Annotated in this window: 113 protein-coding genes, 2 tRNA genes, 2 pseudogenes and 1 riboswitch (1 of these 118 only partly in view); of the genes and pseudogenes, 49 read left to right on the top strand and 68 right to left on the bottom strand. The window is 59.1% G+C overall.

Annotation, left to right across the window (positions count from 1 at the left end; all coding sequences use genetic code 11):
- Together hrpA and aceK are read right to left on the bottom strand one after the other, a co-directional pair.
- Window positions 1–2,202, bottom strand: partial view of an ATP-dependent RNA helicase HrpA gene (gene hrpA / locus AC3WP4_RS17830; protein ID WP_102615542.1) — the 5' portion only. It extends 1,710 nt beyond the left edge of the window; only the first 2,202 of its 3,912 coding nucleotides appear in the window; its start codon is at window positions 2,200–2,202; its stop codon lies beyond the left edge, outside the window.
- 193 nt (window positions 2,203–2,395) lie between these two features.
- On the bottom strand, window positions 2,396–4,114 hold the full coding sequence (aceK, locus tag AC3WP4_RS17825; protein ID WP_102615541.1) for a bifunctional isocitrate dehydrogenase kinase/phosphatase: 1,719 nt from the start codon (window positions 4,112–4,114) through the stop codon (window positions 2,396–2,398).
- A 129-nt stretch (window positions 4,115–4,243) separates the two neighbouring features.
- Here aceK and AC3WP4_RS17820 point away from each other — a divergent pair, with 129 nt between their 5' ends.
- Window positions 4,244–5,152, top strand: coding sequence for a DMT family transporter (locus AC3WP4_RS17820; RefSeq protein WP_102615540.1), 909 nt, complete (start codon window positions 4,244–4,246; stop codon window positions 5,150–5,152).
- Window positions 5,153–5,376: 224 nt separating this feature from the next.
- Here AC3WP4_RS17820 and AC3WP4_RS17815 read toward each other — a convergent pair whose 3' ends face one another.
- The 3 genes from AC3WP4_RS17815 to cysK form a co-directional block, all read right to left on the bottom strand.
- Window positions 5,377–6,240 (bottom strand): DMT family transporter, encoded by an 864-nt coding sequence (locus AC3WP4_RS17815; protein ID WP_074874325.1) that lies wholly within the window; start codon window positions 6,238–6,240, stop codon window positions 5,377–5,379.
- Window positions 6,241–6,704: 464 nt separating this feature from the next.
- The gene (locus tag AC3WP4_RS17810) at window positions 6,705–7,643 is read right to left on the bottom strand and encodes an aspartyl/asparaginyl beta-hydroxylase domain-containing protein (RefSeq protein ID WP_074874324.1); all 939 of its coding nucleotides are present in this window, start codon (window positions 7,641–7,643) and stop codon (window positions 6,705–6,707) included.
- Between the two features lie 212 nt (window positions 7,644–7,855).
- Window positions 7,856–8,830, bottom strand: coding sequence for a cysteine synthase A (gene cysK / locus AC3WP4_RS17805; protein ID WP_074874323.1), 975 nt, complete (start codon window positions 8,828–8,830; stop codon window positions 7,856–7,858).
- A 96-nt stretch (window positions 8,831–8,926) separates the two neighbouring features.
- Here cysK and AC3WP4_RS17800 point away from each other — a divergent pair, with 96 nt between their 5' ends.
- The gene (locus AC3WP4_RS17800; RefSeq protein ID WP_442964054.1) at window positions 8,927–10,033 is read left to right on the top strand and encodes a DUF748 domain-containing protein; all 1,107 of its coding nucleotides are present in this window, start codon (window positions 8,927–8,929) and stop codon (window positions 10,031–10,033) included.
- On the opposite strand, the gene AC3WP4_RS17795 is transcribed toward AC3WP4_RS17800, so the two are convergent.
- The gene (locus tag AC3WP4_RS17795; RefSeq protein ID WP_102615539.1) at window positions 10,030–10,533 is read right to left on the bottom strand and encodes a DUF2442 domain-containing protein; all 504 of its coding nucleotides are present in this window, start codon (window positions 10,531–10,533) and stop codon (window positions 10,030–10,032) included. The genes AC3WP4_RS17800 and AC3WP4_RS17795 overlap by 4 nt on opposite strands.
- On the bottom strand, window positions 10,521–10,751 hold the full coding sequence (locus AC3WP4_RS17790; protein ID WP_076030093.1) for a DUF4160 domain-containing protein: 231 nt from the start codon (window positions 10,749–10,751) through the stop codon (window positions 10,521–10,523). Before AC3WP4_RS17790 ends, AC3WP4_RS17795 begins: the two co-directional genes overlap by 13 nt.
- 204 nt (window positions 10,752–10,955) lie before the next feature.
- Between AC3WP4_RS17790 and AC3WP4_RS17785 the strand changes: the two genes are divergently transcribed.
- Window positions 10,956–11,801: an AAA family ATPase gene (locus AC3WP4_RS17785; protein ID WP_076030092.1), complete on the top strand. Its 846-nt coding sequence runs from the start codon at window positions 10,956–10,958 to the stop codon at window positions 11,799–11,801.
- A 33-nt stretch (window positions 11,802–11,834) separates the two neighbouring features.
- Window positions 11,835–13,013, top strand: a complete 1,179-nt coding sequence (locus AC3WP4_RS17780; protein ID WP_074874318.1) for a vWA domain-containing protein — start codon at window positions 11,835–11,837, stop codon at window positions 13,011–13,013.
- A 132-nt stretch (window positions 13,014–13,145) separates the two neighbouring features.
- On the opposite strand, the gene AC3WP4_RS17775 is transcribed toward AC3WP4_RS17780, so the two are convergent.
- The 4 genes from AC3WP4_RS17775 to AC3WP4_RS17760 are packed head-to-tail and all read right to left on the bottom strand — an operon-like array spanning window position 13,146 to window position 16,869.
- On the bottom strand, window positions 13,146–14,072 hold the full coding sequence (locus tag AC3WP4_RS17775; RefSeq protein WP_102615538.1) for a 5-oxoprolinase subunit C family protein: 927 nt from the start codon (window positions 14,070–14,072) through the stop codon (window positions 13,146–13,148).
- On the bottom strand, window positions 14,069–14,773 hold the full coding sequence (locus AC3WP4_RS17770; RefSeq protein ID WP_056742619.1) for a 5-oxoprolinase subunit B family protein: 705 nt from the start codon (window positions 14,771–14,773) through the stop codon (window positions 14,069–14,071). The genes AC3WP4_RS17775 and AC3WP4_RS17770 overlap by 4 nt, the downstream gene beginning before the upstream one ends.
- Window positions 14,770–15,522: a 5-oxoprolinase subunit PxpA gene (locus AC3WP4_RS17765; RefSeq protein ID WP_074874316.1), complete on the bottom strand. Its 753-nt coding sequence runs from the start codon at window positions 15,520–15,522 to the stop codon at window positions 14,770–14,772. The genes AC3WP4_RS17770 and AC3WP4_RS17765 overlap by 4 nt, the downstream gene beginning before the upstream one ends.
- Window positions 15,523–15,582: 60 nt before the next feature.
- Window positions 15,583–16,869 (bottom strand): MFS transporter, encoded by a 1,287-nt coding sequence (locus AC3WP4_RS17760; protein WP_074874315.1) that lies wholly within the window; start codon window positions 16,867–16,869, stop codon window positions 15,583–15,585.
- Between the two features lie 148 nt (window positions 16,870–17,017).
- On the opposite strand from AC3WP4_RS17760, the gene AC3WP4_RS17755 reads away from it, so the two are divergent.
- Entirely contained in the window at window positions 17,018–17,944 is a 927-nt protein-coding gene (locus AC3WP4_RS17755) for a LysR family transcriptional regulator (protein ID WP_074874314.1), read from the top strand.
- A gap of 137 nt (window positions 17,945–18,081) precedes the next feature.
- On the opposite strand, the gene AC3WP4_RS17750 is transcribed toward AC3WP4_RS17755, so the two are convergent.
- From AC3WP4_RS17750 to AC3WP4_RS17740, 3 genes are read right to left on the bottom strand one after another with little or no spacing between them, the layout of a single operon-like run.
- Window positions 18,082–18,624, bottom strand: coding sequence for a DUF2937 family protein (locus AC3WP4_RS17750; RefSeq protein ID WP_102615536.1), 543 nt, complete (start codon window positions 18,622–18,624; stop codon window positions 18,082–18,084).
- Window positions 18,625–18,636: 12 nt separating this feature from the next.
- Complete coding sequence (locus tag AC3WP4_RS17745) at window positions 18,637–19,413, bottom strand: class II glutamine amidotransferase (RefSeq protein ID WP_074874311.1); 777 nt, start codon at window positions 19,411–19,413, stop codon at window positions 18,637–18,639.
- A 31-nt stretch (window positions 19,414–19,444) separates the two neighbouring features.
- Entirely contained in the window at window positions 19,445–19,942 is a 498-nt protein-coding gene (locus AC3WP4_RS17740) for an MFS transporter (RefSeq protein ID WP_074874310.1), read from the bottom strand.
- A gap of 215 nt (window positions 19,943–20,157) precedes the next feature.
- Between AC3WP4_RS17740 and AC3WP4_RS17735 the strand changes: the two genes are divergently transcribed.
- Window positions 20,158–22,212, top strand: a complete 2,055-nt coding sequence (locus AC3WP4_RS17735; RefSeq protein WP_102615535.1) for a S9 family peptidase — start codon at window positions 20,158–20,160, stop codon at window positions 22,210–22,212.
- Window positions 22,213–22,429: 217 nt separating this feature from the next.
- Complete coding sequence (locus tag AC3WP4_RS17730; protein WP_076031549.1) at window positions 22,430–22,903, top strand: cyclic nucleotide-binding domain-containing protein; 474 nt, start codon at window positions 22,430–22,432, stop codon at window positions 22,901–22,903.
- Here AC3WP4_RS17730 and AC3WP4_RS17725 read toward each other — a convergent pair.
- A complete protein-coding gene (locus AC3WP4_RS17725) occupies window positions 22,900–23,190 on the bottom strand; it encodes a hypothetical protein (RefSeq protein ID WP_076030085.1) in 291 nt (96 codons plus the stop codon). The two genes, AC3WP4_RS17730 and AC3WP4_RS17725, sit on opposite strands and share 4 nt — an antisense overlap.
- Before the next feature lie 98 nt (window positions 23,191–23,288).
- On the opposite strand from AC3WP4_RS17725, the gene AC3WP4_RS17720 reads away from it, so the two are divergent.
- The 4 genes from AC3WP4_RS17720 (at window position 23,289) to AC3WP4_RS17705 (ending at window position 25,556) form a co-directional block, all read left to right on the top strand.
- Window positions 23,289–23,975, top strand: a complete 687-nt coding sequence (locus AC3WP4_RS17720; RefSeq protein ID WP_007898703.1) for a spermidine synthase — start codon at window positions 23,289–23,291, stop codon at window positions 23,973–23,975.
- A 48-nt stretch (window positions 23,976–24,023) separates the two neighbouring features.
- Window positions 24,024–24,395: a YajD family HNH nuclease gene (locus tag AC3WP4_RS17715; protein ID WP_074874307.1), complete on the top strand. Its 372-nt coding sequence runs from the start codon at window positions 24,024–24,026 to the stop codon at window positions 24,393–24,395.
- A gap of 221 nt (window positions 24,396–24,616) precedes the next feature.
- Window positions 24,617–25,087, top strand: a complete 471-nt coding sequence (locus tag AC3WP4_RS17710; RefSeq protein WP_007944014.1) for an RNA methyltransferase — start codon at window positions 24,617–24,619, stop codon at window positions 25,085–25,087.
- 91 nt (window positions 25,088–25,178) lie between these two features.
- The gene (locus AC3WP4_RS17705; protein WP_074874306.1) at window positions 25,179–25,556 is read left to right on the top strand and encodes a YgaP family membrane protein; all 378 of its coding nucleotides are present in this window, start codon (window positions 25,179–25,181) and stop codon (window positions 25,554–25,556) included.
- Between the two features lie 119 nt (window positions 25,557–25,675).
- Here the strand turns inward: AC3WP4_RS17705 and AC3WP4_RS17700 are convergent, their stop codons facing one another.
- Window positions 25,676–26,905, bottom strand: a complete 1,230-nt coding sequence (locus AC3WP4_RS17700) for a hypothetical protein (RefSeq protein WP_102615534.1) — start codon at window positions 26,903–26,905, stop codon at window positions 25,676–25,678.
- 73 nt (window positions 26,906–26,978) lie between these two features.
- Window positions 26,979–27,428 (bottom strand): YcgN family cysteine cluster protein, encoded by a 450-nt coding sequence (locus tag AC3WP4_RS17695; RefSeq protein ID WP_074874304.1) that lies wholly within the window; start codon window positions 27,426–27,428, stop codon window positions 26,979–26,981.
- Between the two features lie 165 nt (window positions 27,429–27,593).
- On the opposite strand from AC3WP4_RS17695, the gene AC3WP4_RS17690 reads away from it, so the two are divergent.
- The gene (locus tag AC3WP4_RS17690) at window positions 27,594–28,187 is read left to right on the top strand and encodes a nitroreductase family protein (protein WP_008153118.1); all 594 of its coding nucleotides are present in this window, start codon (window positions 27,594–27,596) and stop codon (window positions 28,185–28,187) included.
- Window positions 28,188–28,323: 136 nt separating this feature from the next.
- Here the strand turns inward: AC3WP4_RS17690 and AC3WP4_RS17685 are convergent, their stop codons facing one another.
- The 6 genes and pseudogenes from AC3WP4_RS17685 to AC3WP4_RS17660 form a co-directional block, all read right to left on the bottom strand.
- Entirely contained in the window at window positions 28,324–29,256 is a 933-nt protein-coding gene (locus AC3WP4_RS17685; protein ID WP_074874302.1) for a D-2-hydroxyacid dehydrogenase, read from the bottom strand.
- 120 nt (window positions 29,257–29,376) lie between these two features.
- A complete protein-coding gene (locus AC3WP4_RS17680; RefSeq protein ID WP_007898694.1) occupies window positions 29,377–29,670 on the bottom strand; it encodes a YcgL domain-containing protein in 294 nt (97 codons plus the stop codon).
- Complete coding sequence (rnd, locus tag AC3WP4_RS17675) at window positions 29,667–30,800, bottom strand: ribonuclease D (RefSeq protein WP_102615533.1); 1,134 nt, start codon at window positions 30,798–30,800, stop codon at window positions 29,667–29,669. The genes AC3WP4_RS17680 and rnd overlap by 4 nt, the downstream gene beginning before the upstream one ends.
- Window positions 30,801–30,923: 123 nt before the next feature.
- Window positions 30,924–31,188, bottom strand: a pseudogene (locus AC3WP4_RS17670) (class I SAM-dependent methyltransferase); the annotation flags it as partial.
- Window positions 31,189–31,198: 10 nt separating this feature from the next.
- A complete protein-coding gene (locus AC3WP4_RS17665; RefSeq protein WP_102615532.1) occupies window positions 31,199–32,848 on the bottom strand; it encodes a phosphoethanolamine transferase in 1,650 nt (549 codons plus the stop codon).
- A gap of 179 nt (window positions 32,849–33,027) precedes the next feature.
- The gene (locus tag AC3WP4_RS17660) at window positions 33,028–34,410 is read right to left on the bottom strand and encodes a glutamine synthetase family protein (RefSeq protein WP_074874299.1); all 1,383 of its coding nucleotides are present in this window, start codon (window positions 34,408–34,410) and stop codon (window positions 33,028–33,030) included.
- 543 nt (window positions 34,411–34,953) lie between these two features.
- Between AC3WP4_RS17660 and AC3WP4_RS17655 the strand changes: the two genes are divergently transcribed.
- From AC3WP4_RS17655 to AC3WP4_RS17645, 3 genes are all read left to right on the top strand, one after another.
- Window positions 34,954–36,138, top strand: coding sequence for a cyanate transporter (locus tag AC3WP4_RS17655; protein WP_102615531.1), 1,185 nt, complete (start codon window positions 34,954–34,956; stop codon window positions 36,136–36,138).
- Between the two features lie 16 nt (window positions 36,139–36,154).
- Window positions 36,155–37,072, top strand: a complete 918-nt coding sequence (locus AC3WP4_RS17650; protein WP_102615530.1) for a DMT family transporter — start codon at window positions 36,155–36,157, stop codon at window positions 37,070–37,072.
- Between the two features lie 132 nt (window positions 37,073–37,204).
- Window positions 37,205–38,140, top strand: a complete 936-nt coding sequence (locus tag AC3WP4_RS17645) for a LysR family transcriptional regulator (protein WP_102615529.1) — start codon at window positions 37,205–37,207, stop codon at window positions 38,138–38,140.
- 3 nt (window positions 38,141–38,143) lie between these two features.
- Here the strand turns inward: AC3WP4_RS17645 and AC3WP4_RS17640 are convergent, their stop codons facing one another.
- Together AC3WP4_RS17640 and AC3WP4_RS17635 are read right to left on the bottom strand one after the other, a co-directional pair.
- Entirely contained in the window at window positions 38,144–38,503 is a 360-nt protein-coding gene (locus AC3WP4_RS17640) for a 5-carboxymethyl-2-hydroxymuconate Delta-isomerase (protein WP_074874295.1), read from the bottom strand.
- Between the two features lie 57 nt (window positions 38,504–38,560).
- Window positions 38,561–39,484 (bottom strand): LysR family transcriptional regulator, encoded by a 924-nt coding sequence (locus AC3WP4_RS17635; RefSeq protein ID WP_102615528.1) that lies wholly within the window; start codon window positions 39,482–39,484, stop codon window positions 38,561–38,563.
- A gap of 233 nt (window positions 39,485–39,717) precedes the next feature.
- On the opposite strand from AC3WP4_RS17635, the gene AC3WP4_RS17630 reads away from it, so the two are divergent.
- Entirely contained in the window at window positions 39,718–39,924 is a 207-nt protein-coding gene (locus AC3WP4_RS17630) for a hypothetical protein (RefSeq protein WP_074874293.1), read from the top strand.
- Between the two features lie 58 nt (window positions 39,925–39,982).
- Here AC3WP4_RS17630 and AC3WP4_RS17625 read toward each other — a convergent pair whose 3' ends face one another.
- On the bottom strand, window positions 39,983–40,174 hold the full coding sequence (locus AC3WP4_RS17625; RefSeq protein WP_074874292.1) for a YegP family protein: 192 nt from the start codon (window positions 40,172–40,174) through the stop codon (window positions 39,983–39,985).
- A gap of 289 nt (window positions 40,175–40,463) precedes the next feature.
- Window positions 40,464–40,790, bottom strand: coding sequence for a hypothetical protein (locus AC3WP4_RS17620; protein ID WP_074874291.1), 327 nt, complete (start codon window positions 40,788–40,790; stop codon window positions 40,464–40,466).
- 217 nt (window positions 40,791–41,007) lie between these two features.
- On the opposite strand from AC3WP4_RS17620, the gene AC3WP4_RS17615 reads away from it, so the two are divergent.
- Window positions 41,008–42,255 (top strand): MFS transporter, encoded by a 1,248-nt coding sequence (locus AC3WP4_RS17615; protein ID WP_102615527.1) that lies wholly within the window; start codon window positions 41,008–41,010, stop codon window positions 42,253–42,255.
- Window positions 42,256–42,352: 97 nt separating this feature from the next.
- Here the strand turns inward: AC3WP4_RS17615 and AC3WP4_RS17610 are convergent.
- The 5 genes from AC3WP4_RS17610 to dapA form a co-directional block, all read right to left on the bottom strand.
- Window positions 42,353–42,442, bottom strand: a tRNA-Ser gene (locus tag AC3WP4_RS17610).
- Between the two features lie 83 nt (window positions 42,443–42,525).
- Window positions 42,526–43,239 carry a phosphoribosylaminoimidazolesuccinocarboxamide synthase gene (purC, locus tag AC3WP4_RS17605; protein WP_008034929.1) on the bottom strand — a complete coding sequence of 238 codons (714 nt, stop codon included), beginning with the start codon at window positions 43,237–43,239 and terminating at the stop codon, window positions 42,526–42,528.
- Window positions 43,240–43,267: 28 nt separating this feature from the next.
- Window positions 43,268–44,026 (bottom strand): MBL fold metallo-hydrolase, encoded by a 759-nt coding sequence (locus AC3WP4_RS17600; protein ID WP_008153089.1) that lies wholly within the window; start codon window positions 44,024–44,026, stop codon window positions 43,268–43,270.
- 4 nt (window positions 44,027–44,030) lie between these two features.
- Window positions 44,031–45,146: an NlpB/DapX family lipoprotein gene (gene bamC / locus AC3WP4_RS17595; protein ID WP_074874286.1), complete on the bottom strand. Its 1,116-nt coding sequence runs from the start codon at window positions 45,144–45,146 to the stop codon at window positions 44,031–44,033.
- Window positions 45,147–45,163: 17 nt separating this feature from the next.
- On the bottom strand, window positions 45,164–46,042 hold the full coding sequence (dapA, locus tag AC3WP4_RS17590; protein ID WP_074874285.1) for a 4-hydroxy-tetrahydrodipicolinate synthase: 879 nt from the start codon (window positions 46,040–46,042) through the stop codon (window positions 45,164–45,166).
- Window positions 46,043–46,369: 327 nt separating this feature from the next.
- Here dapA and AC3WP4_RS17585 point away from each other — a divergent pair, with 327 nt between their 5' ends.
- Together AC3WP4_RS17585 and AC3WP4_RS17580 are read left to right on the top strand one after the other, a co-directional pair.
- The gene (locus AC3WP4_RS17585) at window positions 46,370–46,930 is read left to right on the top strand and encodes a glycine cleavage system transcriptional repressor (protein ID WP_046055714.1); all 561 of its coding nucleotides are present in this window, start codon (window positions 46,370–46,372) and stop codon (window positions 46,928–46,930) included.
- 10 nt (window positions 46,931–46,940) lie between these two features.
- Window positions 46,941–47,414 (top strand): peroxiredoxin, encoded by a 474-nt coding sequence (locus tag AC3WP4_RS17580; RefSeq protein WP_076030068.1) that lies wholly within the window; start codon window positions 46,941–46,943, stop codon window positions 47,412–47,414.
- Between the two features lie 141 nt (window positions 47,415–47,555).
- On the opposite strand, the gene AC3WP4_RS17575 is transcribed toward AC3WP4_RS17580, so the two are convergent.
- Both AC3WP4_RS17575 and AC3WP4_RS17570 read right to left on the bottom strand, forming a co-directional pair.
- Entirely contained in the window at window positions 47,556–48,626 is a 1,071-nt protein-coding gene (locus tag AC3WP4_RS17575; protein ID WP_074874283.1) for an AI-2E family transporter, read from the bottom strand.
- Window positions 48,627–48,657: 31 nt separating this feature from the next.
- Window positions 48,658–48,897: a sulfurtransferase TusA family protein gene (locus tag AC3WP4_RS17570; RefSeq protein ID WP_007930235.1), complete on the bottom strand. Its 240-nt coding sequence runs from the start codon at window positions 48,895–48,897 to the stop codon at window positions 48,658–48,660.
- Window positions 48,898–48,995: 98 nt separating this feature from the next.
- Between AC3WP4_RS17570 and AC3WP4_RS17565 the strand changes: the two genes are divergently transcribed.
- The gene (locus tag AC3WP4_RS17565; protein ID WP_102615526.1) at window positions 48,996–50,429 is read left to right on the top strand and encodes a M48 family metalloprotease; all 1,434 of its coding nucleotides are present in this window, start codon (window positions 48,996–48,998) and stop codon (window positions 50,427–50,429) included.
- Between the two features lie 78 nt (window positions 50,430–50,507).
- On the opposite strand, the gene AC3WP4_RS17560 is transcribed toward AC3WP4_RS17565, so the two are convergent.
- The 4 genes from AC3WP4_RS17560 to rpoE all read right to left on the bottom strand — a co-directional run bounded on the left by AC3WP4_RS17560 (window position 50,508) and on the right by rpoE (window position 54,281).
- Window positions 50,508–51,935, bottom strand: coding sequence for a DegQ family serine endoprotease (locus AC3WP4_RS17560; RefSeq protein ID WP_074874281.1), 1,428 nt, complete (start codon window positions 51,933–51,935; stop codon window positions 50,508–50,510).
- 181 nt (window positions 51,936–52,116) lie between these two features.
- Entirely contained in the window at window positions 52,117–53,073 is a 957-nt protein-coding gene (locus AC3WP4_RS17555; RefSeq protein ID WP_074874280.1) for a MucB/RseB C-terminal domain-containing protein, read from the bottom strand.
- A gap of 8 nt (window positions 53,074–53,081) precedes the next feature.
- The gene (locus AC3WP4_RS17550) at window positions 53,082–53,669 is read right to left on the bottom strand and encodes a sigma-E factor negative regulatory protein (RefSeq protein ID WP_074874279.1); all 588 of its coding nucleotides are present in this window, start codon (window positions 53,667–53,669) and stop codon (window positions 53,082–53,084) included.
- A gap of 30 nt (window positions 53,670–53,699) precedes the next feature.
- Window positions 53,700–54,281: an RNA polymerase sigma factor RpoE/AlgU gene (rpoE, locus tag AC3WP4_RS17545; RefSeq protein WP_007944079.1), complete on the bottom strand. Its 582-nt coding sequence runs from the start codon at window positions 54,279–54,281 to the stop codon at window positions 53,700–53,702.
- Window positions 54,282–54,841: 560 nt separating this feature from the next.
- Between rpoE and nadB the strand changes: the two genes are divergently transcribed.
- Window positions 54,842–56,458 (top strand): L-aspartate oxidase, encoded by a 1,617-nt coding sequence (nadB, locus tag AC3WP4_RS17540; RefSeq protein WP_074874278.1) that lies wholly within the window; start codon window positions 54,842–54,844, stop codon window positions 56,456–56,458.
- Here the strand turns inward: nadB and AC3WP4_RS17535 are convergent.
- The gene (locus AC3WP4_RS17535; protein ID WP_102615525.1) at window positions 56,427–56,879 is read right to left on the bottom strand and encodes a protein YgfX; all 453 of its coding nucleotides are present in this window, start codon (window positions 56,877–56,879) and stop codon (window positions 56,427–56,429) included. The two genes, nadB and AC3WP4_RS17535, sit on opposite strands and share 32 nt — an antisense overlap.
- Window positions 56,863–57,117 (bottom strand): FAD assembly factor SdhE, encoded by a 255-nt coding sequence (locus AC3WP4_RS17530; RefSeq protein ID WP_007944081.1) that lies wholly within the window; start codon window positions 57,115–57,117, stop codon window positions 56,863–56,865. Before AC3WP4_RS17530 ends, AC3WP4_RS17535 begins: the two co-directional genes overlap by 17 nt.
- A gap of 149 nt (window positions 57,118–57,266) precedes the next feature.
- Between AC3WP4_RS17530 and ygfZ the strand changes: the two genes are divergently transcribed.
- Window positions 57,267–58,208, top strand: coding sequence for a CAF17-like 4Fe-4S cluster assembly/insertion protein YgfZ (gene ygfZ, locus AC3WP4_RS17525; protein WP_074874276.1), 942 nt, complete (start codon window positions 57,267–57,269; stop codon window positions 58,206–58,208).
- Between the two features lie 34 nt (window positions 58,209–58,242).
- Entirely contained in the window at window positions 58,243–59,064 is an 822-nt protein-coding gene (locus AC3WP4_RS17520) for an HDOD domain-containing protein (protein WP_074874275.1), read from the top strand.
- Between the two features lie 151 nt (window positions 59,065–59,215).
- Here AC3WP4_RS17520 and AC3WP4_RS17515 read toward each other — a convergent pair whose 3' ends face one another.
- Window positions 59,216–60,601 (bottom strand): sensor histidine kinase, encoded by a 1,386-nt coding sequence (locus AC3WP4_RS17515; RefSeq protein ID WP_074874274.1) that lies wholly within the window; start codon window positions 60,599–60,601, stop codon window positions 59,216–59,218.
- On the bottom strand, window positions 60,594–61,265 hold the full coding sequence (locus AC3WP4_RS17510) for a response regulator (protein WP_074874273.1): 672 nt from the start codon (window positions 61,263–61,265) through the stop codon (window positions 60,594–60,596). Before AC3WP4_RS17510 ends, AC3WP4_RS17515 begins: the two co-directional genes overlap by 8 nt.
- Window positions 61,266–61,499: 234 nt before the next feature.
- Here AC3WP4_RS17510 and AC3WP4_RS17505 point away from each other — a divergent pair, with 234 nt between their 5' ends.
- Genes AC3WP4_RS17505 through AC3WP4_RS17485 form a run of 5 tightly spaced genes read left to right on the top strand, consistent with a single transcriptional unit; the run spans window position 61,500 to window position 66,875 of the window.
- Complete coding sequence (locus tag AC3WP4_RS17505) at window positions 61,500–62,792, top strand: OprD family porin (RefSeq protein ID WP_102615524.1); 1,293 nt, start codon at window positions 61,500–61,502, stop codon at window positions 62,790–62,792.
- Window positions 62,793–62,830: 38 nt separating this feature from the next.
- Entirely contained in the window at window positions 62,831–63,808 is a 978-nt protein-coding gene (locus tag AC3WP4_RS17500) for a Bug family tripartite tricarboxylate transporter substrate binding protein (protein ID WP_074874271.1), read from the top strand.
- 59 nt (window positions 63,809–63,867) lie between these two features.
- Complete coding sequence (locus tag AC3WP4_RS17495; RefSeq protein ID WP_074874270.1) at window positions 63,868–64,326, top strand: tripartite tricarboxylate transporter TctB family protein; 459 nt, start codon at window positions 63,868–63,870, stop codon at window positions 64,324–64,326.
- Window position 64,327: 1 nt separating this feature from the next.
- Window positions 64,328–65,842, top strand: coding sequence for a tripartite tricarboxylate transporter permease (locus AC3WP4_RS17490; RefSeq protein WP_074874269.1), 1,515 nt, complete (start codon window positions 64,328–64,330; stop codon window positions 65,840–65,842).
- Window positions 65,835–66,875 (top strand): AbrB family transcriptional regulator, encoded by a 1,041-nt coding sequence (locus AC3WP4_RS17485; protein WP_102615523.1) that lies wholly within the window; start codon window positions 65,835–65,837, stop codon window positions 66,873–66,875. The genes AC3WP4_RS17490 and AC3WP4_RS17485 overlap by 8 nt, the downstream gene beginning before the upstream one ends.
- A 115-nt stretch (window positions 66,876–66,990) precedes the next feature.
- Here the strand turns inward: AC3WP4_RS17485 and ung are convergent, their stop codons facing one another.
- Window positions 66,991–67,686 carry a uracil-DNA glycosylase gene (ung, locus tag AC3WP4_RS17480; RefSeq protein ID WP_074874267.1) on the bottom strand — a complete coding sequence of 232 codons (696 nt, stop codon included), beginning with the start codon at window positions 67,684–67,686 and terminating at the stop codon, window positions 66,991–66,993.
- A 132-nt stretch (window positions 67,687–67,818) separates the two neighbouring features.
- Here ung and dspII point away from each other — a divergent pair, with 132 nt between their 5' ends.
- Window positions 67,819–68,922: an enoyl-CoA hydratase/isomerase DspII gene (dspII, locus tag AC3WP4_RS17475; protein ID WP_102615522.1), complete on the top strand. Its 1,104-nt coding sequence runs from the start codon at window positions 67,819–67,821 to the stop codon at window positions 68,920–68,922.
- A 59-nt stretch (window positions 68,923–68,981) separates the two neighbouring features.
- Here the strand turns inward: dspII and AC3WP4_RS17470 are convergent, their stop codons facing one another.
- The gene (locus AC3WP4_RS17470; RefSeq protein ID WP_074874265.1) at window positions 68,982–69,440 is read right to left on the bottom strand and encodes a hypothetical protein; all 459 of its coding nucleotides are present in this window, start codon (window positions 69,438–69,440) and stop codon (window positions 68,982–68,984) included.
- A gap of 167 nt (window positions 69,441–69,607) precedes the next feature.
- Window positions 69,608–69,850 carry a hypothetical protein gene (locus AC3WP4_RS17465; protein WP_074874264.1) on the bottom strand — a complete coding sequence of 81 codons (243 nt, stop codon included), beginning with the start codon at window positions 69,848–69,850 and terminating at the stop codon, window positions 69,608–69,610.
- A gap of 276 nt (window positions 69,851–70,126) precedes the next feature.
- Window positions 70,127–70,227: riboswitch (guanidine-I (ykkC/yxkD leader) on the top strand.
- A gap of 62 nt (window positions 70,228–70,289) precedes the next feature.
- Here AC3WP4_RS17465 and AC3WP4_RS17460 point away from each other — a divergent pair.
- The 13 genes and pseudogenes from AC3WP4_RS17460 to AC3WP4_RS17400 all read left to right on the top strand — a co-directional run bounded on the left by AC3WP4_RS17460 (window position 70,290) and on the right by AC3WP4_RS17400 (window position 83,651).
- Complete coding sequence (locus AC3WP4_RS17460) at window positions 70,290–71,357, top strand: putative urea ABC transporter substrate-binding protein (RefSeq protein WP_074874263.1); 1,068 nt, start codon at window positions 70,290–70,292, stop codon at window positions 71,355–71,357.
- A 16-nt stretch (window positions 71,358–71,373) separates the two neighbouring features.
- On the top strand, window positions 71,374–72,189 hold the full coding sequence (locus AC3WP4_RS17455; RefSeq protein WP_074874262.1) for an ABC transporter permease: 816 nt from the start codon (window positions 71,374–71,376) through the stop codon (window positions 72,187–72,189).
- Window positions 72,186–72,974 (top strand): ABC transporter ATP-binding protein, encoded by a 789-nt coding sequence (locus AC3WP4_RS17450; protein ID WP_102615521.1) that lies wholly within the window; start codon window positions 72,186–72,188, stop codon window positions 72,972–72,974. The genes AC3WP4_RS17455 and AC3WP4_RS17450 overlap by 4 nt, the downstream gene beginning before the upstream one ends.
- 13 nt (window positions 72,975–72,987) lie before the next feature.
- Window positions 72,988–73,713: an urea amidolyase associated protein UAAP1 gene (locus tag AC3WP4_RS17445; RefSeq protein WP_074874260.1), complete on the top strand. Its 726-nt coding sequence runs from the start codon at window positions 72,988–72,990 to the stop codon at window positions 73,711–73,713.
- Window positions 73,714–73,724: 11 nt separating this feature from the next.
- The gene (locus AC3WP4_RS17440) at window positions 73,725–74,366 is read left to right on the top strand and encodes an urea amidolyase associated protein UAAP2 (protein ID WP_074874259.1); all 642 of its coding nucleotides are present in this window, start codon (window positions 73,725–73,727) and stop codon (window positions 74,364–74,366) included.
- A gap of 307 nt (window positions 74,367–74,673) precedes the next feature.
- Window positions 74,674–78,321: an urea carboxylase gene (uca, locus tag AC3WP4_RS17435; RefSeq protein ID WP_102615520.1), complete on the top strand. Its 3,648-nt coding sequence runs from the start codon at window positions 74,674–74,676 to the stop codon at window positions 78,319–78,321.
- Window positions 78,322–78,346: 25 nt separating this feature from the next.
- Window positions 78,347–80,119: an allophanate hydrolase gene (gene atzF / locus AC3WP4_RS17430; RefSeq protein ID WP_102615519.1), complete on the top strand. Its 1,773-nt coding sequence runs from the start codon at window positions 78,347–78,349 to the stop codon at window positions 80,117–80,119.
- Between the two features lie 128 nt (window positions 80,120–80,247).
- Window positions 80,248–80,396: pseudogene (locus AC3WP4_RS17425) on the top strand (GGDEF domain-containing protein); the annotation flags it as partial.
- Between the two features lie 6 nt (window positions 80,397–80,402).
- Window positions 80,403–80,597: a cysteine-rich CWC family protein gene (locus AC3WP4_RS17420; protein WP_008153014.1), complete on the top strand. Its 195-nt coding sequence runs from the start codon at window positions 80,403–80,405 to the stop codon at window positions 80,595–80,597.
- 56 nt (window positions 80,598–80,653) lie between these two features.
- On the top strand, window positions 80,654–81,346 hold the full coding sequence (locus AC3WP4_RS17415; RefSeq protein WP_102615518.1) for a pseudouridine synthase: 693 nt from the start codon (window positions 80,654–80,656) through the stop codon (window positions 81,344–81,346).
- A gap of 314 nt (window positions 81,347–81,660) precedes the next feature.
- Window positions 81,661–82,545, top strand: coding sequence for an alpha/beta fold hydrolase (locus AC3WP4_RS17410; RefSeq protein WP_074874254.1), 885 nt, complete (start codon window positions 81,661–81,663; stop codon window positions 82,543–82,545).
- A 179-nt stretch (window positions 82,546–82,724) separates the two neighbouring features.
- Window positions 82,725–82,798, top strand: a tRNA-Gly gene (locus AC3WP4_RS17405).
- Window positions 82,799–83,090: 292 nt separating this feature from the next.
- Complete coding sequence (locus AC3WP4_RS17400) at window positions 83,091–83,651, top strand: NAD/FAD-utilizing enzyme apparently involved in cell division (RefSeq protein WP_074874253.1); 561 nt, start codon at window positions 83,091–83,093, stop codon at window positions 83,649–83,651.
- A 32-nt stretch (window positions 83,652–83,683) separates the two neighbouring features.
- Here AC3WP4_RS17400 and AC3WP4_RS17395 read toward each other — a convergent pair whose 3' ends face one another.
- The 5 genes from AC3WP4_RS17395 to AC3WP4_RS17375 are packed head-to-tail and all read right to left on the bottom strand — an operon-like array spanning window position 83,684 to window position 88,714.
- A complete protein-coding gene (locus AC3WP4_RS17395; protein ID WP_074874252.1) occupies window positions 83,684–84,001 on the bottom strand; it encodes a cytochrome C oxidase subunit IV family protein in 318 nt (105 codons plus the stop codon).
- 13 nt (window positions 84,002–84,014) lie between these two features.
- On the bottom strand, window positions 84,015–84,728 hold the full coding sequence (locus AC3WP4_RS17390; protein WP_074874251.1) for a heme-copper oxidase subunit III family protein: 714 nt from the start codon (window positions 84,726–84,728) through the stop codon (window positions 84,015–84,017).
- Between the two features lie 6 nt (window positions 84,729–84,734).
- Window positions 84,735–85,427, bottom strand: coding sequence for a cytochrome c oxidase subunit 3 (locus tag AC3WP4_RS17385; protein WP_102615517.1), 693 nt, complete (start codon window positions 85,425–85,427; stop codon window positions 84,735–84,737).
- Window positions 85,424–87,199: a cytochrome c oxidase subunit I gene (ctaD, locus tag AC3WP4_RS17380; RefSeq protein ID WP_102615516.1), complete on the bottom strand. Its 1,776-nt coding sequence runs from the start codon at window positions 87,197–87,199 to the stop codon at window positions 85,424–85,426. The genes AC3WP4_RS17385 and ctaD overlap by 4 nt, the downstream gene beginning before the upstream one ends.
- A 48-nt stretch (window positions 87,200–87,247) precedes the next feature.
- Window positions 87,248–88,714 carry a cytochrome c oxidase subunit II gene (locus tag AC3WP4_RS17375; protein ID WP_102615515.1) on the bottom strand — a complete coding sequence of 489 codons (1,467 nt, stop codon included), beginning with the start codon at window positions 88,712–88,714 and terminating at the stop codon, window positions 87,248–87,250.
- A gap of 440 nt (window positions 88,715–89,154) precedes the next feature.
- Between AC3WP4_RS17375 and AC3WP4_RS17370 the strand changes: the two genes are divergently transcribed.
- Window positions 89,155–89,493, top strand: coding sequence for a hypothetical protein (locus AC3WP4_RS17370; protein WP_074874247.1), 339 nt, complete (start codon window positions 89,155–89,157; stop codon window positions 89,491–89,493).
- 71 nt (window positions 89,494–89,564) lie between these two features.
- Here AC3WP4_RS17370 and tam read toward each other — a convergent pair whose 3' ends face one another.
- Window positions 89,565–90,335, bottom strand: coding sequence for a trans-aconitate 2-methyltransferase (gene tam, locus AC3WP4_RS17365; RefSeq protein WP_102615514.1), 771 nt, complete (start codon window positions 90,333–90,335; stop codon window positions 89,565–89,567).
- Between the two features lie 381 nt (window positions 90,336–90,716).
- Between tam and AC3WP4_RS17360 the strand changes: the two genes are divergently transcribed.
- Together AC3WP4_RS17360 and AC3WP4_RS17355 are read left to right on the top strand one after the other, a co-directional pair.
- On the top strand, window positions 90,717–91,220 hold the full coding sequence (locus tag AC3WP4_RS17360) for an inclusion body family protein (RefSeq protein ID WP_046046162.1): 504 nt from the start codon (window positions 90,717–90,719) through the stop codon (window positions 91,218–91,220).
- Window positions 91,221–91,343: 123 nt separating this feature from the next.
- Complete coding sequence (locus AC3WP4_RS17355) at window positions 91,344–91,883, top strand: AidA/PixA family protein (RefSeq protein WP_102615513.1); 540 nt, start codon at window positions 91,344–91,346, stop codon at window positions 91,881–91,883.
- A gap of 59 nt (window positions 91,884–91,942) precedes the next feature.
- Here AC3WP4_RS17355 and AC3WP4_RS17350 read toward each other — a convergent pair whose 3' ends face one another.
- On the bottom strand, window positions 91,943–93,028 hold the full coding sequence (locus AC3WP4_RS17350; protein ID WP_074874244.1) for a type I restriction endonuclease: 1,086 nt from the start codon (window positions 93,026–93,028) through the stop codon (window positions 91,943–91,945).
- Window positions 93,029–93,328: 300 nt separating this feature from the next.
- Here AC3WP4_RS17350 and AC3WP4_RS17345 point away from each other — a divergent pair, with 300 nt between their 5' ends.
- Complete coding sequence (locus AC3WP4_RS17345; protein WP_074874243.1) at window positions 93,329–93,739, top strand: low affinity iron permease family protein; 411 nt, start codon at window positions 93,329–93,331, stop codon at window positions 93,737–93,739.
- 45 nt (window positions 93,740–93,784) lie between these two features.
- Here AC3WP4_RS17345 and AC3WP4_RS17340 read toward each other — a convergent pair whose 3' ends face one another.
- The 6 genes from AC3WP4_RS17340 to AC3WP4_RS17315 form a co-directional block, all read right to left on the bottom strand.
- Window positions 93,785–94,288, bottom strand: a complete 504-nt coding sequence (locus AC3WP4_RS17340; RefSeq protein ID WP_074874242.1) for a DUF4142 domain-containing protein — start codon at window positions 94,286–94,288, stop codon at window positions 93,785–93,787.
- 73 nt (window positions 94,289–94,361) lie between these two features.
- Entirely contained in the window at window positions 94,362–94,520 is a 159-nt protein-coding gene (locus tag AC3WP4_RS17335; RefSeq protein ID WP_074874241.1) for a KGG domain-containing protein, read from the bottom strand.
- A 117-nt stretch (window positions 94,521–94,637) separates the two neighbouring features.
- Window positions 94,638–95,987 carry a sensor domain-containing protein gene (locus AC3WP4_RS17330; protein ID WP_102615512.1) on the bottom strand — a complete coding sequence of 450 codons (1,350 nt, stop codon included), beginning with the start codon at window positions 95,985–95,987 and terminating at the stop codon, window positions 94,638–94,640.
- 85 nt (window positions 95,988–96,072) lie between these two features.
- A complete protein-coding gene (locus tag AC3WP4_RS17325; RefSeq protein ID WP_074874239.1) occupies window positions 96,073–96,711 on the bottom strand; it encodes a LysE family translocator in 639 nt (212 codons plus the stop codon).
- A 62-nt stretch (window positions 96,712–96,773) separates the two neighbouring features.
- Window positions 96,774–97,190 carry a fosfomycin resistance glutathione transferase gene (fos, locus tag AC3WP4_RS17320; protein WP_102615511.1) on the bottom strand — a complete coding sequence of 139 codons (417 nt, stop codon included), beginning with the start codon at window positions 97,188–97,190 and terminating at the stop codon, window positions 96,774–96,776.
- Window positions 97,191–97,199: 9 nt separating this feature from the next.
- Window positions 97,200–98,138, bottom strand: coding sequence for a LysR substrate-binding domain-containing protein (locus AC3WP4_RS17315; protein ID WP_173860467.1), 939 nt, complete (start codon window positions 98,136–98,138; stop codon window positions 97,200–97,202).
- Between the two features lie 77 nt (window positions 98,139–98,215).
- Here AC3WP4_RS17315 and AC3WP4_RS17310 point away from each other — a divergent pair, with 77 nt between their 5' ends.
- Complete coding sequence (locus AC3WP4_RS17310; RefSeq protein ID WP_074874236.1) at window positions 98,216–98,704, top strand: DMT family transporter; 489 nt, start codon at window positions 98,216–98,218, stop codon at window positions 98,702–98,704.
- 180 nt (window positions 98,705–98,884) lie between these two features.
- Here AC3WP4_RS17310 and AC3WP4_RS17305 read toward each other — a convergent pair whose 3' ends face one another.
- The 5 genes from AC3WP4_RS17305 to yiaY form a co-directional block, all read right to left on the bottom strand.
- Window positions 98,885–100,216 (bottom strand): MFS transporter, encoded by a 1,332-nt coding sequence (locus AC3WP4_RS17305; RefSeq protein ID WP_102615509.1) that lies wholly within the window; start codon window positions 100,214–100,216, stop codon window positions 98,885–98,887.
- Between the two features lie 186 nt (window positions 100,217–100,402).
- Window positions 100,403–101,329: a hydroxymethylglutaryl-CoA lyase gene (locus AC3WP4_RS17300; RefSeq protein WP_102615508.1), complete on the bottom strand. Its 927-nt coding sequence runs from the start codon at window positions 101,327–101,329 to the stop codon at window positions 100,403–100,405.
- Window positions 101,326–102,519 (bottom strand): CaiB/BaiF CoA transferase family protein, encoded by a 1,194-nt coding sequence (locus AC3WP4_RS17295; RefSeq protein ID WP_102615507.1) that lies wholly within the window; start codon window positions 102,517–102,519, stop codon window positions 101,326–101,328. Before AC3WP4_RS17295 ends, AC3WP4_RS17300 begins: the two co-directional genes overlap by 4 nt.
- Window positions 102,520–102,757: 238 nt before the next feature.
- A complete protein-coding gene (locus tag AC3WP4_RS17290) occupies window positions 102,758–103,666 on the bottom strand; it encodes a LysR family transcriptional regulator (protein WP_074874232.1) in 909 nt (302 codons plus the stop codon).
- A 195-nt stretch (window positions 103,667–103,861) separates the two neighbouring features.
- On the bottom strand, window positions 103,862–105,010 hold the full coding sequence (gene yiaY / locus AC3WP4_RS17285; RefSeq protein WP_102615506.1) for an L-threonine dehydrogenase: 1,149 nt from the start codon (window positions 105,008–105,010) through the stop codon (window positions 103,862–103,864).
- Between the two features lie 156 nt (window positions 105,011–105,166).
- Here yiaY and AC3WP4_RS17280 point away from each other — a divergent pair, with 156 nt between their 5' ends.
- Window positions 105,167–106,186, top strand: a complete 1,020-nt coding sequence (locus AC3WP4_RS17280) for a DUF4917 family protein (RefSeq protein ID WP_102615505.1) — start codon at window positions 105,167–105,169, stop codon at window positions 106,184–106,186.
- A gap of 122 nt (window positions 106,187–106,308) precedes the next feature.
- On the opposite strand, the gene AC3WP4_RS17275 is transcribed toward AC3WP4_RS17280, so the two are convergent.
- From AC3WP4_RS17275 to AC3WP4_RS17265, 3 genes are all read right to left on the bottom strand, one after another.
- A complete protein-coding gene (locus AC3WP4_RS17275) occupies window positions 106,309–106,653 on the bottom strand; it encodes a YegP family protein (protein WP_074874228.1) in 345 nt (114 codons plus the stop codon).
- 182 nt (window positions 106,654–106,835) lie between these two features.
- Window positions 106,836–107,141 (bottom strand): ribbon-helix-helix domain-containing protein, encoded by a 306-nt coding sequence (locus tag AC3WP4_RS17270; protein WP_008025707.1) that lies wholly within the window; start codon window positions 107,139–107,141, stop codon window positions 106,836–106,838.
- A gap of 14 nt (window positions 107,142–107,155) precedes the next feature.
- Entirely contained in the window at window positions 107,156–107,737 is a 582-nt protein-coding gene (locus tag AC3WP4_RS17265) for a DJ-1/PfpI family protein (protein WP_074874226.1), read from the bottom strand.
- 219 nt (window positions 107,738–107,956) lie between these two features.
- Here AC3WP4_RS17265 and AC3WP4_RS17260 point away from each other — a divergent pair, with 219 nt between their 5' ends.
- Window positions 107,957–108,847, top strand: coding sequence for a DMT family transporter (locus tag AC3WP4_RS17260; RefSeq protein WP_102615545.1), 891 nt, complete (start codon window positions 107,957–107,959; stop codon window positions 108,845–108,847).
- Between the two features lie 44 nt (window positions 108,848–108,891).
- Here the strand turns inward: AC3WP4_RS17260 and AC3WP4_RS17255 are convergent, their stop codons facing one another.
- Window positions 108,892–110,106 carry a class I SAM-dependent methyltransferase gene (locus AC3WP4_RS17255; protein WP_102615504.1) on the bottom strand — a complete coding sequence of 405 codons (1,215 nt, stop codon included), beginning with the start codon at window positions 110,104–110,106 and terminating at the stop codon, window positions 108,892–108,894.
- A 251-nt stretch (window positions 110,107–110,357) separates the two neighbouring features.
- The gene (locus AC3WP4_RS17250; protein WP_074874224.1) at window positions 110,358–110,975 is read right to left on the bottom strand and encodes a TPM domain-containing protein; all 618 of its coding nucleotides are present in this window, start codon (window positions 110,973–110,975) and stop codon (window positions 110,358–110,360) included.
- Window positions 110,976–111,048: the final 73 nt, after the last annotated feature.

Raw genomic sequence — 111,048 nt, 5'->3', positions numbered from 1 at the left:
CCGGCGACCGACCACGATCAGCCCGAACAATGTGATCTGCTCGAAGGCCACGACTTGACCGCGCTTCTTCTCCCAATGGGGTTCGAAGTGGTTTTTCTTGATCAGGTGCCCGGCCAAGGGCTCGATCCAATCGGAGTCGATCTTGGCGACCATCCGCGCGTAGAGCTTGGTGGTTTCCACCAGTTCGGCAGCCATCAGCCATTGCGGACGCTTTTTACCGAGGCCCGATGACGGGTGAATCCAGAAACGCCGCTGACGCGCACCGAGGTAATCGCCCTCATCGGTTTTCTGGCCGATCTGGCTGAGCAGCCCCGAGAGCACGGCTTTGTGCAGTTTCGGGTAATCCGCCGGTTCTTTGTTGAGGCTCAACTGCATGTCGCGGCAGATCAGGCTCAACTGCCGATGGGAGTCGCGCCATTCGCGCAGACGCAGGTAATTCAGGAAATTCTTGCGGCACCAATTGCGCAGCGGGCTGGCGGTCAGGGCCTGGCGCTGTTCTTCGAAACCGCGCCACAGATTGACCAGCCCGGCGAAGTCCGAGTCCACGTCTTTCCATTGCGCATGCGCCTGATCCGCCGCTTGCTGACGTTCCGGAGGACGCTCGCGCGGGTCTTGAATCGACATGGCGCTGGCGACGATCAGCACTTCCTGCAAGCTGCCGAGTTTCGCCGCTTCCAGCAACATGCGGCCCATCCGCGGGTCCACTGGCAAGCGCGCCAATTGGCGGCCAAGCGGCGTCAGCTGGCTATTGCGGTCGACCGCCGAGAGTTCTTGCAGCAGGTTGAAACCGTCGCTGATAGCCTTGCCATCCGGCGGCTCGATAAACGGGAAATCGGTGATTTCGCCGAGGCGCAGATGCAACATCTGCAAAATCACCGCGGCGAGGTTGGTGCGCAGGATCTCCGGATCGGTAAATTCCGGCCGGCCAATGAAATCTTCTTCGCCGTACAGGCGAATGCAAATACCCGGCTCGACCCGTCCGCAGCGACCTTTACGCTGGTTGGCGCTGGCCTGGGAAATGGCTTCGATGGGCAGGCGCTGGACCTTGGCGCGGTAGCTGTAACGGCTGATGCGCGCGGTACCGCTGTCAATCACGTAACGAATGCCCGGCACGGTCAGCGAGGTTTCCGCGACGTTGGTCGCCAGGACCACGCGCCGACCTGGGTGCGACTGGAAAATCCGCTGCTGTTCGGCCGGCGACAGCCGTGCGTAGAGCGGCAGAATCTCGGTGTGCTTGAGCTGGGCCTTGCGCAGCATGTCCGCCGCGTCGCGAATCTCGCGCTCGCCGGGCAGGAACACCAGCACGTCGCCAGGGCTCTTGCGCTCGCTGCGTTCGAACGCGGCGATTTCGTCGAGGGTGGCGAGGATCGCCTGATCCACGGTCAAGTCGTCCTCGACGCGGTTGCCCTCTTCGTCCTGCTCCAGGGTCAGCGGGCGATACCAGGTTTCCACGGGGAAGGTGCGGCCGGAGACTTCGACAATCGGCGCGTCATCGAAGTGCTTGGAGAAGCGCTCCAGGTCGATGGTCGCCGAAGTGATGATGACTTTCAGGTCTGGACGACGCGGCAACAGGGTTTTCAGGTAACCGAGCAGGAAGTCGATGTTCAGGCTGCGTTCGTGGGCTTCGTCGACGATGATCGTGTCGTAGCGTTCGAGGTAGCGGTCGTTCTGGGTTTCCGCCAGCAGGATGCCGTCGGTCATCAGTTTGATCAGGGTGTTGGAATCGCTCTGGTCCTCGAACCGCACCTGATAGCCGACCAGCGCACCCAACGGCGTCGCCAGTTCTTCGGCGACCCGGCTCGCCACGCTGCGGGCGGCGATTCGACGGGGCTGAGTGTGGCCGATCAGGCCATGCTGACCGCGCCCGATTTCCAGGCAGATCTTCGGCAACTGGGTGGTTTTACCCGAACCGGTTTCACCGGCAATGATCAACACCTGATGCTTGAGCAGCGCTGCCTTGATTTCGTCGCGCTTGGCGGCGATCGGCAAACTGTCGTCGTAACGAATTACCGGCAGGCTGGCCCGCCGCGCCAGCACCTGATCACAGGACGCCTGCATGCGCGTCACCCATTGGGCCAGCTTGGCTTCATCAGGTTTTTTGCGCAGCTCAAGCAACTGCCGCCGCAGCCGGTGGCGGTCGGCGAGCATGGCGTGATCGAGGTTTTTCAGCAGTTTGTCGATGGAAGGCGATTCGTCAGTCATCAGGTACGCAATAAGTCGTCTAGTGGCGCAGGGGGGCGGATTGTCGCAGATTTGCGCTCTGCTGTGATCGTTCCCACGCTCCGCGTGGGAATGCAGCAAGGGACGCTCTGCGTCCCAAGAGCGGACGCGGAGCGTCCGGGGAGGCATTCCCACGCGGAGCGTGGGAACGATCGGTCAAGTTCACTCAGCGGGGTTACTCGTTATCGAGGCCTTTGCGCCGATACGGGAACACATCAATCACCTTCCCGGCGCGAATGGCTTCCTGAAGGCTTTTCCAGTAATCGGCGTTGTAAAGCTCACCATGCAACTGATCGAACAACTTGCGCTGCCCGGAGTCGGCAAACAAAAACGGCGGAAACTCTTCAGGAAATACATCCAGCGGCCCGATCGAATACCACGGTTCTGAAGCCATCTCGTCTTCCGGCGTACGCGGTTGCGGGATATGCCGGAAGTTGGCCTCGGTCAGGAAGCAAATCTCGTCATAGTCATAAAACACCACCCGTCCGTGCCGCGTGACGCCGAAGTTCTTCAGCAGCATGTCGCCGGGAAAGATGTTCGCCGCCGCCAGTTGCTTGATCGCCAGGCCGTAATCTTCCAGTGCCTCGCGGACCTGAGCGTCGTTGGCGTTCTCCAGATACAGGTTCAACGGCGTCATCCGACGTTCGGTCCAGCAGTGGCGGATCAGTACGGTGTCGTCCTCTACCGACACGGTGGACGCGGCCACTTCGAGCAATTCTTGCAGACAGGCCGGCTCGAACTTGCTCAACGGAAAACGGAAATCGGAAAATTCCTGGGTGTCGGCCATGCGCCCGACCCGATCGACACTTTTCACCAAGCGGTACTTCTCGATCACTGTGGCGCGGTCGACGTTTTTCGACGGCGAGAAGCGGTCCTTGATGATTTTGAATACGGTGTTGAAGCCCGGCAGGGTAAACACGCTCATCACCATGCCACGCACGCCCGGGGCCATGATGAACTGGTCGTCGGTGTTGGCCAGGTGATTGATCAGCGCCCGATAGAACTCGGATTTTCCGTGTTTATAGAAGCCGATCGAGGTGTACAGCTCGGCGATGTGCTTGCCCGGCAGGATGCGTTTGAGGAAACCGATGAACTCCGCTGGCACCGGCACGTCGACCATGAAATACGAACGGGTGAACGAGAAGATGATCGACACGTCCGCTTCATCAGTGATCAGCGCATCGATCTGAATCCCGCGACCCTCACGGTGCAGCAGCGGAATCACCAACGGCCATTGTTCGTCCTGGGTGTAGATGCGCCCGACCAGGTACGCCCCTTTGTTGCGGTAAAGCACCGAGGAAAACAGTTCGACGCTCAATTCCGGGTCCTTGCAGACCCAGTCCGGCAGGTTTTCGCGCAGTTGTGCTTCGAGGCGGCGCACGTCGCCGGCCAGATCGGCGTATTCCTCGCTGAAACGGTAGTCGGCAAAAATGCTCGCGAGCATGCCGGACAACTGGCCCTGGGGTTTGTAGGTGCGGGTTTGTGCGGCGCGGGCCCGACGCAGGCTTGGCCGGGTGGTGTGGATGAACATGCAGCCGTCGCTGATCAGATCGTGGCTGAACAGCCCGCAAAAGATCGAGTTGTACCAGGTTTCGGACAGTTCATCGTCGAAGCGCAGGTCGATCAGTTTGATGTAAGCGCTTTTGACCAACGGCCAGCAGCTGACGTCCAGCGTTTCAGCGTCAAACGCGATGCGCAGTCGTGCCACCGTTTCGCCGACTTTTTCTTCGTACAGATTGATCCGCGCCGCCGATGCGACCTGCGCCTCCTGCCACTTGGCCTGTTCAAAGCGGGCTCGGGCGCCGTCAGTGATCTGGCGGAAATGCTCGCGGTAATCGTCAAAGCCATCGAGGACCATTCGGGCGATGTCGGCGGCTGGCCATTGCTGCGGCATAGGTAAAACCTCGGCGGCTGATTCTTATCGTGGGGCCTGAGCTTAGTGGCCCTTCGTTACGCAACGCAACCATTGCCTTGCGTCCGGACTGGCGCGACACTTGCGCGCCAATCAAGGAAGGAACGCGCTGTGAACCCCGTCGATACCCTGCGTTTGTTATCGCTTGCCGCCATTTGGGGCGCGAGCTTTCTGTTCATGCGCATCATCGCCCCGGTGATCGGCACCATCCCCACTGCTTTTTTCCGCGTATCGATTGCCGCGGTCGGCCTGTTGGTGATCCTCGGGCTGATGCGCATCAGCTGGGATTTCAAAGGCAAACTCAAAACCGTGATGCTGCTCGGAGTGATCAACTCCGGGATACCGGCGACCCTCTATTCAGTAGCCGCGCAAGTGCTGCCGGCCGGTTATTCGGCGATATTCAACGCCACCACGCCACTGATGGGCGTGCTGATCGGCGGTCTGTTCTTCCATGAAAGGCTCACCGCCGCCAAGCTCGGCGGCGTGTTCCTCGGGCTGCTTGGCGTGGGCATCCTGACCCGAGCCGGTCCGGTGGCGTTCGACATGGAACTGCTAATGGGCGCCCTCGCCTGCCTGCTCGCCACGACCTGCTACGGTTTCGCCGGTTTCCTTGCGCGGCGCTGGCTCGATCACGCCGGCGGCCTCGACAGTCGTCTGTCGGCGGTGGGCAGCATGCTGGGTGCGACGTTGTTTCTGTTGCCGCTGTTCGGTTACAGCGTGATCAGCCAGCCACCGGAGAGCTGGGGCGGCTGGAATGTCTGGTTGTCGCTGCTGGGTTTGGGGCTGGTGTGTACGGCGCTTGCGTACATTATTTACTTCCGCCTGCTCAGCTCGGTCGGGCCGGTGAAGTCGATGACCACGACCTTTCTGATTCCGCCGTTCGGGGTGCTGTGGGGGGCGTTGTTGCTGGATGAGCCGTTGTCGATGGCGCACATCTATGGCGGGGTGTTGATTGCGGCGGCGTTGTGGTTGGTGTTGAAGACGGCGGTGGTGAAGCCAAAAGAGGTGGTTGCCAAGTAGTTAGGTGGTGCGGCTGATGACGCCATCGCGAGCAGGCTCGCTCCCACAGTGGATCTCCGGCGAACACAGACAGTGTGTGCACCGAAGCCCCCTGTGGGAGTGAGCCTGCTCGCGATGCTTTTAGACTTTCATCACCGCAAACTACAATGCCGCGTCACTCATTTCGCCATCCACCAGCCGCCGAATCCCCAGCGGATTGGCGTTCTGCAGCGCCTTGTTCTGTTTCAAGCGCTTTTACGGAATACGAACACCAATCCAACGATGATCAGCAACATGCCCAGCATGCTCAACGCCGCCAGCCGGTTGCCGAAAATCAGGTAGTCCATCACCGCCGTTACCGCCGGCACCAGGTAAAACAGGCTGGTGACATTCACCAGGTTGCCCCGGGCGATCAAGCGATACAGCAGCAAGGTTGCCAGTACCGACACGACCAATCCCATCCACAACACCGGCACGATAAAACCGGTGCTGTGTTCGAAATGAAAAGGTTGGAACGGAACGAAGACTCCGCAGAGCAACAGCCCCGCCAGGTACTGCACGGGCAGTGTGCCGAGGGGATTGTCGGTGATGCGCTTCTGCATGATCGAACCGAACGTCATGCTCGCCAGCGCCAGCAAACCGAAGAGCATCCCGGCCAGCGACATACCGGCCAGACCTATGCCCTGATACACCACCATGATCAACCCGGCCAACCCCAGCGTCAGACCAAACATTCTGCTGGCTGACCGCTGGCGCTCCATGATCACCACCGTGAGAATCGGCTGCACGCCCATGATCGTCGCCATGACGCCGGGTGTGACTTTCAGGTCCAGGGCCAGCAGATAGAAAATCTGATAAGCCCCCAGCAACACCACACCCGTGGCCATCGCATACACCATCGGCTTGCCGCCCTTGGGCAGTTTCAGCTTGAGCAGCGGCATCAAAAGCACCAATCCGCAGATTGCGATAGCGAAGCGAATCAACAGAAAAGCAAAAGGTGACGCATGGGCCAGGCCCCATTTGGAGAAGATCGCCCCGCTGCTCCACAGCAGAACGAACAGGCTCGTGGACGCCGCCGCGAGCGCGGATTGTTTCGAAAGGACAAACATGGATACCACCTGTAGTCAGGCAAAAAGCCAACTCAGCCGAAGCTGAAATTCAGTAGTTTTTCAGGCGCTTTTCAGAGGGGCACAGGAACAGCAGAAAAAAGCTGATCAGCCCGAGAAGCCAACGCCTGGCGGTGATACGACTGCGCACACCGGCGTGCTACTGACAGGTGGGGGGTAATGACTGATCTGCGCAGGCTGCTGATTCCCGCACGGCACGACGCCAGCGTTGACCGCTGAATCGACTACCGCGTTGATGAGGAAAGCAGGCATTGGGCTGATCTTTTTTGAGGGCTCGGGAGGTGAGTCATGAAACTCACCGAGCGCCGACTATAACCAGCGACTGACATGGATTGCAATGACTTGGCTGAAGAACCCATGAGCAAGCGTCTTACACCAATCCCTTGGCGAACAGGCTGCATAAAAAACGCTCCCTAAGGAGCGTTTTTTTCATTCAGGAATCGAGATTACCCAAATAACCAATACCCCAACCACGTCAACACCAGCACTGCGAGCACTGGCCGCAGCACTCGGTACGCCTTGGGATTGCGACGCTTCCACCGTTTTATCGCGCCACTGAACTTGTCACTGGAATGCTTGCTCCATGCGTAAACATGATTAATCCCGCCAACATGTTCATCTTCAAGATTCTGCGGTGCCGTGGCGCGACCCAAAAAGCCACTGACCCTGCGGTTGAGACGAGTCATCAGGCGGTTGCTCAGCGGTCGTTCGATGTCGCAAAAAAGGATAACCCGAGTCTTGTCGGTTTCGTTCTTGACCCAATGTACGTAGGTTTCGTCGAACATCACGTCTTCGCCATCACGCCAGGCGTAGACCTGACCGTCGACGAAGATCCGGCAATCATCAGAGTTCGGCGTCGATAGCCCCAAGTGATAACGTAGGGAACCGCCGAACGGATCACGGTGCGGATTGAGGTGGCTGCCGCCTGGCAGCAACGCGAACATGGCGCCTTTGACGTTGGGAATGCGGCTGAGCAGTGCCACGGTTTTCGGGCACAGGGCTTCGGCTGATGGCAGTGGTTTGTCGTACCACTTGAGGTAAAAGCGCTTCCAGCCTTTCTTGAAGAACGAACCGAACCCGGCGTCGTTGTTTCTTTCGGCGGCGCGGATGTAACCCTCGTCGAACAAATGCATCGCTTCGTCGCGGATAACTTCCCAGTTGTCCTTGAGCACATCCAGTTCCGGAAACTTGCTGCGGTCAAGATACGGTTTGGATGGCACGCTGGAGAACAGGTACATCAAGGCGTTATAAGGCGCGAACAACGCCGAGTGGTTGACGAACTGACGCAAGACCGGCAAACGCGCCTTGCCGCGCAAGTGCACATAGAGAGTGCTGCCGAAGAACAGCAACAAAAACGACGTCTTTGCGGCAAATGAAACGGTCATCAACAACTCCTTGATAGTAGACAACTTTGCACAACGCCATTTACCCGACGTGGCAGCCAGCCATGATCAACATGACCGGCCTCGGGAAGAATCCCGTGTTTCTCGACATTCAGTGTCAAGAAATGCGCAATGACGCACTTCTTAACACAAGGTTCCTGAACGGGGGCTGACCCGAATCAACCCCCTCCCCGCTTAATCTGAAATCGCAACGCCTACTGCTGATTCTCCTGCTCGGTAAACAGATCACTGAACAGCATGCTCGACAGGTAACGCTCACCAGAATCCGGCAGGATTACCACGATGGTCTTGCCCTGCATTTCCGGGGTTTCAGCCAGGCGGACGGCCACTGCCATGGCGGCGCCGCAGGAAATGCCGCTCAAAATCCCTTCTTCCTGCATCAGGCGCAGGGCCATGGCCTTGGATTCTTCATCGCTGACCAACTCAACCCGATCGACCATCGACAGATCAAGATTCTTCGGCACAAAACCGGCGCCGATGCCCTGGATCTTGTGAGGGCTCGGCTTGATTTCTTCACCGGCTATTGCCTGGGTGATGACCGGCGACACCACAGGTTCCACCGCCACCGAAATAATCGGCTTGCCCTGGGTATTCTTGATATACCGCGAAACCCCGGTAATGGTCCCACCTGTTCCGACGCCTGCCACCAGTACATCGACTGCACCGTCGGTGTCGTTCCAGATTTCCGGTCCCGTCGTTTTTTCGTGGATGGCCGGGTTGGCCGGGTTTTCAAACTGCGACGGCATGAAGTAGGTCGCCGGGGCACTGGCGACAATTTCAGCCGCCTTTTCGATCGCTCCTTTCATGCCCTTGGCCGGTTCGGTCAGTACCAGTTCGGCGCCCAAAGCCTTGAGCACTTTGCGTCGCTCAATACTCATGGATGCCGGCATGGTCAGCATCAGCTTGTAACCGCGAGCCGCAGCAACGAACGCCAGGCCGATACCGGTGTTGCCTGAGGTCGGTTCGACGATGGTCATGCCCGGCTTGAGTTTGCCGGTGCTTTCGGCGTCCCAGATCATGCTCGCACCGATCCGGCACTTGACCGAATAACCAGGGTTACGCCCTTCGATCTTGGCCAGGATGGTCACGCCGCGCGGGGCGATACGGTTGATCTGCACCAGCGGTGTATTGCCGATGGAATGGGCGTTGTCAGCGTAGATACGGCTCATGGCTGGGTCCTTATACAGCGTTAAATAAGCTCTCCAAGGTATGCCTGTTGCCCTTGGTCGTCCAGTCAGTCGAACGTCCTGGAACCGCCGTAGTCAATGGCTTTACAACGCCAGAGATTTGCCATCATGAAACGCAGATACAGTTGGCCCCTATGGACCCTCGCCGGCCTCGTTGTGCTGCTGATTGCGCTGCATGTCGCCCTGCCCTATCTGGTGCGCGATTACCTCAACGAGAGATTGGCGAACATGGGGGATTATCGCGGCCAGATTACCGACGTAGACCTGGCTTTGTGGCGTGGCGCCTACAAAATCAACGGACTGAAAATCGTCAAGGTCAATGGCAAGGTCCCCGTGCCTTTCGTCAACGCGCCATTGATTGACCTCTCCGTCAGCTGGCACTCACTCTGGTATGACCACGCCGTGGTGGCCGAGGCGCAGTTCGACAAACCCGAGGTGAACTTCGTCGACGGCGGTGCCAACAAGAAAAACTCCCAGACCGGTCAAGGCACCGATTGGCGGGCACAATTGGAAAAACTGCTGCCGATAACCCTGAACGAAGTGCGGATCAACGACGGGCGGGTGACCTTTCGAAACTTCAATTCAAAACCGCCCGTGAACATGAATGCCACCCAGGTCAATGCCAGCGTTTACAACCTGACCAACGTGGTCGACACCAAAGGCAAACGCGACGCCCGTTTCGACGGCAAAGCCCTGTTGCTGGGACACGCACCGCTGGAAACCACCGCGACCTTCGACCCTTTAAGCAACTTTGAAGATTTCGAATTTCGCCTGCGGGTCAAAAACATCGAACTCAAACGCATGAACGACTTCGCCTCGGCGTATGGCAAGTTCGACTTCAATGCCGGTCACGGAGATGTGGTCATTGAAGCCGAGGCAAAAAAAGCTCAATTGACGGGTTACATCAAACCGCTGCTGAAGGACGTCGATGTATTCAATTGGCAACAGGACGTGGAAAACAAAGACAAAGGGATTTTTCGCTCCATCTGGGAAGCACTCGTTGGGGGCACCGAGAATGTGCTGAAGAACCAGCCGAAAAACCAGTTCGCCACTCGCGTACAACTCAGGGGCAGCGTGCATCAGCGGGATATCAGCGCATTCGAGGCTTTTTTGCAGATTTTGCGCAACGGCTTCGTCCAGGCGTTCAACGCCCAATACGAACGGCCCAAGCCGGACGCCGGTTAAGGCTTACGTATAACGGTGTAACGACCGGTTTCTTCAGCCGCCCGCGCCGGGTTCGATTGCTGCTGCAAGAAGTCCCAACCCAGGCAGGCCAGCGCCAGCGATCGCGGGACAACTTCTCGACCACTGCTGTAGCGCGTGATGCTGCGGGCACTGACCCCCAGCGCTTCGGCCGCCTGATTGAGCGGCAACCCGGTGCGGGCACGCCAGTCGATGAAGATCCGGGTGTTTTCGTCCACTGCATTTTGTGCGAGAGCATCCAGATACAGGGTGTCTGCGCCGATCTGGATGTCCAGTTCCGGCCAGTCGACACTCCAGCCATCGTCGCCCAGGGTTGCCCCATTGAAAGCGCTCATTTCCAACAAGGGTTGCAACCCTGGATAGGCGCGCAGGTCCCGACTCAAATCGAGGTTCAGTTGCTGACCGTCGATAAAGGTCAGCATAAGGCGGTAATCCGGCAACGCCTGCACGGACGACAGCCGTGGTCGTTTCATGGGTAACATCGTTTCCAATCCTCCAGCAATTGCACCTGATGGGCCCTGACCCACGCCAGCGCTTCCTTGATAATCAGCGGCGGCGCCTTGCCCACCATCACTTCGACGGTTTCAAGGCTAAGCATCACGTCGAGCCCGCCGCCGGTCAGGTGAACATGGGGCGGCGGGTGGTCCTTCTCGCGCAACTGAATGCGGTACGTATCGCGAAATCGGTATTTAGTAGACATGCCCCGCAAGCTATCGCCAAAATGGCGATAGCTCAATACTGGCTAGGGGCCGAGACTGAGTCAAGATGTGACGCCCCATTCAGAGACTGAATAATCCGTCTGCGTTCACAGTCGACCGGGCACCGCGTTATAGTCGAGCCTGACCCATTATTGCGCCCCGCCCTGCTTCGCTCAGGTCGGCGTTTACCGTTCGAGGATTAGCAGATGAAGTTCGAAGGCACCCCGGCCTACGTCGCCACCGATGACCTGAAGCTGGCGATCAACGCCGCCATCACGCTGGAGCGTCCGCTGCTGGTCAAGGGCGAACCGGGCACCGGCAAGACCATGCTCGCCGAGCAACTGGCCGAGTCCTTCGGCGCCAGACTGATCACCTGGCACATCAAATCCACCACCAAGGCGCATCAGGGCCTGTACGAGTACGACGCGGTCAGCCGTCTGCGCGACTCGCAACTGGGCACGGAAAAGGTCCACGACGTTCGCAATTACCTGAAAAAGGGCAAGCTCTGGGAAGCCTTCGAATCCGAAGAGCGGGTGATTTTGCTGATCGACGAAATCGACAAGGCCGACATCGAATTCCCCAACGACCTGCTGCAAGAACTCGACAAGATGGAGTTCTACGTCTACGAGATCGACGAAACCATCAAGGCCAAGAAACGCCCGATCATCATCATTACCTCCAACAATGAAAAAGAACTGCCGGACGCCTTCCTGCGCCGCTGCTTCTTCCACTACATCGCCTTCCCGGACCGCGTCACGATGCAGCGGATCGTCGACGTGCATTACCCGAACATCAAGAAAGACCTGGTCAGCGAAGCGCTGGACGTGTTCTTCGACGTGCGCAAGGTGCCGGGCCTGAAGAAAAAGCCATCGACCTCCGAACTGGTGGACTGGCTGAAGCTGCTGATGGCCGACAACATCGGTGAAGCGGTACTGCGCGAGCGCGATCCGACCAAGGCCATTCCACCGCTGGCCGGCGCTTTGGTGAAGAACGAACAGGACGTGCAGTTGCTTGAACGTCTGGCGTTCATGAGCCGTCGCGGCACTCGCTGATCCCTCTGTTTAACAAGATAGAGGGCGATAGCCATGCTGCTTAACCTGTTCAATGAAATGCGCGCGGCCAAGGTGCCGGTCTCGGTACGAGAGCTGCTGGACCTGATCAACGCGCTGAAACAGCGCGTGACCTTCGCCGACATGGACGAGTTTTATTACCTGTCCCGGGCGATTCTGGTGAAGGACGAAAAGCATTTCGACAAGTTCGACCGGGCGTTCGGTGCCTATTTCAACGGTCTGGAAAAACTCGACGATCACCTTCAGGCATTGATTCCGGAAGACTGGTTGCGCAAGGAGTTCGAGCGTTCGCTGAGCGACGAAGAGCGGGCGGCGATCCAGTCTCTCGGCGGCCTGGACAAGCTGATCGAAGAGTTCAAGAAACGCCTCGAAGAACAGAAAGAACGCCATGCCGGCGGTAACAAATGGATCGGCACCGGCGGCACCAGCCCGTTTGGCTCCGGTGGCTTCAACCCGGAAGGCATTCGGGTCGGCGATGCCGGCAAACGCCAGGGCAAAGCGGTCAAGGTCTGGGATCAGCGCGAGTACAAAAACCTCGATGACTCGGTGGAACTGGGCACGCGCAACATCAAGGTGGCCCTGCGACGGCTGCGCAAATTCGCCCGTCAGGGCGCGGCGGAAGAGCTGGACATCGATGGCACCATCGACCACACCGCGCGCGATGCCGGGCTGCTGAACATCCAGATGCGACCCGAGCGGCGTAACACCGTCAAGCTGTTGCTGCTGTTCGACATCGGCGGCTCGATGGACGCCCATGTGAAGATTTGCGAAGAGCTGTTCTCGGCCTGCAAGACCGAGTTCAAGCACCTGGAGTATTTCTACTTCCACAACTTCGTTTATGAATCGGTGTGGAAGAACAACATGCGCCGCACCTCCGAACGTACCTCGACCCAGGACCTGCTGCACAAATACGGCGCCGACTACAAAGTGATCTTCATCGGTGACGCCGCCATGGCCCCGTACGAAATCACCCAGGCCGGCGGCAGCGTCGAGCACTGGAACGAAGAAGCGGGTTATGTGTGGATGCAGCGGTTCATGGAGAAGTACAAGAAGGTCATCTGGATCAACCCGTATCCGAAAGATACGTGGGGCTATACGTCGTCGACCAACATCGTGCGGGACTTGATTAACGACCAGATGTACCCGCTGACGTTGCGGGGGTTGGAGGAAGGGATGCGGTTTCTTTCCAAATAGAGCGCTGATCGTTCCCACACTGCTGATCGTTGATCGTTCCCACGCTCTGCGTGGGAATGCATCAAGTGACGCTCCGCGTCACAGGGACGCGGAGCGTCCCGGGCGGCATTCCCACGCGGAGCGTGGGAACAATCAGTGCGAGGCAAACCGGCGCAGGTATTCGACGTGTTCACGATGCGCGACATCCTGCACCACCGGCTTCAACCGCACCTTCGCCCCCGGCAAACACTGCGCCAGCCGCGCCAACGCCAATGGCGTCAACGCCCCCATTCGCGGATAGCCGCCAATGGTCTGCCGATCATTGAGCAGCACAATCGGCTGCCCGTCCGGCGGCACCTGAACCGCACCCAGCGGGATGCCTTCGGAAATCATCGGCTTACCCTGATACTGCAACGCCGTTCCCAGCAAGCGGATGCCCATCCGGTCGGCACGGCTGTCGAGGGTCCAGACACTGTTGAACGCGTCAAACGAACTCTGTCCACTGAACTCGCCGATCTGCGCACCAAGGACCAGGTCCAGCGGCGCGTTGAGTTTGAAATCCGGTACCTGTTCGGGCGCCAGTTCCCGCAGCAAAAGCAGCGAGCTGCCCGAGTAGCTCAACCGCGCATCTTTGGCCAACGCCCGGCCCATGCCATCCAGCCCGCCGAGTTCCTCACGGACCACCGTTGCGCTGCTGCCCAACACCTTTGGCGCATCAAATCCGCCCGGGGCCGCCAAATAAGCCCGGGCCCCAAGCAGCGGCTGAGTGAATTGCAACTGTTGACCTTTGTTCAGCCTGAAACTGCGCCACGGTGCCAACGCCTCGCCATCCACCTGCGCCCCCAGATCCGCCCCGGCCAACGCCAGCACGCAATCCTCTTCGGCGACGACGGTAAACCCGCCGAGGGTGATTTCAATCACCGGTGCATCCAGGCTATTGCCCAGCAACCAATTGGCCCAAGACATCGATCGCCAATCCGCCGCCCCGCCCTGGGTCACGCCCAGATGCCGCACGCCGAAACGGCCAGCGTCCTGCAACAGGCACAGCGGTGTACTCGCTTGTATTGATAGACGGCTCATGCCTGGGCCTCCAACGGCGTGTCATCACCGCCCAGATTGATGAATTCGGCATGGCTGACGGCTTCGAAACGCACCGTGTCGCCCGGTTGCATCAGGCTATAGCCGTCGCGTTCGCGGTCGAACAATTTGGCCGGGGTGCGGCCGATCAGATTCCAGCCACCGGGAGACACCACCGGGTAAGCGGCGGTTTGCCGTTCGGCGATGCCGACGCTTCCCGCGGCCACCTTTTTACGCGGAGTGTTTAAACGCGGCGCCGCCAGCGCTTCTTCCACCAGCCCCATGAAAGCGAAACCCGGCGCGAAACCCAGGGCGAACACCTGATATTCGCGCTCGCTGTGGCGGCGGATCACTTCATCCACGGCCAATCCGCTGCGCTGGGACAACAGGCTCAACTCCGGGCCAACGCTCAAGTCATACCAGACCGGCAACACATGACATTTGCCGCGGGTGCAGGCGTTGGGCGACAGATCGATCAAAGCCTCGGCGATCAGCTCCCGAGCCTGGGCCGGACTCAACGCGGTCAGGTCGTAATGCACCATCAACGTTGTATAGGACGGCACCAGATCGATCAGATGCCCGGCGAACGCAGCACGCAGACTTTCACTGGCGGCGAGCATCCACGGCATGTTGGCCTCGCTGATCTCATCGAACAGACGGACCATCAAGCAATCCAGCGCCACCACTTCTACCCGCAGTTTCATGGCGCGCTCTGCTGATCAAGTGCTTCGCGAATACGCCGCACGGCGGCTACCGAACTGGCATTGTCGCCATGTACGCAAAGGGTGTTGGCTTGCAAGCGCAGGGCACTGCCATCGCTGGCCGTAAGGTTGCCGCCGCGAGCAATGGTCAGCGCCTGTTCGATGATTGTCTCGGGATCGTGATGCACTGCGCCTGGCAGTTGTCGCGAAACCAGCATTCCGGCGCTGTTGTAAGCACGATCGGCGAAGGCTTCGAACCACAGGGTCACGCCGTATTCATCGCCCAATTGCTGGGCTGCGCTGTTGTCGCGAGTGGCCATCAACATCAGCGGCAACTGGCGATCATAGGCCGCCACAGCCTGAAGCACTGCGCGCAACTGCGCCGGGTTGGCCATCATGTCGTTGTACATCGCGCCGTGCGGTTTGACGTAACTCACCCGCCCGCCCTGGGCCCGGCAAATGCCGTCGAGAGCGCCGATCTGGTAATGCACAATGTCCTGAAGTTCCTGGGCGGTGTAGGCCATGGAACGACGGCCGAAGCCGACCAGATCCTGATACGCCGGATGTGCGCCGATCTGCACGCCGTTGCTCAAGGCCAGGCTGACCGTCTTGCGCATGATGCTCGGGTCGCCGGCATGGAAGCCGCAGGCGATGTTGGCGCAATCGATGAAGGGCATGACCTCGGCATCCAGACCCATGGTCCAGTTGCCGAAACTCTCGCCGATGTCGCAGTTCAATAGCAGGCGGTTCACGGTGAACACTCCTGTAGGTTTTATTCTTTTAGCTGTAGGCATTTGCCCGCAGATTATCAGTTACTCGGCCTCGAGTTGCTTGCCACGGGTTTCCGGCAGGCTCAGGGCAGCAAGGATCACTACTCCGTAGGACACCGCCGCAAAGGCACCGATTCCCACACTCAATGGCACCTTCTGGCTCATCAAGCCAATCAACAGCGGGAACAATGCCGCCAGCGCCCGGCCTATGTTGTAGCAAAAGCCCTGGCCCGAACCGCGAATCCGCGTTGGAAACAGCTCGGTCAAGAACGCGCCCATGCCACTGAAAATCCCCGAAGCGAAGAAGCCCAAAGGAAAGCCCAGCCAGAGCATCACGCCATTGCTGACCGGCAATTGGGTGTAGAGCAGAACAATGGTGAACGAGCCGACCGCGAACAGTATGAAGTTCTTTTTACGCCCGAGGATGTCAGTCAAATACGCGCTGATGACGTAACCGACGTAGGAACCGACGATCACCATCGCCAGATAACCGCCCGTACCGAGTACGCTCAAACCACGTTCGTTCTTCAGAAAGGTCGGCAACCAGGAGGTGATCGCGTAGTAACCGCCGAGGGCACCAGTGGTCAGTACCGACGCGCGAATCGTGGTGAACAGGATGCCGGGAGCGAAGATCTCGTAGAACTTTGCCGGGTTGCTGGGTTCTTGCTTGGCCTTGGCTTCGCGATAGATTTCCGGGTCCTTGACCAGTCGGCGGACGAAGATCACAAAGATTGCCGGCACGATGCCAAGCAGGAACAGAGCGCGCCAGGCGTCTTCCGGCGGCAGTACCGAGAACAGCAGCGCATACAGGATCGCCGTCAGTCCCCAACCCAATGCCCAGCCGGATTGCACCATGCCCACCGCTTTGCCGCGGTCCTTGGCACGAATCACTTCACCCATCAGCACCGCGCCGGCGGTCCATTCGCCGCCGAAACCGAAGCCCATCAGCGTGCGGCTGATCAGCAGTTGCTCGTAGTTCTGGGCGAAACCGCAGAGGAAGGTGAAGAAGGCGAACCACAGCACGGTGAGTTGCAAAGTGCGGACGCGACCGATGCGGTCGGAGAGAATCCCCGCCACCCAACCGCCGATGGCCGAGGCGATCAAGGTGCTGGTGTGAATCAGCCCGGCCTCGCCGGTGGTGATGCCCCACATCGCAATCAGGGTCGGCACCACAAAGCTGAGCATCTGGGTGTCCATGCCGTCCAGGCCATAGCCGATCTTGCAGCTCCAGAACGTGCGGCGTTCCTGCTGATTGATGTTGCGGTACCAGTCGAAAGGTCCCGGGCGAACCGTGGCTTTGGGGATGTCGAGCGTGTCGGGCGCACTCATGGCAAATCTCCGCGCTAATTTTTATTGGTATTGTTCTGAACCCCGACGACGCCTATCGTGGGGACCGGATGGCCTGATTTTTGGGCTGACGGCCCTGCTACGTCCAACTAATAAAAACCCGCTTTAGACATAAGAAAAACTTGTCCCTATGAACCTGAAGTTTCTCGAGACCTTTGTCTGGGTCGCCCGACTCAAGAGTTTTCGCCTGACGGCAGACAAGCTCTTCACCACCCAGGCGTCGATTTCCAGCCGTATCGCCGTGCTCGAAGGCGAGCTCGGGGTGAAGCTGTTCCTGCGCGATTCTCGCGGCGTGAGCCTGACGCCCGAAGGCCTGAAAGTGCTCGAATATGCCGAGCAGATGATGGATACGATGCAGGCGCTCAAGCACTCGATCGAGACGCGCTCAAGCAAGGTCGGACGGGTCCGGATCGGTGTCATGGACACCGTCATCCACACCTGGCTGAGCCCGTTGGTGGCGCAAATGATGGATCACTATCCGCTGGTGGAAATCGAGCTGGTGGCTGATACAGCGCTCAACCTCTGCGATCAGCTGCAAAAAGGCTTTCTTGATCTGATCCTGCAAACCGACCTGTTGCGTCAGGAAAGTGTGCGCAGCCTTGAACTGGCCAGTCATCCGATGGGCTGGATTGTGGCTACGAACTCAATCTACAACCGCGAGTACTCCGGCATTGCCGACCTGGCGCGGGAACGGATCATTACCTATTCGAAAAACTCCCATCCGCATCAGGAAATTCTCGCCCTGATGCAGGCCAACGGCATCCTGACGCCACGGTTGAACTGCGTGAACTCGGTGTCGGCGATCACCCGGTTGCTGCGGGACGGTTTCGGTATTGGTGCGCTGCCACCGGTGCTGGTCGCCGAGGAACTGGCGCGGGGGGAATTGACCTTGCTGGCCATCGACCAACGGCCACCGAATTTGCAGGTGGTGGTGTCGTGGCGGGTTGGCGTGGAGTGGGTCGAGGAGATTGTTTCGTTATGTCAGCAGGTGCTGGATGGGTATGCGAAGAAGGTGGGTGAAAACTACATCGTCCTCAGCAAACCTTCGGTGAGCTGAAATTGATCGTTCCCACGCTCCGCGTGGGAATGCAGCCGGGACGCTCCGCGTCCCATTCAGAGCCGAACGCAGAGCGTCCGTTGAGGCATTCCCACGCAGAGCGTGGGAACGATCATTCGACAGGTCGGTGGCGCTCATTACAACCCCCGCACATCCCGGTCTTCGATCGGCCGGCTCTGGCGCAGGCGTTTGCCGCCCAGCACCACCCAGTCGATCAGACGGAACAGGCATTCAATGCCGAACGACAACAGCAGCGCCCCGCTCATGCCCCAGATCATCGCTTCCGGCGTCAGCAGGATCTGATAGCTGTAGCCATTCCAGGTTTCCTTGCGAATATCCGGATCAGCCGCCAATGCCACCTGCAGCAAGCGGATGTACCACGGGCCTTGCATGGCCTGGAACTGTTTATCGAGGGCCAGTTGACGGGTCAGCAAGGTGCTCAGGCTGTCGGCATCGCTGCGAAAGATCGGGTCTTCGCTGGCGCGGTAATGAGCCACCAATGCCTGCATGTCACCCTTGAAGAACTGATTCGCCGTGCCCTGAAAACCGCTCAGACCAGTTTGCGCCTCAATCAGATGCGCTTCGACGCGCTTGGCATAGTCGTTGATGAACCCCGGCACCTGGACACCGATCAACAGGCCCGCCGCGAACAACACCAGCCGTAGATAACTGAGCAACATGAAGGGAAATCCTTATTCGGTCTTGCCCTGGCTGACGCATTCACCGCGTCGCCAAAGGCTCCATTGGCCCGGTTCGTAGCGGGTCCAGGTTTCGTTTTCGGTCAAGGGTTCGGTGGCGATCACCGTGACCACGTCGTTGGGCGTGGTTTCGGCCTGGAAGTCGACGATCACATCAACGTCCTTCAAGCGCGCCGGGCCGAAGGGCGCGCGACGGGTGATTTGCGCCAGTTTGGTCGAGCAATAGCAGAACAACCAGTCGCCATCGCTGAGCAGGCAGTTGAACACGCCTTTGCTGCGGTATTCGGCGCAGGCGGCCACCAGGTCTGGCAGCAGTTCTTCGACTTCGACCGGTTCCGGGAACGCGGCGCGCACGCGGTTAAGCAAATCGCAGAACGCCGCTTCGCTGTCGGTATCGCCGACCGGGCGGTAAAAACTCTTGATCGGTTGAAAGTCCGCGAGTTGGCCGTTATGGGCAAAACACCAGTTACGGCCCCACAACTCACGCACAAACGGATGGGTATTGGACAGGCAGACCTTGCCGACATTGGCCTGGCGGATGTGCCCGATCACCACTTCGCTCTTGATCGGATAGCGTTGCACCAGGTTCGCGACTTCGGACTCACAGCTCGCCGCCGGGTCCTGAAACAGGCGCAGGCCACGGCCCTCGTAAAAAGCGATGCCCCAGCCGTCACGGTGCGGACCGGTGCGGCCGCCGCGCTGCATCAGCCCGGTGAAGCTGAACACGATATCGGTCGGGACATTGGCGCTCATGCCCAATAACTCACACATGCTCGGATTCTCGCTGAAAGGCAGGGGCAGGTTACAGTCGCGGTTCGACCCGCATTCGCTGAGGGTTGCTCGGCACCGGTGGACGACCGTAACGATCATCGCCCGCACCGCCGAATGGATGATCTTCTTCAGGTTCATCGGCCCGGGCCGCAGCCTTGGCAGCGGCGGCCTGTTCCTTGCGAGCGTTGGCCGCACGTTCGATAGGGAAACGGATCGCCACGAATACCAGGTAAATGCCGAAGGCGATCATGCCGTACATGAACAGGTCGGAAACCGCGCGCCAGGCGTTGTTGCCGACCTTGAACATCAGGTCAAGGGCCGTAATGGCGATGGCCGGGGCAACTTTTTCCTTCACCGGATCAATGATGGTCGGGCAGAACAGCAACACGGCAACCAATAGCCGTAGCGGCTCACGCAGCCAGCGCCACATCCAGCGGGTAATGCGCATCCACACCAACAGGCAGCCCAAAGCGGCGAAGGCGTAGAGGCCCCAAGCGATCAGATAGTCGTTCTCGGTCATGGTGTCCATGGCAAGGCAGGCAAAGAGGCGCTTATAGTAACGACTTTTCGCACGTCAGGCTGCCCCAATACCAGTCTGTAAAACGCATCCCCTGTGGGAGCGGGCTTGCTCGCGAAAGCGGTGTGTCAGTCAACAGAGATGTTGAACGTGCTGGCCCCTTCGCGAGCAAGCCCGCTCCCACACGTTGCGAAGCCCTTATTCCGTACATTGTTCGAGAGCCCTTCATGCCCCTATCCGTCAACGTTTCCGACGCTCCCATCGCCCACAAGGCCGAAGGCGACGACCCGTATGCCTGGCTGCAGGAGCGCGACACCTCGGCGGTGCTCGACTACCTGAAAGCGGAAAACCGCTACCAAGAGGCGCAAACCGCCGATCAGGCCGGGTTGCGTGAAACCCTGTTCGAAGAGATCAAGGCCCGGATTCTCGAAACCGACCTGTCGTTGCCCTCCCCTTGGGGTCCATACCTGTATTACACGCGCACCACGGCCGGTGATGAATATGCCCGTCACTACCGCTGCCCACGCCCTGCCGATGACAGCCTGCAGCTCGACGAAAGCCAGGAACAGCTGCTGCTGGACCCGAATGAACTGGCCAACGGCGGCTTCTTTTCCCTCGGCGCCTTCAGCATCAGCCCGGACCACCAGCGTCTGGCCTACAGCATCGACGCCACGGGCGATGAGATTTACACGCTGTTCGTGAAGGAATTGTCCAACGGCCGTGTCAGTGAACTGGAATTCCAGGATTGCGACGGCAGCATGACCTGGGCCAATGACAGCCTGACGCTGTTCTTCGGCGAACTGGACGACACCCATCGCCCGCACAAACTGTTCCGCTATCGGCTGGACGGTACGGCGGCCGAAGAAGTGTTCCATGAGCCGGACGGTCGATTCTTCATGCATTGCTACCGCTCCAGTTCCGAGCAGCAATTGCTGCTGTCCCTGGGCAGCAAAACCACCAGCGAAGTCTGGGTGCTCGATGCGTTCCAGCCGCAGCAGGCTTTTACCTGCATCGCTCCGAGGGTTGAAGACCATGAGTACGACGTCGACCACGGCGCGCTCGACGGTCAATGGACCTGGTTCATTCGCACCAATCGCGACGGCATCAACTTTGCCCTGTACCACGCCGCCGACACCGGCGTGGCGCCGACCGAGGCCGACTGGCAAAACCTGATCCCGCACAGCGACACGGTGATGATCGAAGGCATGAGCCTGAATGCCGGTGCCATGACCCTGAGCTTGCGTGAGGGTGGCTTGCCGATCATCGAAGTTCATCCGCAAGACCTGCCGAGCTACCGCGTGCAATTACCGGACGCGGCCTACAGCCTTCATGTACAGAACAGTCTGGAGTTCGTCAGCGACAGGATCCGCCTGCGCTATGAAGCGCTGAACCGCCCGGCGCAAATCCGCCAGTTGGTATTGGGCAACGGCGAGCAGAAAGTCCTCAAGCAAACCCCGGTACTTGGCCCGTTCGACGCCGATGCCTACGTCAGTCAGCGCCTGTGGGCGACCGCACCTGACGGTACGAAAGTGCCGATCAGCCTCGTCGTCAAACGCGAAGCACTCGGCAAGCCGACGCCGCTTTATCTGTACGGCTATGGCGCTTATGGCGAAAGCCTCGACCCGTGGTTCTCCCACGCCCGCTTGAGTCTGCTGGACCGTGGCGTGGCGTTCGCCATCGCTCACGTGCGTGGCGGCGGTGAACTGGGCGAAGCCTGGTATCGCGCCGGCAAGCAGGAACACAAACACAACACGTTCAGCGACTTCATCGCCTGCGCCGAACACCTGATCGCCAATAGCTTCACGACTTCACAGCAATTGGCGATCAGCGGCGGCAGCGCCGGTGGCCTGCTGATCGGCGCGGTGCTCAATCAGCGGCCGGAGTTGTTTGCTGCTGCGATTGCCGAAGTGCCGTTCGTCGACGTGCTGAACACCATGCTCGACCCGGACCTGCCGTTGACCGTCACCGAATACGACGAGTGGGGCAATCCTGAAGAACCGGACGTCTATGAGCGGATAAAGGCCTATGCCCCGTACGAAAACGTCACCGCACAAGCTTATCCGGCGATGCTGGTGATCGCCGGCTACAACGACAGTCGCGTGCAGTACTGGGAGGCGGCCAAGTGGGTGGCGAAATTACGCGCGACCAAAACCGACACAAATCCCCTGCTGCTCAAGACCGAATTGGGTGCCGGGCACGGCGGGATGAGCGGTCGGTATCAAGGATTGCGTGACGTAGCTCTCGAATACGCATTTGTTTTCAAGGTTTTGGGCATCGCCTGAGGAACTTGGCTCGGCGTGTCGGTCTTAACACCAGACACTAGGGGCCCGAGACAACACACATTCCCTGTGGGAGCCGGGCTTGCCCGCGATGAGGCCATCCCATTCAACATCATCATTGGCTGTAACATCGTCATCGCGGGCAAGCCCGCTCCCACAGGGATTTGCGGTGATTTCAAATTCGAGCCTGCAACAGACAAAAGAAAAAGACCGTGACGACATGTCAGAACCGACCTTACTGAACAACGAAATTCGCGACTGGCTGATGGACTGTGGCCTGTTCGATCAACTGCTGCCGGCGGACTTCGCCACGGCTTCGGGCTATTTCAGCATCAGCACCATTGCTCAGGGCGAAGAGATTTTCCATGAGGGCGATGCCGGCAGCTTCATGTGCATCATCCACACCGGCCAGGTGGCGGTGCAGAAAACCAACAGCGACGGGCACCTGGTGACCATGGCAACGTTGCGCAGCGGTCGGGCGTTCGGCGAAATGGCCGTACTCGACGGCGAACGCCGCTCGGCCAGTTGCGTGGCCGCCAGCAATTGCCAGCTGCTCAACCTGGGCAAGGATTCGCTGGAAAAGATGCTCAACGATGCACCGAAAATCGCCGCCAAAATCATCCGCGCCCTCGCCGTTTCCCTCTCCAAACGCTTGCGCATGGCCGATGGGCAACTGCTCTCGCAGCAGGTTTAACCGCCGGGCGGTTTGGCTTTCGACGGGTTTTGCTCCGGCACCGGCAGTGGCTGGTCCTTGGCGGGCGGCCCAGGCATTTCAATGGGCACCAACGGCGGACCGCCACTGCCGGGCCCGACCTTGGGTGCGCTGGTCGGGGTGATTTGCGGGTACGGTGTCGGGGTCGCGGTGCCGGGCGAACCGGGCAGCGGCGCAGGGCTGGTCGGAATGGTTTGCAACTGCTGGGCCTGCACTGCAGTTATCGAGAGCGCGGCCAAGGCAATGACCGTTAGAATGGTGCGCTTCATCAATGGCTCCGTTGGCCTTGTGGTCTTTTTGCAGGCTACTCCCAACTGCGCGTGTTTGCCTTCTCCCTCTTATGCCAATTTCTCCTCAAGTGAGTCCCATGAAACGTTTCGTTCTGCTCGACACCACTCCAATTCCTGAAAATGGCGGTGCCTTGTGCCTGTTCGAATACGGTGAGGATTTCGTCATCAAGATTCAGGGCGGCGACGGCGGGCAACTGATGAACACCCGCATGCACGGCTCGGAAGACGCTCTGGCGGAGATCCCGTGCCGTAAAGTGGCCGGCCGGCCGAATTCGCGCGTGCTGATCGGCGGCCTGGGCATGGGTTTCACCCTCGCCTCGGCCCTCAAGCACCTGGGCAAGACCGCTGAAGTGGTGGTCGCCGAACTGGTCCCGGGCGTGGTGGAGTGGAACCGTGGACCGCTTGGTGAGAAAGCCGGGAACCCGCTGCTGGACCCGCGCACGGTCATTCGCATGGAAGACGTGGCCAAGGTCCTGCAAGCCGAGCCGCAAGGTTTCGACGCAATCATGCTCGACGTCGACAACGGCCCCGAAGGCCTGACCCAGAAGGCCAACAGCTGGCTCTACTCCGCTGGCGGCCTGAGCGCCTGCGCCAAGGCCCTGCGGCCCAAGGGCGTGCTGGCCGTCTGGTCCGCGAGCGCTGACCGACAGTTTTCCGACAAACTGAAGAAGGCCGGCTTCAAGGCTGAGGAAGTCCAGGTCTTCGCCCACGGCAACAAAGGCACCCGTCACACCATCTGGATTGCCGAGAAGCTCAAGGGCTGAGCTAAACTGCGTTTAATTCCGTCATTAGTCTTTTACAAAGGTGAACCCATGAGTTCGTCAACACCGACCAACACGTCGAAACTGGACCGCATCCTTGCCGACAACCAGCGCGACAAGGAAATGGGTTACCGCGACAAGGCCCTGAAAATGTACCCGCACGTGTGCGGTCGCTGCGCCCGTGAGTTTTCCGGCAAGCGCCTGAGCGAACTGACTGTGCACCACCGTGACCACAACCACGACAACAACCCTCAGGATGGCTCGAACTGGGAATTGTTGTGCCTGTATTGCCACGACAACGAACACTCGCGGTACACCGATCAACAGTATTTCGGTGAAGGCTCGCTGAGCTCGCCGACAATCGCCAAGGCGACGCATAACCCGTTTGCCGCGTTGGCCGGCCTGATGAAGAAAGACGACTGAAGTCGACCTTGGCCCCGTGGCGAGGGGGCTTGCCCCCGTTGGGTCGCGAAGCGGCCCCAAAATCAGCCGCAGCAGTTAGTCAGGTAAACCGCGCTTGCTGATTTTACGACTGCTTCGCAGCCGAACGGGGGCAAGCCCCCTCGCCACAGGGGAACGATCACTGACCACCCTCCCCCCAATCCCCGTATAATCGCCGTTTTTTCCCCGAAGGCACCCCGCTCGTGGCAGACAAACGGTACAGCTGCATTGGTTTGTATAACCCCAAATCACCGGAGAACGTCGGTTCGGTGATGCGCGCCGCTGGCTGTTATGGCGTGGCGTCCGTGTTCTACACCGGCAAGCGTTATGAACGCGCCGCCGACTTCGTCACCGATACCAAGCGCGTCCACTACGACATTCCGCTGATCGGCATCGACGACCTGAAGAAAATCCTGCCGCTGGGCTGCGTGCCGGTCGCCGTGGAACTGGTGGACGGCGCCCGTTCGCTGCCGGAATACACCCATCCGGACCGCGCGCTGTACATCTTCGGCCCGGAAGACGGCTCGCTGGATAAAGAGATTCGCGACTGGTGCGAAGATGTGGTCTACATCCCGACCACCGGTTGCATGAACCTGGCGGCCACCGTCAACGTCGTGCTCTATGACCGCATGTCCAAGGGACTCAACACCCGCTCCGGGGCGAAATTCCGCTGATTCACCTCACATCCGATGGAACAAGCCGCCCGCCTTGGCAGTCAGCTTAAATATCTATTCTTGAAGCAGCATTCCAGCCAGGAGACAGATCATGAGCGAGCTCAAACGCGTAGAACGCATCGAATCCACCCCGTTCCAGACTCACACTGAGCAGAACGTGCAGGGTTGGGAACGCATCGGTTCCCTGGCCGGCGGTGTGATCATGGTCGGCAAGGGCCTGCGTCGCGGCGGTGTATTCGGGTTGATTCAAGTGGCGATCGGCGGTGTGGCCCTGGCGCGTGGCATTACCGGGCACAGTTCGGCGAAAAGCCTGCTCGAGAAAAGCCGTCAGGACATGAACAACGTGCGGGCGAAGATTCAGCGGGCGGGTGAAGAGTTGAACCGGTTGAAGGCGAATGCCGAAGCGGCGACCAATACCGCCACAGTGACCGGCGATGATTCGTTGAAGTCGCCTAAACCCGGGGCTTGACCTAGAACTGATCGTTCCCACGCTCTGCGTGGGAATGCCGCCAGGGACGCTCCGCGTTCCGCTTCTGGAGGTGACGCAGAGCGTCACGGGATGCATTCCCACGCAGAGCGTGGGAACGATCAGTTCAGGAGCGAGCTATCGAGTACTTGGGAAGATTCACCAATGATGCTTTCGGCCAGCTGAACAAACTCCTTGGTATCCACGCTCTGCAAACGCATCGCCCCGCGCAACACATCATCCAGTGAACGCTTGTTGCGGGTCTTCAGGCGAATCTCGCGATCCAGTTCCTGCAATAACACGACCGCTTTCGACACCTGCGCCGGGCTGACCTGCTCAGCGCGCAAAGTCGTGACCTTCTGGCTGTCCTTGGCCAACTTCGCCTGCAAACCCTCATATCGCTCATCGCTCATGCCGCCGGCGCGGCGCACCAGTTCGATGGCGTAATACTCGGCCAATCCTTCGCTGATCCAGTCACTGCGCTGCTGATCGTTGATCCGTCCGAACACCTGCGCCAATTCCCGCACCAATGCACTGCTGCCGCTTTCACTGACCAGCGGCAGGCGCGTGTTCAGGTAGATCGATTCGCGCGCGCCCAGGCTGCCGCGCCACATCGGGTCATTGGCACCGACGATCAACAGTTTGACGGGATGTCGGGGATACACCGCCTGTACTTGCGGCCAGACAAAGGTCAGCAGCGTCAGCACATCCATGCGGCGCATGCCCTGGCCCTGAGGCGAGGCAACGGTAACCTCGGTTTCCCCAAGCCGCGTGCGACGGCTGCCGAGGTGGCCGGCGAGCATCCAGCCCGTGGGCCGGTCGAACAAGCGAGATACGTTATCGACCCGGAATTTGTTCTTGCCGATTCGCGGCCAGGCGGTTTCAACGCTTTTCCAGCCTGCGGGCAATTCGAACTCAAGGCGTGAAACCAACTCGATGCCGTCCTGCTGATCGAGTTTGGCCGCCGGCACCAGATCGTCGCCGCGCATCAATGCCCAGGTTGGCGTCATGCGCGTATCGAAGCTGCCGCTCTTGCGCCCGTGGCTGATGCGTACGCGGTAGGTCAGGCTGGCCTTGTCGGCGGCCGGACGCCAGACACCACGGGCCTGCTTGCCCGGCGTGAGCTGCCATTGGCCGTCGGCCTTGAAATCGCTGTAGTGACTGCCATCGCCCAGGTCGAAATCCAGACTGCGCACCGCCGCGCCCTGAGCCAGGGTCAGCCGCACTTCGGCCTGATCGCTTTGCGGCAACAGGCGTACGTGGTAATCCAGATCAACCTTCTTCGCCGCCCACGCGGGCGAACCCAGGGCCAAAAGCCCAAATGCCAACGCCAGCCGAAATCCCACAGCCATACCCACTCCTTGCTCGCGCTGGGCTGCGTAGCAGCCCTGAATACCAGCAAACACTACAAATTTTGTGGAGGAATCAACCCGCCCGGAAAATCAGATGGTCTTCCCAATCATCTTCGGCCACGCTGCCTTCGGCGAGCATGCGCCCGGACTGGGAGATTCGCGCGTGGTGCACGGCATCGCGATCACCGCACACCAGATGGTGCCAAAGTGGCAGGTCCTTGCCTTCGCTGACCAGTCGATAGCCGCAGGACGGCGGCAGCCATTTGAACTCATCGGCCTTGCCTGGTGTGAGCTGGATGCAGTCGGGGACGAAATCGCGGCGGTTCGGGTAATCGGTGCACTGACAGGTTTTCAGGTCCAGCAGTTTGCAGGCGATACGCGTGTAATAGACGCTATTGTCGTCTTCATCTTCGAGCTTTTGCAGGCAGCACAGTCCACAGCCGTCGCACAGCGATTCCCACTCCTCTTTATCGAGTTGATCGAGGGTTTTGCGTATCCAGAACGGTTCGACTTTGGCGGCCATGGCTCAAGCATCAACATCAGGTGGTGAAAAGGCCGCCAGTCTAGTGCCAAGGCCCTTGTGGGCCAAGCGTTGGCGACTGCCGGTAGAACGAGCTTGTCAGTTATTGCGCCGCCCAGTAGGGTTTTGCGTCGCCCCATTCTTTCAAACGTAGCAAGGAATCACTCGATGAGCGCTAATCCACGCGTTGCCGACTATGCCATCCACCCTCAGTTCACCGACCGTTGGTCGCCCCGCGCCTTTACCGGCGAAAGCATCCCGGAAGAGACCCTGCTGAGCTTCTTCGAAGCCGCGCGCTGGGCGCCATCGGCGTACAACTCGCAGCCTTGGCGGTTTCTCTATGCGCGTCGCGATACGCCAAACTGGGAGCGTTTCCTGGGCCTGCTGAATGAGTTCAACCGCGGCTGGGCGCAGCACGCCTCGGCACTGGTGATCGTGATCTCGAAAACCACCTTCGCGGTGCCTGGCGCTACCGAAGAAACCCCGGCCTTGTGGCACACCTTCGACACCGGTTCTGCTTGGGGCCATCTGGCATTGCAAGCGAGCATCAGCGGCTGGCACACCCACGGCATGGCCGGTTTCGACCAGGACCTGACTCGCAAGGAGCTGAACATTCCAGAGGGTTATGCGCTGCACGCTGCGGTGGCGGTGGGCAAACTGGGCGACAAGGCAACGCTGGCGGAGTACCTGCAAGCACGCGAAGAGCCAAGCCCGCGTCGCCCGCTGAGCGAGTTGGCGGCTGAAGGCGACTTCACCCTCTAAGCGCGCTGAACCCGATCGTTCCCACGCTCTGCGTGGGAATGCCGCCAGGGACGCTCCGCGTTCCGCTTTGAGATGTGACGCAGAGCGTCACGGGATGCATTCCCACGCAGAGCGTGGGAACGATCATCGGTGTAATTCAATACCCGCGATTGAAATCCACTTCCCCGCGCAACGCCTCACCCGCCTGATACGCCCGCAGGTTCTCGACAAACAGGTTCACCATCATCGATGGCGAGGTCGGTGCCGAACTGTGGCCGGTCAGCAGCAAGCCCCAGGCAGTCCAGAACGGATGACGTTGCGGCAGTGGTTCCTGACGGCAGACGTCGATCACCGCACCTGCCAGATGCCCTTCTTTCAGGGCCTCCACCAGATCCGCATCGACCACCGCCACGCCGCGCCCGACGTTGATGAACAACCCGGTCGGCTTGAACTGCTTGAACAGCGCCGCGTCGTACAGGTCGTGGGTGTTTGGCGTATTCGGCAGCAGATTGATCACGTAATCGACTTCACCCACCAGACGCGGCAGATCAGCCAGTGCCCCGACTTCGACAAACGGCGCCTGCTCGCGGGCTTCGCTGGCGATGCCGTACAACTCGACGCCGAACGGCAGAAGAAACTGCGCCACGGTCTGGCCAATATCACCGGTGCCAACGATCAACACTTTGCGGCCGGCCAGGCTTTGGCCCTGGCGACTGTCCCACTTGCGCTCGACCTGGCTGACCAGCCGCGGCAGCACTTCGCGCTCGTGGCCGAGCATGTAGGTCAGCACGTATTCGGCCATGACCTGACCAAAAATCCCTACCGCCCGAGTCAGGCGATAGTGACGTGGCAAGCCATCGGCCAGCAGCGGCGTAATGCCCGCCCAGGTCGATTGCAGCCATTGTGGTTCGTGACCCTGACGCAGCAAGGTCGCCAGCAGGTCCGGCTGACCGAGCCAGATCGGACAATCAGCGGCCAGGCTGGCCAGTTCGGCGGAGTCGCCGCTGGTCAGCACTTCCAGGTCGGGCGCTGCTTGACGCAACAGCTGGGCGTACACCGGGTGGTCGTGTTCAGCAATCAGCACGCGCATGGTTCAAACCTTTCAAAAACAGAGCAGACGGCCACCGACGGAGTAACGCTCCATCGCCCTGGCCATCGCCAAAATCATTCCAGTGTTTCATAAAGGCTCTGAACAGAGCCTGTCTGCCGGTCACATCGGGTCGTTGCGGCGCAGCAATTCTTCCGGCAAATGTTCGATGTACTCGTCTTCGGCCGGTGGCATCTGCAAGTGATAACCCTGCTTCTCAAGGTTTTCCAGCACCACGGTGATGTCCTCGCGCGACAGTTTGCGCTCGGGGGTCAGCACCAGGTCGAAGGCGTGATGCGGTTTGCCGAAGGCCGCCATCAGACTTTCCGGGACGCGCTCCAGTGCATCGCTTTTGAGCACATAGAGGTACATCTCGTTTTTCTTCAGGCTTCGATAAATGGAGCAAATACGTTTCAAGGCTGTTCTCCGGCGGTGGCCAGGCTGTCGAGCAGCGCCTGGCCCATCAATTCGCGGCGCCAGCCACGCAGCGAATCAGGCAATTGGTAAGGACCGTTGGGATAGCCGCTCTTGAGCAGCGCTTCCAGGGTTTTCTTGCGCAGCATCAGTTCCGGCGCAATGTTCAAGCGTTCTGCTTCGGCCTGGCCGATCGCACGCAGCTGTTTGACCAGTGCGGCGGCGTCCACCGGCAAAGGCTCCGGCACCGCAGGCGGCCATTGATCAGGCGACACACTGCCAGAGCGCTTGATCAGATCAAGCAGAAACTCGCCGTCCTGACGCACGGTACGCGGGTGCATGTCTTCGATTTTTGCCAACGCGCCGAGGTTGTCCGGTTGAGTCCGCGCCAACGGCCACAGGGAATGCTCACGCACGATGCGGTTGCGCGGCAGATCACGGGCGCGGGCTTCGCGCTCGCGCCAGGCGCACAGTTCACGCAACACGGCGAGCTGGGCGCGGGAAAGCTTCCAGGCCAGCTTGGCTTCGCGATAGACCTCATACGGATCAACTTCGCGGCGCAGATTGGCCACCAGCTCGGCACCGTCTTCCAGGACCCAGGCGTACTTGTCGTCAGAAAGCTTCGGACGAAGCTGTACGAAAACTTCCGCCAAGTGCAAGGCATCTTCGGCGGCGTAGCTGATTTGGGTATCGGAAAGTGGGCGTTGCAGCCAGTCGGAACGGGTCTCGCCCTTGGGCAGGTCGATGCCGAGCACTTCCTGCACCAGCCGTGAATAACCCATGGAAAAACCGAGGTTCAGGTAAGCGGCGGCCAGTTGGGTGTCGAACAGTGGCGCTGGCAGGCTGCCGGTCAGGCGCAGCAGGACTTCGAGGTCTTCGCTGCACGCATGGACGACTTTGACCACGGCCGGGTTCTCCAGCAACGCGGCCAGCGGCTGCCAGTTGTCGATGGTCAGCGGGTCAATCAGGTAAGCGCGTACGCCATCGCCGATCTGCAGCAGGCCTGCAATCGGATAAAAGGTGTCGACCCGCATGAATTCGGTGTCGAGGGCAACGAATGGCAGCTGCTGCCACTCGGCACAAAACTGACCGAGGCTATCGTTGTCGCGAATCCAGTGAATATCGATGGCCACACGGCTCTCCCTTGAAGAATGGCGCGCAGTATATATCGCCCCCGGCGATTTCCGCGCATTCACTGAACAAGAGCTTTAGCGAAAATGCCGGCCAAACAGCAAGAAATGTCTGACAGGCGGAGACTAGCGGGCCTTACGCAGTACGTAGACACGCATCCGCGCACAGCCGGGCAGTAAATCCTGATGACTGACCTGTGCAATTTAACTCGGATTCCACGTCGGCCTTGCTGGCCAACGGTCTAGCGGCCTTCGTACGTCGGCCTTTGAAATGAGTATCGATCCGTATCGCCACAATCACCGTATCGCGACGACCCCGATGGAATTCCTTGAGCATTGCCAAACGATGCTCGGGACAGGCGATGTGTTGAAACAGCTGCATGCAAAAAAGGGTGAAGCACTTACTCTTTGGCCAGAACGCCGTCGATCACCGCACCGCGACATCCGGCAAACATATCCAGGTCCTGGTTGTAGACCTTGCTCTTGACCTCCAGCAAACCGAGCATCGAATGGAACAGGTTGTCCTGGCTCAAGGGCTTTTCGCGACTCAGTTGCAGGCAATGGGTGTCCACCGAGAACGACTTTTGATAGCTGTCGGAAAACCAGGCCAGCATCGCGACATGTTTTTGTTGTTCCGGCGCCAGCATGTAAGGCGTGCCATGCAGGAACAAGTTGTACTCGCCCAGGGATTCGCCGTGGTCCGACAGATAGAGCATCGCGGTGTCGACTTTGTCCTGATTGCTACGCAACAAATCGATCAGGGTGGACAGCACGTGGTCGGTATACACCAGGGTGTTGTCGTAGCCATTGACGATACTTTCGCGACTGCAATTGTTCAGGGCGTTACTTTCACAAACAGGGGTGAAGTGTTCGTACTCTTTCGGGTAGCGCTTGAAGTATTCCGGACCGTGGCTGCCCATCTGGTGCAACACCAGTACCGTGTCTTTATCCAGCGTATCGATGAAGTGCTGCAAACCCTGCAGCAGGATTTCATCGCGGCATTCGCTATTGGCGCACAGTACCGGGTCCTTGAGGTTACTGACGTCGTCGAGGGTGACCCGATCGCAAGTGCCTTTGCAGCCTGATTGGTTATCGCGCCAGATCACGTCGAGCCCCGCGTGCTTGAGTACATCCAGCAGGCCTTCCTCGTTTTTTGCCTTGCTGGCGTTGTAATTCTTGCGGCCCATATCGGAGAACATGCACGGCACCGACACCGCTGTTTCCGTACCGCAGGAATGCACATCGGTAAAAGCGATCAGGCCGGCTTCATTATCCAGTTTGGGTGTGGTGTCACGGTCATACCCCAGGATGCCGAAATTCTCCGCCCGGGCACTTTCGCCCACCACCAGCACGGTCAGGGATTTGCGGCCGTGGGTTTGCCAGACGGGATCTCGCCGGGCATCTTCGCCCAGCATGACAAAGGGTTGCTGCGCAGACGCGACCTGCTCACGCAGATAGCCGGCCGAGGCGCCGATGTAGTTGCTCGGCACCACCATCAAGCGCAACTCATGGTGATTGCGAAACAATGAAGACAAGCCCTGATAGTTAACCAGCGCAACACCACCGATCACAGCAACTGACGCGACACTCACGAGAACTTTGCTGAGTAGCTCACGGTGCCAGTGACGGTAACTAACCGGCGTTCGCCATAATAAAAATGACGGCAAAAACCCGAGCAAAACAATATAGGCAAGTAACTTGATCGAGAGTAAGTCACGCACTTCTGTCGCATTGGTTTGCGCAAAGTTACGCAACATGCCGGTGTCAATCAAAACACCATATTGGCTCATGAAATACGCCACTCCGGCGCTGATCATGAAGAGCAGGGTCAACACCGGCTTGAGCACAAACCGGAACGCCAGCAGGGTCAGCACAATGTTGAAGGCCGCCAGGATAATCAAGCCGAACACCACGCGCATGACGATGCCTTGACCGTCAGATGCCGTGATCTCAAACAGGTGCTGCCAGAGAACAAGATTGAAGCCTGTTAACAGAAAGGCACTGGCAATCAGTGTCACCCACTCGGGGCGCACGGCTTTAATCTTCCACATGATGATCGGCTGTTCCTGAAAAGAAGTGCCATCGGCAAATGTGAAAACTTCATTTACCGCGATTGCACTAATTTTAGGTAGCCAACCCTCAATTTTTTGTGAAAAAGAAGCCAACGATTAGTTGGCTCGTGGCATTAGACCAAGACTCTTGACTGATTTGTGAATGGTTCAGATTCTGTTCAGGCTTGATGCAAATACCAGCGCCAGTCCTGCTCGCCGACTTCGCCCATGAACTGTCGATACTCGGCACGTTTTACCGCCAGGTACACGCCGAGGAACTCCCCGCCGAACGCTTCCCGTGCCCAGTTCGAACCTTCCAGCGCCCGCAACGTGGTCAGCCAGTCAGTCGGTAACAGTTCCGTGGCCTGGGCGTAGCCATTGCCCTCCACCGGCGCCCCAGGATCGAGTTGTTCGCGAATACCGCGATGGATCCCGGCCAGAATCGCCGCAGCCGCCAGATACGGGTTGGCGTCGGCGCCACAGATGCGGTGTTCGATATGCCGGGAAAACGCCGGCCCGCCGGGCACGCGCAAACTCACGGTGCGATTGTCCACGCCCCACGTGGGTGCCAGCGGCGCATAGCTGTTGGTCTGGAAGCGACGGTAAGAGTTGGCGTTCGGACAGAACAGCAGCAACGAATCAAGCAACGTGCTGAGCATCCCGCCGACCGCCTGTTTGAGCAGCGGCGTACCTTCCGGGGCTTCGCTGGCGAACAGGTTGTTGCCCTCCTTGTCTGCCAGGCTGACGTGCATGTGCATACCGGTGCCCGCCAAGTCATCGAACGGTTTGGCCATGAAGCACGCCGTCATCCCGTGCTTGTGTGCCACGCCCTTGACCAGTCGTTTGTAGCGCACCGCTTCGTCCATCGCCTGCAAGGCGTCGGTGCGGTGTTCGAGGGTGATTTCCACTTGCCCCGGCGCGTATTCGGAAATCGCCGTGCGCGCCGGAATGCCCTGGAGTTTGCAGGCGCTGTAGAGATCAGCCAGAAACGGTTCGATCTGCTCCAGTTCACGCAATCCGTAGACTTGGGTCCCGCGCGGACGACCGCCATCGACATCCCGCGCCGGTTGCGGCCGACCGTTGCTGTCGCGCTGCTGATCCAGCAGGTAGAACTCCAGCTCCGCCGCCATCACCGGGTAATAGCCGTCGGCCTGCAAGCCCTCGATGACTTTCGCCAGCAGATGCCGTGGATCGGCAATCGTCGCGGGCATGCCCTCCTTCGGGTGCATGCTGACCTGCACCGCCGCCGTAGGAATCAGCCGCCACGGCATGCGCGTCAAACTGCCGCTGATCGGGTACGCCCGGCAGTCGATATCGCCAACGTCCCAGACCAGGCCGGAGTTTTCCACGTCATCGCCGTTGATGGTCAGACCAAGAATGGTGCTCGGCAATGGCCGTCCGCTTTCGTACACCGCCAGCAGTTCATCGCGGTGCAGCAACTTGCCCCGCGGTACACCGTTGTTGTCGAGGATGAACAACTCGAACATCTCGATATCCGGGTTCTGTTCCAGAAAGGTCAGGGCTTCTTGCTGGGTGGCGAAAGATGTCGTGGCAACACTCATGGGAATTCTCTTATTTCCGCGTCAGGCAAACGCACAGGCGTCGCCGCTTTGATCCCGGCGCATAGCGCGGGACCTGTAAGAACAATCAACGGGAAATGCAGGAATCCGGTGGGCGCGCGTGACGGCAGTGCCACAGCGCCCAAAAGGCTAATTCGGAGGGAAGTGCGACGGGACAACCGTCCATAGAGAAAACCACAGAGAACAGATGACCAGCAGCGTCACACGGGAGGTTAAGTCGTTAAATAAGGATTTGAAGAACTTTGGTTGCGGATTGACTAAACAATTGAGAACCACCACCGGACATGTAGCAGCTGCCGAAGGCTGCGTTCGGCTGCGAAGCAGCCGTTAAATCAGCCAATGCGGTATGGCAGGTTCATCCGGTGCCAGAATGTGCGTCTGCTTCGCAGCCGGACGCAGCCTTCGGCAGCTGCTACAGGGAGTATGGGGTGTTATTTAATTTCTAAATACTGCTTGGGACTTTCTGATTTGCCGCCCGCAGGCCTCGCGCGCCTAATCGGCGCCTTGTCATTCAAGGTCCGATAGATGGAAAACGTTCGCGCAATCTCCCGCCCCGCCGTCTGGCTGATGTTCAGCATCATTCTTGTCGCCCTGAACCTGCGGCCTTCCATGGCCGCCGTCGGTCCTTTGCTGTCGGCGATTCGCGGTGACATTGCGCTCAGTTTCAGCCTGGCCTCGCTGTTGACCATGCTGCCAGTGATGGCAATGGGGCTGGCGATGTTCTTTGGGCTGGGCGTCAGCCAACGAATCGGCGAACAACGCACCGTGGTGCTCTCGCTGCTGATCATCGGCGTGGCCACGGTGTCGCGGTTATTCCTCGATTCCGCGGCCGAACTGATCCTCAGCGCCGTGCTGGCGGGTATCGGTATCGCGCTGATCCAGGCATTGATACCGACGCTGATCAAATCCCGCTTCAGCGACAATGTTTCCATGTGTATGGGGCTCTACGTCACATCGATCATGGGCGGCGCAGCGATTGCGGCGTCGTTTGCGCCGCTGGTGATGATCCGCACTGGCAGCTGGCGTGTGGGCCTGGCGATCTGGGCGGCGCTGGCGCTGGTAGCGCTGCTGTTTTGGTGCGTGCAACGTGAAAGGCTGCCGGCGCAGCCTGCTCAGGCGCAGCGCAATGGGTCGTTCTTCGGCAATTCCCGCGCCTGGCTGCTCGCAATCTTCTTCGGCCTGGGTACTGCGTCCTACACCTGTGTGCTGGCCTGGCTGGCGCCGTACTACGTGGAAAAGGGTTGGAGCGAACAAAACGCCGGGTTGCTGCTAGGTTTCCTGACCGCCATGGAAGTGTTGTCCGGCCTGCTGACACCGGCCATCGCCAACCGCAGCCGTGACCGGCGCGTGGTCCTGGTGGTGTTGCTGGCGCTGATCATGGCCGGTTTCTGCGGGCTTGTTCTCAGCCCACAACACCTGACTCTGTTGTGGCCCTGTCTGCTGGGGCTTGGCATCGGCGGTCTGTTCCCGATGAGCCTGATCGTGTCCCTGGATCATCTGGACAACCCCCGGCGTGCCGGTGGCCTGACTGCGTTCGTGCAAGGCATCGGCTACCTGATCGCCGGTCTCTCGCCGCTGATTGCCGGGATGATCCGCGACCAGCTCGGCAGCTTCGAATGGGCCTGGTGGTCACTGACCGGCGTCATGGCAGTGATGGTCCTGATGGTCTTGCGCTTCGATCCGCGGCATTACGCCCAACACATTCGCTGACCCGGGAACCCACATCATGAACCACACTGGCTTCGCCGCCGCTCACCTCGGCATGTTGCTCTGGGCACTGTTGATCGCTGCATCGTTCTCGGCGGCAGCACAGGTCAGCCAGGCCATCGACCCGATCCTGCTGACCGGTTTGCGCCTGCTGTTCTGCGCCTTGGTGTTTTTGCCGCTGTTGCTGTTCAAGGGCGATAGCGCCATGACCGTCCGCGGACTGTTCGGCCATGCCGTGCTCGGCTTGCTGCTGGCGGCGTATTTCGGCTCGCTGTTCGAGGCGTTGCGCTACACCTCGGCCGTCAACACCGGAACGATGTTCACCTTGGTGCCACTGCTGACAATGCTGTTCGAAGCGGTTTTGATGCCCGACAGCCACCTGAAACAGCGGGTGCTGCCGATGCTGATGGCCGCTGCCGGGGCCGTGTTGCTGGTGTTGAAAGGCGCAGACCCTGGTGAGCTGCCATCGCTGTATGCAGTGTCGGTGTATGGCGTCGGTTGCGTGGCGATGGCGCTTTACTCGCCCCTGAGTCAACGACTCAAGGCCCGCAGTCTCAAGGGGCGCGGCCCGGTGGGCATGACTTTCTGGAACATGCTGTTCGGCGCGTTGTTTCTGCTGGCATTCTGCGGATTCAGCGGCGGCTGGCGATCGGCGTCATTGCTGACCGTGAGCGATTTCTGGTGGCTGATTTACCTGGCGGTGTTCGCCACGCTGGCGACCTTCTGGCTGCTGCATCGGGCCATCGGCGTTATCGCCCCTTCCTCGGTCATTTCCTACATTTACCTGAGCACGCTGCTCCTCACCGTTTTTCACTGGTTCTGGTTCCGTCAGCCGCCACTGCCGCTGGAAATCATCGGCGCGCTGCTGGTCGGAATCGGTATGTGGGCCTTGCTGATGTCCAGTCGCCGCGGGGTGCCTGCAGCCGTTCAGGGCTGAAGACCGCTGGAATTGCCCCACAACTTTCCATGAAAAAGCCTACAAGGCATTCTCCTGGCACCATCGTTCCGTTAGGATCTGTCGCACAAGTTTGCGCACAGTCAGCGCAAGGAGCACAGCGAGACCCAACGGATGCTGAACAGTAACTTGCTTAGAAAGCTCGATATGCAGGACCTCATGGTGTTTATTGCCGTGTATGAGCAAAGCAGCGTCAGCGGTGTATCCGAGGCGCTCTGCGTCAGCCAGTCCACCGTGAGTTACTGCCTGAAAAAGCTGCGCACCAGTTTCGAAGACGAACTGTTCATCAATACCCGAGCGGGTATGCGTCCCACCTACAAAGCCAGCACCATGTACACCCACGTGCTGAAGATCCTGGAAAGCATCAACCTGTGTCACGCCGGTGCGCCAGCATTCGACCCCTCCCTGCAACCCGTCACCTTCAATATCTGCGCACCGGAATACTTCGAGCAGTTGATCCTGCCGCGCCTGTTGAAAAGCTTCGATTTCGCCGACCTTCCAGTGATGGTCAACATGCACAAGTTCGAAACCGACATCCCGGCCGAAGAGCTACGCGACGGCAGCCTCGACCTGGTGATTTGCTTCGGCCCGAACTTTCATCGCAGTCACGGCGATTTCAAATCCCGGATGCTGCTGGAGGATGACCTGGTCTGTGTCTTCGATAAACGTGCCTCACCACCGGAGCGGCGTTTAAGCCTGCAAGCCTTTGTTGAACGCCGGCACGTGTTCCCGACACCTTGGACGTCCAGCACCAACATGGTTGACGGCTGGTTGGCGCAGCAGGCGCAAAAACGCCAGATCGTCGCGCGCTCCAACAGCTACAGCGCGGCACTGAAGATGATCACCGGCACCGACTTCATCCTGACCCTGCCTCGGCGTATCCAGCAATTGCTGGCCAACGACGCGATCTTCAAACATTGCGAAGCGCCCAACGGCTTGCCGGGATTCAGCCTCGACATGCAGTGGAGCCAGAATGTCGATCAGGACAGCGCCAACACCTGGCTGCGCGAGCAAGTGGTCAAGGCCTGCAACGAGCAGGAAATGGCGTGAAATTCAGAGGGCTATCTTGGTGTAGGAATCTCGATCGATGTCGAGGATTTCGACGGCCAGCTGGACTTCAATGCCCGTCGGCCATTCACATAGCTCCTGCACCACAGCCAGCAAACTTTCGGACAACTGCTGCTTGATCTGTGGCGAACGACCGCTCAACAGCGCCAGTTTCACGTGCACAAAGGCTCGCTCACCTGACAACGTGCCGACCTTGAACGTCTCAACCTTCACCGCTCGGCTCTTGATGTCGTATTCGGCAGCAAACTGACCGGAAGCCACCAACGCATTGTTGAGTCGGATCAACGCCACGTCAGCATTGAGCTCGGGCAGGTTGGCGGTGTATTCCATGTGCAGATGAGGCATGACTGAGCTCCTGAAAGTGGGCAGAAAGATCGTACATATATCACAGCATCGCCCTACTCACTCGGGTGGTAAAACCGCGCGCTCACTCATGAACGCCTCCAGCCGTGACCTCAACCAGCGCTCGGCCGGGTCGGTATCGACATGGCTGAGCCAGACCATCGAGAGGTCCAGAGTAGGCGTCTTGAACGGGAACGGTTCCTTGAACAGCTGGCCGGACGCGGCCATCGCTTCGGCGGCGTAGTCCGGCAGACTGGCAACTAGATCGGTCCCGGCCAGCAAGGCCGGCAACGAGCTGTATTGCGGCACGGACAGGACCACGTGGCGCGTGCGACCAATCTCCGCCAGCCACTCATCGGCGTAGCCACTGACATTGGCGGTGTGGGAAACCAGTACGTGCGGTCGCGCGCAATACTCATCCAGCGTCAGCGGTGTGTCCGATGCGTCCGCGCGCAAAATGTTGGGCAGGATGTGCCGCAACAGCTTGCGCTTGGCGTTGGCCGGCAGCCCGCGAGTCTGGCTGATACCAACGGTGATATCGCCGGACGCCAGCAAGTCCGGAATCCGCCAGTAATCGACATGCTGCACCACGAACACCACCTTGGGTGCTTCCTGGCGCAAGGCACGCAGCAATGGCGGCAGCAGGCCAAACTCGACATCGTCCGACAGCCCGATACGAAAGGTCATGGTGCTGCTGGCGGGGTCGAAATCATGGGTCAGGCTCAACGCCACCGATAACGAATCCAGCGCCGGCGACAGGTGCAGAATAATTTCCTCGGCCCGCGCCGTCGGCTCCATACGATGGCCGACGCGAATGAACAGCGGGTCGTTGAACATCGTGCGCAAGCGATTGAGCGCCGAACTGATGGTCGGCTGGCCGAGAAACAATTTTTCCGCCACCCGGGTGACGTTGCGCTCGAGCATCAGCGTTTCAAACACCACCATCAGGTTGATGTCGGCCTTGCGTAGTTCGTTACGATTCATCCACTGACCCCGCTCCCAAATCCGAAGGCAGTTTAGGTAGCTGCCGCAATCGGCGTCTATGCGACTCAAGCACATTTCGTTTAACGAAAATGCAGACCACCGACCAATCCTACGTCCCTTTCCTGATTTCGTTGCTCGTATGGCGGGACTCGCTTGCGCCACTAAGCTCAGCAACGTTTGGGGCAAAACGGCCCTGGCCATCGAAAAACATTTGAACTCAAGGGAGCCTAATCATGGCTAGAGATAAAGCGAAAGACGACAAACACTTCAACTGCACCCAGGACCATGAAGCCGATTACGTCGCCGGCCTTTACCCTCACGCAAAGGAAGAGGTTAAAACGTTCCTCAGGTCGGCCTGCAAGGATAATTCCCTGCACAACTCCACCCACAAGGATGTCTACGACCTGATCAAACGAAAACTGGGGCATTCACAACCATAAGGAAAGCCACTCGATCAAAACAAAGCTGCTCTGACTGAGCAGCTTCACCGTCTGAAGACTAGATTTCCTTGACCGGCGTCTGATCGTGAGTCCCTTTGATCAAGCTGATGGCATGCACACAATCAGACTTGTTGACGTAAGCCTCCCCGCTGGCAATCGTTTCATGGTTACCCGCCCTCAAACGCCATCGCCATTGACCTTTGCCGGTCTGTGCGGTGCCACGGGTTTGCCTGTAAATCTCAAAATACATTGCTCGCTCCTTGCGATTGCTGATGACACAGATCAGTGATCTGCGAAACGAGAGTAGATGAGGTTTTTTTGCAGCAGGGTCTTTCAATGTCAGGGGATGTTTCGCAGATACAGCCTTGATTGATGGGACAACCAATAGATTCGGGGAACGGTAAATCGGGTGACTGCGCTGAGTAACTTTTCCCTTGAAAAGGCATATTTTTCTTACGCTGCGATGCTGTTTGGTCCGACGCAAAAAACACTGATTCGAACCTTTGATGATCGCCCGGTAATACATGCCTACAGACTGCTCACTGATTCTTCTGTTGGGAAGAATCGTCAGCTGACAAGGCCAAAGGTTGTTCTTCCATCAGCACGTCAACTTCTTTAAATTCTGCTTCAGGCTGAGCCGGCTGAGGATGGGGCAGTAAACCCCGCACAGCCCTTTCAATCAGTGAAAGGATTCCATAGGTGATGAAGCCAAAGATCAGTCCAACCACCAAAATGCTCAAAGGGTGCACCTGCGCTGCATCGGGGCTTTCCAACATGTAGCTAAAAGCCTGAACGGCAACGGTCAGGCATGCCGTGAATGCGGCCACCAGCTTCACAAACACCCAAAACCGTCGCCATCTGTTCATGCATCCCCCCGACATCCGGTGATTTGCCCTGTATTGCATGATAGCTAATGACCAGCGTTACACCGAAAACCAGAAAATGCTGATGTGAGATCGGCGCAACTGTCTGATCGAAATCACTCATCGATCCAGCGTATCTTGGCGGAGTTAGCGGCAACGCGGCTGCGGAGGTGCGACGCGCTATCAGATGCTTATGCCAAACAGACTTACGAGGCTCATGATGAAAACCACGGACAAGTCGGATGGCACTTCGGTTACTGCGCCAGTCGAGAAGACGTCAACCGCCAATGCCTGGCGTACCATGCCTGGCGGCATCTGGGCGCTAGGCTTCGTCTCGATGCTGATGGATATCTCCTCAGAGATGATCCATGCCTTGCTGCCGCTCTATATGGTTACCGTGCTCGGGACCTCCGTTTTGGCGGTGGGTCTCATTGAAGGTATTGCCGAGGCTACGGCCTCGATCACCAAGGTATTCTCCGGGGCGCTCAGTGATCGATTGGGCAAGCGCAAGCTGCTCGCAGCGTTGGGCTATGGGCTGGGGGCACTGTCCAAACCGATCTTTCCTTTGGCGAGCTCGCTGGACTGGCTGATCGGGGCTCGCTTTATCGACCGCATTGGCAAAGGTATTCGCGGCGCCCCGCGCGATGCATTGGTGGCCGACATCACACCGCCGGCGATACGGGGGGCAGCTTTCGGCCTGCGGCAAACTCTGGATACCGTGGGTGCATTCCTGGGTCCGTTGCTGGCGATCGGATTGATGTGGCTGACCGCGAACCACTTCCAGACTGTGTTCTGGGTCGCCGTCATTCCGGCCTTCCTTGCCGTCGCAGTGCTGCTGGTGTTCGTTCACGAGCCCAAACAAGCGGAAGGAACGCGTCGGGTGCGTGCGCCTTTGAGCCGGCGGGAATTAGCCCGACTGGGCGCTGGCTACTGGTGGGTGGTGGGTGTTGCTGCGGTGTTCACCTTGGCCCGTTTCAGCGAAGCCTTTCTGATACTGCGCGGCCAGGCCGTCGGGCTCGCGCCGATGTGGGCGCCAGCGGTGCTTGTTCTGATGGGAGTGGCCTACTCACTGTCAGCCTATCCCGCCGGGGCCTTGTCTGATCGTGTCAGCCGCGTGGCGGTGCTCGGCGCAGGTCTGATTTTGCTGATTGCTGCCGACCTGACCCTGGCGTTCGCGCCGGGTATCGAAGGCCTGATCGTCGGCGTCGTTCTATGGGGCCTGCACATGGGGTTTACCCAAGGAATATTCGCCGCCCTGATCGCCGATTGCGCACCGGCTGAACTGCGCGGGACGGCATTTGGCATGTTCAATCTGTTAACCGGGTTGGCCTTGCTGCTGGCCAGCGTCATCGCTGGAGCGCTGTGGGACACGATAGGCTTCCAAGCCACTTTCCTGATGGGTGGCGGCTTTGCTGTTCTGACTTTGTTGGGATTGTGGGTGATCAAGGCGAGAGTTCTGGTTCGATAGGAAAGAGCAGGCTGCAAATTTGCCCTAAACGAAACGCCGGAAACGAAAAAGCCCCTGAAATCTTTAACAATTTCAGGGGCTTAGTCTTATTCAATAATGGCGGAGAGATAGGGATTCGAACCCTAGGTACCGGTGAAGGTACAACGGATTTCGAATCCGTCCCATTCGGCCACTCTGGCATCTCTCCAACGGCGCGCATCATAACAACACTTTTGCCGGAAGCGAACCCCCTAAGCGAAATTTTTCCGTGCTATCAGATGCTTGCGTCGATTAAAGCGGTACGCCCAGACGATTGGCGACTTCTTCGTACGCTTCGATGACGTCACCGAGGCCCTGACGGAAGCGGTCCTTGTCCATTTTCTTGCCGGTGGCCTTGTCCCACAGGCGGCAGCCGTCCGGGCTGAATTCGTCGCCCAGGACGATGGAGCCATCGGAGAACACGCCGAATTCCAGTTTGAAGTCGACCAGCAGCAGGCCGGCGTCGTCGAACAGTTTGCTCAGGACTTCGTTGACCTTGAGCGACAGTTCTTTCATGCGAACCAGTTGCTCGGCGGTGCCCCAACCGAAAGCCACGACGTGGGATTCGTTGATGAACGGGTCGCCCTTGGCGTCGTCCTTCAGGAACAGTTCGAAGGTGTAAGGGTTGAGCTTCATGCCCTCTTCAACGCCCAGGCGCTTGACCAGGCTGCCGGCGGCGTAGTTACGCACGACGCACTCGACCGGGATCATGTCGAGCTTCTTCACCAGGCATTCATTGTCGCCCAGCAGTTTGTCGAATTGGGTCGGCACGCCGGCTGCTTCGAGTTTCTGCATGATGAAGGCGTTGAACTTGTTGTTCACCATGCCTTTGCGGTCGAGCTGCTCGATGCGCTTGCCGTCGAACGCCGAAGTGTCGTTGCGAAACAGCAGGATCAAGCGGTCAGCGTCGTCGGTCTTGAAAACCGATTTGGCTTTGCCGCGGTAGAGTTCTTCACGTTTTTCCATGATGGGCTCCGCTTGCTAAGTAGGTGGGCTAGGCGATGTGTCGCCAGTCGAGCCCTGAATCTTGATCGGCCAGTTGCAGCCAGTCCGGGTCGCACCCGAGGGTGTCGACAAAACATTGCCGGGCCAGCTGCGGCAGGTTGTTCTTGCTGCTCAGATGGGCCAGGACCAGATGTTGCAGGCCTTGCCAGCCCAACTCGGACACCAGGAATGCCGCCTGATGGTTGTTCAAATGCCCCAGTTCACCGCCTACCCGCTGCTTGAGAAAGTACGGGTAATGACCGCGAGCCAGCATGTCACGGCAATGGTTGGACTCGATCATCAACGCATCGAGGTCCCGATAACCGTCCAGCACCTTGTTGCAATACGAGCCCAGGTCGGTCAACAGGCCGAAACGCCGCTCACCGTCACTGAAGACGTATTGCGTCGGTTCCTGTGCATCATGGGCCACGGCAATGACGCCGATGCTCAGTGCGCCGATCTGCAGTTGCTCGCCGCCGGCCAGTAGGCCAGCCGGTTCTATGGGTTTGCGCATCCCGCGCAGGGTACCGCGACTGAGGTAGACAGGCAGATTGTAGCGCCGAGACAGCAAACCCACGCCATGCACGTGGTCGGCATGTTCGTGGGTCACGAGTATCGCGCTCAGCTGCGCAGGGTTCACACCCAGGCGCAGCAGGCGTTTTTCGGTTTCCCGCAGGGAGAAACCACAATCCACCAGCACATACGTGTCAGCGCTGGCTATCAGCGTGCCGTTCCCTTGGCTACCGCTGCCGAGAACGGCAAAACGCATGTGATCAGCCCAGATTGTCCTGAATCACGCTCAATACCTTGCGCGCCACATCTGCCGGCGCCACGGTGTTGATGTTTTTCTCTACGGTGACCTGGACGTTTTCGCCAACCTTGCTCAGGCGAACCTGATAACGCTCGGCACGGGCTTCAACTTCTTCCTTGTCCGGCTTGCTGCCGAACAGACCACTGAAGAAACCTGGCTTCTCGTCCTTCTTCTCGGCTTTTTCGGCCAGGTTGATGTAGTAGAGACCCAGGCTGCGGTTGATGTCTTCAACGCGCCACTCGCCCTGTTCCAGCGCACGACCGACGCTCGACCAGGCACGATCCAGGTCGGTGCCGACGTTCAGGACAGGGTTACCGCTGCCGTCTTCGCTCAGGCTGACACGACTTGGCGTATCGGCGTCACGCGAAGCCAGCATGGAGACCGAACCGCCCTTCTCCGAAGTGCGACTCATGCTCGCGAGCATGTCGTCGACCAGTGCCGCGTCCAGGCCAGTGTTGACCGAACGGTTGGTGAAGGCCACGTCGGCGGTGCTACCGGCAGGACGCTCGGCGCTGACCACGTAGATTTCGCTGGTGTTGCGCTGCACGCCTGGCTCGATGCGGACCCGCACGCGGGTTTCGCTGTCAGCGCCGACACCGGCTGCGCTCAGGCGCTTGGCCATCGCTGCGGACAGTTCGTCGGAATGCTGCCAGGTGGTGGTGAATTCGCCGGTTTGCGGACGCTGTTCGTCCAGACGGAAACCGTTGTCCTGGAAGAACTGCACGGCCACTGGCCAGGCTTCGGCTGGCGGGTTCTGAGCGACGATCCAACGCGAATCACCGGTCTTTTGCAGCGAGTAGGCGCTGGCGTCAGCCGCTGCCGACAACGGCTGCGGACGAGGAACGATGTACTCGCCCTTGACGGAGTCATCGGCCACGTTGCGCGGGATCGGCAACAGCGGATCCAGACGTTTGGCGGTGCTGACATCCGGCGGCAGTTGCATGGGTGCAGTCTGTTGCGCTTCCAGGTAATCGCTACCGCGGTCACGGAAATAACCTTCCGGGCCCCAGACCCATCCACAGCCACTGGTGCTGGAGATGATCAAGGCAAGTGCGGAAAGTCCGGCCAATCGCTTCATGCGTAGTACTTCCTCAATTAAACCAGGACGCCGCACTGGCGCAGGGCCGTGCGAAGCGTTTCATGACAAGGTGCGCTCAGCCAGGTCAGCGGCAGGCGAATGCCTTCGTGCATCAGGCCCATTTCGACCAAAGCCCACTTCACCGGAATCGGGTTGGCTTCGATGAACAGATCCTTGTGCAGCGGCATCAATTTTTCGTTGATTGCCCGTGCAGTCTCGGCGTCGCCCTTGAGCGCCGCCTCGCACAGGTCGGCCATTTCGCGCGGGGCGACGTTGGCGGTGACGGAGATGTTGCCCTTGCCGCCCATCAGGATCAGCTCGACAGCGGTCGGATCATCGCCGGACAGCACGATGAAGTCCTTGCTCACGCCATCAAGGATTGCCTTGGCACGCTTCATGTCGCCGGTGGCTTCCTTGATACCGATGATGTTCGGCACAGTGGACAGGCGAATCACGGTCTCGGCCTGCATGTCGCAGGAGGTGCGGCCAGGAACGTTGTAGAGGATCTGAGGGATGTCGACCGCTTCGGCAATGTGCTTGAAGTGCAGGTACAAGCCTTCCTGGGTCGGCTTGTTGTAGTACGGAACGACCAACAGGCAGGCGTCGGCGCCGGCCTCTTTGGCGTTACGGGTCAGTTCCACGGCTTCGCGGGTCGAGTTGGCGCCGGTACCGGCGATGACCGGAATACGGCCATTGACCTGCTTGACCACGGCCTTGATGACGGCGATGTGTTCGTCTACGTCGAGGGTTGCCGACTCGCCGGTAGTACCGACCGCGACAATGGCATGGGTGCCGTTTTCAAGGTGGAAGTCCACGAGTTTGCTGAGGCTGTCCCAGTCAAGACGCCCTTGTGCATCCATGGGTGTGACCAGTGCCACCATACTGCCCGCAATCATGAAACCGCTCCTGCCGGAAAAAGAGAGCGGTAATGGTACTGGCGCCAAGATGCTTGTACAAGCGAAGTACTGCGCTGCTGCCATTCCCCTTGGCGCTGCTTTTCGCTACCCTTCAGACTTTGATCGGTACTGATAAGCTCGTACGCCGGGTTCCAGCCTCCATTTTCGGCATCACAAGCCCCGATCCAGCGTTGCCGCCCCTCGCTCCTGCCTCACTGGAGCATGTTGCAACCTTGTGGCTCGGGTTTTCTGAATTCGCATCCGCAGGCTCGTTCCCGGAAAAAAGCCCTTGGTCGTACCGACCGCTCATCGCTTTAGGAATGCTGCATGTCCACCCCCACAGTTCGCGAACAATTCCTTGTCATCAGTGCCCTCGGCGCCAACCCCATGGAGCTGACTAACGTCCTGTGCCGCGCCAGCCATGAAAACCGCTGCGCCGTGGTCACCTCTCGCCTGACACGTCATGGCGAGTGCAGTGCGTTGATCCTCGAGATTTCCGGCAGCTGGGACGCCCTGGCGCGCCTCGAAGGCAGCCTGTCGAGCCTCGCCAAGAAGCACGCCTTTACGGTCAACGTAGTGCGTAGCGCGGCGCTGGAGAATCGTCCTCAGGCCCTGCCATACGTCGCTTATGTCAGCTCGGCTTACCGCTCGGACATCATCAACGAGCTGTGCCAGTTCTTCATGGACCACAACGTCGAGCTGGAAAACCTGACCTGCGACACCTATCAGGCTCCGCAAACCGGCGGCACCATGCTCAATGCCACGTTTACCGTGACCTTGCCGGCCGGTGTGCAGATCAGCTGGCTGCGCGATCAGTTCCTGGACTTCGCCGACGCGCTGAACCTGGATGCCCTGATCGAACCGTGGCGCCCACAAAACCCAATGTAAGGAAGCTTTCATGGCCGTTGCCATCGACCAACCGGTTGCCGACTTCGAAGCACCCGCCACCAACGGGCAGACCGTCAACCTCGCGAACCTCAAAGGCAAGCAGGTGGTGATCTACTTCTATCCAAAGGACAGCACGCCAGGCTGCACCACTCAAGGCCAGGGCTTTCGTGACCAGCTCGACGCCTTTAAAGCCGCCAATACCGAAGTCTTTGGCGTGTCTCGCGACAGCCTGAAATCACACGAAAACTTCAAGGCCAAGCAGGCGTTCACCTTCGAGCTGATCAGCGACAAGGAAGAGGCGCTCTGCCAGCAGTTCGACGTGATCAAGCTGAAAAAGCTCTATGGCAAGGAATATATGGGCGTTGATCGCAGCACGTTCCTGATCGACAAGGACGGTGTGCTGCGTCAGGAATGGCGTGGTGTGAAGGTGCCGGGGCATGTGGATGCTGTTCTGGCTGCGGCTCAGGCGTTGAACAAGGCTTAGGTTTTTTGCGCCTGACAGGACGCCTTCGCGAGCAAGCCCGCTCCCACAGTTGACCGAGTTGTCCAGACAAACGCGGTTGAATGTGGGAGCGAGCCTGCTCGTGATGAGGCCCGGCTCCCATCGCATATTCAATGTTCGCAGTTAAAGCAACGGCGCCACCACCGGCTCTTTGCGCGGCCACGCATCCAGTACGGCCTTGAACAAGGTTGCTAGCGGAATCGCAAAGAACACACCCCAAAAGCCCCACAGCCCGCCAAACAACAGCACCGCGCAGATGATCGCCACCGGATGCAGATTGACCGCTTCCGAGAACAACAGCGGCACCAGCACGTTGCCGTCCAGCACCTGGATGATTCCGTAGACCGCCATCAAATAGATGAACTGATCGCTCCAGCCCCACTGGAACAGTGCAATCAGCATGACCGGCACGGTCACCACCACGGCACCGACGTAAGGCACCACCACCGACACGCCCACCAGCAATGCCAGCAACGCCGCATAGTTAAGCCCCATAACCACAAAACCTATGTAGGTCACGCCACCGCAAATGAAAATCTCGATGACCTTGCCGCGAATGTAATTGGCGATCTGCCTATTCATTTCATGAGCGACGCGGGTGATCAGCGCCCGCTCGCGGGGCAAGTAACCCCGCACCCACTGACCGATCATCTCCCGGTCCTTGAGAAAGAAAAACACCAGGATCGGCACCAGCACCAGGTAGATCATGATGTTCACCAGCAACGGCAGACTCGACAGCGAGAACGTCAGCGCCCACTGACCGAACTTGCCGATCTCGCCCCGCGCCACTTCGATGGCCTGCAGCACCTGCTCATCGGACACCAGATGCGGGTAGCGCTCGGGCAGCAGCAATAACAGCGACTGCCATTTGGCGAGCATGCCGGGTAACTCGTTGAACAGCGTAATCAACTGATGCCAGAGCAACGGCACCACAATCACGATGAACACCAGCAACAGCCCCATGAACAACGCAAAGACCAATCCCACCGCCACCCCGCCCGGCGTGCGCAGGCGTTCGAGATTGACGACCAACCCTTGCATCAAATACGCCAGCACCATCCCGGCCAGCACTGGCGCAAGCATGCCGCCCAGCGTCAGTACGGCGGTAAACGCCAGAAACAGCAGGACCGCCAGCACCACGGCCTCTTCATCGGAGAAGTAGCGCTGAATCCAGTCGCGTAACACTTTGAACATCAATAATCCTTAGAAATGAACGCAGCAGAATTCAGGCTTTTTTCAACCAGTAGCGGTAAACACCCGCTTCATCTTCTTCACGAAGCAGGGTATGACCGGCCAATCGGGCAAAGGTGCGGAAGTCGCGCTGCGAGCCCGCATCGGTGGCAATCACCTTCAGCACTGCTCCGCTGGCCAGTCGATTGAGTTCCATCTTGGCCTTGAGCAACGGCAAGGGGCAATTCAGGCCGCTGGCATCGAGCTCGGCGTCATGGGCTACAGCGTCGGTCATTGCATCACTCCGGGGGCAGGTGGTCGAGCGGCTAGAATATCTGGTCCGAAGCGTAGTGTCCGGCTACAGTAAGGTCTTTGTCGACTAAGGCTTTGTGCATGACTTTTTTGCGCCCTACCCTGCTGACGCTCGCTTGCCTGCTCGCCTCACCGGGCTTCGCCGACGACCTGCCGTCACTCGGCGACGCCAGTTCTGCCATTGTCTCGCCGCAACAGGAACATCAGTTGGGCCGTGCCTGGCTGGCGTTGTTGCGCAGCCAGGTTTCGCAACTCAACGATCCACAGCTCAAGGACTACGTCGAATCCAGCGTCTACAGGCTGGTAGAGACCAGCCAGGTCAATGACCGGCGCCTGGAGTTCATCCTGATCAACAGCCCGCAACTCAACGCCTTCGCCGCACCAGGCGGCATTGTCGGGGTCAACGGCGGCTTGTTCCTCAATGCCCAGACCGAGGGCGAATATGCCTCGGTACTCGCTCACGAATTGGCTCACTTGTCGCAGCGCCACTTCGCCCGTGGCGTCGAAGCACAACAGCGCATGCAGGTGCCGATGATGGCCGCGCTGCTGGCCGGGATCGTGATTGCCGCAGCCGGCGCCGGCGATGCCGGGATCGCGGCCATTGCTGGCACTCAGGCGGCAGCCATTCAGGAACAGCGGCGTTTCTCTCGCCAGAACGAACAGGAAGCTGACCGCATTGGCATCCTCAACCTGGAAAAGGCCGGTTACGACCCGCGGTCGATGCCGACCATGTTCGAGCGATTGGCGCGCCAATACCGCTTCGACGCCAAGCCACCGGAATTTCTGCTGACTCACCCGGTGACCGAGTCGCGGATCGCTGACACGCGCAACCGCGCCGAACAGGCAAAACCCGGCGGCATCGAAGACTCTATGCGTTATCAGTTGATTCGTGCACGGGTCCAGTTGATCTACGAAGAAACCCCAGGCCTGGGCGCCAAACGCTTTCGTGCCCAGCTTGAAGAAAATCCGAAAAATGATGTCGCTCGCTATGGCCTGGCCATCGCCCAGATCAAGGGCGGCCAGTTGAATGAAGCACGAGAAAACCTCAAGTCGCTTCTGGCCAAATCGCCGAACGAGATCATCTACAATCTGGCGCAGGTCGATCTGGACATCACCAACAATCGTCTGCCGGACGCCCAGGCTCGGGTTGACCGAATGTTGACGCAGTATCCCGGCAACTATCCGCTGAATTCAGTGCGCGTTGACCTGCTGCTCAAGCAGAACCGTGCGCCCGATGCGGAAAAAGCACTGGAGAATCTGCTCAAGAGCCGCCCTGACGATCCAGACGTCTGGTACATGGTGGCCGAGACTCGCGGTCTGTCAGGCAACATCATCGGCCTGCATCAGGCCCGCGCCGAGTATTTCGCCCTGGTCGGGGATTACCGCCAGGCCATTCAGCAACTGGACTTCGCCAAGCGCAAGGCAGGCACCAACTTCCCGCTGTCATCGCGTATCGACGCACGGCAACGCGAGCTGATGGAACAGGAACGCATGATCAAGGACATGATGGGCTGATCTGCCTTTCAAACAAAAAAGACAGGCACAAAAAAACCGCCTCTTTCGAGGCGGTTTTTTATTTAGCCAACAACCGGATTATTCAGCCAGTTTGAAGGTAATGAAACTGGCGCGACCTTGACGCAGAACCCGCATCGACACCGAGCGGTTCTTCGGCAATGCCTTGGCAATATCCGTGAACTCCTTGGCAGAACTGATTGCCTGGTTATTCAGGTGAGTGATCACATCGCCTGGCTGCAGGCCAATCAGAGAAGCAGGACCGTCCTGGACTTCCTTGATGACGACGCCGCCTTTGAGGTCGTAGGTTTTCTTCTGCTCATCCGTCAGCTCGACCACGGAAACACCCAGCCGGTTACTGCTGCGCTCGATGGTAGATTTCGGCAGCGAATCCAGTTCTTTGCCTTCTTCCGGGATAGCGCCGACAGTCAACTCGACATTCTTGCGCTTACCGTCACGAATCACTTCCAGATCAGCTTTCGAGCCGGCCTTCAGCGCGCCCACCAGATGTGGCAGATCGGCGGACATGACGATCGGTTGACCGTTCATGCTCAGAATCACATCCCCTACTTGCAGGCCACCCTTGGCAGCCGGGCCGTCGTCCTGGATCTGAGCCACCAGCGCGCCGGCTGGCTTCTCCAGGCCGAACGATTCGGCCAGATCCTTGTTCACTTCCTGAATCACCACACCCAACCAGCCACGGCTGACTTTGCCACCGCTTTTAAGCTGATTGGAAACGTCCATCGCGACGTCGATCGGGATCGCGAACGACACGCCCATGAAACCGCCGGATCGCGTGTAGATCTGCGAGTTGATGCCGACCACTTCACCGGCCAGGTTGAACAGCGGCCCCCCAGAGTTACCCGGATTGATCGGCACGTCGGTCTGGATGAACGGCACATAGTTTTCGTTCGGCAGGCTGCGACCAACGGCGCTGACGATCCCTTGGGTCACGGTATGGTCGAAACCGAATGGCGAGCCAATCGCCACGACCCATTGGCCGGCCTTCAAGTCCTGGGATTTACCGAGCTTGAGGACCGGCAGATCCTTGCCCTCGATTTTCAGCAGAGCCACGTCGGAACGCGGATCGGTACCAACCAGCTTGGCTTTCAGTTCGCTGCGGTCAGCCAGGCGGACGAGGATCTCGTCTGCATCGGCAATCACATGGTTGTTGGTCAGGATGTAGCCATCAGACGAGATGATGAAACCCGAACCCAGGGATTGGGCTTCACGCTGACGATCCCCGCGTGGCGTACGCGGCTGTGGCGGCATACCGCGCTCGAAGAACTCGCGCAACATGGGCGGCAAGCCTTCAAGGTCGGGCATTTGCTCGTTCACTCTGCGATCCGGCAGCTTCTGCGTGGTACTGATGTTTACCACCGCGGGCGAGGCCTGCTCGACCAACTGAGTGAAGTCAGGCAACTCGACCGCCTGAACAGCGACCGCCTGACCCAGCACCAGCACAGTGGCAAAAATAGAAAGATAAGATTTCAAGCGTGGTATCGACATACGGCTCCCGTTACGACGAGCATGGTTAAGCGATATGGAGCAAGGAACACCGGGAACGATACGCCGGTATTTTTGTTCCGGGAACAACAAACAAGGCCAGAGCCGAGAGGCTCTGACCTATAAAAAAATTCGGGGATATTTGCAAGTTGAAATGCTCACCAAACATTTCGATTTCAGCTCGCTACTTGGTTGCAGTGGCGTCGCTGCGCATGGACAGCGCAATCCGTTCGGCGGTGCCTATCGGAATTTCACCGACCACGGTCACCATCATCTCGCCTTGCGGGGTAGTCAAGCGTCGGGAAACTGCAGCGGTCGGCCCCAACTGGGTGCGAGTGTCGGTAATTGTTGCGCCATTCAATGGCTCAAGGAAAACCGAGAAACGGGCCAGGCCATCGTCGTACATCAGACTGTTGACTTGGGTTTTGGTCTCTGGATCCTTGCGGGAGGTACTGCTGGCCAGCTCGAAACCTGGTGGTAACCAGTCCGAACGCCATACTTGCGCGGACTTGATTGCAGAGGCCTTGTCACTGTCGAGGGCGATGGTTTTGCAATCGGGGCCAGGCTGTAAGTCGCGGTCGGAAGGGACATCGGCGGTATCCAGTCGTGTGAACTGAAACCGCTCCAGCAACTGCCCACGTTCATTCAGAAGCAATGATTTGAGAGGCAGGCCGGTTTCTTTATCCAGATGCAATTCAAAACCGTAGCGATGTTGATCACGAGGTTTCAGTGAAACGATCACTGCCGCACGCCCAGCCACACGCGACTTGCCAATGACGGCAAGGTCGTACCAATTCTTGAGTTTTTGTGGATCGAGTGCACGAGCAGCGGAGCTGGGAGAATCTCCGAGTCCTGCGATCAGAATGCCGCTGACGCATTGAGTACGCCCATCAATGCGCACGACTTCCTGTGCCGAGCCGTCGAGCTGGAGTAAACGCTCGCGGACCTTGCCATCCTGGACGAGGTGCCAAATGTTGTGGGTAGAGAAACTACCGCTACGCTCGTAGACGAATGTACCGTGAAAGCTTTGCTGTTGCTCGGCTTGGCCCAGACGGGTCAACCAGTCCTGGGCTTCATCAGCATGGGCTGGAACAACAAACCAGCCACCGAGCAGAAGCGTAAGTAGAGGGATGGCGCGCATGATCCTCCTTAACGGTTTTCCAGGCTTGCTGCACGAGCGTAAGGCAGAGCGCTCTCAGTACCTTTCAGTGCAGCCTGTTGAGCATGTTGGCGCAAATAGCCTGGCAGACGCTGATCGTGCCAACCTGGCTGACCTTGCAATACGCCGTTGGCCATAGGACCAGTGGCTTCCGAACCCTCATTGTAGCCTGCCAATACAGCTGGACCCTTGACCTGAGGAACGGCCAAGCCTGGTTGACTGGAATGTTGAGCCAGTTCGACCCCAGCGATCTCGTCCTGGTTATACAGACGAACACCTGCCAGTACGGCGAGGGTTACCGAAGCAGCGACCGCCAGGCGACCCAGGCTGCGCCATGGACCACGGGTGGCTTTTGCTGGTACGGCTTCGTCAGCCAGCGCAGCAGAGACTGCCGCAGCGATATCCAGACGTGGAAGCAGCAAATCCTTGTGCATAACTGCCCGAGCGATTTGATAACGAGCCCAGGTATCACGGGTTTCAACATCGTCAAAGGCATTCAATACCCGACGCAATTCCAATTCGTCCGCTTCGTTATCCATCACTGCGGACAGCGATTCCTGCAGGGCTTCACGACTCATGGCGTTCCTCTCTTGGCTGTCGCCGCTGTCTCAGTTTTCCTGCAACAACGGCTGCAGGGCTTTATCGATGGCTTCCCGAGCGCGGAAAATCCGGGAGCGCACGGTACCCACCGGACACTGCATGACGGCCGCAATGTCCTCGTAACTCAGACCATCGAATTCACGTAAAGTTAAGGCCGTACGCAAATCTTCTGGAAGTTGCTGAATGGTTCGATGGACGGTGCCTTCGATCTCATCCCGCAGCAATGCACGTTCTGGCGACTCGAGATCCTTGAGGCCATGATCGCCATCGTAGAACTCTGCATCCTCGGAACTGACATCGCTATCCGGCGGCCGACGGCCGCGTGAAACCAGATAGTTTTTCGCCGTGTTGATGGCGATGCGGTAAAGCCACGTATAAAACGCGCTGTCTCCGCGAAAATTTCCAAGTGCACGGTACGCCTTGATAAAGGCTTCCTGCGCCACATCCTGGGCTTCATGGGTGTCGTGCACGAAACGCACGATCAACCCGAGAATTTTGTGCTGGTATTTCAGCACTAGCAGATCGAAAGCTCGCTTGTCGCCGCGTTGAACGCGCTCGACCAGCTGCTGATCCTCTTCCTGGGTTAGCATGAACACTCCTCGATAAGCTCGGAGGAGACTTGCATAACTAAACGACCAGACTTGCAAACATAGACTCGGGCTTTTCGCAAAAGTTCTCCCCCTCCAAGCAAGTTTCCTGCGGGCTCTGATTTGGCACGCACGAAAAGCGCAGCGCGGGTTAACCCGGCTGCGCGAATAATCTTGTCATCGGATTCACCGACAAGGATCAAAAATCACAGATCCCGCGCTGAAGCCGATACTGTCCCTTGAATCAGGCAACGGTCTATTGAGCCCGGGCCTTTGGCAAAAGTTCCAAATATTTATAGCTGTGCAAGACTGACATTGTGCAACCGTGAATAGAAAAAGACTGTTAAATCGCTGATACAGTCGTCTTGTCGCCGAGCCAGCCGAAAAACCATCCGACGAAGCGTCAGGTATTTTCCGTCACAGTAGTTTCACAATGCCATGTGTGCTCGCTATTGTGCCGCTCCCCCCCTCTATATACTAGTGGGCTGTGTGGCTGTCTTGACTCGCCGATCCAGCTGTCTTGCGCCAACCCCGACCCGGGTCGCTTTGAGCGGAATCCTGAAATGAGCCAACAGTTTCAACACGATGTTCTGGTAATTGGCAGCGGTGCTGCCGGCTTGAGCCTTGCGCTGACCTTGCCCGGTCATTTGCGCATCGCCGTACTGAGCAAAGGCGACCTCGCCAATGGCTCGACTTTCTGGGCGCAGGGTGGCGTCGCAGCCGTCCTGGATGACACCGACACCGTTGAATCACATGTCGATGACACCCTCAACGCTGGCGGCGGCCTGTGCCACGAAGACGCCGTGCGCTTTACCGTCGAGCACAGTAAAGAGGCGATTCAATGGCTGATCGACCAAGGTGTGCCCTTCACGCGCGATGAACAGTCCGGCACCGAAGATGGCGGTTTCGAGTTCCACCTGACCCGCGAGGGCGGCCACAGCCATCGGCGCATCATCCATGCCGCCGATGCCACCGGCGCAGCGATTTTCAGAACCTTGCTCGACAAGGCCAGGCAACGACCGAACATCGAACTGCTGGAGCAACGGGTCGCGGTCGACCTGATCACCGAAAAGCGCCTGGGCCTTGAAGGTGATCGCTGCCTCGGCGCCTACGTCCTCAATCGCGGGACCGGTGAAGTCGACACCTACGCCGCTCGCTTTGTGATCCTCGCATCGGGCGGTGCAGCAAAGGTCTATCTCTATACCAGCAACCCCGACGGCGCCTGCGGTGATGGCATTGCCATGGCTTGGCGGTCGGGCTGCCGGGTGGCGAATCTGGAATTCAACCAGTTCCATCCCACTTGCCTGTATCACCCGCAAGCCAAGAGTTTCCTGATCACCGAAGCCCTGCGCGGCGAAGGCGCACACCTGAAGCTGCCCAACGGCGAACGCTTTATGCAACGCTTCGACCCTCGCGCCGAGCTGGCCCCACGCGACATCGTCGCCCGGGCCATCGACCATGAAATGAAGCGCCTGGGCGTCGATTGTGTCTACCTGGACATCAGCCACAAGCCGGAAGCGTTCATCAAGACTCACTTCCCGACGGTGTACGAACGCTGCCTCGAATTCTCCATCGACATCACCAAACAACCGATTCCAGTGGTTCCGGCGGCGCACTACACGTGCGGCGGCGTGATGGTCGATCAGCAGGGGCGCACCGACGTGCCTGGGCTATATGCCATTGGCGAAACCAGCTTCACCGGCCTGCACGGTGCCAACCGTATGGCCAGCAACTCGTTACTGGAGTGTTTCGTTTACGCGCGCTCGGCGGCGGCGGACATTCTGGAGCAACTGCCGCAGGTTTCGATTCCGGTTGCCCTGCCCGTCTGGGATGCGAGCCAGGTCACCGACTCCGATGAGGACGTGATCATCGCGCACAACTGGGACGAACTGCGGCGATTCATGTGGGACTACGTCGGCATTGTGCGCACCAACAAGCGCTTGCAACGGGCGCAGCACCGCGTGCGTCTGTTGCTGGATGAAATCGACGAGTTCTACAGTAACTACAAGGTCAGTCGGGACTTGATCGAACTGCGTAACCTGGCCCAAGTGGCCGAACTGATGATCCAGTCAGCCATGGAACGCAAGGAAAGTCGCGGTCTGCATTACACCCTCGACTACCCGAACATGCTGCCGATTGCCCTGGACACTATTCTGGTGCCGCCCACCTACGTCGACTGAACGTCAACCGAACCCGCAGGCGCCGATGCAGATCCGCCGCCTGCGAGTCACGGGGCACACAAATCGCCCTGACCCGTCGTTCACCCCGCAGGCGAAAACGCAGCACAACCAGCAAAGGTAGCGCCAGGCTGTCCGGTCGTAGCTGCACCGATTGCCAACCCGCCTCCTGATTCCACAACTGCCAGCCATCGGCATTGCGACGCAAGCCGCGAAATGCCCTTGGGTGTGTCAGCAGAATCTGTCGCGGTAGCGCCCAGGCGCCGTGAGTCAGACAGCAAAAAGCGCCGAGCAGACTGGCCCAGACCGGTAGAGAGAGAAGACACAGCGAGCCCAGCGCGAACAGCTGGGCCAGAAGATACGCCGCCAGCAACTGCCGCGAGGCATGCCAGCGGCATTCGAACGCATTACTTTGGCTGGACACGATCCAGAATCATGCGAACCATGCGCTGAAGCTCGGGATCTTCCGATTCGGCGCGTTCCATGAACCAGCCGAACATGTCCTGATCTTCGCATTCGAGCAGCTTGCGGTAGCAATCGCGGTCGACATCGTTGAGGTGCGGATAGACCTCTTTGACGAACGGTACCAGCAACACGTCAAGCTCAAGCATGCCGCGGCGGCTGTGCCAGTAGAGGCGATTCAGTTCAACATCTTCGACCATGGAGCGCTCCTCAAATAGGCGGCAAGTATACAGCCCCAGGCGGAGTCGAACACTCGGCTTTGGTCGGCCACCAATGAACCTTTGTGAACTACCCATTTCAAGAGCGCCCCCTTATGATGTCCTCCAGACTCTTTACCCTGCGATGACCCATGGCCGATTCTGCTTTTTTCTGCACCCTGTCTCACGAAGGCGTTCTCGCAGTACGCGGCGCGGATGCCGGCAAATTCCTGCAAGGCCAATTGACCTGCAACCTCAATTACCTGAGTGACACCCAGGCCAGCCTCGGCGCCCGCTGCACGCAGAAAGGCCGGATGCAGTCGAGTTTCCGCATCCTGCTCGAAGGCGACGGCGTTCTGATGGCCATGGCCACCGAACTGCTGGAACCGCAGCTGGCGGACCTGAAAAAGTACGCCGTATTTTCCAAATCCAAACTGACCGACGAAAGCGCAGCCTGGGTCCGCTTCGGCATCGACCATGGCGATGCGGCACTGATCAGCCTCGGTCTTGATCTTCCTGCTGACACCGATAGCGTCGCGCGCAATGACGGCCTGATCGCCATTCGCGTCTCGCCGTACCGCGCCGAACTCTGGGTCGCCGCCGACCAGGCCGACCTTATCAAGGGCAAGCTGTCCGCCGTATTGACCGAAGGCGCTCTGAATCAATGGCTGCTGGGCCAGATTCGCGCCGGGATCGGTCAGGTCATGCCGAGCACTCGCGAGTTGTTCATCCCGCAGATGCTCAACCTCCAAGCCGTGGGAGGCGTGAGCTTCAAGAAAGGTTGCTACACCGGCCAGGAAATCGTCGCGCGCATGCAGTATCTGGGCAAACTCAAGCGTCGCTTGTATCGCCTGGCACTGGACGCCAACGAGTTGCCTGAACCTGGCACCCAATTGTTTTCCCCTACCCACGGCAGCTCTATCGGCGAAGTGGTGCTGGCCGCTAACGCCGGGCAAAACATTGAACTCCTGGCCGTGCTGCAAGCCGAAGCAGCAGAAGGAGGTGATATCCATCTGGGCGCGCTCGAAGGGCCAGCCCTGCACCTGCTCGACCTGCCTTACGAACTGGATCGCGATCGCGAAATCCAGCGTTAACAGCAGCATTTGTCGCAATACCTAGAGAAACGAAATGAGCGAGCTGGCGGAAAAGGTCCAACAGGATTTGGTTGAGGCCATCGATAACGATGACCTGGTTCTGCCAACGTTACCGGAAGTGGCCCTGCAGATTCGCAAGGCCGCCGAAGACCCGGAAATCAGTGTCAGCACCCTGAGCAAAGTGATCGGCCGCGATACCGCGCTGTCGGCGCGTCTGATCAAAGTGGTCAATAGCCCGCTGTTGCGTGCGACCCAGGAAGTCACTGACCTGCACACGGCAATCACTCGACTGGGCATCAATTACAGCAGCAACTTGGCCATCGGCCTGGTCATGGAACAGATTTTCCATGCCCGCTCCGAAGTGGTGGAACACAAAATGCGTGATGTCTGGCGCAAAAGCCTGGAAATCGCCGGGATCAGCTATGCATTGTGCCGCCGCTACACGCAACTCAAGCCCGACCAGGCAGCTCTTGGCGGACTGGTGCATCAGATCGGTGTATTGCCCATCCTGACCTACGCCGAAGATCACTATGAACTGCTGGCTGACCCGGTCAGCCTCAATCATGTGATCGATCACATTCATCCACTGCTTGGCGACAAGCTGCTCAGGGTCTGGGAGTTTCCGGAAATGCTGGTACAGGTGCCGGGGCTTTATCTGGACTTCAATCGAGAGTCAGAGCGGGTCGACTATGTCGATCTGGTGCAAGTGGCCAGCCTGTATTGCCACAAGGACACCGACCATCCCCTCGCCCGTATCGACGCATTCAGCGTGCCGGCGTTCAAAAAGCTGGGAATTGATCCGGAGAACGAGGCGATGTGCCGCGATCTGGAAGAGTCGCGGTCGATGTTTTACTGATTACTGTGGCGAGGGAGCTTGCTCCCGCTCGGCTGCGCAGCAGTCGTAAACCCGATAAATACGGCTTATCTGAATTAACGCGGTGAATGGTTTTGGGGCCGCTTCGCAGCCCGGCGGGAGCAAGCTCCCTCGCCACAGGTGTTTCAGCAACCTACCCGGCGATAAAACTCACCCGCACCTTCAACCCCGCCTGCTCGCCATCGTGCAGGCTGATTTGAGCCAGGTGTGCGCGGCAGATCTCGCCAACAATCGCCAGTCCCAACCCCGAACCAGCGACCTGCTGGTTGCGCCGGTAAAAGCGCTCGAACACCCGATCGCGTTCTTCAAGAGGAATGCCTGGGCCGTCGTCCTCGACCTCCAGCACGGCCGGTGCCGTGACCCGAAGAATCACGTTGCCCCCCGACGGTGTATGGGCCAGTGCGTTATCCACCAGATTGCTCAACAGTTCATTCAACAGCGTTGGCTCGCCGCGTAACCACACCGGTTCATCCGCTTCCAGCGCCAGCGCCACACCACGTGCGTGGGCCAGCGGCGCCATGGCCATGCCGAGTTCGCGAGCCAACTGACTGAGGTCAAGTAACTGCGCGCCGCCCTCGGCGATGGCCCGGGCGCCATTTTCGACCCGTGCCAGCGAGAGCAATTGATTGGCAAGGTGGGTCAAACGGTCCGTGCCTTGGGCGACGGTTTCCAATGTACTGCGCCAGGTTTCGGGTTCGGTCGAGCGCAACCCCAGCTCCAGTCGCGCCTTCAGCGCCGCCAGGGGAGTACGCAGTTCATGGGCGGCATCGGCGATGAACTGCGCCTGACGCTCGAACTGCCCGCGCAGGCGCTCGGTAAAATGATTGAGCGCACGCACCAAGGGCCACAACTCGTGCTGCACTTCCACTAACGGTAATGGCCGCAGATCGTCCGGCTGACGCTCTTCCACCGCGGTGCGCAAGCGTTCCAGCGGACGCAACGCGGCGCTGACCGCAAACCACACCAACAACAACGCACCCACCGCCAGCATGCCCAGACGCAGCAACGTGTCCGCCGCCAGGCTGCGGGCCATGCTGACCCGCGCCTCATCGGTTTCCGCCACGCGGATTTCCGCCATGCCGTTCATGTTCGGCTCGCTCACCGGTTTGAGCAGGCTCACCACACGGACGTTCTGCCCCTGATACTTGGCGTTATAGAAACGCGCCAGTGCCGGATAGTCATCGGTTCGCGGCGTTCCCGGCGGCGGTGGCGGAAGGTTTTCGTAACCGGAGATCAGCTTCTGATTGATGTCGTTGACCAGGTAAAAAATCCGCCCTGCGCTGTCGTAGGCGAAGGTGTCGAGGGCCACGTAGGGCACGTCGGCGCTCAGCGTACCGTCACGTTGGGAGACGCCCGCCGCGATGGTCCGCGCCGAGGCCAGCAAGGTCCGGTCATAGGCGGTGTCGGCCGCTTCGCGACCGTTCCAGTAAGCGCTCAAACCACTGGCCAGCATCAACACCACCAGCAACAACGCCAGATTCCACAGCAACCGCCAACGCAGGCTGCTGGGCTTATGCATCGCGGCTTTCCAGCAAGTAGCCGAGACCGCGGAAAGTCACGATGACGACCGGCTGGCCGTCGAGCTTTTTGCGCAGGCGATGGACATAGATCTCGATGGCGTCGGGGCTGGCCTCTTCGTCCAGTCCGAAGACTTGCGAGGCCAGTTGTTCCTTGCTCATCACCCGGCCCGGACGGGCGATCAGCGCTTCGAGCACCGCCTGCTCGCGAGAGGTCAGGGTCAGCAACTCTTCGCCGAGGGTGAAGCGCCGGGTGTCCAGGTCATAGGCCAGCACGCCGCAGCGCTGCAAGCGTTCGCCGCCGAGCACACTGCGGCGCAGCAAGGCTTTGACCCGGGCTTCGAGTTCGGTCAGTTCGAAAGGTTTAGCCAGGTAATCGTCAGCGCCCAGGTTCAGGCCGTGGACCCGATCCTTGACGTCGCTGCGGGCGGTCAACATCAACACCGGCAGGTTCTTGCCCCGCGCTCGCAGGCGCGCCAGTACTTCGAAGCCATCCATGCGCGGCAAACCGACGTCGAGGATCGCCACCGCGTATTCCTCGCTGCTCAACGCCAGGTCGGCCGCCACGCCGTCGTGCAGCACATCCACGGTCAGCCCGGTGCTCTTGAGCGCCTGGGCGACACTTTCGGCCAGCTGCAGATGGTCTTCGACGAGCAGAACACGCATGGATCCTTACCTCATTCAGGGATGGCCGACGCCATTCTTTGGCGCGGAGTTTACAGCCGCAACCGCCGCTGTGAAGCCCGAAAACCGTGAAAGTCTTCTGAAAGGTTAGCGAAAGGTTGGCCGGTTAGAGTCCAGCCACGGACAGTTTCGACTGCCGTCGCTACCGCACATAGCGTACGAAAAACGCCTCGAAGCGTTTTCGCCAATAAGAACAATAAAACGGAGTACTTCAAGATGCTGTCCATGCAGCTCCAGGCTTGCCCGCCTGCTCGCTTTTCCCGTCTCAGCCACACCGCCCTTGCCAGCGCCGCCGCCCTCGCCGGCTTTTCGCCGTTGAGCCAGGCTGCCTTCTTCGAAGACAGTACGGCAACCTTCGAAACCCGCAACATGTATTTCAACCGCGACTTTCGCGACGGTACCAGCGCCCAGCAATCCAAGCGGGACGAATGGGCCCAGGGGTTCATGCTCAACCTGCAATCGGGTTACACCGACGGCACGGTGGGATTCGGTGTCGATGCGCTGGGCATGCTGGGGGTGAAACTCGATTCTAGTCCGGATCGCACCGGCACCGGTCTGTTGCCGACCCATGACGACGGGCGCGCGGCGGATGAATATTCCAAGCTCGGCCTGACCGGCAAAATGAAAATCTCCGACACGGAACTGAAAGTCGGAAGCCTGATTCCGGAATTGCCAATACTCAAGGCCAACGACGGGCGCATTCTGCCGCAGACCTTTGAAGGCGGCCTGCTGACCTCCAAGGAGATCAAGAACCTGACCTTCACCGGCGGGCGCCTGGAGAAAGCCAAGGACCGCGACAGCACCGACTTCGAGGACATCGCCCTCAACAACAAGAACAGCCGCTTCGCTGGCACCGTGGCCGGCAAGCACTTTGATTTTGGCGGCGTGGATTACAAGTTCACCGACAAAATCATCGGCAGCTACCACTTCGCTCAACTCGATGAAGTCTATAACCAGCATTTCCTTGGCGTGGTCGCCTCGCAACCGTTCGGCCCCGGCACGTTAGGCACCGATCTGCGCCTGGCTATCAGTGACGACGAAGGCGCAGCCCGGGGCGGCAACATCGACAACCAATCCCTGAATGGGCTGGTGAGCTACGCCTTGAGCGGGCATAAATTCAGCGCCGGCTATCAGCACATGTCCGGCGACAGTGCCTTCCCTTATGTCGATGGCAGTGACCCGTACCTCGTCAACTTCGTGCAGATCAACGACTTTGCCGGCGCCGAAGAACGTTCCTGGCAGGCTCGCTACGACTATGACTTTGCCAAACTCGGCATTCCCGGCCTGAGTTTCATGAGTCGTTACCTGAGCGGTGACAACATCAAGCTCAAGAACGGCGACGAAGGCAAAGAGTGGGAACGCAACACCGAAATCAAATACGTCGTACAAAGCGGCGCGCTCAAGGATGTCGCTGTGCGCCTGCGCAATGCCACTTACCGTTCCAACTATTCCGCTCGCGATGCCGATGAAGTGCGTCTGCTGGTGAGCTATAGCGTTGCCCTTTGGTAATTCAGTACGTCCATAACAAAAACTCCAAGGAGACTTGAATGAACCTGTCACTGCGTAAAGTTGCTCTCACCGCCAGCGCCCTGCTGTTCGCCGGCCAATTGCTCGCCGAACCCAAACGCCCGGAATGCATCGCCCCGGCCTCGCCAGGCGGCGGTTTCGACCTGACCTGCAAACTGGCGCAAAGCGCGCTGGTGAATCAGAAACTGCTGACCAAACCGATGCGCGTGACCTACATGCCCGGCGGTGTCGGCGCGGTAGCGTACAACGCGGTGGTCGCCCAGCGTCCAGCCGATGCCGGCACGCTGGTGGCGTGGTCCAGCGGTTCGCTGCTGAACCTGGCCCAAGGCAAATTCGGCCGTTTTGATGAAAACGCCGTGCGCTGGCTGGCGGCCGTTGGAACAAGCTATGGCGCCATCGCGGTGAAAAGCGATTCGCCTTACAAGACCCTGGACGATCTGGTTCAGGCATTGAAGAAAGATCCGAGCAAAGTGGTGATCGGCTCCGGCGGCACCGTCGGCAGCCAGGACTGGATGCAAACCGCCCTGATCGCCAAGGCAGCCGGGATCAACCCGCGCGACCTGCGTTACGTCGCCCTCGAAGGCGGCGGTGAAATCGCCACTGCCCTGCTCGGCGGCCACATCCAGGTCGGCAGCACCGACATCTCCGACTCCATGCCGCACATCCAGAGCGGTGACATGCGCCTGCTGGCCGTGTTCTCCGAGAAGCGTCTGGACGAGCCGGAAATGAAAGACATTCCGACCGCCAAAGAGCAAGGCTACGACATCGTCTGGCCAGTGGTTCGCGGCTTCTACCTCGGGCCAAAGGTCAGCGATGAAGACTACGCCTGGTGGAAAGACGCGTTCGACAAGCTGCTGGCTTCCGAGGAGTTCGCCACGTTGCGCGATCAGCGTGAACTGTTCCCGTTCGCCATGACCGGCCCGGAGCTGGACACCTACGTGAAGAAGCAGGTTGCGGACTACAAAGTGCTGGCCAAAGAGTTCGGCCTGATTCAGTGATCGCCTCTGTCTAGCGGCTGCGGCCCCCGTTCTGGAGGGCCGCGGCACAGGAGTTTCCCATGCTCTTACAACGCATTTTTGCTTCAGCGCTGTTGCTGGTCTGTGTTGGCCTGGCGCTGATGGCGTGGCCGTATCAAGCGTCTTTTTCCTACGAACCGGTGGGGCCGCGAGCCTTCCCGCTATTGATGCTCGGCCTGATGGGCCTTGGTTTGCTGTACATGGTTTTTCGTCCGACACCGATTGTGCACAGTGACGATGACCCGAAACTGGACCGTGAAACCCTGATCAAGATCGGCATCTGCGTACTGCTGTTGCTGGTGTTTGCCGGGGCCTTCGAACCCCTCGGTTTCATCGTCGCCAGCATTCTGATTGGAATCCCCATGGCACGCCTGTATGGCGGCCGCTGGCTACCCAGCACGGTGATCATCAGCCTGATGGCTATCGGTCTTTATCTGCTGTTCGACAAAGTGATGGACGTGCCACTGCCACTGGGCGTGCTCGACGTTCTGGAGAACTGATATGGATACTCTTGGCTATTTGGGTCAGGGTTTCGGCGTCGCGCTGAGCCCGTACAACCTGGTGACCGCTCTGTGCGGCACCCTGATCGGCACCGTCGTCGGGCTGTTGCCAGGCCTGGGCCCGATCAACGGCGTGGCGTTGCTGATTCCGATTGCGTTCGCCCTCGGTCTGCCGCCGGAATCGGCGCTGATCCTGCTGGCGGCGGTGTACCTGGGTTGCGAATACGGCGGCCGGATCAGTTCGATCCTGCTGAACATTCCAGGCGAAGCGTCCACCGTCATGACCACCCTCGACGGTTACCCGATGGCCCGCAAGGGTCTGGCCGGTGTAGCGTTGTCGCTGTCGGCGTGGAGTTCGTTCATCGGTGCGTTCATCGCCACTTGCGGCATGGTGCTGTTCGCCCCGCTGCTGGCGAAATGGGCGATTGCCTTTGGACCGGCAGAGTATTTCGTGCTGATGGTGTTCGCGATTGTCTGTCTTGGTGGCATGGCCGGCGATCGACCACTGAAGACTTTTATCGCCGCGCTGATCGGTTTGTTTTTGTCGACTGTCGGGATCGATGCCAACAGCGGCGTGTACCGTTTCACCGGGGACAACATCCACTTGACCGACGGCATTCAGTTCGTTGTGCTGGTTCTCGGCTTGTTCTCCATCAGTGAAATCCTTCTGCTGCTGGAAAAAACCCATCGCGGCCAGGAAGCGGTGAAAGCGACCGGCCGGATGATGTTCAACTTCAAGGAAGCCTCGGCTGTCTTCTTGGTGAACATCCGTTGCGGTCTGCTCGGTTTCATCATGGGCGTGTTGCCGGGTGCCGGCGCCACGTTGGCCAGCGCTGTGGCCTACATGACCGAAAAACGTATCGCCGGCGCCAATGGCACCTTCGGCCAAGGCGACATGCGTGGCCTCGCGGCGCCGGAAACCGCCATCGGCGGCGCAGCCTGCGGTGCCCTGGTGCCGATGTTGACGCTCGGCGTTCCGGGTTCCGGTACCACGGCGGTGATGATCGGCGCGCTGTCGCTGTACAACATCACCCCGGGCCCGCTGTTGTTCCAACAGCAACCGGACATTGTCTGGGGCCTGATCGCTTCGTTGTTCGTCGCCAACATCATGCTGGTGATCCTCAACATCCCGATGATCCGCATCTTCACGCGCATCCTGGCCGTGCCGAACTGGGCGCTGGTGCCCGTGATTGCGATCATCACCGGGATCGGCGTCTACGCGGTGCATGCCACTACCTTCGACCTGTTCCTGATGATCGGCATCGGCATCTTCGGTTACATCCTGCGCAAGCTGGACTTCCCATTGTCGCCGGTTCTGTTGGGTTTCATCCTTGGCGGCCTGATGGAGCAGAACCTGCGTCGCGCCCTGTCGATCTCCAATGGTGCATTGGAAATCCTTTGGTCGAGCCCGATCACCTTCGGTGTCTGGGTACTGACCGCAATCATGCTGTTCATGCCGATCCTGCGAATCTGGCGCAAACGTTCGGTCGCCCGGCGCGTTATCGCCGATGTCTGATCGAACACCCTTCAAAGCCTGGTGGGGAACCCCGCTGGTCGGTCTGCTGGGCGGTTACCTGGCCAGCCAGATCGGCTGGCCATTGCCATGGATGGTCGGCTCGTTGCTGGCGATCATCCTGGTGCGTTGCCTGACACCCTGGCAATTGGCGGAAATCCCTGGCGGCCGCAAGTGCGGCCAGTGGATTGTCGGCATCGGCATAGGCCTGCATTTCACCCCGGTGGTGATGGAGCAGGTCCTGAGCCACTTCGGCCTGATCTTCTTCGGTGCTTTGGTCACCAGCCTCTCGGCGGTGGTCGGGGTCTGGTTGATGCGGCGTACCGGTGAAGATCGCGCCACCGCGTTCTTTTCCAGCATGCCCGGCGGCTCCGGGGAGATGGTCAACCTCGGCGCGCGTAACGGCGCGGTGCTCAGTCGTGTGGCGGCGGGGCAAAGTCTGCGGGTGTTGGTGGTGGTGCTGTGTGTGCCGGCGGCGTTCAAGTATTGGCTGGGTGACGGTGCCCCGCTGTCCCATGCCACTTCCGTTGACTGGCGCTGGCTGGCGCTTCTGTTCCCGGCGGGCGCCCTCGCCGCCTGGCTCTGGGAGCGTCTGCGTCAACCCAATCCGTGGCTGTTCGGGCCGTTGCTGGTGAGTGCAGCGGTAAGTATCGGCTGGGACCTGCACATCGGCTTGCCCAACGGCGGCAGCCAGATCGGCCAATGGCTGATTGGCAGCGGGTTGGGATGTCACTTCAATCGGCAGTTTTTCCGGCGTGCGCCGTCGTTTATGGGGCGGACCTTGATTGGCACGGGGCTGAGCATGTTGATCGCCACGCTGGCAGCATTGGGGTTGAGTGCGCTGACGCATCTGGATTTGCGTTCGCTGACGTTAGGCATGATGCCCGGCGGGATTGCGGAGATGAGCCTGACGGCAGAGACATTGCAGTTGTCGGTGCCGTTGGTGACGGCGATGCAGGTGATGCGGCTGTTGTTTGTGTTGTTTCTGGCGGAGCCGTTGTTCAAGTATTGGAATCGGGTGCCCGACGCCCCCTAACCTGATCGTTCCCACGCTCCGCGTGGGAATGCCTCAACGGACGCTCCGCGTTCGGCTTTGGATGGGACGCAGAGCGTTCCGGGCTGTATTCCCACGCAGAGCGTGGGAACGATCATTACGCGACCGGTGGTAACCGCCATTCGATCGGCGTCTCGCCATTCTGCTCAAGATATTTATTGGTTCGACTGAAGTGCCCGCATCCAAGGAAGCCACGATAGGCGGACAGCGGTGACGGATGCACCGACGTCAGCACCAGGTGCTTGGTGGCATCGATCAGTTTCTGCTTGCTCTGGGCATGGGCGCCCCACAGCATAAACACCAGATGCGGCTGATGTTCACTGACCACTTCGATGATCCGATCGGTGAAAAACTGCCAGCCCTTGTCCTTGTGCGCGTTGGCGTTGGCGCGCTCCACGGTCATGGTGGTATTGATCATCAGCACGCCCTGGTCAGCCCAGCTTTGCAGGCAACCGTGGGTCGGGATGTCGATGTTCAGATCGCGTTTCAACTCTTTATAGATGTTCACCAGCGACGGCGGCGCCGGTACGCCTGGTTGCACCGAAAAGCACAAGCCGTGGGCCTGCCCCGGACCGTGGTACGGGTCCTGGCCAAGGATGACGACTTTGACTTTATCCAGCGGCGTCGAATTGAGCGCATTGAAAATCATCGGTCCTGGCGGGTAGATTTCCTTGCCTGCCGCGCGCTCCTCTTGCAGGAAATTGCGCAACTCTGCCATGTAGGGCTGGTCGAATTCGGCACGCAGTGCCTCCTTCCAGCTCGGTTCGAGTTTGATACGGTCGTCAGCAGTCATGGTTACATCCGGCAAAAACAATGGGGCGAACCCTAGGAAAGCCCATCACGCTTGTCAATTGATCTGACGCAGATCCGGCACTTTCCTACATAACGATCATACTGAACGCTCAAATTCCTGATCGAGGTCACGATGAATCTGCACTTCGAAGAACTCACTGGCACCGACGGCGCACGCATCGGAGTCGCCAGCCTGGATGCCGAAAAGTCCCTGAATGCCTTGTCCTTGCCGATGATCAACGCCTTGCGCGATCAACTGGACGTCTGGGCCAAAGAGCCACAAATCGTCTGCGTCGTACTGCGCGGCAAAGGTACCAAAGCCTTTTGCGCCGGCGGCGAAGTCCGCAGCCTGGTGGAAGCCTGTCGTGCCCATCCCGGCGAGGTGCCGCCGCTGGCCGCGCTTTTCTTTGCGGCGGAATATCGCCTGGACTTCAATCTGCACACCTATCCTAAACCGCTGATCTGCTGGGGGCATGGCTATGTGCTCGGCGGCGGCATGGGGCTGTTGCAAGGGGCGGGCATCCGGATTGTCACGCCGAGCACCCGCATGGCGATGCCGGAGATCAGTATCGGTTTGTACCCGGATGTCGGGGCCAGCTGGTTCCTGTCGCGGCTGCCCGGCAAGCTCGGGTTGTTTCTCGGCCTGACCGGCGCCCATATGAACGGTCGCGATGCGATCGATCTCGACCTGGCCGACCGTTTTCTGCTCGATGAACAACAGGAAGATCTGATGGAAGGCCTGCTGCAGTTGAATTGGCAGGAACAGACGCCAATGCAGCTGAACAGCCTGCTCAAGGCCTTGCAGCAGGAAGCCCTCGCGCAGATGCCCGAAGCCCAGTGGCTGCCACGTCGCCAACAGATCGATGAGCTGCTGGATGTCAGTGACGTGCGCTGCGCCTGGAAGGCCATCAGCCAGTTGCGGGACTGCACCGATCTGCTGCTCAGCCGTGCCGCGAAAACCATGAGCGAAGGCTCACCCCTGACCGCGCATCTGGTGTGGGAGCAGATCGCCCGCGCCCGGCACATGTCGCTGGCGCAGGTCTTTCAGATGGAATACACCATGAGCCTCAACTGCTGCCGTCATCCTGAGTTCAGCGAAGGGGTGCGCGCACGGTTGATCGACAAGGATCAAAAACCCCATTGGCACTGGCCAGACATCAATACCCTGCCGGATGCAGTGGTAGAAGCGCATTTCCACAAGGCCTGGGAAGGCCGGCATCCTCTGGCCGATCTGTAGGAATACTGAAATCCGGGCATAAAAAAGCGGCGCTTTGTGCGCCGCTTTTTTATGAGTGTTTAACGGTGGCCGCCTCGTCCATTGTGCTCGCCGCGACTGTTGTGGTCGCCTCGTCCACCACGGTTGTCGCGTCCGCCATGTCCGCGATAGTCGTTGCTCCGTCCACCGCGGTTGCGGCCATCCCAACCGCCACGGTTATGGCCATCCCAGCCGCGATTCTGATGAGCCCGGTAATCGGCTCGTGGCGACGACTGGTAATAGCGTGGTGCCGGTTGATAAACCCGCGGCTGATGGTAATACCGCGGCGTTGGCTGGTAATACCGCGCTGGCGGTGCGTAGTACCGGCGAGGTTGCGTGTAGTAACCGCCGCCACCTGAGTAGTAAGGCCCGCCACCGGAATAATAGGCTGGCGAGGTATAGACCTCGGAACGGTAATAGCTGGCTCCTCCATCGGAATAGGGCACGCATGCACCAAGAGACAATCCCAATACAGCAATCAGAAGAATTCGCAGATACATGGCGGCCTCCTGGACCGCGAGTGAGCCACACCAGCGACGCTGGCAGGCGACAGTCAATTATTCGGTGACTGTCGAAAGATCAGACATCGTTTTGCAAATCTGGTGCGTTCGCGAAACAGATTGAAACAAGTCACCGATGAAAGGTTTTTCATCCATTCATCCGCTGATTAATGGTGGCCACCACGATATCCACCTCGGTAATGACGTGGCGAATGCCCACCCCAATAGTAGTAACGATAGCCACCATAAAAGCGCGGGCCGTGGTAGTGGCGCGGGCCGTAATAGTAGGGATAGGGCGAATAGCCGGGATAGTAATAAGGCGCGGAATACACATCGTAGCCCCCGGAGTAGTAGTAGCAGCCGGACAATCCCAGACCGAGTACAACACCGAACAACAGTCGACGAAACATGGCGGCCTCCTGAAAGACCACAGCCGGAACACGCCGGCTGACACCTGTTTTGACTGGCAACGCTGCGCCGAGTGCCGAACCGCCTGGACCTTCAGATCAGCGGCCGGCCCGATCCATTGCGGTGCACCCATGCACCATCACAAGGCAACGCCGCCACCTCTTGCGAGCGCGCCAATTGCGTAAACGCCCACGCTAGAGCGCTCGAGCGGAGTTGGCACGGCTCTCGCTTTAACAAAGACGTGCAGGAGTCATCACAGGTTCGCAGCACCACAATTTGCAATGGCTGACTAGGGTTCCGGCTCGCTAAGGCGAGTGGCTGGTCCGAGAGTTGGCGACCTCCAGTTGAGGTTACACGGCGGGATAAAAGCCCGGGAGACAAGCCACCGTTCACGGTGCCGCGTTGACTCCTGCCCGCCCTTGATCAACTGGAGAACCACCCATGCTCAAGCTTCGTTTACCCGCCCTGCTCGCCGCTGCTTTCGCAGCCTTCGTGAGCGTCTCGTCCCAGGCCGCACAGAAAGACCACTTCAGCGTCTGCTGGACCATCTACGCCGGTTGGATGCCGTGGGAATATGCGGGCAGCCAAGGCATCGTCGACAAATGGGCGAAAAAGTACGGCATCACGATCGATGTGGTGCAGCTCAATGACTACGTCGAATCCATCAACCAATACACCGCCGGCCAGTTCGATGGCTGCACCATGACCAACATGGACGCGCTGACCATTCCGGCGGCCGGCGGCGTCGACAGCACCGCGCTGATCGTCAGCGATTTCTCCAACGGCAACGACGGCATTGTGCTCAAGGGTGACGGCAAGAAAGTCACCGACCTCAAAGGTATGGACGTCAATCTGGTGGAACTCTCGGTTTCCCACTACCTGCTGGCCCGGGCGCTGGATTCGGTTGATCTCACCGAGAAAGACCTGAAAGTGGTCAACACCTCCGACGCCGACATCTCGGCGGCCTTCAACACCGATCAGGTCAACGCCGTCACCACCTGGAACCCGATGCTTTCGGACATCAAGGCCAAGCCTGCGGTGACCGAAGTGTTCAACTCCAGTCAGATCCCCGGCGAAATCATGGACATGATGGTGGTCAACAGCGCCACCCTCAAAGACAACCCGGCCCTGGGCAAAGCCCTGACCGGCGCCTGGTTCGAAGTGGTCGAGTTGATGAACGCGAAAAACGCCGCCAGCAAAGCCGCCCTCGAACACATGGCCAAAGCCTCGGGCACCGATCTGGCCGGCTTCCAGTCGCAACTGGACACCACCAAACTGTTCGCCACCCCCAAAGAAGCCCTGGCGTTCACCACCAGCAAGCAATTGCCGGAAACCATGCGCAAAGTCGCCGAGTTTTCGTTCCAGCACGGCTTGCTCGGTGAAGGCGCCAAGGACACCAGCGCAGTCGGCATGGCCTTCGCCAACGGCGTGACCAGCGGCGACAAGACCAACCTCAAGCTGCGCTTCGACCCGACCTACGTGCAGATGGCCGCCGACGCGAAGCTGTAATCAGGAGGACCTGGCCATGCGCCTGATCAATCGCCACCCGGATCGCCCGAGTCGCCTGCTGTTGGTGATCCTGCCGTTCGCCCTGGTGCTGTTCGCCTACTTCATGGGCTCGGCTGAGCGGCTGACGGACAACCCCAATGACAAGCTGCTGCCGAGCGCCGTGCAAATGACCGACGCGGTGAAACGCCTGGCGTTCACCGCCGACTCCCGCACTGGCGACTATTTACTTTGGCAAGACACCGCCTCCAGCCTGCGGCGCCTGGCCATCGGCCTTGGCATCAGCGCGCTGGCCGGGCTGTGCCTGGGCATCGCCGCCGGTACGCTGCCACTGTTTGGCGCGCCGTTGTCGCCGTTACTGACAGTGCTGTCGATGGTGCCGCCGCTGGCGATTCTGCCGATTCTGTTCATCGTGTTCGGCTTGGGGGAGTTGTCGAAAGTGATGCTGATCGTGATCGGCATCACCCCGTGCCTGGCCCGTGATCTGGAGCAACGCGCCCGGGAAATTCCCGTCGAGCTGCTGATCAAGGCCCAGACCCTCGGCGCTTCGACCTGGACGCTGATGCTGCGCGTGGTGCTGCCGCAACTGTTGCCACGCTTGTTGATCTCGCTGCGACTGATGCTTGGCTCGGCGTGGTTGTTCCTGATCGCCGCCGAAGCCATCGCCTCCACCGACGGCCTCGGCTATCGGATTTTCCTGGTGCGCCGCTACTTGGCGATGGATGTGATTTTGCCCTACGTGGTGTGGATCACCCTGCTCGCCTGGCTGATGGATTGGGGCCTGAAACGCCTGACCCAACGGGCGTTCCCTTGGTATGAGGGGGCCCGCGCATGAGCTTCATCACAGTGAAAAATGTCTGGCAGCAATACGCCGATCAGGTGGTGCTCGAAGGGCTGAACCTGAACGTCAACGAGGGCGAGTTCTGCACCTTGGTCGGTGCGTCGGGTTGCGGCAAGTCGACCTTCCTGCGGCTATTGCTGGGCCAGGAACGCGCCAGTCGCGGCGAGATTTTGTTGGATGGCCAGGCCTTGGCCGGCGAGCCAGATGCCAGTCGTGGCGTGGTGTTCCAGCGCTACTCGGTGTTCCCGCATTTAACGGTGCTGGACAACGTCGCCCTGGGCCTCGAACTGCCGCGCTCGCCGCTGCTCGGGCGGTTGTTCGGCAGCGCTAAAAAAGACGCTCGCGAACAAGCCTCAGTGCTGCTGCACAAAGTCGGCCTCGGCCATTCGCTGGACAAGTACCCGGCACAACTCTCCGGCGGCATGCAACAACGACTGGCGATTGCCCAGGCGCTGATCATGAAACCTCGGGTGTTGCTGCTCGACGAACCGTTCGGTGCCCTCGATCCGGGCATCCGCAAGGACATGCACGGCCTGCTGCTGGAGCTGTGGCGCGAGACGCAACTGACGGTGTTCATGGTCACCCACGACCTGTCCGAAGGCTTCAGCCTCGGCACTCGCCTGTTGGTGTTCGACAAAGTCCGCGTCGACCCGCACGCCCCCGGCGCCTATGGCGCGCGCATCACTTACGACATCCCTTTGAACAGCGACCGCCGCGCCCATCGCGCCGCCGTCGACGCCTTGCCGGCTGATCTGGCAGGCACGCTTCGTACCGCTTAAGAGGACTTTTCATATGACTGATTCGACCCAACTGTTCCCGCCCTTCGCCGAAGAAATGCTCCCCGGCGGCGGCCATCGCTCCTTCGTCCTGAAACGCGGCCAACTGCTGCGCCTGACCGACCTGCGTGGCGGTGCCAACGTCAGCCTGACACTGCTCAACGCCAACGAAAAAACCGAACGCCTGAACCTGCCCGACAGCCTCAAATGCCAACACACCGCCAAGCTCACCACCGGCCATTGCCTGTACTCGGACATGGGCCGCGTGCTGGCTGCCATTACCGCTGACACCTGCGGCTGGAGCGACAGCCTCGGCGGTGTGCTCTGCGCTGAAGAGGTCGCGGAAAAATACGGCGCGGGGCGCTATCAGGAACTGCGCAACGGCTTCTTCCGCAACGGCACCGACAACCTGTTGGTGGAATTGGGCAAGTGGGGGCTGGGCCTGTCCGATTTGCTGATGACCCTCAACCTGTTCAGTCGCGTGAATGTCGATGAGGCCGGACATTTCCACTTCGTCGAAGGCCATTCCAGGGCCGGCGACTACATCGAGTTGTATGCGCCGATGGACACGCTGGTGGTGCTCACCGCGCTGCAACATCCGATGGACCCTTCGCCTGAGTACGCGCCGAAACCGCTGAAACTCAGCTGGATGAACGCTGACGCCAGCGTCGCCGAACACTGCCGCACCTCGCGCCCGGAAAACGAGCGCGGCTTCATCAACACCGACCGTCTGTTCGCCTGAGGATCGCTGCCATGTCACTCGCAATCGCTACTGCTCAACAGCTTCCCGAAACCGCGATCTACCGCGCCACCATCCCCGCCGGGGAACCATGGCTGATGGAGGTCAAGGCCGGCCAGACCTTGCGCATCCTCGACCTGGAAGGTAACCAGGCGGTCGACACGTTGTTCTACAGCGTCGCCAATCCAAAGGAGCGCTACGACGTGCAACGCACCTTGCGCCGACAGAACAGCGTCTACCTGAGCACCGGCAGCGTGCTCTATTCCAACCTCGGCAAACCGATGCTGACCATCGTCGCCGACACCTGCGGCCGTCACGACACCCTCGGCGGCGCTTGCGCGCAAGAGAGCAACACCGTGCGTTATGCGTTGGAGAAACGCTACATGCACAGCTGCCGCGACAACTACCTGCGGGCCTGCATCCACGACGGGCGATTGGGCAAGGGCGACATCGGACCGAACATCAACTTCTTCATGAACGTGCCGGTCACGGCGGATGGCGGGCTGACGTTTGAAGACGGCATTTCGGCGCCGGGCAAATACGTCGACCTGCGGGCCGAGATGGACGTGATCGTGCTGATCTCCAATTGCCCGCAATTGAACAACCCGTGCAACGCCTACAACCCCACCCCTGCGGAGCTGCTGGTATGGAACTGAAATTAGCGCGGTTGCGTCGATGGTTGTTTGCCCTGTGCCAGGCCCGTTCAGGCCAGTGCCTCAAACAATAAGAACACCCTAAATCCAATGTGGGAGCGAGCCTGCTCGCGATAGCGTCAGCACATTCACCATAAATGTCGACTGACACTCCGCTATCGCGAGCAGGCTCACTCCCACAGGGGTTCGGTGGTGTTTTTGAGTGAACTGTTTTTGCCGTCGGGGACGACCTCGGCGCTTATCGAAAAACTGCGGGACGGCCCGCATCCCAGGTCGAGGCTGATGCGCTATCGCCTCCAGGGGTTATGCCATGTTCGAAAAAGTCCTGATTGCCAACCGTGGCGCCATTGCCTGTCGCATCCTGCGCACCTTGCGTGAGTTGCAGGTCCAGGGCGTTGCCGTCTACTCCGAAGCCGATGCCGCCAGTTTGCACATTCTGCAAGCCGACGAAGCCCACAGCCTCGGTGAAGGCGCAGCCGCCGGCACCTATCTGGCCGTCGAAAAAATCCTCGCCATCGCCAAATCCACCGGCGCCACGGCGATCCATCCCGGCTACGGTTTTCTCTCGGAAAACGCCGCGTTCGCCGAAGCGTGCGAAGCCGCCAACATCGCCTTCATCGGCCCGACGCCCGAGCAGCTGCGCGTGTTCGGCCTCAAGCACACCGCCCGCGCCTTGGCCAAGCGACACGGCGTGCCGATGCTCGAAGGTACCGAATTGCTCGACAGCCTCGACGCGGCGCTGATGGCTGGCGAACAGGTCGGCTACCCGGTGATGCTCAAAAGCACCGCCGGCGGTGGCGGCATCGGCATGCGCGTGTGTCGCAGTGCGGCCGAGTTGAGCGAGTCCTTTGAAGCCGTCAAGCGCCTGGGCCAGAACAACTTCAGCGACGCCGGGGTGTTCATCGAAAAGTACATCCAGCGCGCCCGACATCTGGAAGTCCAGGTGTTCGGCGACGGCCAGGGCGAAGTCATTGCCCTCGGCGTGCGCGACTGCTCGGTGCAGCGGCGCAACCAGAAAGTCCTCGAAGAAACCCCGGCACCGAACCTCCCCGAGGGCATGGCCGAAGAGCTCTGCGCGGCGGCGATCAAACTGGCGAAAGCGGTGAATTACCGCAGCGCCGGCACCGTCGAATTCGTCTTCGACAGCGAGGCTCAGCGTTTCTACTTTCTCGAAGTGAACACCCGTTTGCAGGTGGAGCACGGCGTCACCGAGCAAGTCTGGGGCGTGGATCTGGTGCGCTGGATGGTCGAACTGGCGGCCGGGGATTTGCCACCGTTGAGCACGTTGAGTCAAGGCTTGAAAGCCTGCGGCCATGCGATTCAGGCACGGCTTTACGCCGAAGATCCGGGCCGGGATTTTCAGCCAAGTCCAGGCTTGCTGACCGCCGTGAACTTCCCTGCCGCCGATGGCAAACACCTGCGCATCGACACCTGGGTCGAGGCCGGTTGCGAGATCCCGCCGTACTTCGATCCGATGATCGCCAAGGTCATCAGTTGGGCGCCGACCCGCGAAGAAGCCGCTGCCGATCTGCATCAGGCGCTGGGCGACAGCCTGCTCTACGGCGTGGAAACCAACCGCGATTACTTGCGGCAGATTCTGCTCGATGCGCCCTTCGCCAGCGGCCAGCCGTGGACCCGTTGCCTGGAAAGTTTGGTCTATCAGGCCAACACGTTTGAAGTGCTCAGCGCCGGCACTCAAACCAGCGTTCAGGACTATCCCGGCCGTCTCGGTTACTGGGCCGTGGGCGTGCCACCGTCAGGGCCGATGGACAGTCGCGCGTTGCGCCTGGGCAACCTTTTGCTGGGTAACGACGAAGGCGCCGCTGCGCTGGAAATCACCATGAGCGGGCCGCTGCTGCGCTTCAATTGCGACGCGGTGGTGGCGGTGACCGGGGCCGTGATTCCACTCACCCTTAATGGTGATGTGGTGCCGATGAACACGGCGTTGCTGGTACCGGCGGGCGCTACGTTGAGCCTGGGTACGATTGCCGGTGCGGGCGCGCGCAGCTATCTGTGCCTGCGCGGTGGCCTGCAAGTACCGGATTATCTGGGCAGCAAAAGCACCTTCACCCTCGGTCAATTTGGTGGGCATGGCGGTCGTGCGTTGCGAGCCGGGGACGTGTTGCATGTGCTTGCTTTGAGCGATCGCAGCAGCGGTCTTCAACTGCCTGAAGAACAGGTCAGCGAGTTGCCCGCCGTGCGGCAAATTCGGGTGATCTACGGCCCTCACGGTGCACCGGAATATTTCACCGAAAACTACATGGGCACCTTCTTCGCCACCCAGTGGGAAGTGCATTTCAACTCCAGCCGTACCGGCGTGCGGCTGATCGGGCCGAAGCCTGAATGGGTACGTGCTGATGGTGGTGAGGCGGGTCTGCATCCGTCAAACATCCATGACAATCCGTACGCCATTGGTGCGGTGGATTTCACCGGGGACATGCCGGTCATCCTCGGTCCCGACGGCCCTAGCCTCGGCGGGTTTGTCTGCCCGGTGACGGTGATCGAGGCGGATCTTTGGCAGCTTGGGCAACTCAAGGCTGGGGACAAGGTTCAGTTCCTCCCGGTCGATCTCAAGACCGCCCGCACCCTCGCCCTGAAATGGAATACCCCCTGTAGGAGTGAGCCTGCTCGCGATGGCGGCAGTACAGCCAACATTGATGTGACTGACAAACCGCTATCGCGAGCAGGCTCACTCCTACAGGGAGTTGTGTCGCCTGTGGTGTTGGATTTGGGTCAGGACGATACGCGGCTGGTGGCGAGACTGTCCGGCGACACACATTTGCTTTTGGAAATCGGCGCACCTGAGTTGGACCTGGTCCTGCGCTTCCGCGCCCACGCACTGATGCAAGCCCTGGAAAGCCAAAACCTGCACGGCGTCATCGACCTCACTCCCGGCATCCGCTCGCTGCAAGTGCACTACCAGCCCGAACAACTGCCGCTGGCCGATCTGCTCGGCATCGTCGCTGGCGAGTGGGACGCCGTGTGCGCCGCCAAGGACCTGCAAGTGCCCTCGCGCATCGTCAATCTGCCGCTGTCCTGGGACGACCCGGCCTGCCAGCTGGCGATCGAAAAATACATGACCACCGTGCGCAAGGACGCCCCGTGGTGCCCGAGCAATCTGGAGTTCATCCGCCGCATCAACGACCTGCCGAACCTCGACGAAGTGCAGCGCACGGTGTTCGACGCCAGCTACCTGGTGATGGGCCTGGGCGACGTCTACCTCGGTGCGCCGGTGGCCACGCCGCTCGACCCGCGGCATCGTTTGGTGACCACCAAATACAACCCGGCGCGCACTTGGACCGCGGAAAACTCGGTGGGTATCGGTGGCGCCTACATGTGCGTCTACGGCATGGAAGGCCCTGGCGGTTATCAGTTCGTCGGCCGCACGTTGCAGATGTGGAATCGCTATCGCGAGGTCGCCGCATTCGATGGCAAACCGTGGCTGCTGCGCTTCTTCGATCAGATCCGTTTCTACCCGGTCAGTGCCGATGAACTGCTGCGCATTCGACGGGATTTCCCCCTCGGGCGCTTCGATCTGAACATCGAGCACAGTCAGCTGAATCTGGCGGATTACCAAGCCTTCCTGACGAAGGAAGCCGAGAGCATTGCCGCGTTTCGCGACCAGCAAAAAGGTGCGTTCAACGCCGAGCGCGAGCGCTGGATCGCCAGCGGTCAGGCGCATTTCGACAGTGAAGAACTGGTACCGGAAATCACCGACGACGCGCCGCTGGCCAGCGATCAACAGAGCGTCGACAGCCACATCGCCGGCAACCTTTGGCAGGTTCAGGTTGAAACCGGTAGCCGGGTCGCCGCGGGTGATGTGCTGGTGATTCTGGAGTCGATGAAGATGGAAATCCCGCTGCTCGCGCCCGTGGCCGGAGTGGTACGCGAGATTCGCGTGCAGCCGGGTTCGGCCGTGCGCGCCGGACAGCGCGTCGTGGTGCTGGAACTTGAGTGAACCCACTTTGAAAAGGATTAATGCGATGAACATCAATCTGCAACTCGACGCCCTGCGCAGCGCTTATCGCATCGGCAACATCACGCCCCGTGAACTGCTGCTGAGCCTGCGCGATAAAGCCGCGGCGCTGAACCCGGATTATCACCTGTTCATCCACTTGCTCAGTGTTGAAGAACTGGAACCGTACCTCGCCGCACTCGACGGTCGCGACCTCGACAGCTTGCCGCTGTTCGGCGTGCCATTCGCGATCAAGGACAACATCGACCTGGCGGGCATTCCGACGACCGCGGCGTGCCCTGCATTTGCCTACGTGCCGGAGCGTTCGGCGACCATCGTCGAGCAGTTGCTGGCACTGGGGGCGATTCCGTTGGGCAAGACCAATCTTGATCAATTCGCCACGGGGCTAAATGGCAGTCGCTCACCCTACGGCGCATGCCCGAACAGCGTGTTGCCGGAGTATCCGTCGGGCGGCTCCAGCGCCGGGTCTTCACTGGCGGTGGCGCTCGGCGTGGCGAGCTTTTCCCTGGGTACGGACACGGCAGGCTCCGGGCGTGTGCCGGCTGCGCTGAACAATCTGGTGGGGTTGAAAGCCAGCAAAGGGTTGATCTCCACGGCCGGTGTGGTGCCGGCCTGCCGCACCCTCGATTGCGTGACCACGTTCACCGCGACGGCTCGGGAGGCCAGTCAGTTGCTCGCGCTTACTGCGCACCTTGATCCCCGCGATGAATACAGCCGCAGCAATCCGTTGTGGAATGACGGCTCGGCGTTTGGTGCGCCTCGCCCCTTCCGCTTCGGCGTGCCCCGTGCTCAGGATCTGGCGTTCTTCGGCTGCCCTGAAGGCCCGTTGTTGTTCGGTGATGCCATCGATCAACTCAAAGCCTTGGGCGGTGAAGCCGTGGAACTGGATTTGTCGCCGTTCCTCGAAGCGGCGCGCTTGCTCTATGAAGGCCCCTGGGTGGCCGAGCGCTACAGCGTCGCCGGCGAATTGATGGAGCAAAATCCTGAAGCCGTACTGCCGGTGATTCGCGCGGTGCTGGCCAAGGCGCCAGCGGTGAACGGCGTGCAAACCTTCCGCGCCCAGTACCGGCTGCAAGCGCTGAAAGCGCTGTGCGACAAGGCGCTGGACGATCTCGACTGCGTGCTCACACCCACCATTGGCCGCCCCGTCACGCTGGCAGAACTGGACGCCGAGCCGGTGCTACGCAATTCGGAACTGGGCTACTACACCAACTTCATGAACCTGCTCGATTACGCCGCCGTCGCCGTGCCCAGCGGGTTCATGGGCAATGGTTTGCCGTGGGGCGTGACGTTGTTCGGGCGGGCGTTTACTGATCAGTATTTGTTGGGTGTAGCGGATGCGTTGCAGCGCCAGCTAGGTTTGGCGACACCGGTTCCGTCGTCTGTCGCACGTCACGACCGGGCGCGATTGGTGGTGTGTGGTGCGCATCTGGATGGGCTGGCGCTGAATTGGCAATTGAAGCAGCGCGGAGCTCGACTGGTCGAGACGACGTTCAGTTCGCCGGACTATCAACTGTATGCCCTGGCCGGCGGCCCGCCGTTCCGTCCCGGGATGGTTCGCGTGAAGGACGGGGGTGTGGCGATTGCGGTGGAAGTGTGGGAATTGCCAAGCTGTGAGCTGGGTTCTTTTCTGACCGGGATCCCGGCACCGTTGGGGTTGGGCAAGGTGCAATTGGCAGATGGGCGTTGGGAGAGTGGGTTTATTTGTGAAGCGTATGGGTTGGAGGGGGGAGTCAATATCAGCCATTTAGGCGGATGGCGGCGTTACCTCGCGCAATAAGGGACGCGGAGCGTCCCGGGCGGCTTTCCCACGCAGAGCGTGGGAACGATCGACTCAGGGACGTGTGAACGATCGTTCGCCCCGCACATCGAGCAGTTATTTCCCGGCAGTGCCATTAGAATACCTGCCAGCTGACCGTAAGCATCGGCCTGCCTCCCCGCAGGCCGATGACACCTTGCACACGCTGCTGTCGAGAACGGATCATGCGATGTACCGGGCCAAGCAAGCCGGCCATAACCGCACCTGCGTGGAAATGCCTCACTCCAGTTATGAATAACCCTACATGAATAAGCCAGATTTCTGTCCGGCCTGCGGCGCCTCCAACGACTGTACCCTGGCCGACCCGCGAACCGCCGATCGGGCCTGCTGGTGCTACGGCGTCAGCATCGACCCGGCGGTGCTCGAAGCGCTGCCACCCGAACTGCGCGACAAATCCTGCTTGTGCCCACGCTGCGCGCAAGTCGAGGCGCAGCTGTAAGCACCCGCACAATCGATCACGTAAGATACGTCCCCCTTTCCTGCCGATCCCTCGTCATGCGCATCGACCGTTTCCTCAGCAACCTGCCGCGCTTCAACCGTAAGCAGGTACGTCTGTTGCTGGTGGAAAAGCGTGTCAGGATCGACGGAAAAGTCGTCAGCGATCCTCACGCCGACGTACAGGAATTCAGCCGCGTGGAAGTCGACGATGAGCTGCTGCAAGTCGGCAAGCCTGCACGCTACTTCATGCTGCACAAACCGTCTGGCTGCGTCAGTGCCACCCGCGATCCGCAACACCCGACCGTGCTCGACCTGATCCATGAGCCGGACAAGGAAGACCTGCACATCGCCGGGCGCCTGGACTTCAACACCACCGGCCTGATGCTGATCACTAACGACGGCAGCTGGTCGCGACGCCTGACCCAGCCGCAAACCAAACTGCCCAAGGTCTACTACGTCGAGACCGAGCAAGAGATTGGCCCGCAATACGCATTGAAATTCACCGAAGGCCTGTACTTCGCCTTCGAAGACCTCACCACCCAACCCGCCGAGCTGGCCGTACTCGGACCAAACTGCGCGCGGCTGAGCATCGTCGAGGGCCGTTATCACCAGGTGAAGCGGATGTTCGGCCATTTCGACAACAAGGTGCTGCGCCTGCACCGCGAAAGCATGGGCCCGTTGGTGCTCGACAGTGCCCTGAAACCGGGCGAGTACCGCGCATTACGCACCGAAGAGATTCAATTGATCTAAGCAGACGACCGCTCAGCAGAAGTTGTCGAACAATTTTCCAAAGATACTTGCGCGATGACGTGACCCCTGCTTGAATCAGGACGTCGGCACGAAATGTGACCGACGAGTCACAACATACTTCTAAGAAACTTTTTGCCGGTAGAGAACCCTCAGGTTCCGCTTTCCCCCGGCAGACTGCCCGCCAATAACAATACCCGTCGACCGGACTGCAATGGATCGACATGGGCCTCTCAAATTCCAGGCGTATGCCTACCTGTCACAAAGCTCGTGCAATCTGATTTGCACGCATACCCGCTTGCCAGGAGTCTTATGACATGAGGCCAGAAATCGCTGTGCTGGATATACAGGGTCAGTATCGGGTTTACACGGAGTTCTATCGCGCAGACGCCGCAGAGAAGACCATTATTTTGGTCAACGGCTCGATGGCCACGACTGCGTCGTTTGCACAAACCGTGAAAAACCTTCACCCGCAGTTCAATGTGGTCTGCTACGACCAGCCCTACGCGGGCAAGTCGAAAGCCCACAACCTGCACGAAAAATTGCTGACCAAGGAAATCGAAGGGCAGATCCTCCTGGAGCTGATCGACCACTTCGCCGCCGAACACGTGCTGTCGTTTTCCTGGGGTGGCGCCGCGACCCTGGTCGCCCTGGCCCAGCAGCCACGGCGCATCGAAAAAGCCGTGATCAGCTCGTTCTCTCCGGAGATCAACGCGCACATGCTCGACTACCTCGAGCGCGGCATCGATTACCTCGGCAGCCGGGACGGTGATCGGGTGGGCAACCTGGTGAACAGCACCATCGGCAAACACCTGCCGACCCTGTTCAAGCGCTTCAATTATCGGCACGTCAGTTCCCTGGCCGAGCATGAGTACGGGCAGATGCACTTCCACATCAGCGATCTGCTGCACAGTGATCGCCAGTGCTTCTTCAAGGCCGCGGAGAAAGTCAACGTACCGGTGCTGTTCATGAACGGCGAATGGGACGAGTACACCGCTGCCGACGGTGCCCAACTGTTCGCCAATCATGTGCAACACGCGACTTTCACCACCCTGCAGGCCACCGGCCACTTTCTCGACATGGAACACAAAGCAGCTTGCCGAGACAGCCGCAACGCATTGCTGGGCTTCCTGAAACCTTCACAACACGAAAGTCGACCGCGTTATCACTACGTCCAGGACCAACATGCATTGGCCATCTGAAACAGTGTCATCGCGAGCAAGCTTCGCCCTACGGTGTTGAATGCATTCCTGTAGCAGCGAGGCTTGCCCGCGATAGACCGTCATGCGGTCTCTGCTTTCGTTTCTTTTGCGCTAAAGCCGTCCCACGCAAAGAAAAACTTCATTTCCACGGCCACATCTGGTACAAAGTCAGCCGCTCAGCGGGTGTCGTATAATGGCATTACTCCAGCTTCCCAAGCTGATAACGAGGGTTCGATTCCCTTCACCCGCTCCAACCGAATTTTGTCTCACGTCAGAATGTTTTTGACGGGAGACGCAAGAACACAAAAACCGGTCCGTTGTGACCGGTTTTTTTGTGCCCTGGATTTGGGTTGCCGGGGAACCTGGCGGGAGCATCAGAGCGCATGCTTCCCGTCCCCATGCCCCAATGATAGGCAGTGCTATACTTTTTTATGATTTGAATGAAGCGTACAGCGTTGCCCAAGGGGGTTGATACCGACTGCAAATCTCGATTGGCGCTGCAAGACTAAGGAGGTCTACGGCAAGCACGAGATGGGAGGTGTGGCATGAATCGACACTATTACATCAGCAACAATCTCGACGATCTTGAAGCCGTTGAAAATGAGCTGGAAGCCAGCGGCATCAATTCCGAACAAATTCATGTGCTCAGTCAACACGTTGCCGAAGTTGAACAACATCACCTTCACGAAATCAACTCGTTAATGGAACAGGATGTTGTCCACTCTGGCGAAATTGGTGCAGTGATCGGTGTGCCCCTCGCAGCGTTGGTTCTTGGCGTCGCCTATTGGCAGGGCTGGACCGAATCCGCCGCCGGCTGGACGCCTTTTGTCTTTCTTGCCGTTGTTGTATTTGGCTTCTGCATCTGGGAAGGCGGTTTTTTTGGCATCCAGGTGCCAAACACTCACTTCCGCAGTTTTAAACAGGTGGTAGAAGAGGGAAAACATATTTTCTTCGTCGATGTCGAGCCGGATCAGGAGTCGGTATTGGACCGGGTAATCGAACATCACCCAGCGCTGGAGATTGCCGGCACGGGAACGGCAGCCCCCCACTGGACAGTGGCCTGGCAGCACAAATGGCATCAGTTCAAGCGAGTCATATCAGGTTAGCCACAGGAGACTGACAGCCATCCAGAAGCTGCTTACTGGCCGAAGGAAATGACCCGACTGAAGAAAACATAGTCTGCCTCGGTGGCCATCAGTCCAACCAGCACCAATAAACACAAAGGTGGCAACAGTATGGCGTAGACCATGGCCAATCGTTCCCAGGCCATGTGCATGAAGATGGAGACAATTAAACCTGCCTTCAACAACATGAAAGTGATAATCAGGGACCACCGAAGGTAACCATGGAACTGGAAATAGTCGACAAGGTACGACAGCGTGCTGAGGACGAATAACAGCCCCCAGATTTTAAGGTACAAGCTGATTGGATGTTGCTGACCTTGAGCATGTGCCATCACCCGTGCTCCTCTACCATAAATAGAAGAAAGCAAAAATAAACACCCACACCAAATCCACGAAATGCCAGTAAAGCCCGGCTATCTCGACGTTCTGATAGTTTCCGGAGCGCTCATAATCTCCCCGCCATACTTTCATCGCCACAATGCTGAGGTAAAGGGCGCCGATTGACACATGCAGTCCGTGAAAACCGGTAATCATGAAAAAACTGGCGCCAAACTGCGCCGCTCCCATAGGGTTCCCCCAGGGACGCACGCCTTCTGCGATGAGCTTGCTCCATTCGAAGGCCTGCATGCCGACGAAGGTCACACCCAGGGCAGCGGTCGCCAGCATCAGGGCAGTGGTTTTCGCGCGATCACGGCGGTAAGCGAAATTGACGGCCATGGCCATGGTGCCGCTGCTACTGATCAGCACAAAAGTCATGATGGCGATCAGAATAAGTGGGATCGACTGACCGCCGATCGTCAATGCGAACACTTCGCTGGGGTTCGGCCAGGCGGCGGTGATGGTCATGCGTACCGACATGTAGCCGGTTAAAAAACAGGTGAATATAAAAGTATCGCTGAGCAGGAATATCCACATCATCGCCTTGCCCCAAGGCACCTGCTTGAAAGCCTCCTTATCCGAGGACCAGTCGTTGGCGATGCCCTGCCACCCGGCTACAGGCGGCAAGCCGGATGGATTGGATGAACTGGAGTCGCCTGGGGCAAGTGGATGCGATGCCATGGCTGTTCACCTCAGGCCGCAGAATCTGGCGATCGCTTCGTAGGTTTGCGGCGTGCTGGCCAGCAAAGCGAAGAGCACGAACCAAAGGCCCAGTAAGTAATGCCAATAGATGGCACACAGCTCTACGCTGGCGCTGAGTTGCGGCAACGGCACGCGCTGCAGGAATTTAGCAACGATTATGCCCCACGCTATCAACCCGCCCAGCAGGTGGAGCGCATGCAGGCCGGTCAACAGGTAGAAGAAGCTGTTGGCCGGATTGCTGGCGAGAAAGTAACCCCAGGCGACAAACTGCTGCCAGACCCAGAGTTGACCCACCAGAAAAGCAATGGCGAATACGCCCGCCAACGCAAAACCAATTACAGTTGCACCCAGTTGCGCCCGTCGGGCGGCCATACGCGACCACTGCAGTGCGACGCAACTGAATACCAGAAAAGCCGAGTTCAGCCATAGCTGCGAAAGATTGGCTAACGGGGCCATGGGCTCTGTCAGGGGTAGCCAATCATTCATTTGTGAACGGGCAATAAAGGCGAGCAAGAAGAGGAAGAATAACGAACTCACCACGACCAGGAATAAGCGCAGGCCTGTTCTTGCGATTTGGTTTCGATCGGCACCTTCACCCGCCTGAATACCCTCCGGATTTCGATTCCAGCTGCCGCCGGGGTCAGCGCCATCGGCGTTTCTCAATAGCAACCTGCTCATGTTTTAACGTCCGCTATCCTGGTTCCGGCACTCTGTTTCCGCATCTGCTCCAACTCCTCGGCGGAGACTGTTTGCGGAACGAAATCCTGCTCTATTCCCGGCACGCTGTAGTCATAGGCCCAACGATGCACAACCGGCAGCTTCGCGCCCCAATTACCGTGTATCGGCGGGGTATTCGGCGTTTGCCATTCCAGACTGGCCGCGCCCCAGGGATTACTGCCTGCGGGCTTGCCCTTGAATGCACTCCAGGCCAGGTTGAACAGAAACAACAACTGGGAAACGCCGACGGTCAATGCGATTACTGTTATGACGGCGTTCAACTCTTGTGCCGACTGCGGAATGAACGCGTAGTTGTCATAAGCGTAGTAACGGCGTGGCATGCCCTGGAAACCCAAGTAATGCATGGGGAAGAAGATGGCGTAGGTCCCCAGGAAAGTAATCCAGAAATGCAACTTGCCCAGGGTGTCATTCAACATGCGCCCGGTGACTTTAGGGAACCAATGATAGATGCCGCCGAACACCACCAATACCGGCGCAACCCCCATCACCATATGAAAATGCGCTACAACGAAATAGGTGTCCGAGAGCGGAATATCCACGATCACATTGCCGAGAAACAAGCCGGTCAAACCGCCGACCAGGAAGGTGACGATAAAGGCCAGGGCAAACAGCATCGGCACGGTCAGATGGATGTCGCCGCGCCACAGGGTCAGCACCCAGTTGTAGACTTTCAGTGCGGTCGGCACCGCGATGATCAAGGTGGTGACGGCGAAGAAAAAGCCAAAGTACGGGTTCATTCCGCTGACATACATATGGTGCGCCCAGACCACAAAGCTGAGTACGCCAATCGCAATAATGGCCCACACCATCATTCGGTAACCGAAAATGTTTTTACGCGCATGCGTGCTGATCAAGTCGGAGACCAGACCAAACGCAGGGAGCGCAACGATGTAAACCTCCGGGTGGCCGAAGAACCAAAACAGGTGCTGGAACAATATTGGGCTGCCACCCTGGTGATCGATCTGCTGCCCCAGCGAGATCATCGCCGGCATAAAGAAGCTGGTGCCCAACAGCTTGTCAAACAGCATCATGACCGCACTGACGAACAACGCAGGGAAGGCCAGCAAGGCCATGATCGAGGCCATGAAGATGCCCCATACGGAGAGCGGCATACGAAACAATGTCATGCCGTGCGTGCGCGCCTGCAACACCGTGGTGACGTAGTTCAACCCGCCCATGGTGGCTGCAACAATAAAAATCGCCAGTGAGACTAGCATCAGGACGATGCCCCACTCGACCCCCGGTGTCCCCTGAGAAATGGACTGTGGCGGATAGAGCGTCCAGCCCGAACCGGTGGGGCCGCCAGGGACAAAAAAACTGGCGAGCAACACCACTACCGCTAGCAGGTAGAACCAGTAACTCAGCATGTTGACATAGGGGAAGACCATGTCGCGGGCGCCCACCATCAGCGGGATCAGATAGTTACCGAAGCCACCCAGAAACAAGGCTGTCAGCAAGTAAATGACCATGATCATGCCGTGCATGGTCATCGCCTGATAGTAAGCACTGGCGTCCATGAACTCCAAAGCGCCGGGGAAACCAATCTGTATGCGCATCAAGCCGGACAACACCACGGCGATAACGCCCACGAACAAAGCCGTCAAGGAATATTGAATGGCGATGACCTTGTGGTCCTGACTCCAGATGTATTTGGTCAGGAAGCTTTTGGGTTCGTGTAGTGCTTCTGTTTCGGCTTGCTCCGCATAGGCCATCACGTCATCTCCTGTCGAAGTTTCGGTGCATTCCTGGCTGCTTTACGGCTACTTCCCTGGCTCCGCCTTGCTCGCATCAGCGTCGGCTTTCGCTTTGGATTTGATAAAAGCGATCAGTGCGTTCAACTCCTGATCACTCGGGGTAAAGGCCGGCATGACGGCTGCGTAGCCCTTGACGATTTTGGCACCGGGATTAACAACCGAATCTTCTATGTAGCCCTCATCGGCCTTTACCGTCGAACCGTCGGCAAGGGTTACGGTCTCGCCATACAGGCCTTGCCAACTGGGGCCGACGCCCTTGCTGCCATCAATACTGTGACAGGCCAGACAGCCGAGCGACTCGGCCAGCCGCTGCCCCTGCGTCGCCAGGTCGTCACCTCTGTCGAGTTTTTCGCTGGCAGAAGGCTCTTGCTGCGCGACACCCAGTGATTTGATCAGGGCGACGACAGCACCCAGTTCATCTTCAGTGAGAGTATAGGCCACCATGACTGGCGGGTAGCCCTGCACCAGTCGGGCCTTCGGATCGAGGATCGACTCTTTCAGGTAGGCCTCATCGACCAGCGCACTGGAGCCATCGACAAACTGTTCAGTGCGGCCGTACAACCCCTTCCATCCCGGGCCGAGACTGGTACTGCCATCCTGGCTATGGCAGGCACCGCAGCCGTATCTTTCGACCAACTGGCGACCTTTTTCCAGCACGCTGTCCTGACTGGGTTTGGCAGCTGCCGTCAATGTCTGCGCAAAAGTCGGTTGGCTGTTCAGCCATTGATCGAAGGTGGCCTGGTCTTCCACGATCATATGGCCACGCATGTTGTAATGACCGACGCCACAATACTCGGCACACAGGACTTCATACTTCCCGATTACAGTTGGCGTAAACCAAAAGTACGACACCATCCCCGGCACCATGTCCATCTTGCTGCGAATCTGCGGTATATAAAAATTGTGCAGTACATCCTTGGAACGCAATAAGACCTTCACCGGCTGATCGAGCGGAAGGTGAACTACATTACTTCTGACAAGTACATCATCCTGTCCGACAGGATCCTTGGGATCAAGACCTAGAGGATTGACCGAATCAACAAACTTTATATCCGACTTACCCAGTTTCCCGTCCAGGCCCGGAAAACGATAAGCCCATTGCCACTGCTGGGAGACCACTTCAAGTTCTAAAGCATTTTTCGGCACCCGAATGAAATCGTCATAAACAACCAGCCCTGGCGCCAACATCGCGGCAATACCGATTGAGGTCACGATAATTAACCATGTCTCCAACTTTTTGTTTTCTGGCTGGTAGGCCGCCCTGGCACCTTCCTTGTGACGGAAACGTATCACCGCCAATGCCATGAACAGGGTAACGGCGATGAAAAATATTCCGCTGATGACCAGGGTGATGAACAGTGTGGTGTCGATCGATCCCCAGTTGGACGCTGGAGGAGCAGCATGCCAAGGCGCTAATAGATGGAACAGCACGGACGCAATAACGATTAGTACAAGAATAATTGCCATTGCCATTTTGACTTCATCCTATTCCTGTTACTCATCGGTATGCCTAAGCATCACCACAGAACAACACCGTCAAATCGATACTAATCTGACGCCAAAACAGGCTAGACAAAGACCACCTGTCTTTGTGGCAAAGTCCGCAGGAAGTATAGTTCATGGTCGAAACAGGCGCTTTTCGTTAAAAGCCTTGAGGGCTTGGATATTCCAACTTCAGCGCCAACTTGATCACTTAAAATCGATTCGCTATATAACTGTAACTATTAAGTAACACATCTTGCCTGGGCGCCACGTCGAGTAAGCGAAACGCGGTCGCCAGCTATAATTAGCTTTGATTACGCAAGGCAAAGACCGGGGAAAAGCGCCCACCAAGTCCTTGCCTATGCATAGCGGTCAGACAAGTGACGGCCCGGAGCGATAGAGTCCGGCCCGTCCATAACGGAGGTTTCGTCATGAGTGCCTTGACGATCGAAGGCTGGTGCAAAGTCAACGGAGCACAAAAGTCGACCCCTATGGGTGAAATCCATTTTTACGTCGACGGCCCCCTCCATCGAGGTCTGGAGGAAGCTGAAGAACGCCTGCAACAGACCCATGAGCGTGAAGCCATGGTCGATGTCGACATGAGCTCACTGGAGTTGAAATTGCCAGAGGGATATGGCCCTTTGTCCGACTGCCAAATGCGCGTTTATATCCATAACGAGCGCGGTCAGTTCCATTTGGTCGGACATCGAGCGAGTGATGGAAGCTTGATCTATAGCAACGCGGTTTTGATTGATCAGTTGCTTGACTAGCTACAGCGAGAGGCTCGGCCATGAGTACGAGAAAGGGACAGAGCGGGACCTGTCCCTTTTTCATCAACGCATCAGCGCGTCGCAACAATAAACAACCGCGGGAACGGCAGCAGCACTGAACCATCGGCCAATGGGGGATAGGCCCGCTCGATTGCTGCTAGATACTGCTTGAGATACTGCGCCCGCTCCGCCTCATCCAACGGATCAAGAAACGGCCGTAATCCGCTGCCCTTGAACCACTCGACCACACCCGGCGCACCGCCAGCCAGTGGATGATAGTAAGTCGTGCGCCACACATCGACACGGGAACAGTGGGCTCGCAGCATCGAGTAATAACCACTGGCATCTGCCATCTCCGCCCGCTGCCCGGCGGCGCCCGCCAACTTGCCCACCCATGGTCCATCGGCTGCAACATCGCGCATCAAGCGATGCGAAGGTTCGTTGAGATTGTCCGGCATCTGGATCGCCAGGCTGCCACCAGGCGCCAGCTTGCTCACCAGTGCAGGCAGCAACTTCGCGTGATCAGGTAGCCACTGCAACACCGCGTTGGCGAAAATCACATCGAACGGGCCGTTTTCGTTCCAGGTATCAATATCAGCCGTATCGAACTGCACCTGCGGCAAGCGCTGGCGGGCGGCGTCGATCATATCGGTCGAACTGTCCAGGCCACGCACCGTGGCATTGGCGAAGCGCTCAATCAGCAACTCGGTCGAGTTGCCGGGGCCGCAGCCGATGTCGATTGCCAAGCGCACGTCCATAGCAGGGATCGCGGCCAGCAAGTCACGCGCGGGGCGTGTGCGTTCATCTTCAAAAGCGACGTATTGTTTGGCGGACCAACTCATTGCGTTCTCCTGTCGGTGCGTTGTTGTAGCAAGAGGCGGAAAACCGGTTCGCTACGATACCTCCACCGGTGCGGGATGGAACGTACGAAGAGAACTTGAATGAACATTTTTTATCGCTAAATCTTTTGAAGTGATAATCAAATCAACCGTTCGTCGAACTAGAAGCGAAGCAATTTTGACAGCCTAAAATTCACATCTATAGTCCAATCGCGGCCCGTCGGAAGGAACCCGAACCCGTTAGTTTGCACGCAAGGAGCAAGGCCAGCTCATGCCCGTGACAGGTGGGTTCCGCCCGTAGTGTGTTTGCAACGGCCGTAAGGCAAGCAAGCGTTGTTGTGCCTGGAAGATGCCAGGCATTCACTATGAACAAGGAGCTTTACCATGTCTCGAGTCACGGATGTACTTGTTTCAATCGACACTGAAACCATTCTGAAAAACTACCCGAACATCAGCAAAAACCCTGCCTCGCCGACGTTGATCGACGTCAATCATGTGTACATGGTGACCAATCAGAACAACGTCGTCAGCGGCCAGGCCGGTGGCGAACTCAACTTGAAAGCCCAGGTAGGCGACTTGATTCGCTGGCGTGAAACCAGCCTGTCGCAGAGCTTCGAGACGGCAGTGATTTTCTACAAGTTCATTGGCAACGTCGGCAACGAGTTGATCTCAACACCCACGCCCCGCAAGGCTACAGCGTGCGTTGCCGTCCCCAACACCAGCAACCCGTCGGTGCCTAGCTGCCAGAAAGTCGACAACCATTACTGGTCTTCGGAAACACTTTCATGCGGTAGCGTGACCTACCACTTCCATTTCCTGATCGTTGATCGCGACTGCAAGATTGTCGGCTGCTGCTCGTGGGACCCGTTCATTACCATCCGAAACTGACGATGACCAGGCCCCTTGGCGACGAGGGGCCTACCGAGTTCGTTGCCGCCTGGGCCGGGACGGGATGTCCTGCTGAGCCGACGCGGCTGTCGTTATGCAGCAACATCATGAAAGGAATCCATGATGACCTCTGAACCGATTACCTCACCCTCGACGAATATTGCGCCAGCCAATAATGTGCTGCTGATCGTCGATGCCGAATCACTGCTTTCACACTATCCGCAACCTAGTCCTGATCCGCAAAACCCGACCAGGATCGAGGAAGGTTTCATCTTTCCCATCAGCGGCACAAAACCCACACAAAGTACAACTAATGACAGCTTAATGACGCTTACCGCCAATAACGGAAAGAACTTCCAGATCCGTGGCAGGACCGTCAGCTTGCTCGCCGAACACAGTGTGGTGTTCTACGGAATGTCTGTCGGTGATGCCGGGGTACTTTCACCGCCCGAACTGGTCGTCCACGCCAACCTGACAGTCCCTGCACCCGATCCCGAAAACCCGACCCAACCGGGCAGCCACACGGCCGATGATCATTATTGGCACTGCACACAATTGGCGGCTGGGGTGGCGGCGTGCGAACTGCAATTCATGCTGATCGATAAAAGCTGCGAGGCATTGGGGTACTTCAGTTGGTCGGTGGACGTGAAGTTGGTGGAGTGAACAGAAATCCAAAAAAAACCGGCTTCATGGGCCGGTTTTTCACCTGTCAGTTGGCGTGGCTAGTCGTAATATCCAACGGTCTTCTTCAAGTGATCCGAGTATTCGTAGATATCGTCTATCGAGTTAATTGCGTGCCGGGTTTCATTTTTCTCTTCGTCAAAAATCCCGATGTACTTCTGTGAACGATTGAAGTGCAGGCGACAGATAGGTTTGCGGTTGTTGTCGTCAAGCAGGATGCCGAAGTAACTCTGGGTATCGCGCTGAACAATCCGCTTGGCATCGACAACAGACCGAACAACGGCACGGACGATGTGATACCCCTCCAGCTCTTCCAGCGTAGTCAGAACCTTGTCCTCTGACTCGTCCCGCAAATCAGACGGCTCGGCACCACTGGATGAAACCGGCAAAGAGGCTAACGCGGGTTGGATGGCGCCGCTCATGGCCGACTTGAGCCTGTCGTTGATTTGGTCGTTGAGAAACTGCACCACGGCTTTTCTTGTTAGCTCATGGAACTGCTCACGGACCTTCTGAGTGATCACCCCGTCATACACGCGCGACGCGAACACCTTCACAAAGTCGTCATCAGGCTTGCTGACCTGCGAAGCAATGACCTTTTTGATTTGGCTGACGTACTTCAACTCACCTGCGGCGCTAATGATGGAATCCACATCGAAGGCCGACTTGGTGAGCTTGACCAACTCGGGGACGGAATACTCGTCGATATCCAGAAGGTCGAGTTCAAGAAATGGCTTCTCATCCATCTTGTTAGGCGCATCGAGGTCGGTGAAAAATTTGTAGACCTGACCGTTGGTAAGGATAGAGATTCGAGCGCTGGTGACGTGGAAGTAGCGAAACAACTGGGAGGCGTGATTGATGTGCAACGGCTCGCCTATTTTTTTGCACTCGATAAGGATTTGAACCTCTCCCCCCTTCATGATTGCGTAATCAATCTTCTCTCCCTTTTTCGTTCCAATGTCGCAAACGAATTCAGGAGTGACCTCCGTCGGGTCGAAGACATCGTAGCCCAGCACTGTGCTGATAAATGGCATGACAAAAGCGTTCTTGGTCGCTTCTTCCGTCTTAATGGCAACGCCTTGCAAACGAACTTTGGCGGCTAAGCTAGCTAACTTTTCGAAGAATTCCATGAGTGGCCTCTTATCTGGTTCGATCCGTGTGTTTGCATGCTGGCAAATTGACTGCCTTTGATACTAGACACAAACCGGCACAAAGAAAGAATCCAGCCAGGAATTGGGAACAACAGAGATTTCTTCCATCCCTATCTTGCTCAATTCGTCCTACAAGATCGCCAGATCGCAGTCTCGGCCGCTCCTCCGACCTACCGAGATACGAGCCACCGGCTTTTCATTGAACCCGGAATTTAATCAGAATTTTCAACATGCCAGTGCTGTCTGAAAATCAGGCGCATCCCTATAAGGAGCACGGCTATGAAATTCGCAAACGTCGCTCAGAAACTTTCCCTGTGGGCCGGCAGCCCCAAGACGTTCATGGGGGCGATCATTCTGATTTTTCTGTGGGGTTTGAGTGGGCCGATTTTTCACTTTAACGACACCTGGCAACTGATCATCAATACGTCGACCACCATCATCACCTTCCTGATGGTGTTCCTGATCCAGAACACCCAGAACCGCGATACGGACATTTTGCACTTGAAGGTCGATGAGTTGCTGCGGGTGACGAAGGAGGCGCAGAACGCAATGCTCGGGCTTGAGGCGCTGGACCTCAAACAGTTGGAAGCGCTGCGAAAGAAGTATCGGCAACTTGGCGAGGGCGAAACGATTTCCCTGGACGGCACTGTCGTCCAGGAAAAAGGCAAGCAGGATCTGGATGAAGGCTGATCGGGCTCATCGCGGGTGACTCGAGGTCACCCGCATTTTTGTGGGTTAGCGACTGGCTTGCAGCGCCTTGGCCATTTCCAGGTGGTTCTGCAGCTTGGGCAACGTTTCTTCGGCGAAGGCTTTGATTTCAGGCACATCGATGGTCTGCGCTGCCTGTTGAAGCTGTTCGATGGCTTCCTGGGTGGTTTTCACCTGACTGGCCGCGTAGGCCTGGTCGAAGCTCGCGCCGTCCTGCACTTGCGGCATCAAGGCTTTGGCTTTATCGACGACTTCGTCGCGCGGAGCTACCGGCAAATCCAGTTGCTTGGCAATTTTCGCCAAGTGCTGGTTGGCGGTGGTGCGGTCATTGATGACGACGATGGTGTAGTCCTTGACCACTTGGGATTCGGTTTTCTGATGCGCCAGGCGGCTGGCTTCGATATCGGCCATGCCTTTGGCCGACGCATCGTTAATGAATTCGGCGGGGGACTGGGCAAAAGCACTGCTCGCGCACAGGCCCAGCAATGTGGCAAAACTGGCATTGCGTAATCGGGTGGCCATCCGGCTCATGGTCGCGCCCTCCTCGTAAAAAATTCAAACGGGAGCTTACGCTCCCGCCTCTCAATCAAAACTACCTTCACCGCTACTTCGATTTCTGACCACCTTTGCGGCCCATATCGGGTTTCGAAGAGTCTTTATCGACGGTCGTGGTGGTAGTTTTCCCACCTTTGCGACCGGCTTCAGACGCCTTCGTTCGATCGTTGCCGAAGTTTCCCGAGTTCGAGTTTCTTGAGTTAGGCATGATTCTCTACCTCTTGGTAATGATCGCGGCGAGCAGAAGCCCGCATAGAATCAGAATTTCGATCACCACAAAGGTTTAGAAAAATTGAAATCGCCGCGACGAACGGTGGCAGATTTTTCAGACGCCGAGGCGCTGTTGATGTTGGCGCTTGGCGACGTACATGGCCTCATCGGCATGTCGGAACAACTGCTTTTCTTCAGTGCCGTCGTCGGGGTATCGCGCAACGCCGATGCTCGTCTGGATGATCAGGCTGTGGCCGTCCAGACGCAGGGGTTGAGCCAAAACCTGTCGGATTTTTCCCGCCACGCTGTGGGCATCTTCGGAGGCGTGGATGCTGTGCAACAACACCACAAACTCATCACCGCCGATGCGTGCCACCGTGTCGGTTTCTCGAACGCAGCCTTTGAGCCGGTTGGCGACCGCTTGCAGCAGCATGTCGCCGACCGCATGGCCGTAGGTGTCGTTGACTTGCTTGAAGCGGTCGAGGTCGACGTATAGCAGTGCCATTCGGCCAGAGTCCGCCCGCGCCAGCGCCAGTGAATCTTTAAGCCGGTCCCGGAGTAACTCTCGGTTGGGCAACTGAGTCAGTTGGTCGTACTGGGCCATGTGCTGCAGTCTGGCATGCAATTGCTTGCGCTCAATCGCAGTGGCGACCTGAGCGCAAACGTATTGCAGCAGCTCCTTGTCCTGTTCGGTGTAGCGCTCACCACCGGGCACGCTTTTAACGATCAGCGCACCAATGGTGCCGTTTTGTGAACTCAACGGCACACCCAGCCAGCAAGGTGAATGCGGACCCGCGACCAGCGCCTCGAACCCTTGCGGCAAATGGTCCTGATCCGGGGTCAGCAGAATCGGCTGGCCGCTGCGAATCACCTCCGCACAGAGACGTCCGGTGATCGTTCCGGGCTGCTCGGGTTGCCGCTCCAGGTCGTCGACGTGATAAGGGAAATTCAGCTGGGCGCAGTGTTCGTCATACAGCGCCACGGAGAAGTTCAGCGCCGGCAGCCATTCACCGATGATCGAATGGATGCGTTTGAACAACGCCAGTAAGTCTTCCGCCGCGTGGGCCGCTTCGGAGATCGCATACAACGCCGCTTGCCGGGATTCGGCCTGTTTGCGCTCTGTGATGTCTCGCGCCACGGCGATGCGCAGTTGGTCGACTTCCGACCAGCGCGCCGACCAGAGGATGTGCGCCACTTGGCCATCTTTGCGCAGGTAGCGGTTTTCGAAATTGAGCTTGGGCTCGCCGCCCATGATCTCCCGCGCGGCATCGAGGGTGCGCTGACGATCGGCGGGATGCACCAGATCAATCATCGGCTGGCCGATCAGCTCTTCGGGGGTATAGCCGAAAATGCGCTCGCAGGCCGCGCTGACAAATACGAAGCGACCTTGTTTGTCGACCGCACAGACGGCGTCCAGCAAGAGATCGATGTAACTCGCCAACGGCGCGGAATTTCTGGTTGCCATAGTGCGGTGAGCGTGTCCGGCCAATGCAGCAATAAATAACCTTCCCTGCCCCATCAGTACAACTGACGCTTCCTTGCAATCAGCCTCACGCCTTGTTCGTCACCAGCCCCGGCAATGCATGCGCCAGGGCATTGATGGCGAATCCGATAAACATCACCCCACACAACCGGGTGATCAGCAGCTCATGGCGCTGGTACAACATGCGTACCTGCCGCGCACCGACAATGCCAATGAGGATAGCGTAGGCCATGAGACCACCAACGAAGCTCAGGACAATCAGCCACGGCAGCATCGACCAGTGCAGCAGTTCGGCACGGCTGGACAGCAGCGCGGTAAAAGTCGCTACCGCCACCGGGTAAGCCTTCGGATTGGTCAGGCCAAACAGAATGCCGTGCCAGAATGGCTGCCGCGCGGGGCCTTGAGGTGCTTCGTCACTGCTGCGACGAGCGCGAACCGCACGCAGACCAAGCCAAAACAGGTACAGCCCGCTGAGTACGCCCAGCACATCGAATGCGCTACTGCCGATTTCCCGCGCACCGACAATCGCGATCAGCGCAGTGCTGCACCAGACCACATCCCCCAGCAAATGCCCGCAGAGAAACCCCGCCCCGGCCCTTCGACCGCGCGCCGCACCAATGCCAAACACTGCCAATACACCCGGCCCCGGCGTGATGCCGTAGATAAAGCCTGAGGCGAGAACAGCCATTAGCAGCGATGGGGTCATTGGAAGTCCTGTTGAGCCGGGGTGAATGCACGCAAGTCTATCTCAGGTTCCCGGGATCCGACTTACAGATCGTCGAAGAACTTCATTCCCGCATAGGGACGTTGCCGACAGGCTGCCAGCCGTGACGCCAGATCGCCAACATGGGCTTCGAGCTTGTGCCCGTCAGGGTCGAGGAAGTAGAAGGATGCGCCTTCGCTCCGGTTATCACGCCATTCCCGGACGTCGGCGGATCGCAGGCGTTCGACGAAGAGCGGGAAGTCTGTTGCGTTAATGCCGAAGGCGAAATGGGTGTAATCGGCGGCGGGTTCAGAGTTGCGCAGTGGATCGAGGGAAAGACACAACCAAAGACCCGGCAGCGAGAGATAGGCGCCAGTGTCCCAGGTGGCTTCAAGCTGAAATTGCAGCAGATCGTGATAGAACGCCACGCTGCGGTTCAAATCGGTGACGGCGAGGGTCAGGTGGTTGAGGCCGCTGAGCAATTTTTCACCTCAATCGTTAATTGATGAGCCGGTTTGATCGCCACGTACTATCCCTTTCCCAATCTGCCCATTCAACCAGTTCAACGCCTGATCCCCGCCCCGCCGCTTGTGCCAAACCAACACAAACGTAAACGGCGGAATATGAAACGGTGGCGGAACGACGATCAACGACTGCTCATCGATATTGAGCAACCCTCGGGAAGCGACGGTGAGGATCAGGTCGGTGCCGCTGATGAATTCCGGGGCGACGCTCCAGTGCGGCAGGCTGATCGCCACGCGACGGCGTTCACGCAGGGCTGTCAGGGCTCGTTCGATTTCCGGGGTGCCACTGCCGCGCATTTCCAGCAGGACGTGGGGGCGGGCGAGGTAGGTTGGCAGGTCGAGCACGCCATTGGCGGGCAGGCTGTTGCGGTCGACCAGACAGGCATAGTGCTCTTCGAACAGCGGGGTGCTGCGCAACTCGTTCGGCAACTCTGGAAACACGCCTGCAGCTACGTCGATGTCGCCGTTGAGCACACCCTCGAGCATGCCTTCGCGGCTGGCATGGCTGATTTGCAGGTCGATGCCCGGCGCTTCCCTGCGCAAGGTCCGTATCAACCCCGGCAGGACGATTGCAGCACCGTAGTCGGACATAGCCAGTCGAAACGTGCGCTTGGCGGTGGCCGGATCGAAGGTATTCGGTGCCAGCAGCGATTGCACTTGAGCCAGGGCTTCTGCCAACGGTGCCATCAACTCCAGGGCTCGCGGGGTTGGCACGAGGCTGGCGCCCGCCCGCACCAGCAAAGGATCGCCGAGCAGGTCACGCAATCGCGCCAAGGCATGGCTGACGGCCGGCTGACTCAAGTGCAGGCGCTCGGCGGCACGGGTCACGTGTTGCTCGCTGAGCAAGGCGTCGAGGATCACCAGCAAATTGAGGTCGACGCGGCGAAGATCATTCATCTGATGCATGTTCTGGATAGCTATTTGGAATTTAAATCTGCGCGACGAATACTCTAGAGTCCAGCAAAACCTGTTGGAGATTCATCATGAGTACGTTGCATTGGGCCGGGCTGTTGCTGCTGGCCGTGATAGCCGGGGCGGTGGTGCCTTTTCAAAGCGCAATCAACGCCAACCTCGGGCGTGGCTTGGGCCATCCGTTGTGGGCGACCCTCGCGTCGTTGTTGATCAGCATTGTGGTGGTGTTGCCGGTTATGTTGGCGCTGCGTTTGCCGTTGCCGTCACTGGCGTTCATCAGCAAGGCGCCGCTGTGGATGTGGACCGGCGGTGCGTTTGGGGTGTGCTTTATTTCGTTGGCGCTGGTGCTGCTGCCCAAGCTCGGGGCGTCGGGGTTTATGGCGTTGGCGCTGGCGGGACAGGTGGTTGCGTCGCTGGTGCTGGATCACTTCGGGTGGTTTGGGTTGGTGGAGCGGGAGATGACGTTGCCGCGGGTGTTTGGGGCGGTGTTGTTAATGGCTGGAGTGGTGTTGATTCAGTTCGGTGGCACATTGGAAAAAGCGATAACAGCAACGTCTTGATCGTTCCCGCGCTCTGCGTGGGAATGTAGCCCGTGACGCTCCGCGTCGCTGGACACGGAGCGTCCCTTGAAGCATTCCCACGCAGAGCGTGGGAACGATCATCTTCTTGCGATCGCAGCCTTCGCCAGCTCCAGCAGTGATGCGTGGTCGGAGCAGGAACCGGCGTAGCCTGCGAAACTTTTAAAACTTGTCGAGCGTGCGCAGCTTTTGCGGCAACCCCCACAGCAGTAGCGCGACGGCGATCAGCGCACAGACGCCGATGACATACAGCGCCGGCGTGGTGCTGCCGGTCAGGTCTTTGATCCGCCCCACCATCACCGGGCTGACGATGCCGCCGAACTGGCCGAGGGTGTTGATCACTGCGATCCCGCCAGCAGCCCCTGCCCCCGCACCGGCCAGCAGCTTGGGCGGCAGGGTCCAGAAGCTTGGGATGGACGCGATGATCCCGGCACCGAGCAAGCCTAGCGCGACAATCAGGAAGGTCGTGTGATTAGCGAAGATCCCCGCACAGAAGAACCCCACCGCGCCCACCGCCACCAGACCTGCGACAAATTTGCGTCGCTCGCCAGTCGAGTCGGACAACCGCCCGATCACCACCATGGTGATCGCGCCGCAGATGTAAGGGATGGCAGTCAGCAAACCGATCATCACCGGGCTTTCGGTGCCAGCGCTGCGTATCAGTTGCGGGGCCCAGAAGTTCAAGCCGTAGGACGCCACCTGAATCAGGAAGTAGATCAGCCCGAGGGTCAGGAAACCCGGAATCCGCAGTGCGGCGAGCAACGAGCCGCCACTCCTGTGCGGTTCATGGTGCGCAATGCGGCTGGCCAGCAGCGTTTTCTCTGACGGCGTCAGCCAATGGGCGTCTTCGATGCGGTCCTTGAGCAACGTCAGCACCAGCAAACCGAGGCCGATGCAAGGCACGCCGCCCAGCAGAAACAGCCAGTGCCAGCCGCGCATATCGAGGACCCCGTCGAGGTGTTGAAGCACCAGCCCGGAGAACGGAGCCCCGACCAGACCGGCAAACGCCGACGCCAGAAACAACATCGAGGTGATGCGCCCGCGATAGTGCTGCGGGAACCACAGCGTCAGGTAATACAGGACTCCCGGCGCAAAACCGGCCTCCATCGCACCAATCAAAAAGCGCAGCACGTAGAACTGCCATTCGCTGTTGACGAAGACCATGGCCGCAGTGGCGAGCCCCCAGGACATCATGATCCGGGCGATCCAGCGTCGGGCGCCGACCTTGTACAGCATCATGTTGCTCGGCACTTCGAAGATCACGTAACCGACCACGAACAACCCGGCGCCGAGGCCGTAAGCGGTGTCGCTCAGGCTCAGATCGGCCTGCAATTGGAACTTGGCGAAGCTGATGTTGATGCGGTCGAAAAACGCGAACAGGTAGCAGACCATGATCAACGGCATCAGGCGCCAGGCGACTTTGCTGACCAGGGCTTTTTCTTCGTCGTGGTTAACGGACGGGCTCGCGCCCGCCTCCAGTACATTAAGGCTCATGAGATTCTCCAGGTGGACTGCCCGTGGGTGTCCGATTGTTTTTGTTGTCTGGTTGAGAGGCTGTATGTGAGTGTTTTTACTGTGGGAACGAGCCTGCTCGCGATAGCGGTGGTTCAGTTGACATCTATGTTTGATGTGAATCAGTCATCGCGAGCAGGCTCACTCCTACAGGGGGATTCGGTGTGGTCAGGACGGGCTTGGATGCAGATCGCAATTGCGTCCGGCCTTGGCCAGTTGACCGGGGACTTCGTGGCCCAGCAGCGCGGGCAGTCCTCGCGACAATTGCAGCAGCAGCGGCAGATCGATGCCGGTGTGAATGCCGATTTCATCGCACAGGTTGACCAAATCCTCGGTGCAAATATTGCCCGAGGCACCCGGCGCGAACGGGCAACCGCCGAGGCCGCCCAGCGCCGCGTCAAAGCGTCGGGCACCGGCCTCATAAGCGGCCAGTACGTTGCACAAACCGAGGCCGCGGGTGTTGTGGAAATGCAGGGTCAGATCAGCGGGCGAAACTCGTTGCAAGACCCGCCGCACCAGCCGATCGACCTGCCGCGGATTGGCCATGCCAGTGGTGTCGGCCAGGGTAATGCCCTGGATCCCGAGTTCCTGATACGCCTCGACGATTTGCAGCACGCGATCTTCATCGATCTTGCCTTCAAACGGACAGCCGAAGGTGGTGGCGATGCTGGCGTTGAGTCGCACCGTCGTTCCGCGAACGTATTGCACAACCTCGCCGAACGCGGCCAATGAGGTTTCGCAACGCATGCGCATGTTGGCCAGATTGTGGGTCTGGCTGGCGGACATCACCAGGTTCAACTCGTCAGCCCCAGTCGCCAGTGCTCGTTGTGCGCCTTTCAGGTTGGGGATCAACGCGACGTAAATCACCCCGGGTTGCCGGGCGATGCCCTTGAATACCAGCTCACCATCGCGCAGCGCCGGAATCGCCTTGGGCGAAACGAACGAGCCTGCTTCGATGCGGCTGAAACCGGCCTGCGACAGCTGATCGATCAAGGCAATCTTGTCGACGGTTTCGACCCAGGTCGGCTCGATCTGCAAGCCGTCGCGGGGGGAGACTTCCTGAACAATCAGGGTCTCGGAAAAATCAGTGATCATTGCACCACCCCTTGAGCCTTCAGCCGCTCGATGTCCGAATTCGCAAGGCCCAGCCCCGAGAGGATGGCATCGGTATGCTGGCCCAACGCAGGCCCGGACCAGTTCACGCCACCGGGCGTCTCGGACATTTTCGGCACAATGCCGGGCATCTTCACCGTGGCACCGCCGGGCAGGTCGGCGTTGAGCAGCATGTCCCGCGCCTGATAGTGCGGATCGGCGACGATATCGGCGACTGAATAGATGCGCCCGGCCGGGACTTCGGCGGCTTCCAGTGCCGACAACACATCGTCGATCGGCAGGCTGCTGGTCCAGTGGGTGATCGCCGCGTCGAGCACGTTGCTCTTGGCGGCACGCCCGTCGTTATGGGCGAATTCCGGCGCATCGGCCAGGTCACGGCGACCGATGACGTCCATCAAGCGCTTGTAGATCGGGTCGCTGTTGCCGGCGATCACCACGTAGGCGCCATCGGCGGTCAGGTAAGTGTTGGAGGGCGCGATGCCCGGCAAGGCCCCGCCGCTGCGCTCCCGAACATGGCCGAGCATGTCGTATTCCGGCACCAGGCTTTCCATGACGTTGAACACACTTTCAGCCAGCGACACATCGACGACTTGCCCACCGCCCTGCCCGGTCTTGACCCGCAGCAGCGACATCAGGGCGCCGATCACCGCATGCAGTGAAGCCAGGGAATCGCCGAGGCTGACACCGACCCGGGCCGGCGGTGAACCGGGGGTGCCGGTGGTGTAGCGAATTCCGCCCATGGCCTCGCCGATTGCACCGAACCCTGGGCGATCGCGGTAAGGGCCGGTCTGGCCATAACCGGATATGCGCACCAGCGTCAGGTTGGGATTGAGGGCATGCAACACGTCCCAGCCCAGACCGAGTTTCTCCAGGGCGCCGGGGCGCAGGTTTTCGATCAGCACGTCGGCGCTGGTCGCCAGTTGCTTGACCAGTTCGATGCCTTCGGGGGATTTCAGATTCAACGCCAGGGACTTCTTGTTGCGCGATTGCAGGTACCACCACAGCGACGTGCCTTCGTGCAGCTTGCGCCATTTGCGCAGCGGGTCGCCCTGACCCATGGCTTCGATCTTGATCACGTCGGCGCCGAACTCGGCGAGCATGCGCGCGGCGAACGGCGCGGCGATCAGCGTGCCGATCTCGATCACTTTGATTGCACTCAAGGGGGCAGTCATCGCGGGGTACCTCATGTTGTTCTTGGAATTGAGCCAAGGCTAGAGGACCACGGGCGAAGGAATCCAACCTTCAGTTGGCAACGAGCGTTCGCGAAACGCGAACGGTCTGAAAGACTACTGCGACCTCAAGTCAGCCATCGCGAGCAGGCTCGCTCCCACAGTTGATCTGCGGCGCACATAAATCCCCTGTGGGAGCGAGCCTGCTCGCGATAGGGCCAGTCCATCCAATCAAGAATAATCAGACCTCGCCGCGCAAATGCTCGAACAACATCCGGCTCACCGGCGACAGCGCCGCTTCATCGCGTACCACCAGAACCAACGCGCGATCCGACCAGTCATCCGTCAACGGCACCGCGTGCAAGCCCAACGCCCGACCAAACAGCTCATAGGCTTTTTGCGGCAGGATGCCGATGCCCATGTTGGCCTGGACCATCCGGCACATGGCGTCGAAACCCGGTACATGAATCCGTAACCGCAGCACTTTGCCCGCCTCGCGCGCGGCTGCGTGGGTACGCATATTGATTGAACTGGCGGAATGCAGACCGACGTAATCGCTGCCCAGCGTATCGACGAAGGCCAGGCTGGAACGACTCGCTAACGGATGATCGGGCAGCATCAACACCATCAATTTGTCCTGTCGATAAAGCACGCTGTGCAGACCTTTGACGTCGCTGTCACTGGAGCAGATCCCAAGGTCCGCCACGCCATCCAGCACCCCCTGAATCACCCCGCTGCTGGGGCGTTCTTCGAGGTCGGTCTTGACCTGAGGATGACGCTCGGAAAAGTCCCGCAGGTCTTCGGGCAGGAATTGAATGATCGCCGACAGGTTGGCGAGCATCCGCACATAGCCGCGAATACCGTGGCTGTGTTCGCCCAGTTCGAGCCCCATTTTCTCGACGTTGAACAGCATCTGCCGAGCATGGTGCAACAAGGTTTCACCGGCCGGCGTCAGGGTCATGCCCTTGGCCTGGCGCACGAACAGGCTGATGCCCAGCGCTTCTTCCAACTCCATCAGCCGCTTGCTGGCCGCCGACACGGCGATGGCTTCACGCGCGGCGGCGCGGGTCAGCGTGCCCTCCTCGTGAACGGCGACAAACAGCTGGAGAGTGATCAGGTCGAGGCGGCGGATCAGGCTTTTTTGCAGCATGGAGGGCTCGATGACTTCTGTTCGACAGAGTCGGCAGGATAGCCCGGTTTTTACGCGATTCGGCAAAGCAATCAGCCCACAGGCGGTTCTGGCCGCCCTATTGCGTCGCGGTGTTTGGCCAGTCTTTGAGTTATTGGATCAGCCTGTTTCTGGCCTGGCGTTGGGCGCGATGCTCGCGCCCGGCCGCAAGACTTCCTAAAACGCGCTGCGGAAAATCTCCTCGATCTGGCGCTGATCCGCCACGCGTGGATTGGTCAGCCCACACGCATCTTTCAAGGCATTGCTGGCGAGCATCGGGATGTCGTTGAGCTTGGCGCCGAGCTCACGCAAGCCGGCAGGGATTTCCACGTCTTTGGACAGACTGCGAATCGCCGCGATGGCCGCCTGGGCGCCCGCTTCCGGGGTGAGGCCGTGAACATCGGCACCCATCGCAAGGGCGACATCGGTGAGGCGATCGGCGCAAACCAGCGCGTTAAAGCTTTGTACGTGAGGCAGCAGGACCGCGTTACACACCCCATGCGGCAAGTCGTAGAACCCGCCCAATTGGTGGGCCATGGCGTGGACAAAACCCAGGGATGCGTTATTGAACGCCATGCCGGCAAGGAACTGCGCGTAAGCCATGTTTTCCCGCGCGGCCATGTCGCTGCCGTCGCGGACGGCCAGGCGCAGGTTGTTGCTGATCAAGGTGATCGCCTTCAGCGCGCAGGCATCGGTGATCGGATTGGCCGCCGTGGAAACGTAGGCTTCGATGGCGTGGGTCAGTGCGTCCATGCCAGTGGCGGCCGTCAGGCCCTTGGGCATGGCGACCATCAGCGCCGGGTCGTTGACCGACAGCAGCGGCGTGACGTTGCGATCGACAATGGCCATTTTCACGTGACGGGATTCGTCGGTGATGATGCAGAAACGGGTCATCTCGCTGGCGGTGCCGGCGGTGGTGTTGATGGCGATCAGCGGCAGTTGCGGCTGGGTGGATTGATCGACGCCTTCGTAATCGCCAATCTGCCCGCCGTTGGTCGCGCACAACGCGATGCCTTTGGCGCAGTCATGGGGTGAACCGCCGCCCAAGGACACCACGAAATCACAGCGGGTTTCCTTCAGCAGACCCAGGCCGATCTCGACGTTGGCGGTGCTCGGGTTAGGCTTGGCGCCGTCGAAAATCACCGAATCGATGTCCTGCTTCGCCAGCTTCTCGGCAATCATTTTCGCTACGCCCGCCTTGGCCAGTCCGACGTCGGTGACGATCAGCGCCTTGCGAAAACCGTACTTGCGAATGGCGTCCATGGCTTCGTCGAGGCAACCAATGCCCATGATGTTCACGGCGGGGATGAAAAACGTGCTGCTCATGAGCGAGTCTCCTGGCTGAGGCCGAATCGTTAGCGCCGATCCAGCGGGGACCCACAGGATCGACCTATCGGTCACGCAGTAACTTGATCTGGCTCAAGTCTTGGTCGTGATAAAGTCGCCGCCCATCAGCCCCTTTGTTTTGAGACTTTGACCGCAATGACCGATTTCCAGGATGTTGATGCCCAACTTGAAGACTGGAACGCCTTGCGCGCCACCGCCTCGTTCAGCGGCCTGCTGGTGGGCAACGGCGCCAGTCGCGCCGTGTGGGACGATTTCGGCTACGACTCGCTGTTCGAAAACGCCCGTACCGTCGAAGAAAAACCCCTGAGCCAATCCGAGCTGAGTGTGTTCGACGCCATGCAGACGCGCAGCTTCGAGCAAGTGCTTAGCGCGTTGAAAACCACCAGCCGGGTCAACAAGGCCCTGGCCGTGAGTTCCGCCGCGCCGCGCAATCGTTACTACGCGATCAAGGAAGCGCTGATCAACACCGTGCACGCAGTGCACATCCCGTGGCGGCTGGTGGTGCCTTCGTCGCTGGCGACGATCAATCAGGAACTGGGCCGCTACCGGACCGTGTTCACCACCAATTACGATCTGCTCAATTACTGGGCGAGCCAGCACCAGCCTGATGCGATCAGCGACCTGTTTCAGGGGGCAGAATCAAGCTTTGACCTGAGCGCCACGGCGACCGATAAAACCCGCCTGCTTTACCTGCATGGCGGCTTGCATCTGGTGCGGAATCAGGACGGCACGGCGCGCAAACTGATGTCGACCGAGGGCACGTTGCTCGGAAGTTTCGCGATCAACAACACGATCAAGACCCTCGACGATGTGCCGCTGTTCGTCAATGAAGGGCCGGCGCAGGACAAGCTCAAAACCATTCGCAGCTCGGACTACCTGTCGTTCTGCTACGACCAGTTACTTGGCCATGGCGACGGGTTGTGCCTGTTTGGCCATGCCCTGGGTGAGCAGGACAGCCACATCATCCACGCCTTGCGCCAGGCGAAACCGCAACGGGTGGCGATCTCGATTTACCCGCGCAGCAAGGCCTTCATTCAGCACCAGAAGCGGCACTACGCGAAGGTGTTTGAAGGCACCGGGAGTGAGTTGCGGTTTTTTGATTCGAAGACCCATGCGTTGGGCAGCCCGAAGCTGACAGTTCCAGTCGAGGTCTGAAGACCATAAAGATCGTTCCCACGCTCTGCGTGGGAATGCAGCCCGTGACGCTCCGCGTCACTGGACGCGGAGCGTCCCCAGAGGCGTTCCCACGCGGAGCGTGGGAACGATCAGCGGTGTGTTTAGAGCACCGGCAGGGTCTTGTCCTTGATCACCGTGGTCGGCCCGTTGGCTTTGACGCTGGCGATGCCTTTCTCCAGCGCAGCAGCGGAGGTGTAAGCCTCGCTGCTACCGATGATCTCGTGGTTAGCAGCCTTGAGGTTGAAGTAAGGATGGCCATCCTTGGTGGTTTTCTTTTCGTAGCGTTCATCCTTCGGGCTGTTGCTTTGAACCGACACGATGCCTTTTTCAGCGGCAGCGCGGGTGGTGTACAGCTCGCTGGTGAGAATGGTTTCCGCGTTGGCGGCTTTCAGTACGAATTTGAACTGACCATTACTGCTTTTGCTCACTTCATACCATCCAGACATGCTCTTTCTCCTTGGCAATTGAGAGGTTTCGCGCTTCAGAGTAAAGACCAGGCGAGGATTTTTGTCGCCTGTACCGGCCTCATCGCGAGCAAGCCCGCTCCAACAGGGGAATTGTGTACATCGATCCATTGTGGGAGCGAGCCTGCTCGCGATGAGGCCGGTAAGGTCAGCACAAAAATCACCTACTTCACCACCGCACGCACCACTGATAACTCCGGCGCCTGCACCCGTCGCTGACTCAGATAACGGGTACAACTGACCCGCAAAAACGAGGCGAAATTCACCACCTCGCCGCGGTAGTCCATCACCTCTTCATACAGCTTGGCGATCAACTGGTTGGTGGTCATGCCGTCGACCTCGGCGATTTCGCTGAGGATGTCCCAGAACTGATTCTCCAGCCGCAGGGTGGTGACCACCCCGCAGATGCGCAGCGAGCGGGAGCGCGATTCGTAGAGAATCGGATCGGCTTTGACGTAGAGCTCGCACATGGAAAGGTCCCTCGTTACAGCGTGATTTTGGTGCCCAGCAACCCGAGGAAACCGGCGAGCCAGCTCGGGTGCGCCGGCCAGGCCGGGGCAGTGGCCAGATTGCCCTGAACGTGACCTTCCGTCACCGGGATATCGATGAACGTACCGCCGGCCAAGCGCACTTCCGGGGCACAGGCCGGGTAGGCGCTGCACTCGCGACCTTCAAGAATCCCTGCGGCCGCGAGCAATTGAGCACCGTGACACACGGCGGCGATCGGTTTGCCGGCCTTGTCGAATGCGCGCACCAGCTCCAGAACTTTTTCGTTCAGGCGCAGGTACTCCGGGGCACGACCACCCGGCACCAGCAGGGCGTCGTAGTCTTCGGACTTGACCTTGGCAAAGTCGAAGTTCAGGGCAAACAGGTGACCGGGTTTTTCGCTGTAGGTCTGGTCGCCTTCGAAGTCATGGATCGCTGTACGTACGGTCTGACCGGCTGCTTTGTCCGGGCAAACGGCATGCACCGTGTGGCCGACCATCAACAGCGCCTGAAACGGCACCATCACTTCGTAGTCTTCGACGTAATCGCCGACCAGCATCAGAATTTTTTTAGCGGCCATGGGGAGGACTCCTCTGGGAAATACGTAGGAGTATTCAAGGTAGTCCTTATCCGCGGGGTCGGGTAATAACCAGCTACTACCGCGTCATCGTTCTTCGACTTGCTCGCGAAGGGGCCCTCAAACTGTACGGATAACTCTGCGCCTAGCTGTAACAGCAGCAAACGCCGGGTTTATGGCTAGATGAAGGCCTTCCCGCCACCCTCGATTCTGGTTGCCATCATGTCCTCGCGCGAAAACACCGGCATGGCCCTCGGCCTGCTCGGCGTTGTGATCTTCAGCCTCACCCTGCCCTTCACACGGATCGTCGTGCAGGAACTCCATCCGCTGCTCAACGGCTTGGGCCGAGCACTGTTCGCGGCGGTTCCGGCGGCGATGTTGTTGCTGTGGCGTCGGGAAAAATGGCCGACCTGGAAACAGATCAAAGGCCTGACCCTGGTGATCGCCGGTGTGATTCTCGGCTTCCCGGTGTTGTCGGCCTGGGCCATGCAAACCTTGCCGGCGTCCCACGGTGCATTGGTTAACGGCTTACAGCCGTTGTGCGTGGCGCTGTACGCCGCGTGGTTGTCCCACGAACGCCCGTCGAAAGCCTTCTGGGCCTGCGCCGCACTGGGCAGTGCGCTGGTGCTGGGTTATGCGCTGATCAGCGGGGCCGGCAGTATTCAGGCCGGTGATTTGCTGATGCTTGGGGCGATTGCCGTGGGCGGTTTGGGGTACGCCGAGGGCGGCCGATTGGCCAAGGAGATGGGCGGTTGGCAGGTGATCTGTTGGGCGTTGGTGCTGTCGACGCCATTGCTGATCGGGCCGGTGCTGTACCTGACGCTGCAACATCAGGGCGAGATTTCGGCCAGGACATGGTGGGCCTTCGGTTACGTTTCGCTGTTCTCGCAGTTCATCGGTTTCTTCGCCTGGTACGCCGGGTTGGCGATGGGGGGGATTGCCCGGGTGAGTCAGATCCAGCTGTTGCAGATCTTCTTCACCATCGCTTTTTCGGCGTTGTTCTTCGGCGAACACGTCGAGCCGGTCACCTGGCTGTTTGCCGGCGGGGTGATCGTGACGGTGATGCTGGGACGCAAGACCACCGTCAAGCCAGCGCAGATTGCTACAGCCTGACCCCGGCCCGGCAGGAGCAAAGCTTGCTCCTACAGGGATTGTGATCAGAGGTAGCCGTCAGCCCGCAGCAGGGTTTCCAGGCAGTGTTCGCTGATGTGGTAGAAATCCTTCAGCTCCTGAATCTTCACCAACAGCTGGGCCGGATCAACCGGTTCGGCGCGTTTGACCGCCAGGATCATCTTGTTCTTGTTGGTGTGGTCCAGTGAGATGAACTCGAACACCTTGGTCTCGTAACCGCAGGCTTCGAGGAACAACGCGCGCAAACTGTCGGTGACCATTTCCGCTTGCTGGCCCAAATGCAGACCGTATTGCAGCATCGGCTTGAGCAGCGCCGGGCTCTGGATCTGCAGGCGGATCTGTTTGTGGCAGCACGGCGAGCACATGATGATCGAGGCGCCGGAACGGATGCCGGTGTGAATCGCATAGTCGGTGGCGATGTCGCAGGCATGCAGCGCGATCATCACGTCCAGCTCGCTCGGCGCCACGCTGCGTACGTCACCGCACTTGAACACCAGCCCTGGATGCTCGAGTTTTGCCGCCGCGGCATTGCACAAATCCACCATCTCTTGGCGCAACTCGACGCCGGTCACCATGCCTTCGGCCTTCAAGGTGTTGCGCAGGTAGTCATGGATCGCGAACGTCAGGTAACCCTTGCCCGAGCCGAAGTCCGCCACCTGAACCGGTTTGTCCAGCGCCAGCGGAGAAGTGGTCAGCGCATGGCTGAAGACTTCGATGAACTTGTTGATCTGCTTCCACTTGCGTGACATCGCCGGGATCAGCTCGTGCTTGCTGTTCGTCACACCAAGGTCGGCCAGGAACGGCCGGTTCAGGTCGAGAAAGCGGTTCTTCTCGCGGTTATGCTCAGCGGACGGCACTTCACGCAATTGCTGAGGTTTGCTCTTGAACAGCGAAGATTTGCCCTTTTTGCTGTATTCCAGCTGAACTTCATCCGTCAACGACAGCAAATGCGCATTTTTGAACGATGCCGGCAAGAGTGCGGCGATGGTCGCCACGCCTTCGACAATCGGCAAATTCTTGGTGATGTCGCGGGTCTTGTAGCGGTAGACGAAGGACAGGCAGGGCTGATCCTTGACTGTCAGCTGCTTGATGATCAGCCGCTGCAAGTCCACTTCAGTGCCGACGTACTTGGCCAGCACCAGTTTGATGAAGGCGTTCTGGTCAAGACTGGTTTGCAGCAGGTCGATGAACTGGGCGTGGTGATCCGGCGCGAGGCTGGCGGGAGTGGCGGTGACAGACATGGGAAAAACGGCCTCGGGCAGTGCGGATCGGGGAATGGCGGGTATTTTAGGGGGGATGGGGATTGAGGGCACGGGTAATTTCCCGAACGGTGCGACCTGTAGCAGCTGGCGAAGCCTGCGTTCGGCTGCGCAGCAGTCGTAAAATCAGCATACGCGGTGCATCAGGAAGACCGTGAATACCGAATTCACGACTGCTGCGCAGCCGAACGCAGGCTTCGCCAGCTGCTACAAGGGATGCGTCGCTGCTGAAATCAGCCTAAAACCACCAACCGATTCGGCAACTCATTCCGCACATGCGTCACCGGCACATGCACCTTGAGCAACTCGCCACACGCCTCCACACACGTCACAAACCCCTGCAACGTCTGCCCCTGTTTCACCTGCTGAGTGAACGCCGCCACAATTTCATCCCAGTTCTTGTTGTCCAGCCGTTTCGAAATCCCCTCATCCACCAGAATTTCCACATAACGCTCGGCTTCGCAGACAAATATCAGCATCCCGGTGCTGCCCACCGTGTGGTGCAGGTTTTGCTCCAGAAACTGCCGGCGCGCCAGGTTCGAGGCGCGCCAGTGACGGACCGAGCGCGGGACCAGGTGCGTGGTGATTTTTGGAATCCTGAACACCAGGCACAGCACGATGAAGGAGATCCATTGCACCAGCAGCAAGCTGTGCATGGTCAGCCAGCCGGTCAGGTAATGCACGATGCCCGGCACGACCAGCGCCAGCAGGCTGGCCCAGAGCAGCGGAATGTACGCGTAGTCGTCGGCGCGGGCCGCGAGCACGGTGACCAGTTCGGCGTCGGTGTCGCGCTCGACCCGGGCAATCGCCTCGGCAACCTTGCGTTGTTCGTGTTCAGTCAGTAATGCCATGTTTAAGAATGCCCACTCGCTATTGTTGTGTGATCACCAGCCGCCCGACGAACCGCCGCCCCCGAAACTGCCC

The sequence above is a fragment of the Pseudomonas sp. FW305-20 genome (assembly GCF_058788075.1).
This window is presented reverse-complemented; position numbering and strand designations above follow the sequence as displayed.

Coding starts and splice junctions, on each gene's coding strand:
- tam (WP_102615514.1), bottom strand. CDS start 90,335: ATGAGTTGGTCCGCCAAACAATACGTCGCTTTTGAAGATGAACGCACA.
- AC3WP4_RS17685 (WP_074874302.1), bottom strand. CDS start 29,256: ATGCGCGTGCTGATTGCTGAACACGACCACCCGGTGTACGCCCAGCTG.
- AC3WP4_RS17420 (WP_008153014.1), top strand. CDS start 80,403: ATGAATAAGCCAGATTTCTGTCCGGCCTGCGGCGCCTCCAACGACTGT.
- cysK (WP_074874323.1), bottom strand. CDS start 8,830: ATGAGCCGTATCTACGCTGACAACGCCCATTCCATCGGCAATACACCG.
- AC3WP4_RS17490 (WP_074874269.1), top strand. CDS start 64,328: ATGGATACTCTTGGCTATTTGGGTCAGGGTTTCGGCGTCGCGCTGAGC.
- atzF (WP_102615519.1), top strand. CDS start 78,347: ATGAACATCAATCTGCAACTCGACGCCCTGCGCAGCGCTTATCGCATC.
- AC3WP4_RS17385 (WP_102615517.1), bottom strand. CDS start 85,427: ATGAGCAGGTTGCTATTGAGAAACGCCGATGGCGCTGACCCCGGCGGC.
- aceK (WP_102615541.1), bottom strand. CDS start 4,114: ATGCCGCAGCAATGGCCAGCCGCCGACATCGCCCGAATGGTCCTCGAT.
- AC3WP4_RS17445 (WP_074874260.1), top strand. CDS start 72,988: ATGACTGATTCGACCCAACTGTTCCCGCCCTTCGCCGAAGAAATGCTC.
- AC3WP4_RS17345 (WP_074874243.1), top strand. CDS start 93,329: ATGAAATTCGCAAACGTCGCTCAGAAACTTTCCCTGTGGGCCGGCAGC.
- AC3WP4_RS17640 (WP_074874295.1), bottom strand. CDS start 38,503: ATGCCTCATCTGCACATGGAATACACCGCCAACCTGCCCGAGCTCAAT.
- AC3WP4_RS17550 (WP_074874279.1), bottom strand. CDS start 53,669: ATGAGTCGTGAAGCCCTGCAGGAATCGCTGTCCGCAGTGATGGATAAC.
- AC3WP4_RS17775 (WP_102615538.1), bottom strand. CDS start 14,072: ATGAGCCGTCTATCAATACAAGCGAGTACACCGCTGTGCCTGTTGCAG.
- AC3WP4_RS17785 (WP_076030092.1), top strand. CDS start 10,956: ATGAAGTTCGAAGGCACCCCGGCCTACGTCGCCACCGATGACCTGAAG.
- AC3WP4_RS17455 (WP_074874262.1), top strand. CDS start 71,374: ATGCGCCTGATCAATCGCCACCCGGATCGCCCGAGTCGCCTGCTGTTG.
- AC3WP4_RS17305 (WP_102615509.1), bottom strand. CDS start 100,216: ATGAGCCTTAATGTACTGGAGGCGGGCGCGAGCCCGTCCGTTAACCAC.
- AC3WP4_RS17370 (WP_074874247.1), top strand. CDS start 89,155: ATGAGTGCCTTGACGATCGAAGGCTGGTGCAAAGTCAACGGAGCACAA.
- AC3WP4_RS17735 (WP_102615535.1), top strand. CDS start 20,158: ATGCCCCTATCCGTCAACGTTTCCGACGCTCCCATCGCCCACAAGGCC.
- nadB (WP_074874278.1), top strand. CDS start 54,842: ATGAGCCAACAGTTTCAACACGATGTTCTGGTAATTGGCAGCGGTGCT.
- AC3WP4_RS17755 (WP_074874314.1), top strand. CDS start 17,018: ATGAACCTGAAGTTTCTCGAGACCTTTGTCTGGGTCGCCCGACTCAAG.
- AC3WP4_RS17260 (WP_102615545.1), top strand. CDS start 107,957: ATGTCCTCGCGCGAAAACACCGGCATGGCCCTCGGCCTGCTCGGCGTT.
- AC3WP4_RS17440 (WP_074874259.1), top strand. CDS start 73,725: ATGTCACTCGCAATCGCTACTGCTCAACAGCTTCCCGAAACCGCGATC.
- AC3WP4_RS17565 (WP_102615526.1), top strand. CDS start 48,996: ATGACTTTTTTGCGCCCTACCCTGCTGACGCTCGCTTGCCTGCTCGCC.
- AC3WP4_RS17800 (WP_442964054.1), top strand. CDS start 8,927: ATGGCTTTACAACGCCAGAGATTTGCCATCATGAAACGCAGATACAGT.
- AC3WP4_RS17485 (WP_102615523.1), top strand. CDS start 65,835: ATGTCTGATCGAACACCCTTCAAAGCCTGGTGGGGAACCCCGCTGGTC.
- AC3WP4_RS17665 (WP_102615532.1), bottom strand. CDS start 32,848: ATGTGGAAGATTAAAGCCGTGCGCCCCGAGTGGGTGACACTGATTGCC.
- dapA (WP_074874285.1), bottom strand. CDS start 46,042: ATGATTGCGGGCAGTATGGTGGCACTGGTCACACCCATGGATGCACAA.
- AC3WP4_RS17460 (WP_074874263.1), top strand. CDS start 70,290: ATGCTCAAGCTTCGTTTACCCGCCCTGCTCGCCGCTGCTTTCGCAGCC.
- AC3WP4_RS17340 (WP_074874242.1), bottom strand. CDS start 94,288: ATGAGCCGGATGGCCACCCGATTACGCAATGCCAGTTTTGCCACATTG.
- AC3WP4_RS17515 (WP_074874274.1), bottom strand. CDS start 60,601: ATGCATAAGCCCAGCAGCCTGCGTTGGCGGTTGCTGTGGAATCTGGCG.
- AC3WP4_RS17650 (WP_102615530.1), top strand. CDS start 36,155: ATGAACCACACTGGCTTCGCCGCCGCTCACCTCGGCATGTTGCTCTGG.
- AC3WP4_RS17310 (WP_074874236.1), top strand. CDS start 98,216: ATGAGTACGTTGCATTGGGCCGGGCTGTTGCTGCTGGCCGTGATAGCC.
- uca (WP_102615520.1), top strand. CDS start 74,674: ATGTTCGAAAAAGTCCTGATTGCCAACCGTGGCGCCATTGCCTGTCGC.
- AC3WP4_RS17395 (WP_074874252.1), bottom strand. CDS start 84,001: ATGGCACATGCTCAAGGTCAGCAACATCCAATCAGCTTGTACCTTAAA.
- AC3WP4_RS17555 (WP_074874280.1), bottom strand. CDS start 53,073: ATGCGCGCCATCCCTCTACTTACGCTTCTGCTCGGTGGCTGGTTTGTT.
- AC3WP4_RS17585 (WP_046055714.1), top strand. CDS start 46,370: ATGTCCACCCCCACAGTTCGCGAACAATTCCTTGTCATCAGTGCCCTC.
- AC3WP4_RS17730 (WP_076031549.1), top strand. CDS start 22,430: ATGTCAGAACCGACCTTACTGAACAACGAAATTCGCGACTGGCTGATG.
- AC3WP4_RS17570 (WP_007930235.1), bottom strand. CDS start 48,897: ATGACCGACGCTGTAGCCCATGACGCCGAGCTCGATGCCAGCGGCCTG.
- AC3WP4_RS17250 (WP_074874224.1), bottom strand. CDS start 110,975: ATGGCATTACTGACTGAACACGAACAACGCAAGGTTGCCGAGGCGATT.
- AC3WP4_RS17470 (WP_074874265.1), bottom strand. CDS start 69,440: ATGTATCTGCGAATTCTTCTGATTGCTGTATTGGGATTGTCTCTTGGT.
- AC3WP4_RS17770 (WP_056742619.1), bottom strand. CDS start 14,773: ATGAAACTGCGGGTAGAAGTGGTGGCGCTGGATTGCTTGATGGTCCGT.
- AC3WP4_RS17655 (WP_102615531.1), top strand. CDS start 34,954: ATGGAAAACGTTCGCGCAATCTCCCGCCCCGCCGTCTGGCTGATGTTC.
- AC3WP4_RS17325 (WP_074874239.1), bottom strand. CDS start 96,711: ATGACCCCATCGCTGCTAATGGCTGTTCTCGCCTCAGGCTTTATCTAC.
- AC3WP4_RS17255 (WP_102615504.1), bottom strand. CDS start 110,106: ATGTCTGTCACCGCCACTCCCGCCAGCCTCGCGCCGGATCACCACGCC.
- AC3WP4_RS17615 (WP_102615527.1), top strand. CDS start 41,008: ATGAAAACCACGGACAAGTCGGATGGCACTTCGGTTACTGCGCCAGTC.
- ygfZ (WP_074874276.1), top strand. CDS start 57,267: ATGGCCGATTCTGCTTTTTTCTGCACCCTGTCTCACGAAGGCGTTCTC.
- AC3WP4_RS17795 (WP_102615539.1), bottom strand. CDS start 10,533: ATGTTACCCATGAAACGACCACGGCTGTCGTCCGTGCAGGCGTTGCCG.
- AC3WP4_RS17510 (WP_074874273.1), bottom strand. CDS start 61,265: ATGCGTGTTCTGCTCGTCGAAGACCATCTGCAGCTGGCCGAAAGTGTC.
- AC3WP4_RS17330 (WP_102615512.1), bottom strand. CDS start 95,987: ATGGCAACCAGAAATTCCGCGCCGTTGGCGAGTTACATCGATCTCTTG.
- AC3WP4_RS17815 (WP_074874325.1), bottom strand. CDS start 6,240: ATGTTTGTCCTTTCGAAACAATCCGCGCTCGCGGCGGCGTCCACGAGC.
- AC3WP4_RS17355 (WP_102615513.1), top strand. CDS start 91,344: ATGACCTCTGAACCGATTACCTCACCCTCGACGAATATTGCGCCAGCC.
- AC3WP4_RS17520 (WP_074874275.1), top strand. CDS start 58,243: ATGAGCGAGCTGGCGGAAAAGGTCCAACAGGATTTGGTTGAGGCCATC.
- AC3WP4_RS17280 (WP_102615505.1), top strand. CDS start 105,167: ATGACCGATTTCCAGGATGTTGATGCCCAACTTGAAGACTGGAACGCC.
- AC3WP4_RS17575 (WP_074874283.1), bottom strand. CDS start 48,626: ATGTTCAAAGTGTTACGCGACTGGATTCAGCGCTACTTCTCCGATGAA.
- AC3WP4_RS17700 (WP_102615534.1), bottom strand. CDS start 26,905: ATGGCTGTGGGATTTCGGCTGGCGTTGGCATTTGGGCTTTTGGCCCTG.
- AC3WP4_RS17450 (WP_102615521.1), top strand. CDS start 72,186: ATGAGCTTCATCACAGTGAAAAATGTCTGGCAGCAATACGCCGATCAG.
- yiaY (WP_102615506.1), bottom strand. CDS start 105,010: ATGAGCAGCACGTTTTTCATCCCCGCCGTGAACATCATGGGCATTGGT.
- purC (WP_008034929.1), bottom strand. CDS start 43,239: ATGGAAAAACGTGAAGAACTCTACCGCGGCAAAGCCAAATCGGTTTTC.
- AC3WP4_RS17335 (WP_074874241.1), bottom strand. CDS start 94,520: ATGCCTAACTCAAGAAACTCGAACTCGGGAAACTTCGGCAACGATCGA.
- AC3WP4_RS17530 (WP_007944081.1), bottom strand. CDS start 57,117: ATGGTCGAAGATGTTGAACTGAATCGCCTCTACTGGCACAGCCGCCGC.
- AC3WP4_RS17410 (WP_074874254.1), top strand. CDS start 81,661: ATGAGGCCAGAAATCGCTGTGCTGGATATACAGGGTCAGTATCGGGTT.
- AC3WP4_RS17560 (WP_074874281.1), bottom strand. CDS start 51,935: ATGTCGATACCACGCTTGAAATCTTATCTTTCTATTTTTGCCACTGTG.
- AC3WP4_RS17630 (WP_074874293.1), top strand. CDS start 39,718: ATGGCTAGAGATAAAGCGAAAGACGACAAACACTTCAACTGCACCCAG.
- AC3WP4_RS17295 (WP_102615507.1), bottom strand. CDS start 102,519: ATGACTGCCCCCTTGAGTGCAATCAAAGTGATCGAGATCGGCACGCTG.
- AC3WP4_RS17390 (WP_074874251.1), bottom strand. CDS start 84,728: ATGGCATCGCATCCACTTGCCCCAGGCGACTCCAGTTCATCCAATCCA.
- AC3WP4_RS17750 (WP_102615536.1), bottom strand. CDS start 18,624: ATGTTGCTCAGTTATCTACGGCTGGTGTTGTTCGCGGCGGGCCTGTTG.
- AC3WP4_RS17270 (WP_008025707.1), bottom strand. CDS start 107,141: ATGTGCGAGCTCTACGTCAAAGCCGATCCGATTCTCTACGAATCGCGC.
- AC3WP4_RS17705 (WP_074874306.1), top strand. CDS start 25,179: ATGAGCGAGCTCAAACGCGTAGAACGCATCGAATCCACCCCGTTCCAG.
- AC3WP4_RS17275 (WP_074874228.1), bottom strand. CDS start 106,653: ATGTCTGGATGGTATGAAGTGAGCAAAAGCAGTAATGGTCAGTTCAAA.
- AC3WP4_RS17745 (WP_074874311.1), bottom strand. CDS start 19,413: ATGTGTGAGTTATTGGGCATGAGCGCCAATGTCCCGACCGATATCGTG.
- AC3WP4_RS17315 (WP_173860467.1), bottom strand. CDS start 98,138: ATGCATCAGATGAATGATCTTCGCCGCGTCGACCTCAATTTGCTGGTG.
- AC3WP4_RS17740 (WP_074874310.1), bottom strand. CDS start 19,942: ATGGACACCATGACCGAGAACGACTATCTGATCGCTTGGGGCCTCTAC.
- AC3WP4_RS17290 (WP_074874232.1), bottom strand. CDS start 103,666: ATGCTGCAAAAAAGCCTGATCCGCCGCCTCGACCTGATCACTCTCCAG.
- AC3WP4_RS17690 (WP_008153118.1), top strand. CDS start 27,594: ATGAGCGCTAATCCACGCGTTGCCGACTATGCCATCCACCCTCAGTTC.
- AC3WP4_RS17600 (WP_008153089.1), bottom strand. CDS start 44,026: ATGCGTTTTGCCGTTCTCGGCAGCGGTAGCCAAGGGAACGGCACGCTG.
- AC3WP4_RS17400 (WP_074874253.1), top strand. CDS start 83,091: ATGAATCGACACTATTACATCAGCAACAATCTCGACGATCTTGAAGCC.
- AC3WP4_RS17725 (WP_076030085.1), bottom strand. CDS start 23,190: ATGAAGCGCACCATTCTAACGGTCATTGCCTTGGCCGCGCTCTCGATA.
- AC3WP4_RS17810 (WP_074874324.1), bottom strand. CDS start 7,643: ATGACCGTTTCATTTGCCGCAAAGACGTCGTTTTTGTTGCTGTTCTTC.
- AC3WP4_RS17720 (WP_007898703.1), top strand. CDS start 23,289: ATGAAACGTTTCGTTCTGCTCGACACCACTCCAATTCCTGAAAATGGC.
- AC3WP4_RS17660 (WP_074874299.1), bottom strand. CDS start 34,410: ATGAGTGTTGCCACGACATCTTTCGCCACCCAGCAAGAAGCCCTGACC.
- AC3WP4_RS17265 (WP_074874226.1), bottom strand. CDS start 107,737: ATGGCCGCTAAAAAAATTCTGATGCTGGTCGGCGATTACGTCGAAGAC.
- dspII (WP_102615522.1), top strand. CDS start 67,819: ATGAATCTGCACTTCGAAGAACTCACTGGCACCGACGGCGCACGCATC.
- AC3WP4_RS17360 (WP_046046162.1), top strand. CDS start 90,717: ATGTCTCGAGTCACGGATGTACTTGTTTCAATCGACACTGAAACCATT.
- AC3WP4_RS17580 (WP_076030068.1), top strand. CDS start 46,941: ATGGCCGTTGCCATCGACCAACCGGTTGCCGACTTCGAAGCACCCGCC.
- AC3WP4_RS17350 (WP_074874244.1), bottom strand. CDS start 93,028: ATGGAATTCTTCGAAAAGTTAGCTAGCTTAGCCGCCAAAGTTCGTTTG.
- AC3WP4_RS17695 (WP_074874304.1), bottom strand. CDS start 27,428: ATGGCCGCCAAAGTCGAACCGTTCTGGATACGCAAAACCCTCGATCAA.
- AC3WP4_RS17500 (WP_074874271.1), top strand. CDS start 62,831: ATGAACCTGTCACTGCGTAAAGTTGCTCTCACCGCCAGCGCCCTGCTG.
- AC3WP4_RS17415 (WP_102615518.1), top strand. CDS start 80,654: ATGCGCATCGACCGTTTCCTCAGCAACCTGCCGCGCTTCAACCGTAAG.
- ctaD (WP_102615516.1), bottom strand. CDS start 87,199: ATGGCCTATGCGGAGCAAGCCGAAACAGAAGCACTACACGAACCCAAA.
- bamC (WP_074874286.1), bottom strand. CDS start 45,146: ATGAAGCGATTGGCCGGACTTTCCGCACTTGCCTTGATCATCTCCAGC.
- AC3WP4_RS17645 (WP_102615529.1), top strand. CDS start 37,205: ATGCTGAACAGTAACTTGCTTAGAAAGCTCGATATGCAGGACCTCATG.
- AC3WP4_RS17505 (WP_102615524.1), top strand. CDS start 61,500: ATGCTGTCCATGCAGCTCCAGGCTTGCCCGCCTGCTCGCTTTTCCCGT.
- AC3WP4_RS17375 (WP_102615515.1), bottom strand. CDS start 88,714: ATGGCAATGGCAATTATTCTTGTACTAATCGTTATTGCGTCCGTGCTG.
- rpoE (WP_007944079.1), bottom strand. CDS start 54,281: ATGCTAACCCAGGAAGAGGATCAGCAGCTGGTCGAGCGCGTTCAACGC.
- AC3WP4_RS17300 (WP_102615508.1), bottom strand. CDS start 101,329: ATGATCACTGATTTTTCCGAGACCCTGATTGTTCAGGAAGTCTCCCCC.
- AC3WP4_RS17790 (WP_076030093.1), bottom strand. CDS start 10,751: ATGTCTACTAAATACCGATTTCGCGATACGTACCGCATTCAGTTGCGC.
- AC3WP4_RS17495 (WP_074874270.1), top strand. CDS start 63,868: ATGCTCTTACAACGCATTTTTGCTTCAGCGCTGTTGCTGGTCTGTGTT.
- AC3WP4_RS17625 (WP_074874292.1), bottom strand. CDS start 40,174: ATGTATTTTGAGATTTACAGGCAAACCCGTGGCACCGCACAGACCGGC.
- AC3WP4_RS17465 (WP_074874264.1), bottom strand. CDS start 69,850: ATGTTTCGTCGACTGTTGTTCGGTGTTGTACTCGGTCTGGGATTGTCC.
- AC3WP4_RS17715 (WP_074874307.1), top strand. CDS start 24,024: ATGAGTTCGTCAACACCGACCAACACGTCGAAACTGGACCGCATCCTT.
- AC3WP4_RS17760 (WP_074874315.1), bottom strand. CDS start 16,869: ATGAGTGCGCCCGACACGCTCGACATCCCCAAAGCCACGGTTCGCCCG.
- AC3WP4_RS17620 (WP_074874291.1), bottom strand. CDS start 40,790: ATGAACAGATGGCGACGGTTTTGGGTGTTTGTGAAGCTGGTGGCCGCA.
- ung (WP_074874267.1), bottom strand. CDS start 67,686: ATGACTGCTGACGACCGTATCAAACTCGAACCGAGCTGGAAGGAGGCA.
- AC3WP4_RS17635 (WP_102615528.1), bottom strand. CDS start 39,484: ATGAATCGTAACGAACTACGCAAGGCCGACATCAACCTGATGGTGGTG.
- AC3WP4_RS17780 (WP_074874318.1), top strand. CDS start 11,835: ATGCTGCTTAACCTGTTCAATGAAATGCGCGCGGCCAAGGTGCCGGTC.